Here is a 112784-nt window from a genome sequence, read left to right as displayed (position 1 = left end):
ACCGAAGCGCGCTCCGCTGGACAGAACGACGAGCCCGGCCCCGACGACTCCGGCCACTCCGGCACCGTGGTGGTGGTTGGCCCGGACGGCCGACCGATCGGCACGATGCAGACCGACGAGGGCCAGGGCGAGGACCCGACCCGCCTGGTCGAACAGCCGGCCAAGGTGATGCGGATCGGCAGCATGATCAAGCAGTTGCTGGAGGAGGTGAAGGCCGCACCTCTCGACGACGCCAGCCGCAACCGGATGCGGGAGATCCACGAGCGGTCGATCGTCGAGCTCAAGGAGGGCCTCGCCCCCGAGCTGCGCGACGAGTTGGAGCGCATCTCGCTGCCCTTCGCCGAGGACAAGGCCCCCAGCGAGGGCGAGCTGCGGATCGCGCACGCCCAGCTCGTCGGCTGGCTGGAGGGCCTGTTCCACGGCATCCAGGCGGCCCTGGTGGCCCAGCAGATGGCCGCCCGGGTGCAGCTGGAGCAGATGCGCGGCGGCCGGCAGGCACTGCCCAGCGGCCCCGGCGGGGTCGTCCCCGGGATGCCGGGCATCGGCCAGCCGGGCGGCGGCGAGGGCCACAACACCGGTCAGTACCTCTGACCTCAGTCCACCCCGAAGATCTTTTCCAGGTACGCCGCCACGCCGTCCTCGGTGTTCGCCGTCGTCACGTCGTCGGCGACCGCCAGGACGGCGCGGTGCGCGTTGGCCACCGCCACACCACGCCCGGCCCAGGTCAGCATCGGCACGTCGTTGGGCATGTCGCCGAAGGCCAGCACGTCCGCCGCGGCCACCCCGAGCTGGTCGCAGTACCAGGCCAGCCCCGCCGCCTTGGTCACCCCCGCCGCCGAGATCTCCACCAGCCCGGAGGACGACGAGTGCGTGGCCTCGGCCAGCCCCGCCACCGCCGTGGCGATCAGCTCGGCGAAGGCATCCGGGTCCTGCTCGCCGGCTCGGGCGAGGAGCTTCACCGCCGGGACCGAGAGCAACTCCTCCGGCGTCTCGATCGGCCGGATGCCGTTGGCGTCGGCGTCCCAGCGCAGCGGGTAGTGCGCCTCGTGCCGCATCTCCCGGCTGTCCAGGATCTCCACGGCGAAGCTGATGCCGGGCACCTCGGCCCGTAGCCTCCGGGCGACCTCGGCCAGGTGGTGCGGGGCGAGCGGGTCAGCCCGCACCACCTCGTCGGAGAACGGGTCGTAGACCACGGCGCCGTTGGCGCAGACCGCCGGCAGCGGTCGGGCGAGCTGGTCGTACACCATCTTGAGCCAGCGGACCGGACGGCCGGTGACCAGGACGACCGGCGTGCCTCGCGCGGAGATCCGCGCGAGCAGGTCAGCGGTGCGTGGGCTGACGGTGTGGTCGTCGCGGATCAGCGTGCCGTCGATGTCGGTGGCAATGAGGCGGGGTGTGTCTCCCATTACCGGGACAGTAGCCGGTCCAGATACACCGCCACCCCGTCGTCGTCGTTGCGCAAGGTCACCTCGTCGGCGGCGGCACGCAGCGCGGGGTGTGCGTTGGCCACGGCCACCCGCGACCAACCGGCCCACTCGAACATTGGCAGGTCGTTGGGCATGTCACCGAAGACCAGCACATCGGCCGGGTCGACCCCGAGGGTCTGCGCCACCACGGTCAGCCCGGTCGCCTTGTCCACGCCGGGCGGGCAGATCTCGATGAAGCCGAGACCGGCCTGGGTGAGCGTCGCGACCTGCGGCGAGACGATCCGGCGGGCCACCGCCAACAGTTCGTCCACGTGGTGGTCAGCGGTCCGGGCGAAAGCCTTGATCACGTCGCAGGCGAGGCACTCGTCGCGAGTGCGTGCCTCGAAGCGGTCCTGGTAGGGCCAGCTCTCGTGATAGTCGCCCCACAGCGGGGCGTCGTGCTCGTCGGACGCCTCGACCATCACGGTCAGTGGGCCGACCTCCGCCTCCAGGTCGGCGAGGAGCCGGGCCAGCACCTCGGCGGGCAGCCGCTCGTCGCGGAGCACCACCGGGCCGCTCGGGTCGCTCTGGTCGACCACCCGTCCGCCGCCGGCCATCACCAGGAAGTCGGCGGCGCGGATGTCGTTGCGGGTCAACTCGGTCAGCCGAGGGCCGCGTCCGGTTGCGCCGACCACCGGAATTCCGGCGGCGCGCACCCGGTCGAGCACCCCATGGGTGTACGCGGAGACGGTGTCATCGCTGCGGACCAGCGTCCCGTCGAGGTCGGTCGCGATCAACTTGGGCAGTCCCGGGCGGGTCATCGTTCCTCCTTCGCCCGCCGCCGTCGCACCTGCCGTGGCCAAGGAAACCGGGGCCCGGCGTGACGGCGGGCAGCAACCGTACCTCGCGGAACCGGTCGCATCCATGGCTTCCAGGCGAATCGGACGCCAACCCCGGGCACCCGCCAGATGACCGCCCCGCGCTATCCCACTCCCCGCGCGATCTTGCACTCTCGGTTGCTGATTCGCGTGTTACGCACCCTTTGTCCGGACAGCAACTGCAAGATCGGCGACGCGAGGGGTGGCGAGGGTGGGGTGGAAGTCAGGGCTGGGGGTCGGGGCGGGCGAAGGGGGCGGCGGGGGTGACCGTGAGGTCGGCTGGAGCGGGGAGGCCATCCTCGATCGGGTCGGGGTTCCGGCGCCGGCGCCAGGGCCGTGGTGCTGGCGCGTCGCCGGGCCGGTCATCGTCTGGTGGCCCGGCGAACACGCCGGAAGGCGTCGCGGGGGTCAGCCGCAGGGCGGCCGCGAACAGCACACAGGCGACGAAGGCCATCACCAGCCCACGGCCGTACTCGATGTGAAAGCCGTCCTCGAGCGAGTAGAAGAAGTTTCGCTGACCGGGGTTGTCGAGGCCGGCCGTGGCGGCCACCAGCAGCACCAGCAGGGCACCGGCCAGGGTGAGGCCGGCCAGCCGGGCGTTCGGCCGCACGGCCGCCGTGCCGCGCAACGTCAGCGCCACGGCGCAGACGAGGGCGAGAAGCCCGACCAGGTAACCGACCCCGAAGCCACCGACCTCGGACACCCCGGCGGGCACCTCGAACGTCGCGTTCCCCTCGGGCCCGCCGTTCGGCAGGCTCATCACCAGCCACTCACCGACGAGCGAGGCGACAGCGGCCACTGCGCCCAGACCGGCGAGCAGCAGGGGCAGCCGAGGATCCTGCGCGAGATCGGCCAGGGACAAGGCGAAGCGGCGTCGCGGGGCCCGCTCGTCGGCACCCCACTCGATCACCGCCGGGGCCTCGGATCGGTCGCCCTGCCGCGGGATTGGAAGCTCCTCGGACATCGGCCACCCTTCCGCCGGTCACGGACCTGTGTCGCATCATGGCACAGCAAGCTGGTGGTGACCGGGATCGCAGGGCTGGCGAGCGCGCCGCTCTGTCGCTCGGCGGTCGCCTTTCCGCTAGCGTTTGCCCCATGCCTATCCGTACCGCTTCAGCACAATGGCAGGGCAATCTCACCGAGGGCGCGGGCACCGTCCGCACCGGTAAGGGCGGCCTGTCCGGCAACTACTCCTTCAAGTCGCGCTTCGAGGAGGGTGAGGGCACCAACCCCGAGGAGCTGATCGCCGCCGCGCACGCCGGCTGCTTCTCGATGGCGTTCTCCAAGGCGCTTGCCGACGCGGGCTCGACGGCCACGTCGGTCGAGACCACCGCCAAGGTGCACCTGGACAAGACCGACGCCGGCATGACCGTGACCCGGATCGACCTTGAGACGGTCGGCCAGGTCCCGGGGATCGACGACGCGGAGTTCCAGAAGCTCGCCGAGGCCGCCAAGGCCAACTGCCCGATCTCCCGCCTGCTCTCGCCGGGTGCCGAGATCACCCTCAACGCCAGTCTGGCTGCCTGAGCTAGCCGGACCACACCGTACGTCCACGGAAGGAGCCTCCGCCCGGTCCCGGGTGGTCGCTTCTTCCGTGCATGTGCGGATGACGGCCACTGTCGTCCAGCAGGACCGGGCCGCGTGTCCCCGCGTCGGGCACAATGGGCGAGGTGCCGGTGGAGATGAGCCGTGAGCGCTTCGAGGAGTTGGTCGGCGAAGCCCTCGACGAGGTGCCCGAAGAACTACTCGGCCTGATGAACAACGTGGTGATCCTGGTCGAGGACGACCCGCCACCGGGCGAGGTCGACCTGCTCGGCCTCTACGAGGGGTATGCGCTCACCGAGCGCGGTTGGGACTATGCCGGCGTGCTGCCCGACCGGATCTTCATCTACCGCCGTCCGATCCTTCGGATCTGCGACAACGACGAGGACGTCATCGACGAGGTGGCGGTGACAGTGGTGCACGAGATCGCCCACCACTTCGGCATCGACGACGCGCGCCTGCACGCGCTGGGCTGGGGCTGAGCCCGCGCCGCTCGACCCGCCCGCGCCGCGCCGTCCGTCCGATGGCCGGTGCTTGCCGAGGTCGCCTACCGTCGGTGCAGCGAACGCGACCCTATTCAGGAGGCCCTTTCATGCGCAGCGAGCTGTTCTCCGCGGAGAATCTGGAGAAGGAGTCCGCGCAGCCCGGCATGCGGTTGCAGAACTCCAAGATGTTGAAGATCGAGCTCAACGGCGAGGCGATGGCCCGGGTCGGGTCGATGGTCGCCTACCAGGGGAATGTGCAGTTCCAGGCGTTGGGTTCAGGTGGCCTCGGCAAGTTCCTCAAGCAGAAGCTCACCGGCGAGGGCGTCCCGCTGATGAAGGTCACCGGCCAGGGTGACGTCTTCCTCGCCGAGCTGGCCAAGGACGTGCACATCATCGACCTGGAGCCGGGCGACGCCCTCTCCATCAACGGCAGCAGCGTGCTCGCCTTCGACTCCACCCTCCAGTACGACATCAGGATGGTCGGCGGCGCCGGGATGGCGTCCTCGTCCGGCCTCTTCAACTGTGTGTTCAGCGGCTACGGGCGGATCGCCATCACCACCAAGGGCACCCCGGTCGTGCTGAACGTGGACGCCCCGACGTACGTCGACCCCCAGGCCGCGGTCTGCTGGTCGGCCAACCTCCAGACCGGCTACCACCGGGCCGAGCAGCTCGGCCTCGGCACTCTGCTCGGCCGCCGCACCGGTGAGTCGTTCACCATGAGCTTCGCCGGTCAGGGCTTCGTGGTGGTGCAGCCGTCCGAGGAGCCGCCGGTCCTGGGCAGTGGCCAGCAGCAGCAGGAGGGCGGTCTGCTCGGCGGTCTGCTGAGCTGACCGGGAGTGGCGTGGGGCGCACCTGATCTGTCGAGCTGATTGCGGCGGCGCGGGCACTCCCGTTCTCTTGGGGGCGCTCCGCGCCGGTCAGGTCAACTCACCGGTACGCAGGCGGGTCAGCCAGGCCGCCGCGTCGGCGTAGTCGACGTCGGAGAGGCCCGCTGGCGCGGGCACCGGGCGTTCGCCCGCCTCGGCCCACCGGTGCCGGGGGTAGGAGCCCAGGAAGCGGACGTCGGCACAGACCCTGCGGAGCCCCTGCAACGCCTCGCCCAGGCGTACGTCGGCCACGTGGCCGGTGCAGTCCAGGAAGAAGACGTAGCGGCCCAACGCCTCGCCGGTCGGCCGGGATTCGATCCGGGTCAGGTTGACCCCGCGGACGGCCAACTCCATCAGCACGGACAGCAGCGCGCCGACCCGGTCGTGGGCGATGTAGACCGCGAGCGAGGTGAGGTCGTCACCGGTCGGCGGCGGTGGCGGCCCGGGGCGGGACACCAGCGCGAACCGGGTCACCGCGTCGGGGTGGTCGGCGATCTTGTCGGCGAGTGTGGTGAGTCGGTGCCGCGTGGCTCCGATCGGTGCGCAGATCGCCGCGTCGTACTCGCCCCTGCCGGCACCGGCGGCGGCCGCGCCGTTGGAGAGCACGTCGACCACCACGGCGTCGGGCAGGTGGTCGCGCAACCAGCCCCGGCATTGGGTGGACGCCTGTGGATGGGCCGCCACGGTGCGGATCGAGGGCAGCGGGGTGTCGGGCCGTGCGGCGAGCACGAACTCCACCGACAGGATCACCTCCCGGGTGATCACCAGCGGCTCGCCCTCGGCCATCTCGTCCAGCGTGACGCCCACCGCGCCGCCGATCGAGTTCTCCAGTGGCACCAGCGCGGCGTCGGCGTCGCCGGCGCGGACGCTGTCCAGCGCCTCTCCGACGCTGCGGGCGGGCGTACGGGTGCCGCGCTCGGCGGCGGGTATGGAGCGCAGGGCCTGCTCGGCGAAGGTGCCCTCTGGCCCGAGGAAGACGAAACGTGTCGGCGGTGTTCCCGGCATGCCGATCAGCCTACGCACCCGGTCCGTTGGCCGGGCCGGCGTCGCAGGCGAGGGCGCGAATCCCGGCCGGGCTGGTGGCGCGTACCTCGATGGTGCAGACGTCCGTTCCGGCGGTGACCAGCACCGGGGAACCGGGCTCACCCCGGGTGACCACCTGGAGTTCCTCGTGCCCGGTCACCGTCAGCACTGTGAACTGCCAGTCGCCGGCGCAGAGCGGCCCGGTGCGGACCTGGACCCGGACGTTCGCCGGCAGCACTCCGGCCCGGCCGCGCAACAGTTGCAGCACCCGCTGGCCGGTCGGCCCGTTGCGGCAGGCCGTCGCGACCAACCCGGCGTCCGGGGTGGGTGTGACCGTACCGAGAGACGGCGCGGTGGTCGGCGGGGTGGCCGGTGGGGTGCTCGGACCGGACGGTGTCGGGGCCGCGGTGTGGGTGGGCACGCTGGTCGGCTCCCCCAGCCCGGGTGGGGCGCCACAGCCGGCCAGCGCCGCGACGGCGAGCACCATCGGCAGGACTCGGACGAGGCTCCGCGCCGGAACGCGGTCGGCTGCCCGGCCAGGAGTCGCCGGTGGGGGGTGGATCGTCGACCGCGGTGAGGGGGACGCGGGCGGGGGTGGGGTGAACGGCACGGGCCGATCCTCGGGACATCGGAGAATTCGTCGCGGCCGGGGTGGCCGAGCCCATCGTAGGGTGAGCGGCCGGTCGGGTGAAGGTCAGCCGGTGACGCGGTGCCCGGCGCGCTGGAGCGCGGCCGTGCCCTCGGTCAGCCGGACGGTCGGCACCAGCAGATAGTCGGTGTCGAACGTGGAGAACGTGACGGCGCTGACCCGTGCCTCGGCGAGCGGGTCGACCAGCGCGGCCAGGCTGCCGGTGCCGGCCAGCGCCACCGGGGCGGTGACCCGTAGGCAGCGCCAGGTCGTCTCCACCACGGCCTGTGCCGGCGCCCGGTCGGTCGGGCAGATCACGGAGATCCCGTCGGAGGTCCAGCTCACCGTCACCACGTCTGCGCCGCGCAGCCCGCTCGACAGCGCGTACGGCAGGGTGGTGCCGGCGGCCAGCCGACACACAGCGTATTCCCCCGGCAGCAGAGCGATATCGAGCATGAGGGCACCCTACGGCCTTCGTGATGACCCACCCCGGCAACGCCGCGTGCGGCGAAGGACACACCGCGCCGCAGGTCAGACCTCGGAGAAGAAAGTGAGTGAGCCGGCGACGGTGCCGTCGGTGAGCACGGGGGTGGAGATCGCGTCGACTGTCGCGTCGGAGCTGTTCGCCGAGGCGGCCTGCACCCTGAGTAGCCCACGAGCGAGTCGGCCGGAGGAGAGCGCCAGCAGGGGCGGAATCTTGTCGATCTCGGCTTCGGTCAGCTCGCCCCGGTTGGCGGTGAAGTCGAGCAGGCGCAGCCCGCCATCGAGCAACGGTCGCCCGATCAGCCCGGCCGGCTCACCGAGACAGAGCAGCTCGCAACCGGCCGTGGAGATCGCCACCACCCGAGTGTCGGCGTCGATCAGCAGGCACGGCTCGTCGGCCCGGGAGACTGTCGACGACCATTGGCCGACGTTGTCGGACTCCGGCTCTGTCGAGGCCCGCGCCGCCGGCACGAACGCTTCCGAGAGCGAAAGTTCGACGTGGGCCACCGCGCCTCCTATGTGCACCGATCGACTGTCCACGCTAGCGGGTCGCCGACGGAATCACCGAGCGCACCGGGTCACCGGGGCGCACAGGGTGAACCGAGGCGACCGGTGACGGCGCGGAGACCGGTGAGGTGAACGGGGGGACCGGAGCCGCGTGGCGTCGCCGGTGACGTTACCGGCGGTGGGCCGGCTTGTCAGCGGCCGTTCGGCCCTCGTCGTACCACCGGTAGTCGGCGGTTGGACGGTACGTGCCGTTCAGCCAGGTGCCCGGGTGCTGCGCGACCCGGGAAAGCTTCTCGGCGGTCGCGGGGCTGATCCGGCTGCCGCCGGCCACGAGCAGCCGGTCCAGTTCCCGGTGGGTGGCCATCAGACAGTCCTTCGGAAGGCCGTAGACGCTGATCACGCCCGAGCCGACGAAGGTCAGCACCGGCGTCACCGGAACGGGCAGCCCCACCGCCTCGGAGAGCGCCTTGCTGGCCCGCTTCGCGTCCCGGCGGGACTCGGCCACGTACGGGGGCCGCTTGCCGTTGATCTGCACCACGTCTCCGGCGACGAGCACCCTGGCTCGGCCGTGGTCGGCGATGGTCACGGCGAAGAGGCCACTCGGCCCGATGGCGAGGAACCCGGCTCGCTCGTCCTGACCGCGGTCGAGGACGTCTGTCACGTCGGTGCGCGGCCACTCGATCACGTGCCAGGCGGGCCCGAGGTGGTCGAGTTGACCCAACGCCCGTGCCCCGGCCGCCTCCAGGCGGCGTGCACCCCGCTCGGCCCGACGGCGGCGGGCCCATTCGAGCGGTGTCGGACGGACCGGTTCGAGAACCCCCGGCGCCTCGACGCGGGGGTGTGGCACCGCGACGGGCGGCAGTGCCCGAGCGGACGGTACGGCTCGTCGTGCGGGAAAGACAGTCATCGCGACCTCCGGCAAAAGGTCCCTCGAAGTTATGTCCTCACTACCCTACGTTGCCACTACCGGTGTTCGGCAAGCCGGAACGCCGGAGTGACTGTGGATGAATGCCATATTCATCCACAGTTCTTTTCTCGGATGCCGCTAAACCCTGCCCTACGCTGCGGGAGTGACCCACTACGTCGACAGTGAAGTCGGGCGGCTCGGCACGGTACTGCTGCACCGGCCCGGCCCCGAACTGGCCCGGCTCACCCCGCGCAACAACGACTCGCTCCTGTTCGACGCGATTCCCTGGGTGGGGCGCGCCCAGGAGGAGCACGACGCGTTCGCCGCCGCCCTGCGCGAGCGCGGCGTCGAGGTGCTCTACCTGGCCACCCTGCTGGCCGAGACGCTGGCCGTCGCGGACGCCCGGGCCGAACTCACCGAGCAGGTGCTGCGCTCCCGGCGGCTCGGCGACACGCTGCGCGCCCGCGTCGCCGACCACCTCTCCTACCTGGACCCGGCCACGCTGGCCGACGTGCTCACCGCGGGGCTGGCCCACGAGGAGTTGCGGATCAGCTCCGAGCGACCGGGAGGGCTGGTCTACACGCTGATGGACCGACACGACTTCGTCATCGACCCGTTGCCCAACCTGCTCTTCACCCGAGACTCGTCGCTGTGGATCGGCGACCGGGTCGGTGTCACCAGCCTGGCCATGCCGGCCCGCCGCCGTGAAACCACCCTGACCGACGCCATCTACCGCCACCACCCCCGGTTCGCCGGCACCGAATTCGTCTACCGTCCCAGCCTCGAGCACCTGGAGGGCGGGGACGTGTTGCTGCTCGCGCCCGGTGTGCTGGCGGTCGGGGTGGGCGAGCGGACGACCCCGGCCGGCGCGGAACGCCTCAGTCGGCAGGTCTTCGCCGCCGGCCTGGCCCACACCATCCTGGTGGTGCCGATCGCCCAGAAGCGCGCCACCATGCACCTGGACACTGTGTGCACGATGGTCGATGTGGACGCCGTCCTGATGTACCCCAACATCGCGAGCACGCTGTCCGCGTACACGGTGATCGCCGGCGGGGACGGCGAGGACCCGCGGGTGGACGGGCCGGCGCCGTTCCTGCGGGCCGCCGCCGACGCGATGGACCTCGACCTGCTCCGGGTCATCGACACCGGGCTGGATCCGGTCACCGCGGAACGCGAGCAGTGGGATGACGGCAACAACACCCTCGCGCTGGCCCCCCGGCTGTGCGTCGGCTACGAGCGCAACACGGAGACCAACGCCCAACTGGAGCGGGCCGGCATCGAGGTGATCCCGATCGCCGGCTCCGAGCTGGGCTCCGGTCGTGGCGGACCGCGCTGCATGTCCTGCCCGATCACCCGCGACCCGCTACCCGTCGCCGGCTGAGCACGCGACGACCGCACCCGCCGCCCGGCTGTGCGGGACGACGGCCCCGGCTCAGCGCAGGGTGAGCTGGCGGCCGAGCAGCCCTTGACGGGCCCGGCGACCGGCGGCGTCGAGTGGGTCGGTGACGGTGAGCGCCTCGGCGTACCGCTTGGCGAACTGCGCCACCGGCTCCTCCCACTTGGCCGCCGGGGTCTCCTCCGGCAGGTCCCAGACCGGCACGAGTCGACCGTGCGCGCGGAACATGCCGGCGAACCTGGTCTGCTCCCCGAGCGTCAGCGTGCCGGCCGCGCCGAGACGGGCCAGCGCGTCCAGTGCGGCGTCCTCGTCGTCCGGCAGCACCCAGCGCACGTGGGCCTTCTCCGGGACCTGACACCAGTACGCGGCCTTCGCCGCGGTCAGCCGGACCGTCGGGTAGATGGCCGCGTTCGCCCGCTCCAGCGACGCCTGGACGGTCGGATCGTCGGCGGCCCCGGGGTCGAGCCAGAAGTCGAAACCGTCGTGCATGGTGATGTCCAGCGGACCGTCCACGAGAATGTCCTGCAGCCGGGGCCCGGGACCGGGCAGTGGCGGCACGGCCACCTGGCCACCCGGCTCGGCACGCAGCGCGCTGAGCAACGCGTCTGCCAGATCCCGCGACACGTCACCGGACTGCTGGTGGCGCTGGAGACCGATCAGCACCCGGCCGTCCGGCTTGGTGATCGCCGGGGCGGCCATGGGCAGGACCGTGGCGAGCGTCACCGTCCGGTCGCCGAATTCCTCGACCACTGCGGGCGCCAGCCGCAGCGGGGCGGAGGCGGCGGGCACCAGTTCGCGCAGCGCGATCCACTCGGACTCGTCGACCAGCCCGTCGAACGGACGCGGCACGAAGACGTCCCGCACCTTGTCGCGACGGGGGGTGGTGTCGGCGGCGGCGCGCTGGCTCTTTCGACGCTTACTCACGGCGTCACAGCCTAGAGCCCCGAGCGGCTCGCCGTGACCGGGACCCGCCCGAGCCGTCCTCAGCCCGCTGGCACCAGGTCGGGTCGGGGTGTCGGCACCCTGTCGAACTCCGCCCAGACGCGCTGGCCCATGCCGTCCTGCTCGACGCCCCAACGGGTGGCCAGGCCGGCCACGATGTGCAGCCCTCGCCCGTCCGCCGCGTCCGGGCTGGCCGTCCGGAGCCGTGGCCCGGCGCTCGCGCTGCCGCCGTCGGTGACCCGCAGCTGGATCAGTGCGCCCTCGGCCGAGGGCCGCAGCTGCCAGGCAACCCGGATCACGCCGCCGGGCAGCGGTCTGGCGTGCCGCACCGCGTTGCCCACCAGCTCCGCGAGCACCGCGATCAGGTCCGCGAGGAGCGTCGGGGGTACGACGTCCGCCAGCTCGGCGGCGAGCCGGTGTCGGGCCAGCCGTGCCCCGCCCGGGTGGTGGGGAACCACCACGCACCAGGCTCGATCCCTCGTTGCCGCTGCCACCGTCGCCTCCACGTCGCGCCACCCCTGGTCAACCGCGTGGTAGCCGCACCTCTGCGACCGTACCGCCGCCGGTCCTCGGACGTAGGGATACCCATCCATTCTGCTGTTCAACGATCCGGCGGACGAGATAGAGGCCGAGCCCGGCCCCCGGGTAGCCGCGACGGTCGCCGGACTCGCCCTGCCAGAACCGGTCGAACGCCCGTTCCACGTGCTCGGGTCGGATGCCGATGCCCTGGTCGCTGACCCGGAACGCCACCAGGTGACCGTCGCCCGAGGCGGTGATCTCGATGGGAGAACCAGGTGCCGAGTACTTACCGGCATTGGTCGTCAACTCGGTCAGCACCGTGGACAGGCTGGGCCGGTGACCGAGCGCCTTGGGCAGATCGCTCGGGAGGCGGAGCACCAGCCGACGGCGCAGCTCCGCCGGCAGGTCGACGACGGCGGAGCGCAGCGCCTCGCCGAGATCGAACGGGGTGGGAGGGTCGTCGCCCGGCCCCACCTCGGCCGCCGAGCTGAGCAGACGGTCGACAAGCCGGGCCAGCTCGTTGGCGCGTTGCCCGATCACCCGGGCCGCCTGCCGTCGGTCGACGTCGGTCAGCGACTCCCAGTGGTCGGTGAGGGTGTCCGCGTACCCCTTGATGACGGTGACCGGGGTGCGCAGCTCGTGGCTGGTCACCGCGACGAACAGCTCGCGGTCGTGGTCGCGGCGCTGCTGGTCGGTGATGTCGCGGAAGGTGACCACCCGTAGCGTTCCCGGGCCGGGCAGGTCGCCGGAGGTGATCCGCAGCCAGCGGCCGTCCGGCATCCGGTGGTCCCGAACCTGCCCGGAGGGCGGCAGCGGGAACGGCAACGGGCGGCTCAGCGCCTGCTCGACCGTCCGGCCGGTGACCTGGGCGGCGGCCGGGTTCCAGAGCCGGACGTGCCCGTCCCGGTCGACGACGGCCAGCCCGTCGGCGAGGGCCGCCACCACCGGGCCGTCGCCGTGCACCGGCAGGCCACTCTGGTCGCCGTACATGTGCCCGATGCAGGAGGCGAGATAGCCGATGACTCCCTGCTGCTCGGCGCCCGGCTCCTCGTCGCCCGGATAGAGCGCGTGCAGGCTGCCGACGGTGTGACCGCCGATCTCGGCCCGGGAGACGACCATCCGGCGCAGGCCGCTGCCGGCCAGTTCGCCGGCCAGCTTGCCGTTGAGGTCACTCACCCGCGCCTGACGTACCCGTGGCCCGGAGAGCAGGCAGACGGTGTCCGGGTCGTCGACGGCCAGTGGTCGGCCGAGGGCCCACTCCGCCGCGCCGGTCGCGGCGATGACGCGACCGCCGGTCGGACCGAACTCGACGAACGCCATCCCGGTCGCACCGAGCGCCGGCTGGGCCACCCGGAGCAGCTGGGTGAGGACCGGTAGGCCCGCGTCCCCAGAGTTGATCATCTCGATCACGACGGTGTGGCCGGCGAGGAGAGCGGGGAAATCGATACGCTCCGGCATGTGCCGAGTCTGCCCCGCCGGCCCGGTTTTGGGCACCCCCGCCCGGTCGATGGGTCAGCGGTCCAGCCGGGCGAGGGCGTACGCGGGCCGGTCGGTGATGATCCCGTCCACCCCGGCGGCCAGCACCAGCTCCAGGTCGGTCGGCTCGTTGACCGTCCAGACGTACACCTGGTTGCCGGCTGCGCGCAGTGCGGGCAGCAACTGCGGGCGGGCCCGGACCAGGCCGATGCCCGGCCCGGCGATCCGGGTGCCGAACGGCAGCCGACCCAACCGCAGCCAGGGCGGCAGCACCTCCAGCAACAGCACGGTGGGCAGCGTCGGGGCCAGCTCGCGCACCCGACGGACCGCCAGCGGGGAGAACGACATGACGGTGACCTGCACAGGGTCATCCGGCGCGGGGTCGGCCAGCCCGTACCGGCGCAGCAGGCTGACCAGTCGCCGTTCCACGTTCGAGCCGTAGCGGGACGGGTGCTTCGTCTCCACCAGCAGTCGGACCGGCCGCCCGGCGGCGAGCACCGCGTCCAGGAGCCGGGCCAGGGTCAGCAGCCGGGTGTGCGACTCGTCCGGTGGCAGGTCGCCGTTCGGGGCGCTGCCCGGGTGCCAGGAGCCGAAGTCCAGGGCGTCCAGCTCGGCGAGCGTACGCGCGCTGACCAGACCGCGACCGTTGCTGGTGCGGTCGAGTCGTCGGTCGTGCACGCAGACCAGGTGCCCGTCCCGGGTCAGCCGGACGTCGCACTCCAGGCCGTCGGCGCCCTCGTCGAGGGCGCGCAGGTAGGCGGCGAGGGTGTGCTCGGGTAGGTCGAACGAGGCGCCGCGGTGCGCGAAAACCAGTGGCCCGCCCATTCCGCCGGCCTCAGATGACCTGGCCGGGCTGCCCGTTCGCGTCGACCACCGGTCGGCCGACCGCAGCCCACTGGCGCATCCCGCCGTCGGCGTTGCGCACCTGCTCCCAGCCGTTGTTGATCAGGTAGGCCACGACCTGGGCGGAACGCCCGCCGGAACGGCAGACGACCGCCACCTCCCGGTCGGTGGGCACCTCGGCCAGCCGGGCCGGCAGCTCCATCATCGGCAGGTGGTGGGCGGTGGGCGCGTGGCCGGCCGCCCACTCGTCGTCCTCCCGCACATCCAGCAGGTAGGTCTCGTCGGCGATCTCGGTCACGGGCACGGTGGGAACCTGGGGTCCGAACACAGGAAGCAACATTAGATCCTTGTGGCCCGGTTCGGCACCGACCGGGCCGTCGGCACCGTCACAACCGGGTCACCCAGCGGGGGTTTGCCTGCGCCCAGGCCGGTACCCGGGTGCCGCGGAGCGCCTCGAAGAGCCCGTTGCCGCCGTTGTCCAGCACCACGTACGAGACCTCGTCGATGGTCTGCGGCGAGGAGGGCACCTGGACGCCGCGCATCCCGTCGGGCGGCAGCGCGCGCAGCGCGAGGAGCAGGTCCTCCAGGGGTACGCCGTTGGTGTCGACGGTCAACGAGCTGCCGACCGCCCGGAGCACCTGGTCCAGTTTGACGGGGTTGCTCCGCAGGTCCGCCCTGCCGGCGCTGTCCAGCATCGCCCGGAGCAGTTGCTGCTGGTGGCGCTGCCGATCGTAGTCACCGCCGGGCAGGTCGTAACGCTGTCGCACGTAGTCCAGCGCCTGCGCCCCGTCCATCTGGTGGCAGCCGGTGGTGAAGACCCGGTTGGTGTGGATCGAGCGGACCTCGGTGTCCACGCACATCTCCACCCCGCCGAGCAGGTCGATGACCTTCCGGAAGCCGGAGAAGTCGATAAGCGCGGCGCCGTCGAACCGGATTCCGGTGAGCTGGTGCAGTGTGGCGGAGAGCAGTTGGGCGCCGGCCTGTCCGCCGCCACCGTGCTCGTACGCGGCGTTGATCTTGTCTTGACCGCCGCCGAAGCCGTTCGCCGGCGGGATGGCGACCAGCAGGTCACGCGGGATGGAGACCAGGTACGCCTCCCGCTGCCCGGCGGGGACGTGCACGATGAGGATGGTGTCCGAGCGTTGGTCCGGGCCGCTGTCGCCCGGGCGCCGGTCGGAGCCGACCAGGAGGTAGTTAAGCGGCCCGTCCAGGTCGGTGCGCTCGGTGCGGGCGTCGGCGTCGAGCAGTTGCTCCTTGGTCACCGTGCGGTCGTAGCGGTGGCTGAGCGTCTTGAGCCCGGCCACGGCGAGCCCCGCCAGCAGGACGAGAGCCAGGCCGATGCCGAGCAGGATCCGCGGCCAACGGGCGCGAGGCGACCGGGCGGACGGGGTCGTTCCGGCCCGGCCCGCTGCGTTCCGTCCCCACCTGGACGTGACCGCCTCCCCGCAGCCGATAGTGAACCTACTCACGTCAGGCTACGGGCGGTGACGAGGCCGTCGCTGGCTTTCCGTGACTCCCGGCCTCACTTGCGGGTGGAGATCACCTCGGGGTGGGTGAAGACGAACTCGGCGAGTTTGTCCTGCTTGACGGCCTGGAACATCGCCATCGTCTCTTCGCTCAAGCCCTCGGTGTTGTTGTTGTTGGCGTGGAAGGTGCCGTTGTTGGTCTTGAGCATGGTCAGCTCGTTGCCGGTGACCCCGCGCATGGTGAAGATGAAGTCCTCGATCGGCACGCCGCCGGTGTCCAGTACGAACGCCTTGCCCGCCGCCTTGATCAGGTTGTTCATCTTGGCCGGGTTGGACAACATCCCGCCCTCGGTGGCCTTCTTGGCCATCGCCTTGATCAGCTGCTGCTGGTTGGCCTGCCGGTCGTAGTCGCCGTTCTTGAGGGACTTGCGCTGCCGGGAGTAGTCGAGCGCGGCCCAACCCTCCATCTCCTGGCAGCCCTTCTTGTGCACCACCGGGGTCCGCTCTTTGCCGGTCTTCTTGGCGTCCGCGTTCCACATCGGCTTGCCGTCGACGTACGACATGTGCAGCGACTTGACCTCCTGGCTGACACAGATCCGCACCGTGCCCAGGGTGTCGATGACGTTCTTGAAGCCCCCGAAGTTGATGATCGCCGCGCCGTCGAAGCTGATCCCGGTGAGCCGCTTGATCGTCTGTGCCATCAGCTGGGCGCCGCCTTCCCAGCCGCCACCGTTGGCGGCACCGGCCTGGAACGCGGCGTTGATCTTCCCGGAGCCGCCGCCGTAGCCGCTCTTCTTGAACGCCGGGATCTGCGCCTCGGTGTCACGAGGGATCGAGATCAGATACGCCTGGTCGTGCGTGGCCGGAATGTGCAGGATGATGATGCTGTCCGAGCGGACGTCGTCGGCGGCCCAGCGCTCCCGCGCGTCCACGCCGAGCAGCAGCATGTCGATCGGGCCGTCCAGGCTCGCACCGCCCTCGGCGTCGGACTTGCCGGCATCGCCCAGCAGGTTGCCCTTCGCGATGCCGCCGGTCGCCTGCCCGATCAACGCCTTGCTGCCGACGATGGCCACCCCGCTGCTGAGCATCAGCACGGCACCGAAGACAACGGTCAGCCTGGCCCAGAGCGGGTCCTTGCGCTTGGTCCGCTTCTTCGACCCACCGCCACCCGGGCGGTCGCCGCCGCCGCCACCGCCGCTGCCGGGCGGACGCGAGCCCGGCCCGCCGCCCGAGGGGCGTGCCTGCGCGGGTATGGCCGCAGCGACTCGACCGCTGGGGGCGGCGGACCCGGAGGTAGAAGGGCGACGACTGGCCTGAACCGGCATGCGTGCTCCAGCTCGTGATCAGGAGGGGGCGGCACCACTGTACGTACATCAAATCGACTTGGCGAGTTCATCCCGGGTCAATCCGGACGTCGAATTTTGCAGATTCAGTCGATCGTCGCTGCTCGATGACCCGAACGGTTGGTGCCAGTCGGGCCGTCGTCAGCCGCCGTCGTTGCTCTTCGGCGGGTTCGCCTTGACCCACTCGGCCATCGTGTCCGCGGACATGGCCTGGTACATCGCGAGCGCCTTCTCCCGGTCCGACACCACCACCGACTCGCCGTTGATGGTGTCGCTGCCCGAGTTCGGGCTGGTCACAAAGGTGAGGTTCTGGCCGCGCAGGTTACGGAACTGCAGCGCCATGTCTGTAACCGAGAAAGTCTGGTCGACGGTTACGGCCGCGGTCACCGACTTGAGGAAATCGTTGAGCTTCTTCGGGTTCGCCAGCGTGCCGGTGCTGGCCGCCTTGTCCATCAGTGCCCGAAGGAACTCCTGCTGGTGCCGCATCCGGGCGAAGTCCCCGTCCGGGAACTGCTTGCGCTGCCGGATCCAGTCCAGCGCCTCCGCGCCGTCCATGTGGTTGGTGCCCTTGGTGAAGGTCCGGTACGGCTTGTGGATCGAGGTGACGGTGCGCTCGACCTTCAGGTCCACCCCGCCGAGGGCGTCGGTGACCTCCTTGAAACCGCCGAAGTCGATCGCCATCACGTGGTCGATCCGAACGTCGGTGAAGCACTCCACGGTGCGTACCGCCAGCGGCAGCCCACCGAACGCGAACGCAGCGTTGATCTTCGCGCGCGAACCGGAGCCGCAGTCCGCGCCGGCGCTCTCCGGGATCGGCACGTACAGGTCCCGGGGGATGGAGACCAGGTAGGCCTCCTGGTGGTCGGCCGGAATGTGCATGACGATGATCGTGTCGGCGCGCCACTGACTCTTGCTGTCGACCGGCGCGTCCGGGTCCCGTGAGTCGCTGCCGACCAGCAGGATGTTCAGCGCGCCATCGACGGTCTTGGCGGGCCGACCACCGGTGATCTCCGCGAACGGGTCGGTGCGGGCCAGGTCACTGTTGAGGTTGCGGGCGTACAACCAGGCACCGACGCTGCCGAGCAACGCGAGCACCAGCACCACGGCCCCGGCCACCAGGGCGATCCGACCCCAGCGCGGTCGCGGGCCGCGCCGCCCCGGACCACCGGTGCCACCCGGACCGCCGGGCCCGGGGGGCCCCGCCGGGCCGCCGGAGCGGGGCTGCTCCTCGTCGTACGACGGGTAGAAGCGCGCCTCGGTCGGACGGGCACGCCCGGAGGCGCCCCGGTCGGGGCCGGGCACCGAGGCGCGCCCGGCGCTCCGGTGCAGGTACGGATGCGGGACGCCGGCAGACGAGGTCGCGGACATGTAACTCAGGGTACGTAGCGGGAGCCACTGCCGCCTTCAGGCGACACTCAGCGGCAGGCGGTACGCGAAAATCTGGTTACCCTAGCCGCGACCGGAAGTACTCGATCGTGCGTCGCAGGCCATCTTCGGGCGCGACCGACGGCTCGTATCCGAGCAGTTCACGAGCGAGCGTGAGATCCGGTCGACGCATCTCCGGGTCATCCGAGCTGCGGGTGACATAGGTCACCTTCGAGGTGCTGTCGGAGAGCGACACGATCAACTCGGCGAGTTGCCGCATGGTCAGCTCGTGCTCGGTGCCGCAGTTGACCGGACCCGTCTCGGTCGAGTCGAGCAGCAGCAGGATGCCGCGCACCAGATCCTCGACGAAGCAGATGGACCGGGTCTGGTTGCCCGTGCCGTGCACGGTGATCGGCTCGCCGCGCAGCGCCTGGGAGATGAAGGTGGGGATGGCGCGGCCGTCGTCCGGGCGCATTCGCGGGCCGTACGTGTTGAAGATCCGGACGATCGCCGCGTCGAGCCCGCGGTAGCGGTGGTACGCCATCGTCGCGGCCTCGGAGAAGCGCTTGGCCTCGTCGTAGACGCTGCGGACCCCGATCGGGTTGACGTTGCCCCAGTAGGTCTCCCGCTGCGGGTGCTCCTTCGGGTCTCCGTACGCCTCGGAGGTGGAGGCCATCAGGAACCGGGCGCCGTCGGCGGTCGCGCGCTCCAGCAGGTGCAGGGTGCCGACCGAGCCGACCCGGAGGATCTCCACCGGCAACTGGGCGAAGTCGGTGGGGCTGGCCGGAGAGGCCATGTGCAGGATCGCGTCGAACCGCTCGGCCAGCGCCGGGTGGTGGGTCGGCAGACCATCGGAGATGTCCGCTTCGACGAGGGTGAAGGTCGGCCGATCCAGCAGGTGGGCGACGTTCTCCTTGGAGCCGGTCACGAAGTTGTCCAGCGCCACCACCGTGCAGCCCCGGGCGATCAGGGAATCCACCAGGTGCGACGGGACGAAACCGGCGCCGCCGGTGACGAGAACGCGGTGACCGGAACCGAAGCGCTCAGCAACCTTCATGCCGGTCAGCCTACCGACCCCCATTTCCACGAAGAGGCCCCCTGTTGAGCACAGGGGGCCTCTCGTGACGAGCGCTCGGATCAGTGGGCGCCGGAGCCCGTGAGGGCCCGCACCTCCAGCTCCGCGTACTTGTCCTCGTCGTGCTCCTTGGAGATGACAGTGCCGATCCACCCGCAGAGGAAACCGAACGGGATGGAGAGGATGCCCGGGTTGGACAGCGGGAACCACTGCCAGTCGTGGTCCGGGAACATCGAGGTCGCCGCACCGGAGACCACCGGCGAGAAGAACACCAGCAGCACGGCCGAGAGCAACCCGCCGTAGATCGACCACACCGCGCCGGAGGTGTTGAACCGCCGCCAGAAGAGGCTGTAGAGGATCGCTGGCAGGTTGCCCGAGGCGGCGACCGCGAAGGCCAGCGCCACCAGGAACGCCACGTTGAGGTTCTGCGCATAGATCGACAGGGCGATCGACACCGCGCCGATCCCCAGGGCGGAGATCCGGGCGACCCGCACCTCCTGCCGCTCCGACGCTTCACCCTTCTTCAGCACGTTCGCGTAGAAGTCGTGCGCCAGGCTGGACGACGAGGCCAGGGTCAACCCGGCGACCACCGCGAGGATGGTGGCGAAGGCGACCGCCGCGATGATCGCCAGCAGGGCTGCCCCGCCCAGTTCACCGCCGAAGAAGTCGATGCCGAGCGCTTCGGCCAGCTGCGGCGCAGCGGTGTTGCCGGCCTTGTCCTGTGCCGTGATCGCCTGGCTGCCGACCAGCGCCGCCGCACCGAAGCCGAGGGCCAGGGTGAGCAGGTAGAAGGTGCCGATGATGCCGATCGCCCAGAGCACGCTCTTACGGGCCGCCTTCGCGGTCGGCACCGTGTAGAAGCGGATCAGGATGTGCGGCAGACCGGCGGTGCCGAGCACCAGGGCGATGCCCAGGGACAGCAGGTCGACCTTGTTGTAGAACGTCTGTGTCGAGTTGCCGGCGACCTCGACGCCGTACCGGAGCCCGGGTTCGAGGAACGCGCTGCCCTTGCCGGAGGCGGCGGCCGCCTGGCCGAGCAGCTCCGACAGGTTGAAGTTGAACTTCGCCAGCACCAGGATGGTCATCAACAGCGCGCCGCCCATGAGCAGGAACGCCTTGACGATCTGCACGTAGGTGGTGCCCTTCATGCCACCCACGGTCACGTAAATGATCATCAGCGTGCCGACCATGATGATGGTGGCCACCTTCGCGGTGTCCGCATCCATGCCGAGGAAGGTCGTCCCCGGCCGGATGCCGAGCAGCAGCGCGACCAGCGCGCCGGCGCCGACCATCTGGGCGAGCAGGTAGAAGATCGACACCGTGATGGTGGAGACCGCCGCCGCCGTACGCACCGGACGCTGACGCATCCGGAAGGCCAGCACGTCCGCCATCGTGTACCGGCCCGAGTTCCGCAGCAGCTCCGCGACCAGCAGCAGGGCCACCAGCCAGGCGACCAGGAAGCCGATCGAGTAGAGGAAGCCGTCGTAGCCGTACAACGCGATGATGCCGGCGATGCCGAGGAACGAAGCGGCCGACATGTAGTCGCCGCCGATCGCCATGCCGTTCTGGAAGCCGGAGAAGGACCGGCCGCCAGCGTAGAAGTCGGTCGCCGTCTTGGTCTGCCGGCTGGCCCAGATGGTGATGCCCAGGGTCACCGCCACGAAGACCAGGAAGAGCGTGATGGTCAGGTTGCGGGCGGTGTGATCGCCCGCCTCAGCCGCGAGGAACGTCTCAACCGCGTGAACCGTCTTCACGGGTCACCTCCCCGATCTCGGCGCGGATCCGGTCCGCGATGGGGTCGATCTTCCGGTCCGCGTACCGGGAGTAGAGCCAGGCGATCAGGAACGTGGAGACGAACTGGAGCAGGCCGAAGACCAGTGCGACGTTGATGTTGCTGCCGAACAGCTTCGTGCCCATGAAGTCCCGGGCGTACGCGGAGAGAATGACGTAGAGCGCGTACCACAGGAAGAACGCGACGGTCATCGGGAAGACGAAGCCGCGCAGCGCACGCCGCAGCCCGGCGAACTCGTCCGACCGTTGTACGGCCAGGTACTTGTCCGACTGGGAAGCAGCCGGAGCGGGTGTGTCCGTGGACATCTGTGGATCACCACCTTCACAGGCGTCAGAGGAGTTTCGCGCACCGTAAAGAGCGCACTCCCCGGCAGGGAAGGCTGAGATCGACGCCGGTCGGCGAGTGCGCCGAGCGGTTGGCTGGCTGCGCCAAGTGACTCAGGTCACTGCGGTGATCGGTCGCCCCTGGCGAGGTGTCCGTTCAGGCCGGCAGCTCGTGGTAACGACCGCGGTAGTGCAGCAGCGGAGTTGCCTCCTCGGCCAGCTCGACCGCCTCGATCGTGGCCTCGACCAGCAGGCCCCAGCCGTACTCCCGGGCGGTGTCCAGCCGGCACCCGGCCCAGCCGCCGGCGTCCGCCGGAACCGGCCCGTACGGCGTGTCGTTCCACGCACCGGTGGCGAAGAGCCCGCCCGGGGCGGGGAAGAGGCCGGCGAACCGGTCGGCGAGTTGCCGGTGCGGCGGGCCGAGCGGCGTGACCGCGAACCGCCCCGACTCCTCGACGGCCGCCCAGAGGTCGGACTCCGGGTCGATCAGCCCGAGCAGCCGGTCCGGTTCCCCCTCGGCCACCAGGGTGGACGAGACGGTCAGCCCGGCCGGACCGGGCGCCGTCCAGAGGGTCACCGGTGCGGCGAGGCGACCACGCAGCCGGCGTACCGGCGACCGTTGCCCGGTCGGCACCGCGAACGGATCGGTGTGGTGGATCTCGGCACCCGGCTCATGATTCACGTGAAACATTGTGACCCGCCCCGCCCGTCGCCCGAACCCGACCGGCGAAGGAGCGAATCAGGGCGGCGACCTCGTCCGGTCGCGTGTCGAGCACGAAGTGACCCCCGTCGAGCAGGTGCACCTCCGCCCCCGGCACGTCGGAGCGGTACGCCTCGGGTTCGGTGACCTCGAACGAGGTGTCGTACCGACCCCAGACGACAAGCAGCGGCGGCTGGGTCCGGCGCAGCCAGTCCTGCCAGGCCGGGTACGAGGCGACGTTGGTCCGGTAGTCGTACTGGAGGTCCACTTGACGCTCGACCTCCCCGGGGCGACTGAGGAAGGCGTGCTCGTCGACCCACAGGTCGGGGTCGTACCGCTCCGGGTCCGGATCGTTGCCGACGTGCCGGGTCCGGATCGCCGCCATCGAGAGGACGTTCTCCCGGACCGCCGCCTCGTGCGCGGCCCGGTCCTGCCAGAAGGCCCGGCGGGTGCCCCAGAGCGGGCCCAGGCCGGTGTCGTGGGCCACCGCGTTCTGCACGATGAGGCCGCGCAGGCGACAGGGATCGGCGAGGGCCATCCGGAACCCCACCGGTCCTCCGTAGTCCTGCACGTAGAGCAGGTAGCGATCCACGCCGACGGCGGCGGCGAAACCCGCCATCGTCTCGGCGATCCCGTCAAAGGTGTACGGACTCCGCGGATCCGGGGCGGCACTGTGCCCGAAGCCGGGGTAGTCCGGCGCGATCAGCCGGAACTGGTCGGCGAGCCTGTCGAACAGCGGCTCGAACATGCGCGACGAGGACGGGAAACCGTGCAGGAGCAGCAGCACCGGCGCGTCCGGTGCCCCCGCCTCCCGGTAGAAGATCGAGAGCCCGTCGACGACGATGCTGCGGTAACGCGTGTGCGAGCCCATGCCGACCGCCCCTTCGCCCCGACTGCTCGCACCATAACGAGGGTCGGTTGCCCCCGACCGGCGTTCGACCGGACGGGGGGCGGCCCGCGCTCAGCGCCGGGGGGTGACAGTGGCCAGCAGTTCCGGCTGGCGGCGGTCCAGCACGTCGCCGGCCAGGTACGCGCCCAGCAGTGCCGCGCCCAGCCCGTAAGCGGCACCGACCGGCAGGGCCAGCCAGAGCCACGCGTCACCGAGTAGCGCGGCGGCCACCACCATCGGCACAGCGGCGACCACCGAGGCGAGCATGGCCAGCAGGGTCAGCAGCCCCTTCGCCAGGCCCGCACCGCTGTTCATGGCGAACGGGTTGCTCGTCTCCGGCAGTGAGTACGCCCCGAGCACCGAGATCAAACTGTTCACCGCCAGCCCGGCACCGTAGGTGGCGACCAGGCCGCCGATGGTGAGACCGATCCACTCCGGTCGGCTGAGCAGAAACGACAACACCACCGCGACGACGCCCAACATCGGCAGCACGTACAGCGAGAAGGCCGTCATCCGGGCCCGCAACTCGACCCGGCCGGGCACGCCAGCCACCACGTTCGCCGCGTACGCGCTGCCGTCGAAGCCGAACTGGTTGGCCAGGGTGACGGCGGCGAGCACGCCCACGAGGAGCATGGAGATGGTTACCACTACCGGTGAGCTGTCGCTGGCGGCGGCCGTGAACCCGGCACCGTCCTCGAACGCGAAGTCCCCGCCCGTAACGTTGATCAACACCGGCACGAAGATGCCGACCACCGCGATCGTGATCAGGTTGGCCCGGCGGCGCGCGTCCCGCCACCAGTAACGGGCCTCCCGGGCGACCAGAGCACCGAACCGGTCCCGGCCGGCCCAGGTGGCGACCCGGGGAAACAGTTGGGCGACAGCGCCGCCGGTGACCCCGCGCCGCACCGGGGCCTTACCGGCGCTCGCCGCACCCACCATCGCCGACTCGATCGACCGGGACCACCAGGCCAGCAGGGCGCCGAGCGCCACCACCGTGATCAGCAACTTGACCGGCGCCGCCCACACCCGCCCCTGGGCCACGTCGATGCCGACGGTCCACGGAGCGCCCAACGGCGTCCACCCGATGACGGTCGCCACGCCGGTCAACCGGGTCCAGTCCGCCTCGCGCAGCGCGGCGAGGCCGAAGATCTGCAACGGGCCGAGCAGCGCGGCGGTCACCGCCAGCAGCACGGCCGCCAGGTCGCGGACCCGTCGGGACCGCAACATGGTGGCGAAGGCGCTGGTCACCGCCCGGCTGGCGGCCACACAGAGCAGTATCCCGACGAGCACACCCACGACGGCGACCAACCCCGCCGACCAGCCACCCAACGACCAGGCGGTCAGCACCAGCCCGAACGACGCGATGAGAACCGCCAGCACCGGCACGCTGATCAGCGCCGCCACGAACAGGCCGGTCACCAACGTGCGCCGGGGCAGCGGCAGCAGCGCGAACCGGGCCGGGTCCAGTGTCTCGTCCACACCGAAGAAGACAAGTGGCAGGAACAGCCAACCGAGCACCAGCAGCCCGCCACCCGCCGCCGCGATCAGCACCGCGTACCGGCCGTCGCCGGTCAGGCCCGGCGCGGCGAAGAGGAAGAACCCCGCGGCGGCGAACCAGAGCCCGAGCAACGCGCCGCCGACGAACAGGGCGATCCGCCAGCCCTGGCCCCGGAAGTTGTTGCCCATCACCCGCAGCTTGAGCCGCACGAAGTGTCGAGCGGAGACCGACCGTACCGGCGCGGCGGGGGTGGCGTCCGCGCTCACTGGGAGAGCCACGACAGCTCCTCGCCGGTCGCGGTGCGGCCGCCGACCACCTCGACGAAGACCTGCTCCAACGAGCGACCGCCACGGACCTCGTCGATGGTCCCGACCCGCTTGATGGTGCCGCCGGCCAGGATCGCCACGTGTGAGCAGAGCCGCTCGACGACCTCCATCACGTGACTGGAGAACACCACTGTGCCGCCGCCGGCCGCGTAGCGGGTGAGGATGTCCCGGATCAGCGCCGCGGAGACCGGGTCGACAGCCTCGAACGGCTCGTCCAACACCAGCACCCGAGGGCCGTGCAGCAGCGCGCAGGCCAGGCCGATCTTCTTCTTCATGCCCGCCGAGTAGTCCACCACCAGCGTCCGACCGGCGTCGCCGAGCGCCAGCACGTCCAGCAGCTCGGCAGCCCGCTGGTCGATTACCGTTGGGTCCATCCCCCGCAACAACCCGTTGTACGCCAGCAGCTCCGCCCCGGTCAGCCGGTCGAACAACCGGACCCCGTCGGGCATGACGCCGAGCAGCCGCTTGGCGGTGACCGGGTCCTGCCAGACGTCGTGCCCGAGCACCCAGGCCGAGCCGGCGTCCGGCCGCAACAGCCCGACCGCCATCGACAGGGTGGTCGTCTTGCCGGCGCCGTTCGGGCCGAGGAGGCCGTAGAAGGAGCCGGCGGGGACGTCCAGGTCGACGCCGGCCACCGCGATCGTGCCGTCGAACCGCTTGGCCAGGCCACGCAGTGCGAGCGCGGGGTGCTCAACAGTCATGCGCCGACGTTATCCGTCGATCGCCAGTTCCGCCGTCCGGCGACGGGCGGACCCGCGATCATCCCCGAGGCGGACGAGCCACTCTCCTCGCGGAACCTGATGCAACCGGACACCGTGCTCGCGGGTGACAGAGGCAGGAGCGACACGGGGAGGGACATTGGACAGAGATGACGGCTTCGAGGAGTTCTACCGAGCCAGCAGGCACCGGGTGGTCACCGTGCTGTATGCGCTCGGTGGCGACATCCACGAGGCGCAGGACGCCGCGCAGGAGGCGTACGTGCGGGCCTGGCAGCGTTGGCGGCGCATCAGCGAGTACGACGATCCGGAGGCGTGGGTGCACGTCGTGGGACACCGCCTCCTCCAGAACCGGTGGCGGAAGATTCGGAACGGGATCACCGCCCATCGGCGGAACAGTCCGGTGACCGCTGTCGGACCACCATCGGAGAACACCGTCGCGCTGGTCGCCGCGTTACGCCAGCTGCCGAGGGACCAACGCGAGGCGATCGTTCTGTACCACCTCGCGGATCTCTCGGTCGCGGACATCGCGACGCGGACTGCTGCTCCGGTCGGCACTGTCAAGGCCCGACTCGCCCGAGGGCGCAGGGCCCTCGCACCTCTGCTCGGCACCACCCTCCCCGAGGAGGTCAGCAATGCCTGATCAGCCCTTCGTCGAACTGTTCCAGGACACCGAGCACCTGAGCTGGGCCCCGACCGAGCAGGTGCGGGAGCGCGGCCGGCGGCGGACCCGTCAGACGAGGATCGCGGCGGCGCTCGCCGCAGTGGTGGCGGTGGCAGTGGTGGCCACCGGGGCGGTGGCGCTGGCCGGCGGCCGGGAGGGGGCGCCGACGCCGGTGCTCCCGGCGACCGGATCACCCACCCCGACACCCACGCCGTCGGCCACCTCGGTCGCGCCTCGGCCATCGACGACCAGCACCACTCCCGCCGCACCGCCCTCGAGCCCATCACGTACCAGTGGTCGGCCGTCGGCCGGTTCCACCGACCCGGCGATTCCGGCCGCAGCCATGCTGCGGCTCTCGGATCTGCCCGCCGGCTTCACGATGGCAGAGGACGACATCGACGGCGACTGGAGCCTGGAGTCAGTGTCGATCTACTGTCGCGAAGCGCCGACGGGGACGTCCAACGGCAGGCTCGCCCAGCGAACCGTCTCGTTCGACTCGCCGACCGACAGGATGATCCAACGCGTCGTCCGTTTCTCGATTCGCGATGCTGCCCTTGAGATGGACGCGGTCCGGGCACTTTTCACCGACTGCAAACCCAGGGGGGGCGACCAGTTCGATGTCGGTCCTGGCCGATGGGCTGGGGGCCGGTGACGAGTCTCTGCTGGTGGGCTCGAACATTGAGGGCGTGCGGAGCCGCTGGCTCGTCGTACGGCAGGGTGACCTGGTGGCACAGGTCGCGTTGGACATGGACACCACCCCGAAGGAGGCGCGGCGGTACGCCCGCCCGGTGGCGCAGCGGCTCTGCGCCGGCACTGACACCTGTTGACCTGGTGGCGCCCCCGGCGCACCTCTGCCATGGTCAAGCTGGATCCGAGGGCAAAGGCGCATGGCGGTGATCATGGCTGAGGGCATGTCGCAGCGGTGATCACTGCATGCGGAGAGCTTCCGGGGTGTGTAGGCGGAGCATGGTGGCGGCGACGTCGGCCGGGGCCCGCCTGCGTGTCGCCATCGACACGGCGACCATCACGGTGAAGGCCAGCGGCACCGTCCAGGCGGCCGGCTGCGCGATGAGCGTGGCCGGCCAGCCGGACAGCGGTGGGCCGAGCACTGTTACCAGCACCGCGCCGATCGCCGCGCCGCCGCCGGCCACCACGCCGGCGGTGGCGCCCACGTCCGTCAGCCCGCGCCACCAGATGCCGAGCACCAGCAGCGGGCAGAAGCTCGACGCGGCGACCGCGAAGGCCAGCCCGACGACCTGCGAGACGTCCAGCCCGGAGACGTGCAGCGCCAGCACCGCGGGCACACCACCGGCGATGACGGTGGCCAGCCGGAACCCGCGTACCGAGCCGCGGCCGAGCACGTCCGTCGAGATCACCCCGGCGACGCTGGTCAGCAGGCCGGACGAGGTGGAGAGGAACGCCGCGAAGGCACCCGCGGCGACCAGCGCGGCGAGTAGCCGCCCGGCCAGGCCGTCACCCAGGGCCGCTTCGGGTAGCAGCACCACCACGGCGTCCGTCTGGCCGCTGAGCAGCAACTGCGGGGTGTAGATCCGGCCGAGGACCCCGTACAGGGTGGGCAGCAGGTAGAACGCGCCGACCAACGCCAGCACGACCAGGGTGGTCCGGCGGGCCGCCGCGCCGTCCGGATTGGTGTAGAAGCGCACCAGCACGTGCGGCAGGCCCATGGTGCCCAGGAAGGTGGCCAGGATCAGCGAGTACGTGGCGAACAGGCCCCGGTCGTCGTCACCGGCGGCGCTGGGCAGCAACCAGTCGTCGGCGTCGGTGGCCACCCCGGAGACGTCCGGCACCGGATCACCGGCGGCGAAGGTCAACTCGTCGCCGGGGCGTACCTCCCGGATGTCACCGTCGGGCAGGGTGAGGGTCGCGCGATGCTCGACCACGACGGTGGTCGCGGCCCGGAACGTCGGCCCGTCGGGCGGGGTCACCGCCGGGCGGCCGTCGGCCTGCCACTGCAGGGCCAGGAAGATCACCGGTACGGCGAGAGCGGTCAGCTTGAGCCAGTACTGGAACGCCTGCACGAAGGTGATCGCGCGCATGCCGCCCAACGCCACGTTCGCGGTGACCACGGCCGCCACCAGCAGGGCTCCGAGGGGGTACGGGGAGCCGGCCACCGTGGCCAGGGTCAGCCCGGCGCCCTGGAGCTGCGGCACCAGATACAGCCAACCGATGAAGATGACGAAGGCGGTGGCCAGGATGCGGAGTCGACGCGACCCCAGCCGCAGCTCGCAGAAGTCGGGCAGCGTGAACGCACCGGAGCGACGCAGCGGCGCGGCCACGAAGAGCAGCAGGGCCAGGTAGCCGGCGGCGAACCCGACGGGGTACCAGAGCACGTCCACGCCGTACTTGAGGACCAGCCCGGCGATGCCGAGGAAGCTCGCCGCCGACAGGTACTCCCCGCCGATGGCGGCGGCGTTCCAGGTGGGACTGATCGCCCTGGACGCCACCAGGAAGTCGGACGTGGTCCGGGCCAACCGCAGCCCGTAGAAGCCGATCCCGACGGTGACCAGGGTGACCGCGACGATGGCCGGGACCACGAAGTCGTTGCCCACTCAGTGCTCCGGCCGTTGCACCAGGTCGGTGAAGTCCTGCTCGTTGCGCTCGGCCAGCCGCACGTACGCCCAGCCCACGCCGATCAGGAACGGGAAGGAGGCCACCCCGAGCAGCAGCCACGGCAGGTTGACGCCGGCGACTGTGGTCCGGCCGAGCGAGGGCGCGATCGCGAACAGCCAGGGCAGCCCGCCCAACCCGATGGCCACCACCAGGGACAGCCGCAGCGCCAGCGCGAGCTGGGCCCGGACCAGGCCGCGGACCAGCGCCTCGCCGACCTGGGTCTGCTGGACCAGCTCGGTGCGGGTCCGCTCGGCGCGGGTGTCCTGCCTGGTGATCTCGGCCAGCACGATCCGGGACCGCCGGGGCGGCGGTACCGCACCGCTCGACCCCACGTCGGGGAGTTGCTTGGCCACCCCGGCAGTCTCGCCCGCCGTACGCGATTGTCAAGCGTTCATGCTCACCAGCGTTGCAAGCCGAGGCAGTCGGTCACGCTGGCGCTCACCGGGGTCGTGTGGAGAACCCGCCGGGCGCGTTCCCTGCCGAGGTTCGCCGCCCAGAAGCCGTCCCGGGGCAGCTCGGCGGCGATCTCCCCCAGCGCGCAGGAGCGCATCGGCTCGGGCAGCCGAGCCAGGGCCGGTACGGCGTCGGCCGACAGCCCGGACAGGTAGCTGACGTCCAAGCGGCCGGTCTCCAGGTACCGGTCGACGTTCCGTTCGGCGATCAGGCGATCCGGGTTGAGAAGGGCCAACCCGAGCAGCGCCAGCACCGCGGTGCCGACCACCAGCCGGGGGAGCCATTCGGCCCGCAACCGCGCCACGGCAACCCCGACCAGGACGAAGAGCAGCCCGAGCCAGATTTCGATGGTCGACACGACGAGCCGCAGCCGGGTGGCACCGTACGCGTCGGCGTAGACCTGCATCCGGTAGAGCGCGGAGGCGACGATCACCAGACTGAGCACTGTGAGCGTGCCGAGCAGTCCGCGGACCAGCAGCCGGTCCCCTCGGGTGGCCTTCGGCGCCCGACGGGCGGCGATCGCGATCACCAGCAGGGTGAGCGCGGTGACGGCGAGCAGTTGCCAGAACCCGCCACGGGCGTACTGGGCGTAGGTGAGCCTGGCCGTACGCAGCACGTGCCCCGCCCCGCCGAACAACACAGTCAGCTGGACCAGCACGAACGCGGCGAACAGGGCGTCGAGCAACACCAGCGGGAGGGTCCACTCCAGCCGATGGGCCGGCCGTGACGACGCCAGTCGCAGGCCCTCCAGGTCGGGCGGGCGGGTGACCAGGTACGCGCCACCGAGCAGACCACCGCCGATCAGGGCCAGCCGCAGCAACCAGCCGATCACACCGGCCGGCGCGATGTCGGGCAGCAGACCGCCGACCAGGTTGGCGAAGACCGCGTCGGCGGAGGAGAAGAGCAGTCCGAACAGCGTCAGCAGGACGGCGGACACCGCCAGGCTGGTAACGATGCGTCCGAACCCGATCCCCGAGCCCGCGGAGCGGTTGGTGCGCACTCCGCGTACCGCCCACGGGAGCGCCCGTACCGTCGCGGCCGGTGGCAGGGTCACGGCGACCAGCATTCCGAATGGGCTTCGCCCGCCGGTCACCGCGAGCGTCCCGGTCCCCACCGCTGCCACCAGGCAGAGCGCGAAGAGCCAACCGGCGGCCCGGAACGTGCCGACGGCGATCAACGCGACAGTCGCGGCAGCCCAGGCGGCCTGCGCCACCCGCCCCGGTGCCCCCGTGGCACCGGGACGGGCGGGTTCGGCGCCGGTTGCGGGGCCGGGCTCGGTCGGCGCGGTGCGGCCCGCAACCGGCAAGGACGCCCCGGACCTGACGACCGCGGCGGTGCTGAGGGCGGCCGTGCCGGCCAACGCGGCGACCAGCCAGCCGAGGCCCGGACGAACCATCGTGAGCACCGAGGCGCCGACGACCGCCGCCGCCGCCGACGCCACCAGCACCGTCGGAACCGCATCGCCGGATGGTCCCGGCCAGCGCCGCGCGATCACCGATGGTGGCCGGGGCAGGAGCGGCGTGGCCGGAGCTGCCGGGGGCCAACCGGCTGCCGGCGGTGCGGCCGGGCCGGGCCTGACGGCCGGGGCCGCCTGCGCCGGCCCGGTCGGCCCGGTGGCCGGGAGGGGGGTGCTGCCGGGGCTGGTCATGCGGCCTCTTCTCGGTATGGCCCGTCGCACGGGATGGTGACCTGAATGCGGCAGCCGGGCCGGTCACCCCGGTCTGGCCCGGCGGGATCGAGGACACCGATCCGACCGCCGTGCAGTTCGACGACCCACCGGGCGATGGCCAGGCCGAGCCCGGTCCCGCCGCCGGCCGACCGGTCGCCGCGGGTGAACCGCTCGAACACCCGGGAACGCTCGTCCGGTGGAATGCCCTGGCCCTCGTCGCTCACCTCGAAGCGGAGCTGGTCGCCGTGTTCCTCCGCGCACACCCGTACCGTGCCGCCGGGTGGGCTGTGTCGGGCCGCGTTGTCGAGGAGGTTCGCGAAGACCTGGTGCAGCCGCCACGGGTCCGCGTGGACCGTCAGCGGTGTCGGCAGGTCACGGAGCTGGAAGCGCACGTCCAGCCCGGCGCCGGACGCGCTGGCCGTCGCGTGCTCCACCGCCTCGTCGAGGAAGTCCCCCACGTCCATGCGTACGCGCCGCAGCGGCACCACCCCGGCGTCGAGTCGGGACAGGTCGAGCAGGTCGGCGACGAGGTGCCCGAGCCGTTCGGTCTGGGCCAACGCCGAACGCAGCGCCGCGGGTTCGGGGTCGGCGACCCCGTCCACCATGTTCTCCAGCACGCCCTGCAACGCGGTGATCGGCGTACGCAGCTCGTGCGAGACGTTGGCGATCAGCTCGCGTCGACGCTGGTCGGCGGCGTGCAGATCCTCGGCCATCTTGTTGAACGCCTGGGCCAGCTCGCCGACCTCGTCGCGGGAGGTGGCGCGCACCCGACGTGTGTAGTCGCCGCGGGCCATCGCGCCGGCGGCCGCCGTCATGTCCCGCAACGGTGAGGTCATGCCGTGGGCGAGCACCTGCGAGGTGAGCAGGGCGACGGCGATGGCCGTGGCCGAGGTGATCGGCGGCGGCCAGCCGATGCCGTACGAGAAGTAGGCCAGGCCGGCCGCCCCGGAGGCGACCAGCAGCACACCCAGCTTCAGCTTGATCGAGCGCACCGGATCCAGCGGTCGGGGCAGTAGCTCCAACACCCGGTCCAGCCGGGTGAGCAGGGTCGCCGTCATGATGGCAGCTCCAGGGCGTAGCCGACCCCGTGCACCGTGCGGATGAGGTCGGCACCCAGCTTGCGGCGCAGAGCCTTGATGTGGCTGTCCACGGTGCGGGTGCCGCTCCCGTCGCCCCATCCCCAGACCTCGGCGAGCAGCCGTTCCCGGGGGAGCACCGTGCGAGGCCGCCCCGCGAGGTGGACCAGCAGGTCGAACTCGGTCGGGGTGAGGTGCACGTCCGCCCCGGCCCGGCGGACCCGTCGCTCGGCCTCGTTGATCTCGATGTCGCCGAGGCGGATGGCGGGCGGCGCGGGAGTGGCGGCGGCTCGCTCCATCCGACGCAGCAGGACATGCACCCGGGCGGTGAGTTCCCGCATCGAGAACGGCTTGGTGAGGTAGTCGTCCGCGCCGACCGCCAGCCCCACGAGCAGGTCGGTCTCGTCGTCCCGGGCGGTGAGCATCAGCACCGGCACCGGCCGGTCAGCCTGGATCCTGCGGCACACCTCCAGGCCGTCGAAGCCCGGCAGCATCACGTCGAGGACGACGAGATCCGGATGTCCGGCGTGGAACTGCGCGACCGCGCTGGGCCCGTCCGCCGCGATCTCCACAGTGAAACCCTCGGCCCGTAGTCGGGCGGCGATGGACTCGGCGATGGTCCGTTCGTCCTCAACCACCAGTACCCGGCGTGCGTTCATGGGTCCTGACTGTAGGCAGCGGCCGTGGAGATCAGTGGTTTGCGTTGTGAATAACCTGTGGAGAACCGGTCACGGCTGTGGATAACTCGGGGATCATGCCGGCTGGCGTGTGGGAACTCCGGAGGCTCGTTGTGGACAACCGACCGAGCTGTCAGGGTGGTCCGGTAGAGAGGAGGTGTGACGGTGACCAACCCTGCCCGGCCCGGCTGGGGTGACGCCTGGACGGTGGACGACCTCCAGAGCCTCCCCGAGGACGACCAGGTCTACGAGATCTTCGACGGGAGCCTGCTCGTGTCCCCCCATGCGGACGTCTTCCACGGCGCGGTCGCCAATCGCCTCCGCCGGATCCTCGACCGGCAGGCCCCCGTCGGTGTGCTCGTTGGACAGGACATCGGGGTCAGCGCGAAACGCTCGTCGTACTTCGTGCCTGATCTCTTCGTCGCCAGTGAGAGCGCACTGGACAGCGGCGGTGCCGCGCTCGACCCGGCCAACGTGCTCCTCGTCGTCGAGGTGATCTCGCCGAGCAACGCTGGCCGCGATCTGGTGCTCAAACGCCACGAGTACGCGGCCGTCGGCATCCCGCTCTACTGGCTGGTGGAGCCCCGCAAGCAGACCCTGACCGTGCTGGTGAGTAGCGCGGGCGGTTACCGCGAGCAGGCCGTTCTGGCGGTCGGCGAGGTCTACCGCACCGAGCAGCCGTTCCCCCTCGCCCTGCCGTTGGCCGACATCTTCTGACCCCGGGGCTCGATCCACTCGAGTTCCTGAAAGTCGGGCTATCCGGGCCGGTGGGATGGCCCGACTTCCAGGAACCCAAGTACGGCCTGCGGTCACTCCAGGCCGATGCGCTCCGGCCGGGCTGAGGCGGAGCCGAGCCAGGTGTGCGGGTTGCCGTACCAGCACCAGCCCAGCTTGGGTGCGCCCTGGCTGATCCACAGCGCAGGCACCCGCTTGTCGCCGCAGCGGGAGCCGACCAGCGAGAAGCACCGGTTGCTCGCCAACGCGGCCGGGTGCAGCGTGATGAAGGCGAGCCCCTCGTCGATGCTGAGCGGCAATCGGCCCTGAGCGGTGATCCCCTCCATGGCCGTGGCGGGTGCCAGATTGCGGTACTCCTCGCCCCGGTCGACGTCGAAGAGCAGGTACGCCGGCCCGGCCGGCACCTCCAGCTCCTTGATCGGGTCGAAGCGGGGCAGGTCGTCCTCGGCGTAGTTCCGGTCGATGACGCCGGGCTTGCGCTTGCCGGCCAGGGTGGTCAGCTCCACCCGCTCCGGCACACCGATCAGGTCCCGGGTGATGACCAGCAGGAACGGCACCCGGGCGTCGGTGGGGTCGGGCAGGCCGGCGGTGCCCTCGACCGCCCTGGCCCGCAGTGGCGCGACCAGGTCGCGGAAGGCGCTCTCGGTCAGCCCGGCGAGGGCGGGGTAACCGAGCTGCACCAGTCGGTCGAGTTGGCTGTCGAACTCGGTTTCGGCGTCGAACGGGGTCTCGGTCACGGCAAGCCTCCCGGAAGTCGTACGGACTAGCGTACAACGTACGGTAGGGCTGCTTCCATTCCCGGGTCAGCGACTCCAATCCTGCTTCGCGGCCCTGACCAGCTTGTCCTTCAGCTCCCGGGTATGCCGCCGGCTCACTGGCAGCTCGGTCGAGTCGATCACCACCACGTAACCGGAGTTGACCAGCCGCAACTCCGCGATCAACTTCAACTGCACCAGGTACGACCTGTGCACCCTGACGAAGCCGGCATCGGCCCAGCGTTCCGCCAGCGTGGCCAGCGAGACCCGCACCAGGTGCGACCCCTCCGCGGTGTGCAACCGGGCGTAGTCGCCCTGCGCCTCCACCCAGCGCACCGCCGACCGGGGCAGCATCCGGGTGGTGCCGGCCAACTCGATGGGGATGGTCGGGTCCTCCTCCGCGCGGGCCAGCGCCGCCGGGTGCGACGGCACCACCCGCGAGCCGATCACCCGGCGCAGGGACTCGGCCAGCCGATCGGCGCGCACCGGTTTCCGCACGTAGTCGGTGGCGCCCAGATCGAAGGCGTCCACCGCGCCGTCGTCGTACGCGGTGACGAACACGATCGCCGGTGGCCGGGCGAAGCGGCGCAACACCCGGGCCAGCTCCATGCCGTCCAGGCCGGGCATCCGGATGTCCAGGAAGACCACGTCCACGTCGCCGTCGCGCAACAGCCGCAGCGCCTCGGTGGCATCGCCGGCCGTGTGCAGCCGGGCCACCCGGGGGTCGGCCCGCAGGTGGTACGCCAGCTCGTCGAGCGCGGGCGGCTCGTCGTCCACCGCGAGGACGCGCAGGAAACCGGACGCGTTCACCGCACCCGTCGCGGTCCGCTCGCTCACGACCCTGCCCGCACGCCGGGGTGGAACTTCGGCACCCGCATGCTCACCTTCGTGCCCGAGCCCAACCCGGTCTCCACGACCAGACCGAACCGGTCCCCGAAGACCGAGCGCAACCGCTCGTCGACGTTGGAGAGGCCGACGTGCTGGCCCGTGTCGTCGCCCGGGTCGCCGGTGCCGCGGGCCAGCTCGGCGATGCCGGCGGTCAGCGTGGTCGGATCCATTCCCACTCCGTCGTCCTCCACCGTGATGTGGCATTCGGCTCCCGCGTCCCGGGCCTCGATGCTCACCATGCCCGTGCCCGGCTTGCGGGACAACCCGTGGCGAACCGCGTTCTCCACCAACGGCTGGAGGCAGAGGAACGGCAGCGTCACCGGCAGCACCTCCGGGGCGATCTGCAACCGCACCTGCAACCGGTCACCGAACCGGGCGCGCTCGATGGTCAGGTAGCGGTCGATCGACCGCAGCTCCTCGGCCAGCGTGGTGAACTCCCCGTGCGCCCGGAACGAGTACCGGGTGAACTCCGCGAACTCCAGGATCAGCTCCCGGGCCCGCTCCGGGTCGGTGCGTACGAACGAGCCGATCGCGGTCAGCGCGTTGTAGATGAAGTGCGGGCTGATCTGCGCCCGCAACGCACGGATCTCGGCGCGGGCCAGCCGCTCCCGTGACGAGTCCAGCTCGGCCAGGGCGAGCTGGTTGCCGGCCCAGTGCGCCGTCTCCAGGGTGGCCTGCACCAATCCCGGAGGCGGCGGGCTGTCGGCGACCGCCACCAGCGCGCCCACCACCCGGCCGTCCGCCCCCAGCAAGGGCGCGACCACCGCCCCGCGGACCGGGCAGTCGACCCGGTCGCAGTGCAGTTCCTGCTCACCCAGCACCGTCGAGCGGCCGCTGTCCACCGTCCGCTGGGCCGCCGCGAGCAGTTGCTCTCCGTGGTGCGTGCCGCGCCCGTCCAGGGCCAGCAGCCGGTCGGCGTCGGTGAGCGCCAGCCCGACCGCGCCCACCAGCGCCCGCAGATGCCGTACGGCCTTCGCCGCGCCTGCCGCGCTCAACCCCGCTCGCAGCGGCTCGGCGGCCAGGCCGGCGGTGTGCAGCACCTCGTAGGTGGCCCGCTGGGTGGCGGTGGCGATGCCACGGCGGGCTCGCAGTCGCAGCACCGCCAGCAGGGCTGCGGTCAGCGCGGTGACGAGTGAGACGACGCCGACCACGGCGGAGAGGTTGGCAGCCACGCAGCGATCCTCGCCCCTGCGAGCCGGCGCGCCAACCCTCTAGTACGCGCCCTTGCGGGCGAGCACCACGCCGACGGTGCGCCACAGGATGCTCAGGTCGTACGCGAGCGACCAGTTGTCGACGTAGTAGAGGTCCAGTCGGACCGACTCGTCCCAGGACAGGTCGGAGCGGCCGGAGACCTGCCACAGCCCGGTCATGCCGGGGCGGACCAGCAGTCGGCGCCGTACGTCACCCAGGAAGTCACCGTCGTCGGCCGGTAGCGGGCGGGGCCCGACCAGCGACATCTCGCCCCAGAGCACGTTGATCAGCTGCGGCAGCTCGTCCAGCGAGGTGGCCCGCAGGAAACGACCGACCGGGAAGACCCGAGGGTCCTCCTTCATCTTGAACAGCATGCCGTCGGTCTCGTTGCGGTCGACCAGGCTGGCCAGCCGGTCCTCGGCGTTGACGTACATGGTTCGGAATTTCCACACCCGGAACGTGCGCCCCTCATGCCCCACCCGGGGCTGGCGGAAGAAGACCGGCCCGGGGTCGGAGATCCGGATCGCCACGGCGATGGCCAGGAAGAGCGGGATCAGCAGCAGCAGGCCGAGACCGGCGGCGACCCGGTCCATCAGGTTCTTGGCCAGCAGCGCCGGCCCGGAGAGCGTCGGCTCCTCGACGTGCAGCAGCGGCAGACCCTCGATCGGCCGGATGTGCACGCGAGGGCCGGCGATGTCGGTGAGCTGCGGCGCGACCACCAGGTCGACGCCGGAGCCCTCCAGTTGCCAGGCCAGCCGGCGCAACTCGCCCGGCTCCGCGCTGGCCGACCCGCAGACGGCGATCGTGTCCCCACCGACCTCACGGACCAGGGCCAGGACGTCGCGTCCGGCGTACACCGGAACCGGGGTCGGCATGCCCCGGGCAGCCGCGTACCCGTCGGTGATGTGAATGGCGACGGGCATCAGCCCGGCGGCCGGGCTGCGGGTGACCGCCGCGTAGACCTCCAGGCACTCGGGCAGGGTGCCGACCAGCACCATCCGGTGCGCGGCCTGGCCGGCCCGCCGCCGGATGTAGTGCAACGCCCAGCGGGCCACAAAACGACCCCAGAGGATCAGCAGCGTCGCACCGACCAGCGCCGTGCCCACGGTGAACCGGGAGAGCTGGGTCACGGTGGAGAAGGCGAGGAACGAGACACTCGCGGCAACGGTCACCGAGGCGCGGATCACCCGCTTGAACTCGTCCGGGCCAAGCCCCAGATAGCGCCGGTCGTACGCCCTGTTGCTCCATAGGATGACCACCCAGCCGAGCGGAAGCAGCAGGTAGGAGACGGTGTGGAACCACGTCGGGTCCTGCTGGGTGCCGGAGAACCCGGAGGCGGCCTGGTCGAAGAGCTGGATCGCGATCCAGCTGGCGAACGCCGCCGCGCCGAAGTCGAGCAGCAGCAGGATCGCGATGTAGGGGCGGTGCCAGCGGGAAACACGGCGTCGCGCCCTCGTCCAAGCCGACCGAGGTACGCCGTTGTGGGACGGCGGCGTCGGCGGCTGGATCTCGAAGCTGTCGACGTGCCGCACGAGTCTGCTCCGGCCTTCGTTGGTTACCGGGCGCTGGAGGCTTGCCGTCACCTCACCCATGTCCTCCCGCATGACACGGGCCGCTCACTCGGCGTGAAGGCCCGGGTCGCCCACCGTCCCAGTCTCCCACGCGGCCTCCGACCGATCGTCGCCCCAAGGAGATTGGCGACCGACGGTGCTGGCGGGATCTGGCCGGCTCCGCACCATTTCAGAAGCCGGGGACCGGGCCACTATACCGATGGATGCGCGCGTGGCGAGAAGGGCGGACCGGAGCTTCCACTCAGGGAGGGCGATTCCGCTCCGTAGCCCCGAAGTGCAATTACTCACCGTACGAGGCGAGACAACCGACGGTCAGCGAGCGGCTTTCCGCCGGTCTGGCAGGTGGGGCAGTACTGGAGGCTTGAGTCGGCGAACGACACCTCGCGCACTGTGTCACCGCATACCGGGCAGGGCAGCCCGGTGCGCGCGTGCACCTTCAGCCCGGAGCGCTTCTCACCCTTCAGTTCCGCGGCCCGCTGGCCGAGGGACCGCTCGACCGCGTCGCCGAGGACCTGTCGGGTGGCGGCGTGCACTGTGGCGATCTGGGCGTCGGTGAGCCGATCGGTGATCGCGAACGGGGACAGCTTCGCGGCGTGCAGGATCTCGTCCGAGTACGCGTTGCCCACCCCGGACAGCACCGACTGGTCGGTCAGCACCCCCTTGACCTGCCCCCGCCTGCTCCGCAACCGCTCGGCGAAGGTGGGCAGATCCGCGGCGAGCGCGTCCGGGCCCAGCTTGGCCACCCCGGGGACCGTCGCGAGGTCGGTGACCAGATATGCGGCCAGCTTCTTCTGGGTGCCGGCCTCGGTGAGGTCGAAGCCGGAACCGTCATCCAGGCGTACCCGCACCGCGATCGGGCCCTTGCCCGGACGCAGCGGGGTGGTGGCGGGGAACGCCTCCCGGTAGTGCAGCCAGCCCGCTCGCGCCAAATGCACCACCAGGTGCAGGCCGCCCTCGAAGAGGACGTCGAGGAACTTTCCGTGCCGACTGGCGTCGACCACCGCCCGGCCGGCGACCTCGGTCGGCGCCGGCTCGTACGTCTTCAGGGCGCTGATCGCGGCGATCTCCAGCCGATCGACGCGCCGCCCCACCGCGCGCTGACGTAGGTAACCCGCGAGCGCCTCAACCTCCGGTAGTTCGGGCACGACACAACGGTAGCCTTCTTTCCCGTGAGCGTGAGGAATGAGCTTGCGAGTCCCGCAATCGCGAACGAAAGGCAAGCTCCGTGAGAATCGTGGTGGCACACAACCGGTACCGGGAAGCCCAGCCTTCCGGTGAGAACACGATCGTCGACTCGGAGATCGCTCAGCTCACCGCCGCTGGCGTCGAGGTGCTGCCCTTCATTCGCAGTTCGGACGAGATCCCGTCGATGTCGAAGGCGGCGAAGGCGCTGCTGCCGATCTCGCCGATCTGGGCGCCGCGAGCCCAGCACGACCTGAGCCGGCTGCTCACCGAGCACCGACCGGACGTTTTGCACCTGCACAACCCGTACCCCCTGATCTCGCCCTGGGTGGTGCGGACCGCGCACCGGCACGGTGTGCCGGTGGTGCAGACGGTGCACAACTACCGGCAGGTCTGCTCGTCGGGGATCTACTTCCGCGACGGCGTGATCTGTCAGGACTGCAAGGGTCGGACGTTGGGTGTGCCCGCGATCAAGCACCGCTGCTACCGCGACTCGGCGGTGCAGAGCGCGCTGATGGCGACCACCCTGGCCGTGCACCGGGGCACCTGGCGCTCGGTGGATCGGTACATCGCGCTCACCTCGGCGATCGCCGATCACCTCCGCGAGTACGGCATTCCGGACGAACGCATCGTGGTGAAGCCGAACTCCGTACCCGATCCGGGTCGGCCGGTGCCGCTGGGTGACGGGTTCCTCTACATGGCCCGGCTCTCTCCGGAGAAGGGCGTCGACCTGCTGCTGGACGCCTGGCGCCGGCACCCGGTGGGTGCGCTGGGCACGCTGCGGGTGGCCGGCGACGGCGAGCTGCGCCCACTCGTGGAGGCAGCCGCCGCCGAGCGACCCGACGTGGTCTACCTCGGTCAGCTCGACCGGGCCGGCGTGCAGGCCGCAGTCGAGGCGAGCGCTGTGGTGATCGTCGCCGCGATGTGGCACGACGTGCTGCCCACCGTGATCATCGAGGCGTTGGCGAACGGCCGACCGGTGCTCGGTACAGCCTTGGGCGGCATTCCGTACCTGGTCGGGGCCGACGCCCCGCACGAGCCCGCCGGCACCGGGCCCGCCGAGATCGCCTCCGCGGTCGCCGGGGGCGGCGGCGGGCCGGCCATGCCGGCGGGGATCGGTCTGGGCGAGGCCGGTTGGGTGGTCGCTCCGGAGCCGACCGCGCTCGCGGCCGCCCTGCCGGTCGCCCGCGCCGGAGCGCCCGGGCTGACAGTGGCCGCCCGCGCCCGCTACGAGCGCATCTTCCACCCCGACGTGGTCACCAAGCAGCTCATCGACATCTATGCCGGTCTGGCCCGGACCCCCAACCACGTCTGAACCTGGTCCCGCCCGCGTTGGCCTGTCCGGCATGATCGCGCTCGATCCAGGAGTAGTCCCATCCGGCTTGCGAGGCCACTACATCCTGGATCAAGCGCGATCTTGGCCCTCCCGCGTGGATCTTGCGGACGGGTGGCGCGCGGGGGTGAGGGGCTGGTCAGCGCAGGGAAGCGCGGGCCGAGAAGGCGATGCTCGCCAGCAGGAAGCCGCCGTTGACGATCGTGAAGGCGACCATCACCCAGAGGGCCAGCGCGGGGGCCACTGCGAGCACCACGGCGGCCACGAAGACCACAGCGCCGTAGTCGCGGACCAGCTTCACCAGGCGCACCGGCAGCGAGGTCGAGGTGACCATGCTGGCCGCGTTCGGGCCGGCCTGCATCACCGACGTCACCAGGTTGACCATCCAGGTGCCCGCGAAGGTCGCCACGAGCCAGGTCGGCGTGCCCGGCTCCTGCGCCACGGCGGTGGCGGCCAGGGCTGCCACCAGGGCGATCTGCGCGGCCACGTCGCAGAGCACGTCGACACGCGCACCGGCCGCGCTGCCCTGGCCGGTCACCCGGGCCAACTGCCCGTCCGCGCAGTCCAGGGAATACGCCACCTGCCAGCCGACCAGAGCGAGCAGACCGACCACCCAGGCCGGTACGTCCCCGGCGGCGACCGGCACGGCGAGTGCCACCACGGACACCGAGGTGGCCAACCCGAGCACCAGGTTGGTGATGGTCAACGCGGTCGGTCGCAGCCCGAGCCGCTGGGCGACGAGCGCGAACACGGCCCCCAGCCACTGGCTGATCGACTCGCTGAAGAGGCCGCCGCCCCGGTTCACCCGGTGGAAGTCGGCGACGGTGGGACGGGGGTCAGCCAAGCTGGTCGCGGATTGCACCGGCGTAGTCTGCCAGCCGTTCCCGGGTCTCGGTAGGCGACAGTGTCAGGTGTTCGAGGATGGTGTACCGGTCCGGCCGGGTACGCGGCGCGAACTGCACCGCCTCGATGAACTGGTCGTCGGTGAGCGCCACCTCGGCGGGGAGCCGAGGCAGACCGTGCCGGGCGAGGCAGGCCGACATCTCCCCGAAGCGGCGGAGATCTCCGCGCAGCCAGGTGCAGAACAGCGCACCCAGCCCGGCGAGCTCGCCGTGCGAGGCGGTCCCCGGAAAGAGCGAGTCGACCGCGTGCATGATCTCGTGGCAGCCGCCGCTGCACGGACGGCTGGTGCCGTCGACAGCCATCGCCAGACCGCTGGAGATCAACGCCTCGGCGAGGACGATCACGAAGGCGTCGTCGCTCATGTCGCCGGGGTGGTTGAGCACCGCTTCGGCGCCCGCCCGCGAGAGCGACGCGGCCAGCCCGTCGACCGGCTCACCGCGTACCTTTCGGGACAGCTCCCAGTCGGCCAGCGCGCTGATGTTGCTGATCACGTCGCCGATGCCGGCCCGGTTGTGCCGGTCCGGGCCGCTCTCCACGAAGTCCAGGTCGACGATCACCCCGATCGGGATGTGGACGCCGTAGGAGCCCTTGATCCCGTCGGTGATCAGGCTGGCCACCGGGGAGGCGATCCCGTCGTTGGCGAGGCTGGTCGCCACCGACACCATCGGCAGCCCTCGGCGGGTCGCCGCGTACTTGGCCACGTCGATGGTCTTGCCGCCACCGATGCCGACCACCGCGTCGTACGACCGGGAGCGGAGTTTGCCGCCCAGGTCGTCGGCGGCGTCCAGCGTCCCACCGGAGACGGTGAACACGTCCGCCGAGCGCAGTGACGGTCGGATCAGCTCCGCGATCTGGGCGCCCTGACCCGGGCCGACCACCACCGCGACGTCGCCCCCGGAGGAGATCCGCCCGTCGGCCAGGATCGCGCCCAGGTCGGCGACCGCCCCGCGTCGCACGTCGATGTGCAGCGGGGTGAGGACGCTCCGAGCTAGTAGCGGCACGCGATCTCCCGCGCACGGGCCAGGTCGGCGTGGTTGTCGACCTCGACCCACGGGACGTCACCGATCGGCGCCGCCCGCACCTCCCCGCCCCGGTCGGAGAACTCCTGGTAGCCGTCCTCGTAGTAGAGGTTCGGGTCCCGCCGCCAGGTCGCCTCCAACGCGTCGGCGAGGGCGTCGGCGACCTGCGGCTCGATCAGCGTCGCGCCGATGTACTCCCCGTACGCCTCGCCCGGGTCCATGATCTTGGTGATCCGGGTGAGCTGGCCGGCGGCGTCGAAGGTGGTCTTCATCTCCTCCTCGGCCAGCGGCTTGAGGGTGTCCACCGCGAGCAGGATGCCCGGGCCGCGCTCGGCCAGCAGGGTCTTCTCGATGCTCACCGGGTGCACGGTGTCCCCGTTGACCAGCAGCACTCCGCGCGCGAAGTACTCCCGGGCGAGCCAGAGCGAGTAGGCGTTGTTCCACTCCTCGGCCTTGTCGTTGTGCACCAGGGTGAGCGTGACCCCGTACCGCTTCTCCAGGTCGGCCTGCCGCTCGCGGACCGCGTCCGCCGCGTAGCCGACGACGATCACGATGTCGGTGAGCCCGACCTCGGCGAGGTTGCCCAGCGCGATGTCCAGGATCGTCGTCTCGCCGTCCACCGGCACCAACGCCTTGGGCAGGGTGTCGGTGTACGGGCGCAGCCGTCGTCCCGCTCCGGCCGCGAGCACCATTCCGATCATCGCGACATCCTCCCTAGTCCTGCTCCCGTCACCGGTGGAGGATAGCGCCGGCCGGGTGCGCCGCTCCGGCCAACCGGGTCAGCCGGGCAATGCCGCCAGGTCGGCGAGCATGGTCAGGCGCTCCTCCGCGCTGAGCGCGGCGTACGGGCCGGCGGCCCGCCGGTCGGTCTCCAGTTCAATCGCGAGTCGCTCGGGACCGGCCGGCAGGGCGGCGATGCTCGACGCGGTGTGCCCGGCGGCGGTCCAGGCGGCGGCGTGCGCGTCGGCCCGGTGGTGTCGCAGCGTGCTGAGCCGGTTGAGCAGCAGAACGCCCGACGGGGTGCCGTCCGGCTCGTACGGGGGCGCCAGCGCGGCGAAGGTCGAGCCGCCCCGGTCACCCTCCTCGTCGGCCAGCACCAGGGCGTACGACAGCAGTCGGCCGAGCATGGCCACCAGCCGGGCCACCCGGTCGTCGTGGCCGGCCCACAACTCCTCGGTGACCTCGGCGTGCACCTGGTACAGCTCGGCGAGGAAGGCGGCGCCCCGCTCGGTCGCGGACAGGGCTCCGTCCGGGCCGCGGTAGATCATCCCGTGGGCCACCTGCTTGTCCACTGTCCGCCGGCAGGCGACCGGGTCCTGGTAGCGGGTGATCGCCGCGAACCCGGGCCCGTCGACAGTGCCACCGGGTGCGGCCAGTCGGGTGCGCAGGTCGACCAGGAAGCCGGTCGCCGTGATTCCGCCGTAGCGCTGGGACAACTCGGCGCCACCACCGTCCCGGCCGGCCAGGATGCCGGCGCGGAAGGTCCGGTCCACGGCCGGCGCGAGCAGCCCGGCGATCCGGTGGGGCGCCAGTTCGACGGTGTTCACAGACCGATCGACCGCAGGACGGCGAAGCCCTCCTCCGCGATCCGCCGGATCAGCCCGTCGTTGACGTCGCGGTGCTCGTCGAGCACTGTCACCTCGTGCTCGGCCAGCCAGCGGTACTCGGTGTGCTTGCCGGCCTCCAGCATCGGGCGGTCGAGGTCACCGTCGACGCGGACCAGGAAGTCGTACTCGGTGCGGGCCAGGCCGTCGTCTCCGACGTAGCTGTACTCGCCCACCTGGCCCAGGACGTGGGAGAGGACCCAGCCGGTCTCTTCGGTGATCTCCCGGCGCAGTGCCTCGTCGATGTCCTCGCCCGGCTCCACGTGGCCACCGACGATGTCCCAACAATTGGGAAACAGACGTCGGTGTGGTGAGCGGCGCTGAAAGAAGATGCGGCCGTCATGGTCGACGATCAGCGCGCCGGCGCAGCGCAGGGGCTCGGTGGACACCACTCGACAGTAGCCAGCGTCCGCAGCTTGTGCGATGCCGCTCTTGTCCCGGAAACATCCACCGACCACCATGTCCGTACCGAATGCCACCGTCCCAAAGGGGTGATGTGTGATGCAGGTACGGGATGCGATGTCCAGCCAGGTCCTCGTCGTCGGTCCGGAGCACACGCTCCGCCAGGCGGCCCGGATGATGTCGGCCCGCGGTGTCGGGTCGGCGGTCGTGATCGACCCGGATTCCGAGGGTGTGGGGATCATGACCGAACGTGACGTGTTGAAGGCCATCGGCGCCGGCCTGGACTGCGACGTGGAACGCACCGGCGCCCACCTGACCTGGGACGTGGTCTACGCGGGGCCGGAGTGGACGGTGGCCGAGGCCGCCGCCGCGATGGCCCGGGGCGGATTCCGGCACCTGGTGGTGCTGGACGGCCAGGAGGTGGCCGGCGTGATCTCCGTGCGGGACATCATGCGGGTCTGGTCGGAGAGCCAGGCGGTCGCCACGACCTGACCGGGGGTGGTGTGCGGGGCCGGATCGATGGGTAGACATCCCTTGCGGGCGCGGAGATGCCGTGGCCCGTGGGGGAGGTCCCGATGCGCGACGCGGAGCGGCTGGTTGAGCAGCAGTACGACATGCTCCTGCGTCGGGACGTGGCCCGGCTGCCGGATCTCTACGCCCCGGAGGCGTTCTACGCCATGCCGGGCGTGACGGTCCGGCCGATCGAGCTGCCCGCGCTGCTGCGCACCTGGACCGGCGCCTTTCCAGACCTGCGGGTCGACCCGATGGGCGCGGTCCGCACCGGCGGTGGCGCCGCGGTCGAGCTGCGACTGACCGGCACCCACACCGGCACCCTGCATTCGCCGTACGGCACCGTCGCGCCCACCGGCCGGCTGGTGAGCTGGGAGGTGGCCGACGTGGTCCGGGCCCGCAAGGGTCGGATCACCGCCTGGCGCTCCTACTTCGACTGGAGTCAGCTCCTCGACGCGCTCGGCGTGCAGCTGGAGGGACTTTCCCGGGCCGCGCAGCACGACGCGCTCGCCCTTCCGGTCTGATCTGCCGCCGTCCGGTGGAGTGGGGTCACCCGACCCGGTGGCTCAGGATGCGGACATCGCCGTGCCGACCGCGCGTCCCCCGCCGCCGCCCGTACGCTCAACATCCATGACCGCCGAGCAGTTGATCTCCTTTGCCCGTGGGGCTCCCTCGCTGGACATCGTCGATGTCGAGGGGCTCAAGGCCGCCGCCGTCCGCGCTTTCGACGCCGACCCCGCGGGGGTGACGGCGTACGGCACCTCCGTCGGGTACCTACCGCTGCGAAAGTGGATCGCCGAGAAGCACGGGGTCGAGGCCGACCAGGTGCTGGTCACCAACGGGTCGCTTCAGGCCGACGCGTTCCTCTTCGATCACCTGGTCCGCCCCGGCGACGCGGTGGTGGTGGAGCGCCCGACGTACGACCGGACGCTGCTCAACCTCCAGCGGATGGGCAGTGAGCTGCACGGCATCGCCGTCCAGCCGGATGGCCTGGACACTGCCGAGCTGCGCAAGCTGCTGGAGTCCGGGGTCCGCCCCCGGCTCGCGCACGTCATCCCGAACTACCAGAACCCGGCCGGCATGACGCTGTCCCTGGAGAAGCGCCGGGAGCTGCTCGACCTGGCCGCCGAATACGAGTTCACGATCTTCGAGGACGACCCGTACGCGGACATCCGCTTCCGTGGCGAGGCGCTGCCGTCGATGCTCTCGCTGGACACCCGCAACGTGGTGGTGCACGCGTCGAGCTTCACCAAGACGGTCTGCCCGGGTGTGCGGGTCGGTTACCTGGTCGGCCCGGCCGACCTGATCGCCTCCATCGCGAAGAACGCGACGAGCCTCTACATCTCGCCCGGGATGGTGTCCCAGGCGATCGTGCACCAGTTCTGCGTCTCCGGTGACATCGACCGCTCGATCGAGACGGTCCGGGCGGCGCTCGGCGAGCGGGCCCAGGTGCTCGCCGATTCGTTGCGCCGGCACCTGCCGCAGGCGCGGTTCGTGGAGCCCGACGGCGGCTACTTCCTCTGGGTGGAGTTCCCGGAGGACGTGCTGGTCGACCGGCTCGCCCCGGCGGCGGCCGAGCGCGGGGTCGCCGTGGTCAAGGGCAGTGACTTCGTGCTGGACGGCGGGCGGCACGCTCTCCGACTGGCCTTCTCGGCGGTGACGGCCGACCGGATCGATGAGGGTGTCCGGCGGCTCGCCTCGGCCGTCGAGGCCGTCCGCAGCTGAATTAACTGTCGGGTTCCTGACAGAACGACGATGCCGGCCGTCCCGGGGCTCCCCTCCGGGCGGCCGGCTGGCCCACAATGCTGCGAGCGTCAACCCGCCAGCTGCGGAGTTCACCGCCCGGCCTCGGGGCCGGCCCTGCCGGGTTGACGCGGCAGCACAACCTCCCGCCCCCACAGGTGCCGGGTGGGCCGTGTCGTCCCCCGCACACCCCCCGATGCGGCCCGGCCCGCCCGGCGCCGCCCCCCCACGCGACCGCCGTCACACCGGTCCTCGACCGCGATCGGCGTAGCCTGCAAGCCGCAGCTGAGCGCGGGAGGTGACGCGATGACGGATCGGACAGAGCGGGACCGGACGGCACCGTCGACCACCGGTCGGGGGCTGCGACCTCGGGCGTGGCCCTCCCCGGTCCGGGCGATGACCCGGATCCTCAACGCCGACGGCTCGCCGCCCGTTCCGGCGCCGACGGGCACGGGCACCGGCCGCAGCGCGGTGGTCGACTGCGCGCTCTACGTCGACGGCAGGCGGCAGCCCGGCGACTGGACCTACGCGGAGGCGTTGGCCGCTGCCCGCCGCGAGGAGCACGGGTTCGTCTGGATCGGTCTGCACGAGCCCGAGCTGGCCGAGATGACCGCCATCGCGGAGACCTACGGCCTGCACGAACTTGCGGTCGAGGACGCGGTCAAGGCCGAGCAGCGCCCCAAGCTGGAGCGGTTCGGCGACGTCGTCTTCCTGGTGCTGCGCACCGCCCGCTACTGCGAGCACACCGAGCTGACCGAGAACTCCGAGGTGGTGGAGACCGGGCAGGTGATGCTCTTCATCGGCCCGAACTTCGTGATCAGCGTCCGGCACGGCGATGCCTGCCGGCTCGCCCCGATTCGCGCCGACCTGGAGACCAAGCAGGAGTTGCTGCTGCACGGCCCGTGGGCGGTGGCGTACGGCGTGACCGACCGGGTGGTCGACCTCTATCTGGAGGTGGCCGAGCAGATCGAGGACGACCTGGACGTGCTGGAGGCGGAGGTCTTCGACCGGCACGGCCACGGGCGGATCCAGCGGATCTATCAGATGAAGCGGGAGTTGGTGGAGTTCAAACGGGCGGTGGTGCCGTTGCAACGGCCGCTGATGACGCTGACCTCCCAGGTCAACCGGGACGTGCCCAAGGAGATCCGCAAGTACTTCCGGGACGTGCAGGACCACCTGAGCCGCACCGTGGAGCAGGTGAACTCCTACGACGACCTGCTGAACTCGATCCTCCAGGCGCGGCTGGCCCAGGTCACCGTCGACCAGAACAACGACATGCGCAAGATCGCCGCGTGGGCGGCCATCGCCGCGGTCTGGACCTCCATCGCCGGCGTCGAGGGCATGAACTTCGAGAACATGCCCGAGCTGAAGATGACGTACGGCTATCCGGTGGCCCTGGCCCTCATGCTCGGCGTCTCACTGGCCCTCTACCGCTGGTTCCGCCGCAACGGCTGGCTCTGACCTCTCGGTAGCGCCGCTCACGCGGAAGCGCCGACGAGTGGGTGGATCCACTCGCCGGCGCCCGATGCACTGCTGTTGATCTCAGCGGCGGCCGTTGGTGCGGGCCGTGTCCTTGCCCAGCGCCTTGGTGAGGTCGTCGGTCGGCCGACCGGAGACATCGGTGGCGCCCTCGGCGACCGACGGGACCTTGTCGGTCGGGCGGACACCGGTCTGCTTGGCCGGGGCGGTGGTGCTGGCACTGGAGCCGCCGGCCACCGCCGAGCTGCCCGCGCCGGTCATCCCCGCCGCGCCGGACATGGCGGACCCGTCGGACCCCTTGGCGGCGGACGTCGTACGCACCTCGATCGAGTCGACCTCGTCGCGCATCGGCTCCAGGGTGCTGCGGGTCGGGTCGTACTCGGCCCACTCCTGCTGCTCCCGGCGGCGACGCAGCGCGACCGCGCCGGCCAGGCCGGCGATGGCACCCGCCGCCAACAGGCCGGTCATCATCGAGCCGCGACGGCGCGGCTGCTTCTTCTTACCGGTGATCCGCATGGTCTTCGACTTGGCCTTCCTGGTCAGCGGCCCTGCCTGCGCGGCGCCGTCACGAGCAGCCGCCGCCAGCGGTGCCAGCGTGGTGAGAGTCGTCCCCCAGCCGGTCGACGCGCGGTCGCGTACCTTCGCGGCGGTCGGTGCGACGTAGCCCCGGGCCACCTGGACCCGCGGGCCGACGGTCGCGCCAGCGCCCTTCGCGGCGTGGTTGGCTGCCAGCATCAGGTGGCTGATGCTCTGGTTCAGCTCGGCCTTGGCCAGCTGCCCCTGGGACTTACGCCGCCCGAATCCAAACACGGTCCTACCTCCTGGGAGTTGTTCCTTCGTCATCCTCCACCTTCGGATGCCTCCGCGATGCCAGATCGGGCACATGGGAGGATCCGCATGGAACTGACCAACGAGTGAGGAGTACCCGTGGCCGAGGCTGTCTACGCCACCCTGCACACCAACGCTGGCCCGATCCGGCTGGAGCTCTTCCCGAACCACGCGCCGAAGACCGTCCGCAACTTCGTCGACCTGGCCGAGGGAAACCGTGAGTACACCGACCCGCGCACCGGTCAGCCGGGCAGTGGTCCGTACTACGACGGCACCATCTCGCACCGGGTGATCAGCGGTTTCATGGTCCAGATGGGCGACCCGACCGGCACCGGCCGGGGCGGACCGGGCTACAAGTTCGCCGACGAGTTCCACCCGGAGCTGCGGTTCGACCGTCCCTACCTGCTGGCGATGGCGAACGCCGGACCGGGCACCAACGGTTCGCAGTTCTTCATCACCGTGTCGCCGACGCCGCACCTCAACAACCGGCACACCATCTTCGGCCAGGTCGCCGACGAGGAGTCGGTGAAGATCGTGGATTCGATCGCGAACACCCCGACCGGTCCGAGCGACCGTCCGCTCCAGGACGTCGTCATCGAGCGGGTCGAGATCGAGCGGTCCGCTTCCTGAACGACTGGCGAGGTACCTTTGCTCGCATGATTGAGCGCTCCGGAGCACAGCCGGTGCCGGTGGACCGTGCGGTGGCGGACGGAGGGTCGGCCCGGTGAGCGAGTCTCCGCCGACCACCCCCGTCTGCTACCGGCACCCCGGCCGGGAGACCTACGTCCGGTGCACCCGCTGTGACCGGCCGATCTGCCCGGACTGCATGCGGGACGCCTCGGTCGGGCACCAGTGCCCGGAGTGCGTCAACGAGGGACGTCGCAGTGTCCGGCCGGCGCGTACCGCCTTCGGCGGCGGTACGGCCGGCCGGCACGGCTATGTCACCAAGGCGCTGATCGCCGTGAACGTGCTGTTCCTGCTCGCCTCCATCGCCTCCGCCCGGGGCGGGGACGCGGCGGTGGGCGGCTCCGGCTTCGGCGGCCTGATGGGTGGCAGCACGCCGCTGACCGAGTGGGGTGCGGTGCTCGGCCGGGCCTACCTCTCCGACTACACGCTCGGCGGGATCGCCGAGGGCCAGTGGTACCGGCTGGTCACGGCGATGTTCCTGCACTACGGCGTGCTCCACCTGCTGCTCAACATGTGGGCGCTGTGGGTGCTCGGCCGGTCGCTGGAAGCCAACCTCGGGCGGGTGCGGTTCGCCGCGCTCTACCTGATCGCGGGCCTCGGCGGCAACGTGGCCGCCTATCTGTTCAGCAGCCCGCGGGCGGCCACCGTGGGTGCGTCGACCGCCGTGTTCGGTCTCTTCGCCGCGCTGATCATCATCGAACGCAGGTTGGGCCGGGACATTTCCCGGATCATCCCGATCCTGGTGATCAACCTGGTGTTCACGCTCGCCGTGCCGGGCATCTCGATCCCCGGGCACCTGGGCGGGCTCGTGGTCGGCGCGCTGATGGCGTTGGTGCTCGCGTACGCGCCGCGGAGTCGGCGGACGCTGGTGCAGGTCGCCGGTGGGGCGCTGATCCTGCTGATCCTGCTCGCGCTGGTGCTCTTCCGGACCGCCGCGCTGCTCACCTGACCGGGCGGGCGGCCCGCAACGCGGCGGCCACCTCTTCCGGGGTGGCCCCCAGGTCGTACCGGCCGAACAGGTGCAGCGAGTTGCCCGCGTCGATCTCCAGGGTTTCGCTGGTCAGCCCCAGCCGGGGCCGCCGGTCGACGGCGATCGCCTCGACCGCCGACCAGGGCAGCAGTCGCCGGCCGGCGAAGCCGTGGATGACGGTGAGCCCGGCCGGGTCCACCGCCAGTCGGACCGGCGCGACCAGGTCACGTACCGCCCAGCCGGCCAGCGCGGCGGCGGCCAGGACGGCCACCGCCAGGCGGACCGGGTCGCCGTCGGCGAAGAGCAGCCCGAGCGCGACGAGCAGGACGGCGCCGGCCAGTTTCGCCGCCGGCAGGCTCGACGGCACCCGCCACTGCTGTGCCGGGGAGGTCTCATTCACCCGCCCAGCATGCCAGCGGCAGTCGGACTCCGGCACCTCGTGCGGGTGTGGCCGGACGACCGGTCGATGGACGACGTAGGATCGGGGCAGCCCAAGTTACCGGGGAGTAAACATGAGTGACGCGGTCATCGTCGGCGCGGTACGTACCCCGGTCGGGCGGCGCAAGGGCAGCCTCGCCAGCGTCCACCCGGTCGACCTCTCGGCGCACGTGCTGCGCGCCCTCGCCGAGCGCACCGGGCTCGACCCGGCCCAGGTCGACGACGTCTTCTGGGGCTGCGTGTCCCAGGTCGGCGAGCAGTCGTGGAACATCGCCCGCAACGGCGTGCTCGCCGCCGGCTGGCCCGAGACGGTGCCCGGCACCACACTGGATCGGCAGTGCGGCTCCAGCCAGCAGGCCCTGCACTTCGCCGCAGCGACGGTGCTCTCCGGTCAGGCCGACCTGGTGGTCGCCGGCGGCGTCGAGTCGATGACCCGGGTGCCGATGGGCTCCAGTGTGGCCGGCGGCATGCCGTTCAGTGACCAGCTACGCGCCCGTTACCGGGGCGTCGAGGGCTTCGCCGACGACGCGCCGCTGCCGTTCAACCAGGGGGTCGGGGCCGAGCTGATCGCCCAACGGTGGCGCCTGTCGCGTACCCAACTGGACGAGTTCGCGCTGGCCAGTCACGAGAAGGCGGCCGCCGCGCAGGACGCTGGCGCGTTCGACCCGGAGCTGACTCCGGTGCCGCTCGCCGACGGTGGCAAGTTCGCCGCCGACGAGGGCATCCGCCGGGAGACCTCCCTGGAGAAGCTGGGTGAGCTGGCCACCCCGTTCCGCGCCGACGGCGTGGTGACCGCCGGTTCCGCGTCCCAGATCTCCGACGGCGCCGCGGCCCTCGCGGTGACCACCTCCGACTGGGCCAGCCGACACGGTCTGCGCCCGCTGGCCCGGATCCACACCGCCGTGGTCGCCGCCGACGACCCGGTCACCATGCTCACCGCGCCCATCCCGGCCACCGCGAAGGCGCTGCGCCGCGCGGGGCTGGGCATCGAGGAGATCGGGGTGTACGAGGTGAACGAGGCGTTCGCCCCGGTGCCGCTGGCCTGGCTGGCGGAGACCGAGGCGGACCCGGAGCGGCTCAACCCGCGCGGCGGGGCGATCGCCCTCGGCCACCCGCTCGGCGGCTCCGGTGCCCGGATCATGACCACCATGCTTCAGCACATGCGGGACAACGGCATCCGCTACGGGCTCCAGACCATGTGCGAGGGCGGCGGCATGGCCAACGCCACCATCGTCGAGCTGGTCTGACGCGGGGCGGGAAAACGCCTCGCCTCGACGCGGAACGGCCGCCTAAGGTGCCCAGCGTGACGACGATCGCCGGTGAGCGCGCCCCCGACTGGTCCAGCGAGCAGTGGCAGGTGCGCGCCCGATCCTGGGTCGACGCACAGCTGAGCCAAACCGGCCGACGGGTGACCGGGCTGGTGGAGCCGAGGCTGCGGCCCTGGTCGCTGGTGTGGCGGGTGCCCACCGACGACGGTCCGGTCTGGTTCAAGGCCAACAACCCGGGCACTGTGCACGAGGCCGTCCTGATCGCGGCGCTCGCCGAGTTGACGCCCGACCGGGTGCTGACGCCGATCGCGGTGGACCCGGCGCAGGGCTGGTCGCTGCTGCCCGATGGCGGCGAGTCGTTGCGCGACGTGCTGGCGCGCGACCCCGACCTGGCGCACTGGGAGCGGGCGCTGCCCGGGTACGCGGCACTGCAACTGGCGAGCGCGTCGCGCGCCGACGAGCTGGTCGCCCTGGGCGTGCCGGATCAGCGTCCGGAGGTGCTGGCCGGTCTCTTCGCCGAGCTGCTCGACGATCACGAGGCGCTGCTGGTCGGTGCCGAGGGCGGGCTCAGTCCGGAGGTGCACGAGCGGTTGCGGGCCGAGCTGCCGGCGTACGCGCAGCGGTGTCGCCGGCTCGCCGACCTCGGCATTCCGGCGACCGTGCAACACGACGACCTGCACGACGGCAACGTCTTCGCCGGCGCGGCCGGGTACCGGTACTTCGACTGGGGCGACGCCTCGGTGGCGCACCCGTTCGGCACGCTGCTGGTGACCCTGCGCTCCATCGGGCACGCCGGGAAGCTCGCTGCCGACGATGCCCAGCTGGTGCGGTTGCGTGACGCGTACCTGGAGGTGTGGACCGACCGGTACGACCGGCGGACCCTCGTGGAGGCCGCCGACCTCGCGATCGGCCTGGGGCCGGTGAGCCGGTCGCTCTCCTGGCGTCGGGCACTGGACACCCCCGAGGAGTCCCGCGCCGAGTACGCCGACGCGGTCCCGGGCTGGCTGGAGGAGCTGTTCGCCGCCAGTCCACTTCAGCCGAACTCCTGACCATGATCCGTCCGAGTCGGAAGTCGGACAGGCAGTGCGACAGGCGGCGTGGAACTTCCAAAAATCCCGCGTGACCCACGTCACCCTGGTGAGGGCGTCGTTGGGCAGGTCATGGACGTCTTCTCCCGAACGTTCCTCCCGGCCGCCGCTGAGGCTGGCCTGGCCGTGCAGACGGTGAGCCGGCACATGCCGGTCTTCCGGCGCTGTGTCGGCTCCGGTGACGCCACCATCCTGGTCACCCGTTGCAGCCGCCCCGACCGCCCGGTCACCGGCGACTACCTGTTGCTACTCACGCACCGCCGCCTGGTGGTGACCCAGCAGACCCGGCTCCTGCACCGACTGCGCCTGCACCTCAACACCGAGTTGCGCGAGCTGAGCAACGTCACCTGGAGCCCGGACCCGCGGCTGCAGTCGGTGGAGATGGCGGCCACCGCGATCGACGGGATCCGTGAGCGGTTCCTGATCCGGACCAGTCACCCGAAGCAGGTCTGGCAGCTCGACGCGTTGCTCAACCAGGCGTTCCGGACCCGCCTGCGGCCGGCCGGCGCGCGGGTCGTTGCCAGCATCGGTGACGCACCAGCCGCCGCCCGGCCCGGGATGTTCGCTCCGTCCTGGTGAGCTGACCCCGACCGGGCGTCGCCCGGCCTTTACCGAACTCGAACACACACCGATCGCGCCGAGCCTGCGCAGTCGGCAATCATGGGCCGGTGACCGTCGAACCACCGCATCGCGGGCTCGTCCTCGTCGTGGAGGACGAGCCGGCCATCGCCGACCTGGTCCGGCTCTACCTGACCCGGGACGGGTTCGGCGTCCACCTGGAACGTGACGGCGAGGCCGGGCTGAGCGCGGCACGCCGGTTGCGCCCGGTGGCCTGCGTCCTGGACATCGCGCTGCCGGGCCTGCCCGGCACCGAGATCTGCCGCCGGCTGCGCGAGGCCGGCGACTGGACCCCGGTCATCTTCCTCACCGCCCGCGACGACGAGGTGGACCGGATCGTCGGTCTGGAGCTGGGCGCCGACGACTACGTCACCAAGCCGTTCAGCCCCCGGGAGCTGGTTGCCCGGGTCCGCGCGGTGCTGCGCCGATCCGCCGGCGGCCCGGAGGGCGCGGACCGGCAGCGTGTCGTCGGCCCGGTGACGCTCGACCCGGCCCGCCGTACGGTCACCGCCGCCGGCTCTCCGGTGCAGCTCACCTCCACCGAGTTCGACCTGCTGGCCCACCTGATGGCCCGGCCCGGCCGGGTCTTCACGCGGGAGGAGTTGCTGGCCGGTGTCTGGGGCTACGCGGCGCACGCTGGCACCCGGACGGTGGACGTGCACGTCGCCCAGGTGCGGGCGAAGCTCGGCCCGGCGAGTGTGATCCGGACCCATCGCGGCGTGGGGTACGCGGTCGATGCCTGACCACCCTGGGCACGTCGAGTCGCCGACCATGGCCCTGCCGGTGGTGGGCGCCGCCCCACCCACCGCACCCCGACGAGGCCGACTCGGCCGTACGCTGACCGCCCGCGCGGTGCTCGTCACCTGCGCGGTGGCGCTGGTGTCGGTGCTGGTCACCGCCATCGTCGCGGTGCCGTTGGCGATCCGTGGCGCGGAGCGGAGCGAGCAGGAGGCGCTCGCCGCCCAGGCCCGACTCGCCGCCGAGGTGCTGCGGACCCGGCTCGACCGGGGTCGCAGCGCCGACGAGGAACGGCTCATCCGGCAACTGCGCGACCAGGGCATCGACGCGTACCTGGTCCGCCGTGGGGCGGTCGACCGGGCGGGTCTGCCACCCCGGGTGGTGCAGCGGATCGGGCAGGGCCGCAACGTGTCGGCCCGCCGTTCGGTCAACGGTGAGCGGGCCCTGGTCGAGGGTCGGGCCCTGCCCGGCGGCAACGGGGTGGTGCTCTCCCGTCCGCTGGCCGACGGGCTGTGGGCCCGGGTGCTGCTCAGTCTGTGGTTGCCGCTGCTGGCCGGGTTGACCGCTGGTGTGGTGGCCGGGCTGCTGCTGGCCCGTCGGCTGGCCCGGCCGATCCGGGTCGCGGCCACCGCCGCGGCACGGCTGCGCGCGGGTGACCGCGCCGTCCGGGTGCCGGTCGAGCCGCCGGACGAGGTCGCCGACCTGGCCGAGGCGTTGAACGGTCTGGCTGCCGCGCTGGCCACCAGCGAGGGCCGACAGCGGGAGTTCCTCCTCTCCGTCTCGCACGAGCTGCGCACCCCGCTGACCGCGATCCGGGGGTACGCCGAGGCGCTCGCCGACGGGGTGCTCGGTGCCGACGACACGGTGGACACCGGTCGGACGATGCTGGCCGAGGCCCAACACCTGGACCGGCTGATCGGCGACCTGTTGGCACTGGCCCGGCTGGAGGCCGCCGACTTTCCCCTGGAACCGGTGCCGGTGGACCTGACCCAACTGGCAGTGGACGCGGAGCCGACCTGGTCCGGCCGGTGCGCGGCGGTGGGCGTGCCGTTCCGGGTGGAGACGCCCGGTCAGCCGGTGCCCGCGTACACCGATCCGGGGAGGATCCGGCAGGTGCTGGACGGGCTGCTGGAGAACGCGCTGCGGGTCGTACCCCCGGGGTCGCCGGTGGTGCTCGCGGTCCGGCCGGTCGACGCGGACCCGGCGCACGGCGGCGTGTTGGAGGTTCGCGACGGCGGGCCCGGCTTCACTGACGACGACCTGGCGGTGGCCTTTGAACGCGGTGCGCTGCACGAGCGTTACCGGGGGGTGCGCAAGGTGGGCAGCGGACTGGGGTTGGCGCTGGCCGCCGGGCTGGTCCGCCGGTTGGGCGGGGAGATCGCCGCGGGGCACGCGCCGGAGGGCGGCGCCGCCTTCACCGTCCGGCTGCCCGGTGATCCTTACCTGACCCGAACATCGGCCTGACGCTCCGCTCGTCGTTCCCGGGAAGGCTGGGGGCTCCACTGACAGAGAGGGAGAGTCATGCCACGTTGGGGTATCGCCACCGGCACCACGGCACTGCTCGCGGCGGTCGCGCTCGGCGTCAGCGGCTGCGGCGCGGCCGAGGTGGCCAGCCAGCCCGCCCGGGATGTCGCCGTCGAGGTCGCCGCCGCCATGGGAGTCGAGGGGCAGGCGCTGGCCGCGATGGGCTTCGACGCCGACGACCTGGACGTGCGGACCGTCGCCGCACCGGCCACGCCGACGCCGGGTGCGTCCCCCAGCGCCAAGGAGAAGGCCCGGGACAAGCGCGGTGAGGAGTGGCGCAAGCGCCGCCAGGCCCGCGTGCTGCTGCGCAGGAACACCCTGCACGGTGAGGCGGTGGTGAAGACGAAGGACGGCGGTACGCAGACCGTCGCCGTGCAGCGCGGCGAGGTGACAGCGATCGACGGCGACTCGATGACCGTCAAGTCCACCGACGGCTTCACCATGACCTGGACCTTCGGCGACGACCTGCGGGTGGTCGAGCGGCGGGCCACAGTGCAGCCGAGCGAGGTCACTGTCGGCGCGACGCTCGGCGTCGCCGGCGCGAAGGACGGCGACAAGGGCGTGGCCCGGCTCGTCCTCATTCCCCGCGCCAAGTGAGCGCAGGGGCCCTGGTCGACGCCAGGGCCCCTGCCCTCGTCAGTAGACGCGGGAGCCGATGAAGTCGTCGTGACCGTAACCGACCGGGTTGGCGGCGGTACGGGCCTCGAACGACCACTGCTGCCGGGTGCTGCTGGAGCAGGTCGCCAACCGCAGGCGAGAGCTGCCCAGCAGCGGGTTGTCGAACGCCACGCAGAGGTTGTTGGCGCTCGCCGGCCTGATCTGGTTACCCAGGAAGACGAACTGCTGCGCTCCGGTGCCGTTGCAGTCGTAGATGTTGACAGCGGTGCCGGCGGTCATCGAGCTGTTGGCGACGTCCAGGCAACGGTCGTGGGACAGCTCCGAGTGCAACGACCGTCGGGTCGAGTCGTACCAGAAGCCCTGGTTGCGCCCACCGTGGCAGGAGTACGGCTGCTGTGCGGTGCCGTTGCGGGAGTCGTACCCCTTGCCGTCGACACAGGTGCCGGTGGCCACGTTGCGCAGTTGCTTGAACTCCAGCAGCCCCGGGTAGAGCACGCCACCGCCGGTGCTGGCCGGGTCGACGCAGCTGGCCCGCGTCTGCCCGGAGTTCCAGAACTGGGTGATGCACTGGGCGAACATGCCGTGCCCGCGGGCGTTCGGGTGGAACGACTGTCGGGCGGCGTTCTCGTTCCAGATGCCGACCTCGATGAAGAGGCCGCGGACCGAGGTGTTGTCGGTGCACACCTCGTGCCCGTGGAAGAGCCGGCTGGCATCCAGGTAGCGGGTGCCGGTGTTCGCCGCGGCCGAGCGCAGCGCCGACTCGAACATCGGCACCGCCTTGTTCCGGGCGAACGCCGCGTCGGCCAGGTAGAGCAGACAACCGCCGGAGTACCAGCCGGGGAAGTTGGGGTTGTCCTCCACGTCGGGGCTGCCGGGGCTCGGGTACGACATCAGCACCAGTTCGTAGTCCGACCGCAGGTAGCCGGCGTTGGTCATGGTCTGCCGAATGTCGGTCAGCGCCGACTCCACGGCCTGCCGGCTGCCGTCGGTGCGGATCGTCCACTGGTCGGTGTAGGTGGGGTAGCAGGCACCCTGGAAGAAGACGCGGCGGACGGCGCAGTCGGTGGCGACCGGACCGAACTGGATGGTGCCGTCACCGTTCGCGCCGACCACCACCCAGATCAGCTTCACGTGCGTGTTGCGCGCCTTGATGCCCAGGTAGTCGCCCTGGTTCAGCTCGTTGTGCTGGGTCGGGCCGCCGGCGATCAGGTTCCACGGGGTTGCACCGGAGCAGGCGATGTTGTACTGCGCGTCCGACGTGATGCCGGTGCGGAAGACCGCCTGGTCGTACGAGCGGTCGCACCAGTTGCCGTCCTGGTGGGTGCCGGGGACGTAGTTGCCGACCCCCTCACCGGAGATCTCGCTGTCACCCATGGTGACCAACGCGGTACGCCGTTGTTCGATCGGGCGGATCGCCGGGCTGCCGTAGAGGGCGGTCGCCTCGGCGGCCCGGATGGCTTCGAGGTTGGCGGGGAGTGGTTGGACCGCTGGTCGGTCGGCGGCGGTGGCGGGGGTGGCCGGTCCGGCGAGCATCGGTAGGACGAGAGCGGCGACGGCGACGGCGACGGTGATGGCCCGTCGTCGGGTCGCGCGTTCGGGCCTGGCGGGGATTACAGGCATCGACGCACTCCTTTCGGCTCAATCGCGGGACGTCGATTGAGTTACCAGACGGTAACGTGCGGATCAACAGATGTGAATGCGCTTCAGGTCCTTGCGCGCCGGATGCGGAACCGCCCGGATCGGACTATCCGGGCCCGCGCGCCAGCGCCACGGCAGCGCGGGGCGGCTTCTGGTTCAGCTATCCGGCGGCAGTGCGGCCGGCTTCTGGTTCAGCGGCCCGGCGGCAGGGCGTAGCCGACGTAGCCGTGGAACTCCAGCCGCCAGCCGGCCGGGACGAGTTTGGCGCAGGCCGCCTTGTTGCCGGTGCAGACGATCGCGTCGACCGAGGAGGGGTCGGCCGGCGGCCGTTCCGGCAGTACCGACTGCAACGCCACCAGGTCCGGTGAGCCGCCGTCGGGCTGCCGCAGCAGCAGCCACCACGGGTACTCCCAGTTGTCGTTCTGCTGCACCAGCCCGATCCGCCGCGCACCGCTGTCCTGGACCGCGGTCGCCGCCCAGCGGAACTCGTCGGCCCACTGGGGGCGGCGCAGGAACCGGGTGTCCCAGTCCGAGGTGGTGAAGACCGAGCCGGCGCCGACCAGCCGGCGCGGGAAGCCGTACGACAGTGCGAGCACCCCGGCCAGCGCCGAGGTGGCCAGCACGGTGACGGCCGCCACCGTGGCAACGGTTCGACGCCCACCGGCACGGTTGCGCAGGAGAGCGTCCAGCCCGAGGCCGGCGAGGGGCACGGCGAGCACCACGGCGTAGAGCAGCAGCCGGTTACCCCACGGCTGCCACTTGATCATCGCGGTGTGCAGCAGCACGGCGGTCAGCACCACCACGGCGTACGCCCGCAGTGACCCGGCCCGCTCGGGAGCGATCCGCCGTGGGCGGGCGAGCGCGATCACCGCACCGATCATCGCCAACGCTCCGGCCAGCGGAAACGCCACCCGGTCCTCGTCCGGATACCAGGCCGGCTCCGGGAACAGCTCCCGCCCGAAGGTGATCGCGCGGTCCTGCGGGTCGACCCCGATCGCCTCGGCGCCGCTGATGATCACCTCGGCCCCGGCACGACGCAGCGGCGCCAGCGGCGTGTCGAACGCGGTGTGCCCGATCCGCAGCGCGTTGACCACTATCGACGCCGGGTCGTGCCGCTCCATCGGAATGGACTCGCGCAGCCGGGGCGGCCCCAGCGGGTGCCCGAACTCGGCGGTCACCCGAGCCAGGAACGGGCCGACCACCACGGCCGCGACCAGCAGGATCAGCACCGAACCGCCGACCGTGCGGGCCAGCCCACCGACCGGCCAGGACCGCCGACCCCCGCCCGCCGCTGCCGGATCGGTCGACGTGGCGTTCCTGCTCCGGGCCAGCCTCAACTGGGCCAGTCCCCAGAGCACCAGCAGCGGGCCGACCGCGATCAGGCCGCTGGTCTTGGTCACCGCGGTCAGCCCGGTGGCCGCCCCCAGCCCGAGCAGCGTGCCCCAGCCGGTCCGTCGACTCAGCCCGTCCAGCACCACTGTCGCCGCACAGGCCACCCACGCCGCGCAGATCAGGTCGGTCTGCGTGCTGGTGGCCTGGAGCACCACCATCGGCGTGGTCGCCAGCACGAACGCGGTGAGCAACTGGGCCCGCCGGCCGCCGCCGAGCTGTGCGGTGATCCGGGCGGCCACCAGGAGGCAGACCACCCCGGCCGCCCACTGCACGAGGTTGTGCAGGTGGTCCCCGCCGGTGAGCAGGCGCAGGTGCAGCAGCAGGTACTCGGCTCCGGGCGGGATGGTCACCTGCCGGTGGATGGCGGTGGGCCAGAAGTCGAGGTCGCCCTGGGCCACCCAGTGCTCCACCTTCGGCAGGTGGTACGTCTGCGAGTCGAAGTTGTTCGGCTCGGCCAGCAGCGCGACCAGCAGCTCTACCAGGACCAGCCCGCCGACCGTGCCGGCGAGGAGCCGCTCACCCGGTCGGGCCGTACGCCACGCGTCGACCGCTACGGCACGAAGGTCAGCGAACCTTCGACCAGCCCGGGTCGGCGCGGAGGTGGGCTCACCGCGCTCGGCGGCCGGGGTGGACACGTCGGGTCCGCCACCGGACACCACAGCGCCGACCGGCACCGGCCGCGATGCAGTGCTGACTGCCGGCGCAGCGCTGACCGGCACCGGTGCGGCGGCGGGCGGCTGCCCGAGGCGGGTCGCCCGTCGCCAGCGCAGACCGGTCGCCGCTGCCGCCGCGACCAGGAAGAGCAGCCAGGCGACTGTGAACGCGCCTCGGGTCAGCGCGTGCGACGCGCCGAGCACCTCGACGACGAGCACCCCGTACGCCCCGGTGAGCAGGACGGCGCGCACCACGGCGAGCCGCAGCGGTGCGACCGCGCCAGCCTCGCGTGGCATCGCCGCGACGATGAGCAGGAGCACCGCGGCGGCAGGAACCGCCGCGAGCAGGGAGCCGGCAGCCGACATGGCGGAAGTAAACACCATTGATCTGAAGCCGCCGCGCCGACTGCCCAGCGGTAGCGGTACGCGGTAAACAAACCAACCAGGCTAGGCTATGGCCGACGTGTTGCCGCCACCGTGGAGATCCCCGTGAAGCTCTCGATCCTCATGCCGGTCTACAACGAGGAAGAACGCATCGCGGATGCCCTCAAGCAGGCATTGGCGGTGGACTATCCCTGTGAGATCGAATTGGTCGTTGTTGACGACGGCAGCCGCGACGGCACCGGCGAGGTCCTCGGTCGCGCCGACGACGCACGCCTGCGGGTCATCACCCACCAGCGCAACGCCGGCAAGGGTGCCGCCATCAAGACGGCGGTCGACAGCGCCGAGGGTGACTACATGGTCATCCTCGACGCCGACCTGGAGTACGACCCGCAGGACATCCCCAAGCTGCTCGACCCGGTGCTCGACGGTCGCGCCACGGTGGTCTACGGCAATCGCACCTTCGGCAGCCACAGCGCCTACAGCTTCTGGTACGTGATGGGCAACAAGGGCGTCACGATGGCGGCCAACGTGCTGTTCAACTCGTACATCGGCGACCTGGAGACCTGCTTCAAGCTGATGCCGGTGGCGCTCTACCGGTCGCTTGAGGTGCGCTCGCGCGGCTTCGGCATGGAGGCCGAGGTGACCGGCAAGCTGCTGCGTCGCCGGATCCGGCCGTACGAGGTGCCGATCAGCTACCGGGCGCGCGGCCGGGAAGAGGGCAAGAAGATCACCTGGAAGGACGGCGTCGAGGCGATCTGGATCCTCGGGCGCGAGCGCGCTCGCCGCCGCCCCGCCGTCTCAGCCGCCAACTGACCCCAGGAACCCGCTGATCGACCGCCGCAGGCCGTCGGCGTCCAGGCCATGCCACCGGGCGTGGTCGGCCGGATCGCCGTACCGTCGCAGGTCGGTCTGACCCACCCCGAGGGCGAGCAGCCGGTGCGGTACGTCCGCCAGGGCCCGGCTGACGAGCGCGCTCGACGTTCCCGCCAGGTACGGCTCGACCAGCACCACGTCGGTGTTGGCGAGCGCCCGCAGCCCGGGCGTGTCGAGCGGCCGGGGCGTGTGGGTGTACGCCACAGTCACGTCCATTCCCTCGGTCGCCGCCACTGTGGGGTCGAGCATCGGTCCGACCGCCACCACGAGGGGCGCATTCGTCAGGCCTCGTCGGATCACCCGTAGCCCTGTGGCGTCCGGGTACGCCTCGGCGTTGCGCTGCTCGGAGAGCCGCAGGTAGATCGGATCGTCGGTGGTCGCGGCGTTGCGCAGCAGCGGCGCCACCTCGTCCGGGTGGCCGGGCACCCGGACCGTCCAGCCGTCACCGAGGGAGTCGAAGAGCGCCACGTCCCCGGGCGACTGGTGGGTGCGGCCCTCAGCCGACCCGTCGTACGACGCGCCGATGCTGACCAGGACGGTGCCCACGCCCTGGTGGTCCAGATCCAACTTGATCTGCTCGTACGCCCGGTCTACCAGGAACGTCGCGTACGAGTGTGCGATCGGACGCAGCCCGGTCAGGGCGAGCCCGCCGGCCACCCCGATCATCAGTTGCTCCCGGATCCCGACGTTGAGCACCCGGTCCGGGTGGCGGTGGCTGGCCGAGGCGAACTGGGCCACCGAGATGTCGGCCAGCACCAGTGCGGTACGCGGATCCTCGTCGAGGAGCGCGTTGGCGGTGTCGATGAAGGCGGTACGCATGTCGGTCATCCCTTGCTCTCGGTGCGGGCGACCACCAGGTGCGGGTGTCGTGGTCGGTGCCCGGTCAGCGCCGCGTACAGGGCTTCGTGGTTCCGGCCGTCGACGGTGTCGGCAGTCCAACCGTTGACGGTGAACCGGCTGGCGATGCCACCGGCCCACCCGTGGCTGGCCGACGAGTTGTCGACAACGACCGCGGTGAGGCTGTCGAGGCCTGTCGCTCCCGCGTACGCGATCGCCTCGTGGTTGGATCCCTCGTCCAGTTCGGCGTCGCCGAGCAGCACGTACACCCGGGGGTTGAGCAGCCCCTGGGCGCGCAGGCCGAGCGCGGTGCCGACGGCCAGCCCGAGCCCGTGCCCGAGGGAGCCGGAGCCGATCTCGACCCCGGGCACCAGGAGTCGGTCCGGGTGGTGACCGAGCCGGCTCTCCGGTCCGGCCAGGTCGTCGAGCCAGGCGTCCGGGATGAAGCCGTGCGCGGCGAGCACCGCGTAGTAGGCGGCCGGTCCGTGACCCTTGGAGAGCAGGAACCGGTCCCGCTCCGGGTCGTCGGCGGTGTCGGGGGTGACCCGCAGCACGCGGTCGTAGAGCACCTGGAGCACGTCGGTGGTGGAGTGCGCGCTCGGCGCGTGCTTCTCGTCGCCGGTCAGTCGTCGGATCAGCCCGGTCAGTCGGGCGCTGCTGTCGGTGGGCAGTGTGGTGGTCATGCCACTACTGTGTGAGTTGAAGTGGACTTCAACTCAAGGACCTGGGGATGCCGGATCTATTGACGATCGGTGAGCTGTCCGCCCGCTCCGGGGTGGCACCATCGGCGCTGCGCTACTACGAGCGACTCGGGCTGATCCGTGCCGACCGCACCGGCGGCAACCAGCGCCGGTACGCCCGCGCCGAGCTGCGGCGGGTCGCCTTCATCCGGATTTCCCAGCAGGTCGGCGTCTCGCTCGACGAGATCCGGGAGGCACTCGACTCGCTTCCCGAGGCCCGCACCCCGAGCCCGCAGGACTGGGCGCGGCTCTCGGCGAGCTGGCGCAGCCGACTGGACGAGCGGATCCGGTTGCTCACCAAGCTCCGGGACGACCTGGACGGCTGCATCGGCTGCGGCTGCCTGTCCTTGCAGCGCTGCACGCTCAACAACCCGGAGGACACGCTGGCCGGCGAGGGCCCGGGCGCCCGGCTGGTGCTGCCCCGACCGACCGACGACCCGACGCTGGCAGGCTCGCTCAACTGACGCACACCTACTCGGAAGGCTCGCTCAACTGACGGCCGACCCTCCACCCGGCGGGCGGGTGAGCAGCACCTTGCCGAAGTGATCGTTCGACTCGACGAGCCGGTGCGCCTCCGCCGCCTCGGTCATCGGCAGCCGCCGGTCCACGATCGGCCGGATCCGGCCCGCCTCGACCAACGGCCACACCTCGTCCCGTACGCCCTGGACGATCTTCGCCTTCTCGACGAGCGGACGGGACCGTAGCGACGTCGCGGTGACGCTTGCCCGCTTGGCCAGCAGCGCGCCGAGATCCAACTCGGCCTTGCGCCCACCCTGCATCCCGATCACCACGAGCCGACCGCCGGTGGCCAGCGCGGAGACGTTCCGCCCCAGGTAGGACCCACCCATGATGTCGAGGATGACGTCGACGCCGCGCCCGTCGGTGACCCGCCGGGCCTCCTCGACGAAGTCCTGCTCCCGGTAGTCGATGATGTGCGCCGCGCCCAGCTCACGCAGCCGGTCGTGCTTGGCCTCCCGCGCGGTGGTCAGCACTGTCACGCCGAGGGCAGCCCCGAACTGGATGGCGAAGGTGCCGATCCCACTGCCGCCGCCGTGCACCAGCAGCGTGTCGCCCGCACCGAGCCGCGCCACCCGGACCAGGTTCGACCAGACCGTGCAGGCCACCTCGGGCAGCGCCGCCGCGTCGACCGGGTCGCAGGCCGGCACCGGCAGCAACTGCCCGGCGGGGACCGCAACCCGCTCCGCGTACCCGCCGCCGGCCAGCAACGCGCAGACCTGCTGCCCGACCGCCCACCCGGCGACCTCCGCGCCAACCTCCGTGATCACCCCAGAGCATTCCAACCCGGGGTACGCGGGCGCGCCCGGCGGCGGCGGGTAGTGCCCCTGCCGTTGCAGCAGGTCAGCGCGGTTGACTCCGCTGGCCCGCACATCCACGATCACCTCGTCCGGGCCCGGCTCCGGGTCGGGCACCTCGGCCCAGACCAGCGCGTCGGGACCACCGGGCTGCGGAATCGTGATGGCTCGCATGGGCCCAGTCTTCCCGATCTCCCCGGGTGCCGCAGGCGCACCGTCCAGCCCACAGTGGACACCCCAGACCGCCTGGCCGGGGAACCGGGGAGGGACGCCGGGCCGCCCGGAGCGAGCCGTGGCAGACTATGCGTGGCCGTACGCCCACGGGTGGCGGCCCAGGAGGGTTCGCCTAGTGGCCGATGGCGCTGGTCTTGAAAACCGGTAAGGCAGCGATGTCTTCGTGGGTTCGAATCCCACACCCTCCGCCCAGGTTGACAGCAAAAACGCCCCCTGGCCAGCGCGAACGCTGGCCGGGGCGCTTCTGTGAAAGGCGAGTGGCAGGGTCCAGCCGAGCATGATCCCTGCGGGTGTGTGGGTAGCCGCAAGGCAACTCCTGCCGGTAGATTTGCCGGGCCGGGAGAAGATCCCTGCCCGAGCCTGGGGCGCCAATCACTTCGATTCAGTGCGTCGACCAACTTGGACTTCACCAATCTAATGAGCGTCTCCTCCCACAAGATGCCCATCGGCCACTGCGGTTTGGTCCTGGTGATTCCAGACGAAGTTGGCCATGTCTCGGACGAAACTGGTTGCTATGGGGGCTTCTCTATACGCCTGGGTCCGGAGAACTTCTCTCAACCAGAAGGCCTTATTCTCCGACGGAATAGACTTGTGGAATCCTTCGAGTTCACCCACGGGTACGAGGAAGATTCCAAGTTCCTTAAGGGCGATGTTGAGCGAATGATAGGCCGTGGCTGCCTCGCCGCGCAGTATTGTGTCGGCGACTGTCTTGAATAGCCGCCATCCACTTCGAGCCGTGAGTACCTTCCTGATCTTGTTGATGTCTCCAGCGTTTAAAGAATCATCTCTACGACCCGCGAAGACTTCTTCGATCTTGACTTTCGCAACTGTCTTGTCGACTTTTTCGCTCCTTGCCAGGATGGCGGAAATGACGACTTTTCGATCACGTTCGAGCGCCGCCGGGTCGCCGCCGCAGGCACTCACCAAGCCATTAAAATCGTGATCCATCTGTAAGAAGTCAATGTCGACCGCACATGCGACGGGGACTCTTGATGCTCGCAGGGCGCGGACCGCGTCAGGCATCCTGGATTTCCCGCCGCAGTGGGCGAAATGCAGGCTGAGCGCTGTTGCCGGATGCCCTCCATCCAGAACGTCCACGGTTGATTCCAATACGGCGCGATAGTAGGTACAGTCTGAATCTGATTCGCATAGCACAACGCCATGAAAGAAGAGTCCATCAAGAATCCCGTAGTACTTGATGAGAGGGTCCTCGTATAACCTCTGGACGTCCTGGACATGTACCTGGGCAGCGTGGTTACCTCGCGGCGACCGAGTGAGGCGCACGACGGTAACGGCGGCCTCGGCCCCCTTGACGGATACTATGCCCCGAAGAATGTCATCGCTATGAGTGGCAACGAGCACCTGGGTGCCCGCGTCGTGCTGGCGGGCAAGGAACTGTCCCAGCATATATGCTTGCGGAGGATGGAGAAATGCCTCTGGCTCGTCAATCAACACTATCGGATAGGCGGCCGTAATCAATGTCAGGACGACCCCCATGAACGAGCGAACACCGTCTCCCTGATCTTGTAGTAGGGGTAGGCGTTCTATCTCGCTCAAATATTCTAAGGATGCAGGCGGCGGCGTTTCCGGCGTGGCTACCTCGCCTACATGGAGGCTTATTTGGCTCCCGGCGTACCGGTGTACGACGAGTTTCTCGCCGAAGGCCCGCAGCATTTCGGCACTAACGATCTCCTCTAAGCGTCGGTCGGAAAACAGCCTCTGAACAGGGTTGGACGGAGCTTCGCGCCCGACATGATATGTTGGCGCTGACCCCACCGAACCGCCTTGACTGCCAGCCGGCATGTATGCCATAAGGAAGGGTGCTATTGGCTGGAAGTGACCAAGGCGTCTCCCCCATAATTGTTTGATTTGAGTTATTGGAATTGCCGTGCTGCCCTGATTGGGTACAGGAAAATGTTCCTCCCCATACAGTCCGTGATTATAACTGCCGGGCGGTAGGGATTTGTATTTGGTCCTCATCCATTCTGCGAGATCGTCAGCTGTGCAGTGCTCGTCATAGTGCACAGCTGAGGTGACTTTTGGTACGTAATGCCCATAGATTGCCGCCCCGGTCAACCGGTCATGAATCTCCTGTATTAGTCGACTTTTTCCGGCATTGTTCGGTCCAACTAAAACGGTTAATCCCTCTGCTATTGATATAGCTTCCCCGCTTTGAAGCGAAACTGAAGCGATTTGAACGATCTTGGGTCGTTCGCCGTCAAGCCCCGGTTCGGTGCCTCCCGGCGAGCCTTCGTCATTCGTCATGCAGCCATGATGAGCGAGGCGGCGCTGCCCGGTGCGCTTGGTGCAGTCGCCACGCCGTGCCAACACGCATCGGGTTCACGTCAAGTCCGCTGGCATGGCGGTGGACGCAAACATTCGGCGGCGCCTCTGGAGGACGAACGGGTGTCCTCGATGGGAGCTGAGTTCCGCAAGTAGCGCTGGGCGCGCCGACGGCGGGCAGGGCATCGACGGCTGCCTCAACGCGGCGTACGGTCGGGGTACGCGATGTACCCAATACGGCGAGGTGCCTCATGGTGGATCAGCAACCAACCCCTGGCCAGCGCGTCGAGCGGCTTCGTCGAGCTGCTGGCCTGTCTCGCGAGCAACTCGCCGGCCTTGCCGGCCTGTCACCGACCACCATCAAGTTCGTGGAGAACGGGCGTCGGAGCCTGACGTTGCGGGCGGCGCAGCAGGTCGCGCCGCACCTCGGCGTACGCGACCTCGGTGATCTCTTCGGGCCGCAGGTGACTCTGTCGCTCGATGGCCGTCCCAGTCACCCCGCTATTGGCGACGTCCGTCGCGCGCTGACCGCATGGCAGATCTCTATGTCCGGTGAGCCGGAATCACCCGACTATCTGCGCGGCGCTGTCGACTCCGCGTGGCAGACCTGGCACACCTCTCGGCACCAACGCACCGAGGTGAGCGTCATCCTTCCCGGGCTGCTCGAATCCACTCAGCGAGCTGCCCGGCTGCACACCGGCGAGGACCGGCGTGCCAGCCTCGCTCTGCTCGCCCAGGCGCATCACCTCGCGCAGGCATACCTCGCTTGGCACGGTGACCGCGAGCTGTGTTGGCTGACCGTCGACCGCGGCATGGCTGCGGCCCTCGATGCCGACGAGCCCCTAGCCATTGCCCAGTCCACCTGGTACGCCGCGCACCTGCTGCGGGCGGTCGGGCGTGGCGATGAAGCGTTGGAGCGGTTACAGGAGGCTCGCGGTCTGATCGAGCCCCGAGTCGCTGATGGTGGCAATGAGTGGGCCGAGATGCTGGCCGACCTGCACCTGTGTACCGCGTTGACGCGGGCTCGTACCGGTGACCAGGGCGCCTGGGCCGACTGGGATGCGGCCCGCCGGCTGGTGGAGCAGGCCCTGCCGGCCGGCTTCGTCGGTCTTCGCACCCGAGTGTCGCGACCCTTGGTCGACGTGTACGCGGTGATGTGCGCAGTCGACCTGGGCGATCCTGACGAGGCACAGCGACGGGCGCATTCGCTTGATCCGGCGTCGATTCCGTCGACCGAACGGCGGGGTCGGCACTACGTCGAGCTTGCCCGCTCTGCCGACCTGGAGGGGGCGCGGGAGGCGACGCTTCACCTGTTGGGCCTCGCGGAGTCGACCTCTCCCGAGACGGTCCGATACTCACCAGCGGCTCAGGAGCTGGCAGGTCGGCTGGCCCGGGAGGCACCGGCGGCCATCCGCGCCGAGGCGATCCAGTTGGAGAGCCGGATCGCGGTGCCAGAGCTGTAGGGGTACCTCCTGTCGCTGGGTACGCTGCGTACCCTTTGCGCACGTCTTTGCTGCCTAGCGTGTTCTCACGAATGCAGTGGGTGTGCGGCCTCGCCCCGATTTGAGGCGATGGCCGCCGCCCCCTGAGACGGGAGGGCACCGCGATGATGTGGCCGTTCAACCTGCTCCGTCGCCAAGCTAGGCGATTGGCGGTTTCTGCACCGCGAGGTGCCACCGGTCCGGCGATCCAGCGGGCAGAGCAGGAAGCCGCTCGGGCCCGGCTGTTGGCTCAAGCCGGCCGTCGACCCGCCGAGCATCGCGACGGCGGTGCCGGCCGATGATGGTCGAGGTTCCCACCAACGTCAGGGCGGCCGTGCAAGCCCGAGCCGCACAGGGTCAACGGGCAGCAGTTGTCCTGCCAAGCCGCCTCGCCGACCAACACATCCCGCGACGGCCCGAGTGGACCTGCCGTACCTGCGAGCAGGACACCCCATGGCCCTGCGCCCCGGCCCGAGTACGCCTGTCCGAGGCGTACGGCCGGGACCGGATCGGGCTGTCCATGTATTTGGGCAGTCTGCACGCGGTGGTAGTCGCAGAGCTGCCCGCCGTCGCCGCTGGCGAATTGTTCGAGCGGTTCGTTGGGTGGGCGCGTTGATCAGCCTGGTCACTCCGGTGAAGTCTGTGGCTGCTCGTTCGTCGCAGACCGCCTGGTCCACGCCTCGTAGCTGAGCAGCGCGACGAGGAACGCGGTGAGCAGGCCGAGAGCGGCCAGGCCGGGAAGGTAACGCCCGACGGGGAGCAACAGCAGCGCCACGACGGGAGCGACGAGCTGCCCCGGTCGCAGGCACCGGACGCTGAGACTCAGGAACGTCGCCCGGCCCGCGAGGAACAGGGCGGTTCCGCCGAACAACGCGACGGCCGGCATCCAGTCCGAGGTGCCGTGGGACTCCTCATGTGCCAGGCCGGCCAGCACCTGCTCGACTCCCAACGCCACGTAGATGGTCCCGGCGAGTACCGGGAAGTGGGCAACGCTGTAGGCGTCGGCACCCACGTGGGCCCGCCGCAGCCCGGACTCCGTCGTCAGCGCGTGCCTGGAGGTCGCCGCGCTCGCGGAGTAGAGCCAGTACAGGCACACGGTGATGGCCAGGGTGAGGAGCGCGGCCAGCAGGATCGGTCCACGGATCCGCTGTACCCCGACGCCGGCGCCGACCGAGATCAGGGATTCGCCGAGCGCAATGATCACCACGAGGCTGTGTCGCTCCGCGAAGTGTCCGGGGCTGCGTACGGGCCACCCGCTCAGCACCGAGGAGACCACCCCGCCGCCCATGTCGATGGTGAGGGCCAGCGCCCATAGCAGGATCTGTGCGGTGCCGCCGAACACGGCACCGAGGACGAGCGGAATCCAGGACAGCGCGGTGGAGAGGGCGTAGAGGCGAATGGTCCGGCGCAGCTGCCGGTTGCCCGTCGCCACCCAGCGGAAGAGAACCAGATCGATGACTCGAAGTGCGATGTAGGCCAGCGCCAGGATCAGCCGGGATTCCGTCGTACCCGGTCCGGTCCTCCAGGCATCGGGGATGACGAGAGCGACGAGAAAGACGGCCGCCATCGCGACGGTGACGCCGGCACGGATCAACCCGACATCGATCCGGACGTGGTTGCCCAGCCAGGAGTAGACCAACCAGGAGATCCAGAGCAGCAGGAGTACGAGGAACCCCTGCACCAGCGACACCGGCGCGGGCCGCTGGCTCATGAACGTGGTAACCCGGATGAGCCCGAAGACGAAGACCAGGTCAAAGAAGATCTCGAACAGAATGGGTCGGTGTGTCTCCGGGGTAACCATCGGTCGTGCCCCGAAAATCCGCCCCATCAGGTCATCTTGACGGTCTGCGGCGAAGCGGTCCGGTGCCCCGCGTTCCGGTCACTCCGGCGGGTCGGTGGCTCGCTGCGCCCGGCGGATCGTCTCCTCGGCCAGTCGCTCGACAGCGCGTCGGCGTTCGTCGGCGATGGCTCGCTCGTCCCGGCGGCGGAACGCGGTGATTACGGCCACCACGAAGTCCCGCCAGATGCCGGCCACGATGTCCCCCTGAGGAACGCTGCCCGACCTCAAACGTAGCTCCGCGAAACCACACTGGGTCAGCGCGTGCCTTCCGGTCGTCGGGAGGGCCGTGGCGGGGTAAGAAGGGGCTGGTATCTCCGCACATCGGAAGGACGCGTCCCCATGACCCTGGAACGACCGATCGCCCCGGACCCGTACGAGCTGCTGCCGACGGTGCCCTCGTTCACGCTGACGAGTGACGACGTGCAGAACGGCGAGCCGATGGACGCCCGGCACGCGCATGGCAGCACCGGGGGCGACAACGTCTCGCCGCAGCTGACCTGGTCGGATTTCCCCGCCGAGACGAAGAGCTTCACGGTGACCTGCTACGACCCGGACGCGCCGACCGGCAGCGGTTTCTGGCACTGGGTGCTGGTGAACGTGCCGGTCAACGTCACCCAGTTGCCCACCGGGGCTGGTGGCGCGGCGGGCACCGACCTCGGCGGGGCGTTCCCGGTCCGTAACGACTACGGCGAGCAGGGCTACGGCGGCGCGGCTCCGCCGCCCGGCGACCGCCCGCACCGCTACGTCTTCGCGGTGCACGCCCTGGACGTCGACCGCCTGGACCTGACCCCGGACGCCAGCCCCGCCTACGTCGGCTTCAACCTGACGTTCCACACCCTGGCCCGAGCGGTGATCCGCCCGACCTACCAGATCAAGGAATGATCCGTACCCCGCGATCTTGCACGTGACCGCGAGGTGCGGTGCAAGATCGCGGGGATGGGTGCGTCAGGCTGGGACGCGGGCTACGGCGAAGACGGACTGGCCGAACGGCGGGAGGACGAGCTGCTCGGCGGCCTTGGTGGCGGGCAGGACGAGGGTGTCGTACACCTTGACCATCGGGCCCTCCTTCGGCATCAGCCGGAAGACCTTGGTGGCCATGAAGTAGCCGATCAGCCCGAGCGCGTTGGCGTAGTGCATCTTCTCGATGGTCAGACCGGCGTCGGTCATCGCCGCCCCGAGCGTCTTCTTCGTGTAGCGGCGGACGTGCCCGGTGGCGATGTCGGCCGGGCCCATCGCGAACTGGAACGCGGGCACGATGATGATCACGGCGCCGCCGGGTCGGACCAGGTCGCGCATGCTCTGTAGCGCGCCCACGTGGTCCTCGATGTGCTCCAGGACGTTGTACGAGACGGCGGCGCTGTAGTCGCCCCGGTCGTTGTGCGGCAGCAGCATCTGCCGGACGTCGACGTTCGGACGGCCGGCGAGGCGCTCCTTGAGCTGCACCAGCCGGTCCGGGTCGGCCTCGGTGGCGGTGAACCGCGGCAGCCGCTCGGACCATTCCAGCGCGTAGTCACCGAGACCGCTGCCGATCTCGATCGGGTCGTCACCGAGGTACGGCACGGCCAGTTCGATGAACCAGCGACGGTGGTTGACAGCGGTTGCCAGGCCTTCCAGCACCTCGGACTGCACGCGCTGATCCCCAGTGATTTCTGCCATGCGTCGATTCCTCACGATATGAACTCGACCCGTGCCTGGACCGACAGAGTGAATCATCCGCTGGGAGGGCGAAAGAATCGGGGCATCGGGGTGGCCGAATTGTGGTCGGGGGGTGGGTTCGTGATCGGCGGTCGGCGAACCCGGCACATAGTACGGCAGTACCCCGAAACATGTCACGGCGGTGCCATACGCTGACTACCCTATGAATTGTCATGACTACTCCTGAACCGGACGTGCCCAGCGACAGCGGCGGCCCGGCCGCCGCGCCGTCGGCGGAGGGGGCTTCCGGTGCCGTTCGGCCTTCCCGCAGGGGGATGTGGGCCGATCTGGCCGCCGTGCTGAGCTTCGTGGTGCTCGGCTTCTGGGTCACGTGTCGACTCTGGCTGGACCCGGGCAGCGATGTGCGGGACAACCAGTCCGATCAGTCGCAGTTCGAATGGATGATGGCCCACGGTACGCGAGTAGTCACGCACTTTGCGTATCCGTTCCATTCCAATCAGATGAACGTCCCCGACGGCGTCAATCTGATGGCCAATACGTCCGTATTATCCATTTCATTGCCAATGACGCCGATCACCCTGTTGTTCGGGCCGCGTGCGTCATTTCTGATCTTTCTCACCGCCGGCATGATTGCCACCGCCGCGGCCTGGTATTTCGTGCTCTCCCGGGTTCTGATCGGCAGCCGGGTGCCGGCGTGGCTGGGTGCCGGCTTCTGCGCGTTCGCGCCGGCCATGGTGTCGCACGCCAATGGGCACCCGAACATCGTGTCGCAGTTCGTCGTCCCGTTGATCATTTGGCGCACGCTACGACTCGGTGAACAGGGCCGCTGGCTGCGCAACGGGGTCCTCCTCGCGCTGGTCATCGTCTGGCAGGCGTTTCTCAACCTGGAGATCCTGCTGATGACCGCGATCGGGCTCGGCGTGACCGTCGGCGTGCTCGCCCTCGGCCGCCCGGATCTACGGTCGCGGGCCCGACCCTTCATCGCCGGGCTGGCCGTCGCCGCCGGGGTCGCCGCGCTCCTGCTCGCGTACCCCCTTTACGTTCAGTTCTTCGGACCGGACGCGTACTCCGGGCTGTCCCGCCTGATCCGCGGCTACTCCAGCGACGTGGCCTCGTTCGTCGCGTACTCCCGGGAATCACTCGCCGGTAGCGCACGCACCGCCGCGGGCCTGGCCAAGAACCCGACCGAGGAGAACAGCTTCTTCGGTTGGGCACTCGTGGTGCTGGTGATCGCCCTGGTCTGGTGGCTGCGCCGCTCGATCGTGGTGCTCGCGCTGGCCGCGCTCGGGTTGCTCTTCGCGGTGCTCTCGCTGGGTCGGGAGGTCCGCTTCGACAACCGGGGTACGGGTGTGCCGGGCCCCTGGGCGGCGCTGGAGAACCTCCCCATCCTGCACTCGGTGGTGCCGACACGCTGGGCGTTGGCGATCACCCCGATCATCGGGCTGCTGCTCGCCTACGGTGCCGAACGTGCCCGCGAGTTGGCCGAGGCGCACCCGGCCGCTCGGGGGCAGGTCCGCTTCGTCAGCGCCACAGTGCTCACGATGGCCCTGTTGCCGATCGTTCCCACCCCGCTGCCCGTGGCCCGCCCCGACCCGGTCCCCAGCTTCGTGACCAGTGGGGCCTGGCGGTCGTACGTGACCGGTGGGCGCAGTGTGGTGACGCTGCCGTTGCCGGACACCACCTACGCCGAGCCGCTGCGCTGGTCCGCGGCGACCCGGTTGGACATGCCTCTGGCCCGTGGCTACTTCCTCGGCCCGGACACCCGCCCGAACGCCGATCCGCCGAAGGTCGCGTTGTTCGGTGCGACGCCCCGCCCCACCAGCAGCTTCTTCGCCACCATCCGGCGCACCGGGGCGGTGCCGCCGATCACCCCGCAGAGTCGGGTCCGAGCGGTCGACGACCTGCGCTACTGGCGGGCCGGGGTGGTCATCCTCGGGCCACACGAGCACGAGGCCGCGCTGCGCCGGGGGATGACCGAGCTGACCGGGATCCAACCGGTCTTCACCGGCGGTGTGTGGGTGTGGGATGTCCGGTCACTGACCGACTGAGCAGTGCGGCCCAGCCTGGCCGGGCCCGGCCTAGCGGACGCAGCAGCCCTGGCAGACCTTCGGCCGGGGCAGGGTGAAGGCGAGGCAGCAGGTGCGGCGCTGCACTGTCGGCTCACCGGTCGGCCCCGGCACCAGCTCGATCAGGTCGGCCAGGTCGAGTGCGCCGAGCACTGTGTCGATGCTCTGCACCGTGGAGCCGGGCAGGGCGTCTGCGGCCCGCAGGATGCCGTGCGCGATGCCGGAGGCGACCGAGCCGAGCAGCGTCCGGGTGCCCACCCGGACCTCGGACTGGATCGCCGTGATGAGCGGCGCCAGGTGAGCGTCGAGCAGGGACGCGCGCAACGCGGCCAGCAGCTCCGCCTCGTCGGCGACGACCCGCACCTCCGGAAGGCCGGCCAGTGCCAGCGGATCGTTCGGCAGCACCGCCACTGTGGTGCCCCGGCGCAGGCCCATGGTGAGCAGCTGCCGATGGTCCTCGAAGTGGATCAGCAGGTCGGCCGGATCGAGCAGTGGCACGCGCCGGGCGGAGGCCCAGCCGAGCACGACCGGGAGCGCGGCCCAGTAGCTGTAGGACTTCCAGGCCAGCGCCGCGCAGGCGTGCGGGGTGCCGCCCCAGCGGACGGCGGCGCCGTTCAGCAGCTCCGGCAGTCGGCTGCCGTCGATCAGGGTGGTGGCGGGCGCCCAGCCGAGCTCGTCGTCGACCAGCAGGCCCCGGGCGAGGCCGGGGAGGTCGTCGGTGCCGAACATGGCCCGGAGCGCCGCGGTGACGGGAGCGAGCGGCGTGGTGGCGGTCTCTCGCCGTGGCATCACCGCTGTCACCTGAGTCGTCCCCTGTCTGTGTGACCGAGGAGTGCGCCCCGGCGGACGAACCAGTGCCGTCCTGAGCTAAGGCTAGCCTAACCAAGCCTCTGGCCGTAAGGGAAGCCTCACCTTGGTCACATCCCTGACGCCCAGGTCACCCCCGTGTCCGACGGGTGTAGCGCTTCGCGTACTACCCGGAGTCAGTGCTGGGAAACGCCGCCGCACAATCGATGACCATCGGTGGATTGTCAAGCGGTGTGTCGAAAACATGCCACTTGCGTGTGTGCTTGCGCACGGAACGTGAAACTTATAGCCCCGGCCACGAGGAAGCTGATGACGACCTCACCCCTCGAACGGGCTGCCGACTCCTTCGCGGCCGAACTCGCCCGGCAACGGACCGGGCGCGGGTTGTCCAAGAAGCAACTGGCCGTCCTGATGGGGTTCGACCCGTCCTACGTGAGCCATGTCGAGGGGCGCCGGCACCGCCCAACCGAGGACTTCGCCCGCCGCGCGGAGGCCGTCCTGGAGGCAAGCGGCGCGATCTGGCAGCGCTTCCGGGAGTACGACGACCTACGTCACGCCCGGTCGGGTCAGCCGCACCGCGAGCCGTACCTGCCAGGCCAGTGGCTGCCACCCGGCACCGGCCTGGTCGTGGAACGGGAGCTGGCCACCCTCACCCACGCCGACGACGGCTACCGGTGCGTCATCCACCGTGAGCTGTACAACGCCGGCACCGAGCCGGTCACCCGCTACCTGGTCCGGGTCGCGGTCGACCGTTACCCGAACGACCCCGGCCGCTCCAACCGGCACCATCGGGAGCACCCCCTCACCTTCGCCGAGCTGCAGATACAGGCCCGTCGAGACGACGGCGGCGGAGACCCGGAGCCGATGCACTGGCGAGCCAAGCACGATCGGGACGCGTTCAAGGAGATCTGGCTGCTCTTCGAGAACGGGGAGCGACGTTTCCCCCTTTACCCGGGCGACCGGGCAACCATCGAGTACGCGTACAGCGTCGGGCACGAGAAGTGGGGCCCGTGGTTCCAGCGAGCCGTCCGACTGCCCACCCGGCAGCTCGCCGTACGCCTGGACCTGCCAGCGGCCCTCGACCCGCAGGTCTGGGGCGTGGAGACCTCGCTCAGCGCGGAGGAGGGCCCGCTACGGACGGCGCCGCAGCGTCACGACGAGGGCGATCGGGTGATCTACGACTGGCAGACCGACGATCCCCCGTTGAACGCCCGCTACCGGATGCAGTGGCGGTTCCGTGCCCGCCCGGACACCGAACCGGACATCGGCCCCGGCGGCGCCCGGGTCCGACCCAGCGACCGGATGCGCGGCCTCGGCATCGTGCAACGAGGGGACGACCTGCTCCGCCAGCGGGCTCGCCCGTTCGACCTGCCCGGGGAGGAACACGTCGCCCGGGACGTGGTCGACCGACTCACCATGGCCCTGGCCCGGCTCGACGAGCTGCACCCGTTCAACAAGGGGGTGGGCGTCGCCGCCCCGCAGTTCGGCATCGGCCGCGCGGCGGCCGTGGTGCGGCCCCCCGACCGGTCGGCGGAGCCGGTCGTACTGCTCAACCCACGTGTGGTCGACGCCGACCCGGAGACCGACGAGCAGTACGAGGGCTGCCTCTCCTTCTTCGACCACCGAGGTCTGGTGCCCCGGCCGCTGCGCCTGGACGTGGAACACGCCCAGTGGGACGGCAGCCGGATCATCACGTCGTTCGAATTCGGCATGGCCCGGCTGGTCGCACACGAGATCGACCACCTGGAGGGCCGGCTCTACGTCGACCGGATGGCACCCGGCGTGCCGTTGGTGCCGGTGGAGGAGTACCGCGAGACCGGGCGCCCCTGGCGCTACTGACCAGGAAGGGACCGGGGCGCGTGCCCCAGGGGGCAGGGGCACGCGCCCCGGTGTGGGGGGAGGAACGTCTAGAGGTCACCGAAGGTGTCGTAGCGGATGCGCGGCGGCGGCACGTTGTCCGCGGCCAGCACCCGCAGGGTGGACCGGACCATCCGGGCGGCACCGGAGACGAAGCAGTCGTGCGTGGTCCACGGGCCGTACCGGGCCACCACCTCAGGGATCTCGCCCTGCTCACCGTCGAAGTCCGGATCCTCACTGCACGCCGCGGTGACCGACAGCCACGGGTGCACGGCCACCAACTCCTGCAACCCGTCCAGGCCGTACAGGTCGGCCGCCTGCCGTGCGCCGTAGAAGACGTGCACCCACCGGGTCCGGTTGAAGGTGGCCAACTCCTCCACCAGCGCCTTGATCGGCGCCAGCCCGACGCCGCCGGCCACGCAGAGGATGTCCCGTTCCGAGGCGCGGTCCACTGTCATCGACCCCATCGGCGCCGCCAGGCGGAGCAGGTCACCCGGCCGTACCCGCCGCACCAGGGCGCCGGACACCCAGCCGGCCCCCGGAGACCGCACGTGGAACTCCAGCACGTTGTCGTCGTTCGGGGCGTTCGCCACCGAGTAGTTACGCCACACCCGGGGGTGGTAGCGCGGCACCTCCAGGCTCACGTACTGCCCCGCCTGCCAACGCAGCGGATGCTGCAACGCCCGGCAGGTCAGAACGGCGGTGTCCGGGCCGTACCGCTCGTGGGTCAGCACCTCGGCGTGCCAGAACGGCGGGTCGTCGTCGGAGGCGGCGCCGGCCACCATCAGGGCGGCGATCGCCGCGTACGCCTCCCGCCACGCCTGGTCGTACTCCAGGTTCCAGCCGTCGCCGGCGGTGCTGCGCAGCGCGTCCAGAAGTGCGACGCCCATCGTGGCGTAGTGCCGCTCGTCGACGTGGTACTTGCGGTGGTCGCGGCCCAGCGCCCGGAGGAACTCGTCGAAGCTCTCCGGGTCGTCGACAGTGTGGATCGCCGTGATGATCGCTTCGAGTAGGCGGTCGCCCTGGCCGGTCATCTGCACCGGGAAGAGTTGCCGCAGGGCGGGGTCGAGCAGGAACAGCCGAGCGTAGAAGTGACCGCTCAACCGGACCCGGTCGTCCTCGACCAGGGTCCAGCTCTCCTTCAGCAACCGCGCGAGGTTGTCCACGGACGCTCCTTCTCCAGACGGCAACGGATCGGGCGCCCATAGAATCTCCACGGAGAGTGTCGACCGGTCGCACAGAATGTGCGATCGGCTCATGGTGGCCGGTCGGCCGTGTCCCGGGTGCCGTACGTCGGGCAGAGTGGTGCGGTGACCGTTGAGCTGACCCGCCCGGTGTCCCGCCGACTGCTGGGCACCGAGACGCTGCTGGTCCTCGGCCTCTCCCTCGGCCAGTCCGCGATCTACGCGGTGGTCTCGATCATCGCGAAGTTGACCGCCGACGGTCCGCTCTCCAAGCAGACCGCCTCGCTGAACACCTCGGCGTCGGCCCGCCCCTGGCTGGACCTCACGTACCAGCTGCTCGGCATCGTGTTCGCGCTGCTGCCGGTGCTGCTCGCCGTACACCTGCTCACCCGTGACCCCGGCGACCCGGCGCGGACCCTCGGCCTGGACGCCCGGCGGCCCGGTCAGGACGTGGCGCGCGGCGCCGGCCTGGCGGCGCTGATCGGCCTACCCGGGCTGGCGTTGTTCTGGGTGGCGGCCCACCTGGGTCTCAACGCCACGCTGGTGCCGGCCGCGCTGCCGGACGTCTGGTGGACGGTTCCGGTGCTGATCCTCGCCGCCGTGCAGAACGCCGTGCTGGAAGAGGTGATCGTGGTCGGTTACCTGGTCACCCGGCTGCGTCAGCTCCAGTGGCGGCTGGCCGCGATCATCGCGGCCAGCGCGCTGCTGCGCGGCTCGTACCACCTCTACCAGGGCTTCGGCGCGTTCGTCGGCAACGCGATCATGGGCGTCGTGTTCAGCCTCTTCTACCTGCGCACCCGGCGGGTGCTGCCGCTGATCATCGCGCACACACTGCTCGACGTGTTCGCCTTCGTCGGCTACGCGCTGCTGCCCAGGGAGTGGTTCGACTGGCTCTGACCCGTCAGCGCCGGTCGGGTCGGTAGACGGCCATCGCTCGGGCCGCGAGCCGGTCGGCCGCCGCTGCGTCACCCAACGCCGCCGCGAGCACCGCCGCGCCCGGCAGCAACCGGGCCGCCAGCCGCAACGCCACCCAACCACCGGCCTGCGCCGTGAGCGGCGCGGCCAACCGCCAAGCCGCCTCCGCCGCCCGCGGCCACGCCCCCTCGACCGGGTCACCCGCCGACTCGGCGGCGGCCAGAGCCGCCGCCGCGCTCGCCCGATCCGGGTGCACCTGGGTCAGCACCAGCAGGTCGACGGCCCGGTCGGAATGCGTCGGATCCTTGCCGTACGCGGCGGCCAGGTGCAGCACCAGCTCCGAGTGCGTCCACAGCACCGCCGCCAACTCGGCCAGCGGTGCGAAGAAGCCGGCCAGCGCGGCGGTCGCCCCACCCGCACCCGCGGAGCGGACGAACCGCCGGGTCGCCAACCGGGCCAGGCCGTCCGCCGGGGCGTCCGGGTACCGGGCACGCAACCCAGCGGCCCACCCGGCCGCGCCGGGCCCGAACGCCCGCACCGCGGCCAGAGCCAACAGCTCCGGTGCGAAGCCAGGGTGGTCGAGCACGCGCGCGGCGACCGCGCGCAGCTCCGATTCCGGGGTACGCCGCAGAGCCGGCTCAGCCTGCCGCACGGCGGGTGCTGCCGGTGCCGTCTGCTGCGCGTGCTCGGCGGCCGCCGTGTGCGGCTCGGCGGGCGCCGTCTGCTGCGCGGTCACGAGGTCGGGGGTGGGCTCTGTCGGCGGCGTGGTGCTCTTGCGCGGGGTGGCCGCGCGTTTTGTGGTCTTTGCGGCTCTGGCCGGGGTCGGAGGCGTGGTGGTGTTCGCCTCTCCGGTGGTGCTCGTCGCCTTGGTGGTGCTCCCTGTTTTGGTGGTGCTCGCTGCTTTGGTGGGGTTTGCGGCGCGCTTGCGCGGTGCCGGCGTGGTCGGGGTCACCTCGGCGGGCGTCTCGGTTCCCTTCAGAAGGGCAGTCCTGCGAACGGGGGTGGTCCGGGCCTTCGGTGGTTGCGCGACGCCTGTTGCGGGGCCTGACTGGTCGCCGTCCGCCTGTTCCGCCTGTTCCGGCTGCTCCACGCTCGCGTCGGTGGTCAGCTCGGTCGGTGCGCGCCGGGGCTGTCGAGGCAGGGGGCGGTCCGGATCCGGTGGCTGGAAGAGCACCGCCGGGGCAGCCTTGGCCCGTCGAGGGCGCTGGCTGGCCGGGGCGGCTGCCAGCGGTGCCGCCGCTTCAGGCTCCACCACCTCGGCGGGCTCGTCGGCCACGATCGGCGGCCGGAAGGTGGCCCGTGGGGAGCGCCGACGCGCTCGTTCAGCAGGCTCTCGACGGGTCGACTCGCTGGGCGGCTGCTCCTGCATATCGATGGAGCGTAGTCCCGATCACGCCGTCGCACAGCGTTGAAACACGGGCCCGGGCGAAGCCCGGGGGGCGTACCCCGGAAGTCGTTTTGCTCCCGGTGGGTGGCGACCTGTATCCTCGGGCGCGGTGGTCTGAGGATCACCGGGGAGACTTCGCCTAGTCTGGTCTATGGCGCCGCACTGCTAATGCGGTTGGGGTCTTAAAGCCCCTCCCGGGTTCGAATCCCGGAGTCTCCGCGCGAAAGCCGGGTGTGTACACTGGCTGAGCACAAGCGCCCGTAGCTCAATGGATAGAGCATCTGACTACGGATCAGAAGGTTAGGGGTTCGAGTCCCTTCGGGCGCACAGAAAGCCCTCTGCCAGGCATAACCGCCGGCAGGGGGCTTCTTCTTGTCTAGCCACTCAGCGCTGCAGAATCTTACTCTCCGTGCATGGCCAAGATCAACTCGCTGCATCTGGCAGCCTACGAGCGCGACTTGAAGATCCGTAACCGGTCACCTCGGACCGCCCAGAACTACCGGGAGACGCTGCTCCAGCTCTCGGCCTGGGTAGACGAGGCAGACCTCCTGGAGCTGAGCCGTACGGCGGTCGAGGGCTACATCCTCCACGTCCTGGAGACTCGCTCGGCGGCTTCCGCCTGCGGGCGGTACCGGGCTCTGCGGGCCTTCTACAACTGGGCCGTCCGGGAGGAGCTAATCCCGGAATCCCCAATGCGGAAGATGACCCCGCCAAAGGTCGTGGAGAAGCTGCGATGATGCTTCGCCATGAACTACTACGGACAGTTGCGCCGCGAGGCACTGAAGCGGGGCATGCCGGCGGCTCAGGTCGACAAATTCGCCGATCACCTTCGATTCGCGGTCTGGTTGAGCATCCGCGACGACTGCGGCGGAGATGTCGTTGGACAGAGGGGTGGGCTGCCCCGCCTACCGGTGGGCACGCAGTGGCCGTCCAACGGCGAGTATCCGTTGCCGTTCATCGCTTCCCTCGACTGCGCGGCTCTTCCGAAAATCGAGAAGCTCCCCTTGCCGGTGGACGGCTCGCTGCTCCTCTTCGTGGACACTGCCTTCGAGGATTTGTTCAACGGGTATGACGACGACTACGTGCGGATCCTGTACGTCCCCGCAGGCACCGAGACAGCGGTGGCCACGCAGTCGTCGTCCGGCCCCGATATCCCGGCCCCTGGCCCGGAGCGCCGGCTTTTTGCCATGGTCGAGCCGCAGTTGCCGAACTGGCTCGATCCTGATGAGGAGGACGACGATCCGCTTGAATGCGCGTCTGACATCGCGAGGCAGCTGGCCGGTGAGCTCACCCAGGCCGAGGAACTCATCGCACTGGTCCACGAGCTCTGGCCGGCGAAGATCGGCCTGGGAAGACTCTGCGTCGGCGGCTACACCTGGGACATCGGAGGCAGTGACTCCCCCGAAAGGCAGATAGCAAGTGAACGCCTCGATGTCCGGTTGAAGACAGGACTCGGCATTCCCCCGTCCGACACGTGGGACTGGCTCGAGGAGGAGGAGTTCCGGGTCACCCAGGAATGGGTGCCGCTCGTCCAGTGCGACACGGACTCCGACTTCTACTACGGACGCTACTTGATCAGCTTCGACGACTTGGCCGCCTGCCGTTTCGACAAAATACGCTCGTTCCCCGGACTCACCGAATAGGTTCCCCACGAACAGTCCGCGCGCCGGCGCGGACACCGAAGAGCAAATCCTGGACCATCGGCGACTTCACCAGTGAGCCTTCGCCGCCGCATCATCGAAACCTGAACCGGCCACCCGGAGGATTGTCGCCCGGCAGAGGAGGGACGGTTCGAGTCCCTGCGGTCGTTCCGCGGACGGCATCCGGTCCCGCCGCAGGTCCGATCTTCGTGACCGAACCTGTGCGGGACCGGATGCCTATCTCTTGCTACCCGGGTGCCGGGGCTATCTGGTGATCAGCCGAAGCAGTTGGGCACCGGCGGTGAGCTGGGTGTGCAGTTCGTGGGCCGGTTGCCGCTGATCACCGTCTTCTGGTCCACGTTGACCTGGCCGCCGTCGTTGAAGATCCCGCCGGGTGCCAGGATGGAGATGTTGTCGGTGACCTTGCTTTCGGTGAGGGTGAGCGTGCTGTTGTTGTAGATTCCGCCGCCCTGGGAGCTCGAGCCGATGGCCCGGTTCCGGTCGACGTGGGTGCGGCGCAGGACGACGGTGCCGCTGCCGTTGTAGATGCCACCGCCGTGTTCGATGGTGCTGTTCGTACTGGCGACGTTCTCGTTGATCCAGCTGTCTTCGGCAACGAACTGGTTGATCTGGTTGAAGACGCCACCACCTCGTTGGCCGGCTTCGTTGTGGTGGATCTTGCTGTGCCTGAGGTGGAAGACGCCGTCGGCGAAGATTCCGCCGCCCTCGCTGCCGGCTCGGTTCTCGTTGACCTCGATGTTCCTGGCCTCGGTGGTGGAGTTGATGCCGCCGCTGATGCCACCGCCACGGAAGCCTGCGGTGTTGTTGTGCGGGCGGACGTTCTCGAGCACGGCGACCTCACTGTTCGACAACCCGCCGCCAGTGCCGCCGATGGGCAGGATGTTGACGACCCCGATCGTGTTGTTGTAGCTCAGCCGGGTGTTCTGCACGGTGAGGTTGCCGTTGTTGAAGATGCCTCCGCCACTGAACACGGCGCTGTTGTTGCTGATGTTGCTGCCGCCGTCCTTCTTCTTGTCCTTGTCCTTGCCGTCCCAGTCCTTGCCGTGGTCGTTCCCGCCGAGGATCTTCGTGACGCCGAAGTTGGCGATACCGCCACCCGGGCCGTTGGTGTGGTTGTAGACCACGTCGGTGTTCTCGATGGTGGCTCTGCCGCCGATGTCGATCCGGATGCCACCGCCGCCGGCGCCGACCCCGCCCTCGGCCTGGCCGCCCTTGATGGTGGCGTCGCGCAGCGCCAGGTCGCCGCCGGCTCCGACTTCGAGGATCCGGAACGGGGTGGCGTTGGCCGCGCGGACGATGGTGGATCCGTTTGCGTCGATCACGATCTGCTGGGTGATGATCGGCAGGCCGACCGCACCGAAGGGCACCGGTGGCTGGGGTGCGGACCTGTTGAGCGTGTAGGTGCACTTCTCGGCGAGCCGGAGCTTGGCCCCGGAGCCGGCGTTCGCACGGACGATCGCCGCGATCAGCTCGTCGGCGTTGCAGGGCACGGACCGGAAGCCGTCGCCCTTGGCGTCTCGATGATCGCCGTCCTTCTTGTGGTCCTTGCCGTCGTCGAAGGCGATACCTCAGAGGTATTCATATGGCTCTGAGGTGTACCGCTCGCTGAGACCAGGGGCGGCAAGTCACCGCCACCGCCAGGGCCATCTTGATGCCTCGCGGCCATCGCGCTGGTTCGGCGCGGAGAACCAGGTTGCTGGTGCTTGACGTGGGCCAGATCAGCGACAAGAATTTACAGGAATCGCTGTTAGCGTTAACAATCCGTCCCAGTGCTGCGACGGCATCGTCATGCCGATGTCGCGGCGGTCGCGACGGCCTGACTCCTCGGTCAGCACTACCACTGCAGGGGAGAAACCTATGCGAACGAGGGCAAGATGGCTCGCGGCGACTGCCGCACTCGGTGTTGTCCTCGCCGGGGTGCTGACCTCGACCGGCCCGGCCAACGCGGAATCCAACGGCGGGGTGCGCGTGATGCCTCTCGGCGACTCCATCACCGAGGGCACCCAGGTGCCGGGCGGATACCGCATCGGGCTCTGGCAGCGCCTCGTCAACGGTCGATACACGGTGGACTTCGTCGGGTCGCAGTTCAACGGGCCAGCCAGCCTGGGTGACCACGACCACCAGGGACATCCCGGCTGGCGCATCGACCAGATCGACGCGAACATCGTCGGCTGGTTGAACACCCAACGACCGCAGACCGTTCTGCTGCACATCGGGACCAACGACATCCTGCAGAACTACAACGTGAGCACCGCGCCGAACCGGCTCTCCACCCTGATCGACCGGATCACCACCACGGCTCCCACCGCCGAGGTGTTCGTCGCGCAGATCATCCCGCTCTCCAACAGCAACCAGGAGGCGGCCGCACGTACCTTCAACGCGGCGATCCCCGGCATCGTGCAGAGCAAGGTGAACGCCGGCAAGCGGGTACGCCTGGTCGACATGCACAGCGCGCTCACCACCGCCGACCTGATCGACGGCGTCCACCCCACGTCCGGCGGATACGACAAGATGGCTGCCCGCTGGTACAGCGCGCTGCAGTCGGTGCCCGGCAGCATCGGCAACCCGGGCAGCGGCACCGGGCAGACCACTGCGATCGTGGGCACCCTGTCCGGTCGCTGCGTCGACGTCCCCGGCTCTTCCACCACCAACGGCACCCAGGTGCAGTTGTGGGACTGTCACGGCCGCACCAACCAGCAGTGGACCTACACGAGCAGCAAGACGCTGACCGTGTACGGCAACAAGTGCCTGGACGCCGCCGGCTACGGCACCTCGCCGGGCACCCTGGTCACCATCTACGACTGCCATGGCGGAACGAACCAGCAGTGGAACGTCAACGCCAACGGCACCATCACCGGGGTGCAGTCCGGCCTCTGCCTGGACCCGTCCAACGTGGGCACCGGCAACGGCACGAAGCTCGTCCTCTGGACCTGCACCGGCCAGACCAACCAGCAGTGGAGCCGCCGATAGCTCGTACGGTCGCGGCGGGTGGTCGGATCGCAGATGATCCGACCACCCGCCGGCACCTCCGCCAGGTGAATGGTCGTTCAAATCGGGCGCGATTTTGATCGTTACACGCATGCTGTCCGTGCAGGAGACGAGTGGGCGTAGGTGCGCCTGCCCGAAACGGAGGAATCGCATGCTGAGCACGTTTCACTCGCGGGTCCGAGCGGTTGCCGTCCTCGGTATGGCCGGTGTTGTGGCGGCGATCGGAGCGGTGACCCAGCACGCGTCCGCTGCCGAGGTAGCCGCGCCAACTGCTGTGGGCGCCGACGCACGCCGGGTCGACATCCCGCGCATCGCCTCGACAATCAAGCCACCGGCGGGAGCGCGCCCCGTTGGTGCGTACGTCGTCACTCGCGGAACGCAGACCTACACATGTGCTGGCGGCGTGTTCACCGGCGCATCGGTGCCGGAGGCCCAGTTGATCGGCACCGGCGGCCGGGTCCATCACTTCAAGGGCCCGAGCTGGCAGTCCGAGCGGGACGGCTCATTGATCACGGCGAAGAAGACCGCGGAGAGCCCACGGGCGGGGACCATCCCCGAGCTGCTGCTGACTGTGGACACCCATGCCGGCACCGGCATTCTCAGCAATGTCGCGTACATCAGCCGTCTGCTCACGTCGGGTGGCGTCGCCCCGGCCGGCGCCTGCACCGACGGCGCGACGGTGGCCGTGCCGTACGGCGCTGTCTATGTCTTCTGGGCCTCCAAGCGGTAATGACCCGGAGACCGCCCACCGACCGTGCCTCGGGTCAGGTCGCGATGGGCAGTCGTCGATGTTAACGCGCTCGCGGGGCCTCCTCAAGGGTTCGTGGTGGTCCTCGCCTGGCATCTGGGGCGATGCCTGCGGGAATGCGGTTCAAGACGTTCCACCACAAGATCCGCAGCCCGGTAGCGGCAGATGTTCCCAGCACATTACGTCTTGACGAACGGCATGTTATCGCTCACAGTCGATGCCTAAGGACGACGACACCTTGGCTTTCCGGGCAAGCCCTGCTTCGTCGATCTCGAATCAGGCGTGCGCTACTGCGCGCCGGCGTCTTGTTAACGCTAACTCTCTGACGCCTGCGCGCTCGGCCACGCGTCGCGGTACGCCCACCCTCGGGCAGGCCGTTCGGCTCTTGGTCACTGGAGGAGGATCATGTCTGCCCTCGATAGGTCTCCATCGATCGCAACGCCGTCGCGGCGGCGTTGGTGGTTGCCCCGCATCCTCGCCGCCAGCGCGGCGGCGTTGATGGTCGGTGGCGCTGCCGTAGCGGTGGTGTCGTCTCCCGCCGCTGCGGCGTCGGTCGACACGAACGCGTGGTACGTGTTGGTCAATCGCAACAGCGGCAAGGCCCTGGACGTTTACAACCTGGCCACGAATGACGGTGCCCGGATCACCCAGTGGGCCCGCAACAACGGGAACCAGCAGCAGTGGCAGTTCGTCGACTCCGGTGGTGGCTACTACCGGGTGAAGTCGCGGCTGTCCGGCAAGGTGCTGGACGTCTCGGGCTTCTCGACCGCCAACGGTGGCAGCATCGTGCAGTGGAGTGACCTCAACGGCACCAACCAGCAGTTCCGGCTGGCCGACTCGGACAGCGGCTACGTCCGGTTGATCAACCGGAACAGCAACAAGGTGATGGAGGTGCAGGGAGCCTCGACCGCCGACGGCGGAAACATCGTGCAGTACGACGACTGGAACGGCACCAACCAGCAGTGGCAGTTCGTCCGCGTCGACGGAACCACGCCGCCGCCGACGACTCCGCCGCCGGGCGGCACGTGCGACCTTCCCTCGACGTACCGGTGGTCCTCCACCGGGGTGTTGGCGAACCCGAAGTCGGGTTGGGTGTCGCTGAAGGACTTCACCGTCGCCCCGTACAACGGCCAGCAGTTGGTCTACGCCACCACGCACGACTTCGGGTCCAGCTGGGGTTCAATGAACTTCAGCCTCTTCTCGAACTACTCGCAGATGGCCTCGGCCACCCAGAACACGATGAACTCCGGGACTGTCGCGCCGTCGCTCTTCTACTTCGCGCCGAAGAACATCTGGGTGCTCACCTACCAGTGGGGTGGCACGGCGTTCTCCTACCGGACCTCGACCAACCCCACCAACGCGAACGGCTGGTCCGCGGCGCAGCCGCTGTTCACCGGAAGCATCACCGGCTCCGGTACCGGTCCGATCGATCAGACGGTCATCGGTGACGGTACGAACATGTACCTGTTCTTCGCCGGGGACAACGGCAAGATCTACCGGGCCAGCATGCCGATCGGGAACTTCCCGGGCAACTTCGGCAGCAGCTACACGACCATCATGAGCGACACCACGAACAACCTGTTCGAGGCCGTTCAGGTCTACAAGCTGCAGGGTCTGAACAAGTACCTCATGATCGTCGAGGCGATCGGTTCGACGGGCCGCTACTTCCGTTCGTTCACGGCGACCAGCCTGAACGGTTCGTGGACCCCGCAGGCCGCGTCCCAGAGCAACCCGTTCGCGGGCAAGGTCAACAGCGGCGCGACCTGGACCAACGACATCAGCCACGGTGAGCTGCTGCGCACCAACGCCGACCAGACGATGACCGTGGACGCCTGCAACCTGCAACTGCTCTACCAGGGGCGTTCCCCCAGCTCCGACGGCGTCGACTACGGCCTGCTGCCGTACCGGCCGGGTCTGCTGACCCTGCAGCGCTGATCCGATTTGATCAAGCTCGGCTGACACGGAACGGGCGGGCTCGGCGTCACGCCGAGCCCGCCCGGCTCATGTCAAGGCTGCGACCAGCCCGGGCTCACGGGGATCGGGGTACCGGTGACACAGGTCAGCACCCGGCCCTGACCACGGGTGGCGCTCGATGTGGTCGTGGCGAAACCGTGGGTTTCGAGCAGTAGTTCGGTCGCTGTGAGGTTCGCGGTGGCGTGGGCTTCGGTGGGTCGCTCGCCGAAGACGTAGAGCCGCCCTCCCGGCGCCAGCAGGCTGCGCATCCGAGCGATCTGCTGCGCCGCGTCGCCCAACCAGAAGAGGCTGACGTTCACTGCGAAGATCTTGGTGAAGTGGCCGGTCGGAAGGTCGGCCGACTCGAACCCTGCTCGCCGGATCTCGGCTCTACCGGCGTCGATGTGGCTCAGGTTCCGTTCGGTCGCGAGCCGCACCATCGTCGTGGCACGGTCGATGGCGACGATTCGACCGGTGGTGAGTTGGCCGGCGACCAGGGAGACAGCAGCTCCCCGACCGCAGCCGATCTCCAGCACCTGGTCGTCGGGCGCGACAGCCATGATCTGCACCGCCCAGCGCTGCCGATGGGCGGGCGTCACGCGAACCGGTTCGTTCGCTGAGGGCGTCGTGCCAGCGCTGGACGAACCCGCATCGCGGCTCGAAAGAGTGGACCTCACGACGTCACTCGCCGGTGCCTTCTCTGCTCACACCCCTGATTCCACCCTCTCAGCGGAGTTGGTGCACCGTGTCCTCGGTCACCGCGCCGGATCGGCAGGCGCGACAGCGATCAGTGCACGGGCACCGGGGTGACGTCCCCGAGGGCGTCAGTCGGGGCCGGGACGTGCTTCGGGGCACCGGCGTTCACCATGGCCACCGAGACCACTGCCGCCGCGACCACAAATCCGACGGCGACCCAGTACGCGACCGAGTAGCCGTGCATCAGGGCCTCGTTCCGCTCCTGGACTCGCGCCGCCGGGCCACCGTGCGAGAGCAGGTAGGTGGCGGCCGAGCTGGTCGCGATGGTGTTGAGCAGCGCGGTGCCGATCGACCCGCCGACCTGCTGCGACGAGCTGATCATCGCGGAGGCGACGCCGGCGTCCCTGGGCTCGACGCCATGGGTCGAGATGCTCATCGCGGGCATGAAGGCGGTGCCGATGCCGAGCCCGATCACCGCTTCGGCGAACGCGATCTCCAGGAAGCCGCTGTCCGCGTCGAGCAGAGCCAGTAGCACCAGACCGACCGCTGTGACGAGGTACCCGCCGACCATGATCGGCCGGGGTGCGATCCGGTGCGCGAGTCGGGCGCCGATCTGCGTGGCGCCGATGGCCTGCGGTACGGCCATCGGCATGAACGCCAACCCGGCCATCACCGGCGACCATCCCTTGACCTGCTGGAAGTAGTAACTGAGCAGGAGGAACATCCCGAACATGCTGACGATCGCAAGGCCCACCGAGAGGTACGCGGCGGCCCGGTTGCGTTCAGTCAGGACGCGCAGTGGCAGCAAGGGGGACGTGACCCGCGCCTGCACCCCGACGAAGGTCGCCAGCAGCAGCACCCCGGCGGTGAACGACCCGATGGTCACCCCCGCTGACCATCCGCGGCTCTCGGCGACACCGAACCCGTAGACGAGGCCGACGAGTCCGGAGCTGGCCAGCAGTACGCCGGGCAGGTCGAGTCGGGCGCGGTGCCGCTCGCCGTCGTCGTGGACGGTGCGACTGGCGCCCAGGATCCCGATGACCGCGATCGGCACGAGCACGAACATCGCGAAGCGCCAGTTCAGGTACTGGGTGAGCAGCCCTCCCACGATCAGACCGACAGCGCCGCCGGCGATCGAGACCGCGCTGAACACGCCGAAGGCCTTCGCGCGTTCCCTCGGTTGGGTGAAGGACAGGGAGAGCAACGAGAGCGCGGCCGGCGCGAGCAGGGCCGCGAACACACCCTGGAGCGCCCGGGCGAGCAGCAGCATCGCGGCGTTGACGGCCAGGCCGCCGATGGCCGAGGCGATCGCGAAGCCGCCCAGTGCGATCAGAAAGGTGCGCTTGCGCCCGACCATGTCACCGATCCGGCCGCCGACCAGCAGCAGACCGCCGAACGCCAGACCGTACGCGGTCACCACCCATTGCCTGCTCCCGTCGGTGAAGTGCAGCGCCTGTTGCGCCGAGGGCAGCGCGATGTTCATGACCGCCCCGTCGAGCACCACCATCAGTTGAGCGATGGAGATGAACAACAGGGCCTTCCACCGCTGGGACTCGGGGGCGAAGCGACCTCTGGACATGACTGTTCCTTAAGAGTGGTTTGCGTGGATTCGAACAACTCACCCAACGCTAATTACTTTATGGAACGATCACCAAAGAATGTGCCTGCGGTTACAGCGTCGTCCTGGATGATCACCAGGTCTAAATCAGCGCATATGTCAGCTGAGGATGCCCAATCGAGAGGCAGTCGCGGCTGCAGAGGTGCCGTCTGTGACTGTCGTTACTTTGTCGAACGTTCCAGAAAAGGTTAGCGTTCCGTCCCACGAAGAGCCCTGCGGGCCCCGTGGCGGCTCACCAGTCGAAGTGGATGTGAGACGAGATGTCTGGACGGTTGGAAGCAAAGGTGCTGGTCGTGACCGGCGGTACGCAGGGCATGGGCCTGGCGTTCGCCCAGCGGGCGGCCACGGAAGGGGCCCGCGTCGTCATCGGCGCCCGGGACAAGGACCGGGGCGAGGAGGTCGCCGCGCAGATCAGGAACGCGGGCGGCAGTGCCCTCTTCGTGCCCACCGACGTGACGGTCGAGGAGGACATGGCGCGGCTCGTCGACGCCGCCGTGACGGAGTACGGGCGACTGGACGGCGCGTTCAACAACGCCGGCGGTGGCCCGATGGCCAGCGTGCGCGAGACCGACAGCGACAACTGGCACCGGTCGCTCGCCCTCAACCTGACGAGCGTCTTCTACGGCCTCAAGTACGAGCTCCCGGCGATCATCGCCTCCGGCGGTGGCGCGATCGTCAACAACGCCTCGGTCTCCGGCGTGAAGGGCGATGGGACCCAGGCCGCCTACAACGCGGCGAAGCACGGGGTCATTGGTCTGACGCGCTCGGCGGCCCTCGACGTGGCGCGCTCCGGTGTGCGGGTCAATGCCCTGGTCACCGGCCTGATCGACACTCCGCTCTGGCAGGGCGTGGTCAGCCAGGCCCCGGAGATCGCGGAACGCTACCTGTCGGCGCAGCCGACCGGACGAGCCGGCACCTCCGACGAGGTCGCCGCCCTCACCGCGTTCCTGCTCAGCGACGAGGCCACCTTCATCAGCGGTGCGTCCATCGCCATCGACGGCGCCCTCACCGCCTGAGGCACCGAGGCACTGAGGTCCGGTCCGGGGCGGCGGCTCCAGCGACCGCCCCGGACCGGGCAATGCGTCAGGCGATACGGTAGGCCCGCTGGATCGTCTGCGTGACCGTGTTGCCGGCGGTGTCGGTGGCGGTCAGTCGCAGCGAGACGAATCCGGCCCCTCGTGGATGACTGATCAGCGCGACGTTTCGGATCACCGGCAGGGCGACCCAGGTCCGGCCGTCGTCGAACGACGCGGACACGGCGAGCGTCCGGTTGGGCGCGGCCTTCGAACCGGCCTGCCGGTCCAGCGCCACCGGGATCGTCATGATCCGGCCGGTCCGTGCCGTGTTGGTGTCGTCGAGCATGGGCGTCGGGCGAGCCGTGGTCAGAGGCAACCGCTCCGGCGACGTGGTGTGCGCCGAGGTGAAGGTCCAGGCCACCGAGACCGACGTCGACAGGGTGTCCGGTGCGCCTCGGGTGGCGGTCGCCTCCAGCCGGTAGGTGGCCTTCCCGGCGGGCACCGCGAACTCGGCCCACGGGCTGTCCGAGGTCCCGATCTCCTTACCGTCGCGCAGCAGCCGGAACCGCACCGGCTGGTCGTCGCGGCTCGCGGGGCGACCGGTCGCGTCGCCGAACAGGGGCACCGACGCGATGGAGATGGTGTCGCCGTCGCGGCCCGCGTACCCCAGGGGTGACAGTGTCGGCGCCTGGGTCACTGTGGGTCCGAAGGGCGCCGCGTTCCAGGTCTGGGTGTACGTACGCCCCGACCTGAAGGTCGAGTCCTGCGTCGTGAGGTTGTCCCCCTCGACGAACGTGGACGTCCAGACGATGCCACCGTCGGTGTTGTAGTACTCGGTGCCCTTGAACGGCAGGTCGACAGGCGTGTTCGACCCGATCGGGCCCGCGCCTCCGGGCGCCGACGCGCGGTGGAACCGGGTGGCCGTCGCCGTCGTGGACTGGCTGCGGTAGGTCGTCTTGACCGTGGCCAGGTTCTTCGACGACAGCTTCCTGGTCAGGCCGGTGAACATGTCGCCAGCGCTGACGTACGCCAGGTCGTAGGTGTAGGGACTGTTCCGGAAGGTGCCGTCCCTGCCCGGCCGGGCGAGCCCGACGCCCAACGTCGCGGTGAACTCGGGTGCCGCGACGGCGGGTCCGAGCCGGCCGAAGAAGACGTCCGTGAAGGACACTCCGCTGAGTTGGACGCCGGGGTAGCGCAGGCCGTCGTCCCAGTTGGCGCTCACGTTGATCGAGGTTGGCGCGACGTCGTGCTGCGGCACCGTCAACGCGACCGGCTTGGCGGTGCGGGCGTCGACCGCCTCGGTGACAGGGCCGCGTACGTCCAGGACCGGCTGGGCGAGCAGGGTCGACACGGCACCCTCGTGGATGGTGCTGTACAGCGCGTACCGACCCTTGGGCAGCCGCAGGACGCCGCCGCCCGGTGTTGCGGGGAGGGTGCTGAACTCGCCGGTGGTCAAGCTCGCCGCCACCGTCGTGTACTCGGTTGCCGGCTTGCCGTCGCGTCCGGTGTGGTCGAGCCGTACGTCGTAGCTCTCGATCTCACGGTTCAACACGAAGGGCGTCCGTACCCGCAGGTCGCCGGCGCCGGTCGCGGTCAGCGCGCCCTGGTAGACGCCGTCCGGGGCGTCCACCCGGGTGTCCACAGTGATCGTCGCCTCGGCGCGGCCACCGGCCGGCACCACCAGCGTGGCCGGGCTGACGGTGAGCATGCCCGCCGGGGCCGGAGCGATGGCCAGGGTCAGGGTGACCGGCGCGGTGCCCGTGTTGCGGTAGCCGACGACCTGGGTGATCGGGCTGTCGTCGGCGTGCGGCCAGCGCTGCACCGGAAAGTCGATGGCGGCGATGTCGGTGGCGACCGGCTGGGCGACCGCGCGGGCGATGTCCACCCGGCCGGCCCCCTGCTCGTAGATGGTGTCCTCGCCGGTCGGCTTGGCCGAGTCCATCAGGGCGGCCTTGAGCTGCGGGCCGGTCCAGTCCGGGTGTTGCCCGGCGAGAATCGCGGCGGTGCCGGCCACGTGCGGGGTCGCCATCGACGTACCCGACATGGTGGCGTAGTCGCCGCCGGGGGCGGCGGCCACGATGTCGACGCCCGGCGCGCTGATCTCGGGCTTGATGTGGTTGTCGCCGACGCGCGGGCCCCGGCTGGAGAAGTAGGCCCGCTGGTCGTCGGCATCCACGGCGGCGACGGCGAGAGCGTCGTCGGCGGAGGCCGGCGAGGAGACCGACTTCGGCTTCCCCTCGTTGCCGGCCGCGACCACGAAGAGGGTGCCGTACCGGTGGCTCAGCTCCTGGACCGCGGTCTCCAGCGGGTCGAGGCCGGGTGCGTCGTCGCCGCCCACGCTCAGGTTGACCACCCGGGCCTGCGGCGCGAGCCACTGCATGCCGGTGATGATGTCCGAGTCCTGGCATTCGGTGGTGGCGCAGACCTTGCCGACGAGCAGCTTCGCCCCCGGCGCGACCCCGCGGTACCTGCCGCCGGAGGCGGCGCCGCTGCCGACGATCGTCGACGCCACGTGGGTGCCGTGGCCGACCGCGTCGCCGGGGTCGTTGCCGCCGGTGAAGTCCCGGACCTCGGTGAGGTGGCCGGCGAAGTCGGGGTGGCTGGAGTCGATCCCGGTGTCCAGCACGCCGACGGTGACGCCGGTGCCGTCGAAACCGGCCTGCCAGGCCGCCGGGGCACCGATCTGCGGCACGCTGCGATCGAGGGAGACCGTGCGCTTGCCGTCCAGCCAGATGTGGCTGACCCCAGTGGTGAGGGTGCGCGCGGACGGTGCACCCCGGGTGAGCGACGTCCAGAGGGTCAACCTGTCGTCCCGGTCCGCCCGGACCGCGAGCGCGTGCGCGGCCGGGAGGTCGGCCCGCACCCGCCCGGCACCCCCTGTGGTCGCGGTCCGTGCCCGCGCCGCCATGTCTTCGGGGTACGCGACCAGCAGTGGCAACTCGGCGGCCCGGTCGTCGTAGCCGAACTCGCCGAGCGTGGTGAGGTCGAACAGGCGCCGGTCGAGCCGCCCATCCCGCACCAGCGGCATCGCGTCCACCGGGATGACGTACTGGTGACCGTCCTCCCGGCTGCTCACGAACCGCATGGCGGCCCGACCCGGCCCGCGCTGGATCTGCGGGCGACCCGCCGCGTCCAGCGACACCCGGTCCCCGGTGATCAGGGTGAAGGTTCCGTGGGTGCCGGGGGCCGTGGCCGTCGGCTTTTCCTGCGCGTTTGCCGCTTGGGCGGTCAGGCTCGCCGCCACCAGCGCGGTCGCGAGTACGCCGGCTGTCAGGGCGCGTCGTTGCCGTCGTCGCACATCGTCCTCTCCGCCACGGGCGTCTCCCGGGTCGGCACGATGACGCCTGGCCAGGTCGTTAGGTTGATCACTACGGTGTGACGGAGGCCACAATCGCGCCCCGCGCCGACGCGGCCGGTCGACCCGGGCGAGTTCCATGCGGCGGTGACCAGGGGACGAGGCATGGGAGGGCACCGGTCGGATGCGTGACGCCGAAGAGTTCGACGCCCTCTACGCGGCCTGTGCGGGACGGGTCGTGGGTCACGTGTACGCCCTCACCGGCAACCGCGCCGAGGCGGAGGACGCCGTCGCCGAGGCGTTCATGCGGGCCTGGCAGCGATGGGCGACGGTGCGGGAGACGGACAGTCCGGAGGCGTGGGTCCGCCGGGTGGCCTCCCGGATCGCGGTGAGCAGCTGGCGCAAGGCGTTCAACCGGGTACGCGCGCACCGCCGGGCCGCGGTCGACCAGGGCGTGCCGGGACTGAACGAGGATCACGTCGCGCTGTTGCAGGCGCTGCAACGGTTGAGCGCCAACGAGCGGCGGGCGGTTGTGCTGCACCATCTCAACGACCTCAGCGTCGCGGAGGTGGCAGCCGAGATGCAGGCCCCCGTCGGCACCGTGAAGACGTACCTCGCCCGTGGTCGGAGAGCGATGGCCGGGTTGCTGACCGATGCGCACCAGGAGGAGACCTCCCATGGCTGATCCGCGCGACGATCTCACCGCGATCGTGGACGAGGTCCGGCGAGTCACCATCCTGCCGGGGGCAGAGACGTTGCGGCACCGCAGCGACCGGCGTCGGCGGCGTCGGACGGCCGTCGGCGCAGCGGGGCTGGCCGTGGTGGCCCTCGCCGCTGGCACCGCAGTGGTGCAGGTACGGAACAACGTCGACACGCCCGGTGCCGGTCCGGCCACCCATGTCGCACCGCCAGTGGTCCCGTCCGCGACCGCCTCGGCGGGACCGCAGGAGATCCTCGGCGGCCGCCGGCAGGTCCAGATCGTGCTGCCCGGCATGCGCGGGGCCACGTTGGCGATCGACCGTGACGGCGATCAGGTGCGGGCCACCACCGAACAGGGCATCGACGATCGGGCGCTGTGGGTGCTGCGCCCGGAGGGCGACAGGTACCGGATCGTCCTGGCGTCCGGTGCCGACGCGATCTGCATGACCGTCGTGCACGACGCCGCGCCGGGCAGCGTACGCGGCCGGGCGTGTGATGCCGCCGCCTCGACGCAGCTCTTCCGAATCGATCAGGTGCCTGATGGCAGCTACTCGATCTTCCAGGGCAAGCGCTACGTCCAGGTGGTCGACGGCACCAACGCCCTGGTCCCCGACCTGCCCGAGGGCCTGACCACCACGTACGAGTTCCTGGACCGCGGGCCGAGGTGAGCAGCCGCGACAGCGGGCCACGATCGTGCCGGGGGTGCTCGGCGTGGACGTGATGCCGGCCGTCGAGCCGGACGTTGACGTCGAAAGGTTTCGATAAGACGGGCCCGAAACTTTCGGAAAAACATTGACACTCCGCGATGGGCTGGCTCAGGCTTTACGTGGCTGGCAATCGTGATCATCGATCTCGCTTCGTCCCTTCCTGTAACCACCACCTCGGAAGGAGACCTCTAGTGACCATCCCCTCGGGCCGTTCCAGGACCCGGTTCCCGGTCGTCGTGCTGGCGCTGGCAGCGCTCACGGTCGCCGGATCGGTATCGGTAGTGACACGAACGACGAACGCTCAGGCCGCCGTGGGCACGCTGGCCGCGGCAGTGGAGGACGAGGGCGTCGACTGCGCCGTGCCCGGTCTGCCTGACCTGGGCTCGCTGCCCACCAACGCCAGGCTTCCCGATCCCTTCAAGAAGCTGAACGGGACGACCATCACCGCCAAGTCCGACTGGCGCTGCAGGCGGGCGGAGATCAAGGAGCTTGCCGAGAAGTTCGTCTTCGGCGAAAAGCCCGCCAAGCCCGCGACGGTCACGGGGACGGTGTCCAACAGCAGCATCACCGTCAACGTGGCACACAACGGCAGGAGCTCCACCTTCTCGGCGCGGGTCGAACTGCCGAGCGGCACCGGTCCCTTCCCGGCCGTCGTGGTCGTCGGCGGGTTCGGCGCGGACACGGCCACCATCAAGGCCGCCGGCGCTGCCGTGATCAGTTACGACCCACTGGCAGTCGGCCGCGAGGGCACTCCCCGGAACAACAAGCAGGGCGCGTTCTACAGCATCTACGGCTCATCCAGCAGCACCGGACTGCTCGCCGCCTGGGGGTGGGGCGTCAGTCGGATCATCGACGTCATCGAGCAGTCTGACGGCAGGATCCTCAAGGCGGACGCGATGGGCGTCACCGGTTGCTCCCGTTACGGCAAGGGCGCCTTCGCGGTCGGTGTGTTCGACCAGCGCATCGCCCTGACCATGCCGATCGAGTCGGGCAGCGCGGGCGTCCCCATCTTCCGGGGCATCCCGGGTGAGGGCGCGCAGAGCCTTAGCAGCGCGTACGGGGAGCAACCCTGGCTGGGTGACGCGTTCGGGTCCTTCACCGGCAGCCCGAACCGGCTCCCGGTGGACACCCACGAGATGGTCGCCATGGTGGCACCGCGCGGACTGTTCATCATGGACAACCCGCACATCGCCAACCTCGGCCCCCGGTCGGCGAGCGTCGCGGCCCTCGGCGGCGCCGAGGTCTACAAGGCGCTCGGCGCTGGCGACAACATCACCTACTGGTCCGACGTCCAGGACGGCAGCCACTGCGCTAACCGCGCGGAGTGGCGTACCCCGTTGCAGAACAACATCCGCAAGTTCCTGCTGAAGACGGGCAACGAGCCGGGTGTGATCCGGATTTCCAGCAAGGCGCTCGGCCGGTTGGCCGACTGGCGGGACTGGTCGACGCCGGTCCTGGCCGACGGCCCGACCACCCCGCCGCCGACCACGCCGCCCCCGACCACGCCGCCCCCGACCACCCCGCCCCCCACCACCCCGCCGCCGACCACGCCGCCCCCGACCACCCCGCCGCCGGCCGGTGGTGGTTGTGCGGCGACGGTGTCGGTCAACCAGTGGACGGGCGGTTTCGTCGCCACGGTGCGGGTGACCGCCGGCGCCGCGCCGGTAAACGGTTGGACGGTCGCCATGACGTTGCCGTCGGGCGCCAGCATCACCAGCGTCTGGAGCGCCAACCGGAGCGGCAGCACCGGGACCGTCCAGTTCACCAACGTCGCCTACAACGGGGCCATCGCTGCCGGGCAATCGACCGAGTTCGGTTACCAGGGCAGCGGCACCGGCGCGGGGATGACTCCCACCTGTTCGACCGGGTGACCCGCGGGCCCGGTGCGGAGGTTTCACCGCCTCCGCGCCGGGCCGCTCCGCTCCGAGGCGGAGCAGAGCATCAGAGCCAGACCACGAGCCCGGTCAGGTCGTTGAGGACGGCCGCCACGCCTGCCCGGATGGCCGCGGCGCAGCGGTCGGCGGTGAACGAGTTCGGGTCGTACGTCGAGGACATCCCGAGCCCTTCGCCACGGAACGACGCGCCGTCCCAGTCGACAGCTGTGACGTTGTGGGTGGGCTCGGCGAGTTCTGCGCCGACCACGAGGAACTTCTCGTCCAGGTGGTTCGGCGTGACCAACGCGAGCCCGTCGATGAGGTCGTTACCCGCGCTGACGATGAGGTCCGGGCCCATCTCCATCGCCTTGGCGATGCTGGGAACGGTGTCGTGCGCGTTGCCGACGACGATGGTCCTCAGGTCGACGTGCTCGTCGTCGGCCCATTCCTTCACCGCCGTCACGAGGGCCTTCGTCGGGTTGTCCGCACCGCTGGTCAGCAGGACGACCCGGTAGTCCTTCGGCGGGTGGACGCCTGCCCACGAGCCGGGTTGCGGGGTGATGGTCGCCTCCGGCGCGGGCTTCGTGGAGGGGTCGACGAACCCCGGGCCGAGAGTGCCGATGGCGCTGGGCGCCGGACGTGGCTCGGACCAGTCGTCGCTGGAGTTGCAGGCGGTGACCAGCGCGGCGGTCGCGGCCAGCATGGCAACGGCCCGAAGCGGGGGGCGCAAGGTGATCGTCCTCCGGGTGGTGGCGGAAAGTGCGCGTACTTCTTCGTATTCCTATCTCAATTCCGGTCACCGGTAATCGGTGGGCGGCCGTTCGGGGAAGTTGTTCTCCGGCGGTTCGTCGGTGCGCGGGTTGGTGTTCACCCACGGCATGCAACGTGCACTGGCCAACCGAGGGAGTCGAATGTCAGGCCGGATCCGCCGTACCGTTATCGTCGCCGCTGTCGGTTTCGCCGCAGCGGTGGTTCCGTTTCTGGGAGCCGAACCGGCGTCCGCGCACGGCTTCTCGTCGACTGTGTACGCGAAAATTTCGGCGGGAGATGAGGGTCACATTCGAACCGAGGTGGAGCTCGAATACGACCTCCTCGTCGTGTCCGCGGCGGATGCCGGCGACGACGACCCGCTCTTCCAGGCGGGAACCGCCGCGTTCGAGGCGGGCGACACCGCCGCCCAGGCCGCTGCCCTGAAGGGTCACGCGTCGGCGGTTCTCGGGTACGTCTCCGACCGATTCTCGGTGAGTTCCCGGGGTGCGGCCTGCCGACCGACCCAGGTGGGTGACGCGACGATCGGCGAGCGCGAGGGTGTGCCGTACGCGGACCTGCTGCTCGACTGGACCTGCCCGGAGCCTGTCGACGAGCACGTGGTGCGCAGCGGCCTCTTCCCGGATGGCGAGGGCTACGTCAAGGGTACGAAGACGATCGTCACCTACGAGATCGACGGCCGTTCGGGCAGCGCGGCGCTCGACGCCGCCAACCCGTCCTTCTCGACCGCGCAGGCCTGGTACCAGCGGTTCGGCGAGTTCTTCCTCCTGGGCGCCGAGCATCTGTTGACCGGGATCGACCACATCCTGTTCCTGCTGGCGCTCATCGCCGGGTCTCGGCGGCTTCGGGAGATCGTGCTCGCAGCCACCAGCTTCACCCTCGCGCACTCGGTGACGTTCATGCTCGCCGCGCTCGGCCTGGTCGAGGTGCCGGGGGTGATCGTGGAGCCGATCATCGCGTTGTCGATCGCCGTCGTCGCCGGTTGGCACCTGTGGGGGATCTGGCGGCGTGGTGAGCACGCGGCCGACCTGGAGACGGCCGGGCGCGGCCACTTCAGCCTGGATCGGGCCGGCTGGATCCGCCTCGGTGTGGTGTTCTGCTTCGGCCTCGTGCACGGCCTCGGCTTCGCGGGCGCGCTGGGTATCGACGAGGCGTGGTCGTGGACCCTGCTGTGGTCGCTGCTGGTGTTCAACGTCGGCATCGAGGTCGTTCAGTTGACGATTATCGCCGTCGTCTTCCCGCTGCTGTTCGTGCTGCGCCGTCGTGCGCCGAAAGCCGGCCTCTGGGCTACCGGGGCTGTTTCCGCAGCCGTGTCCATTATGGGGTTGATCTGGTTTGTGCAGCGCATTTCTGGATCATGAGTAGGGCTAAGTAGTTCGTGAAGTGCAGTCTTTCGCAAGATCACGTTCATGGTCGGTTCATCGGGCGGCGAAAGCGTGGAATTGCTTCCCCAGCGTCGGGTGAAGGCACAATCCATTTCTCTATTTGAAAAGGGAACAATGTCGATGACATTGAGCACCTCGACACGGGCCTCCGCGCTCGTGCGGCGGCGCCTGGTCGCCGGGGTCGCAGCCGGGTTCCTCGGTATGGGCGGGGCCCTCGGCAGTGGCCTGATGGCCACCGCGAGCGCTGCCGAGTCCACCACGATCACCGGTGTGGTCCTCGGCGTCGGCGCCAACGAGACCCAGCGCATCGTGAGCTGGTACTCCTCCGCCGACACCGCGCAGAAGATCCAGCTCGCCCCGACCGCCGAGATCGTCAACGGCGAGTTCCCGGCCGGCGCGGTCAGCTTCGACGCCGTCGGTGCGGCGAACACCTCCGCCACCGGCTTCAACCGGCACGCCACGATCAGCAACCTGCGTGAGAAGACGGCGTACTCGTACCGGGTCGGCGCCGAGGGCAGCTGGTCCCCGGCGTACGCCTTCAAGACGCAGGACTTCGAGGGCGACTACGACTTCCTGTTCTTCGGCGACCCGCAGATCGGCTCCTCCGGTGACCGGCTGAAGGACCAGGCCGGCTGGGAGGACACCCTGAAGGTGGCCACCGCGGCCAACCCGAACGCCGAGCTGCTGGTCTCCGCCGGCGACCACGTCGAGAGCGCCAACGACGAGGGTCAGTGGACCTCGTTCCTGGCCCCCGACCAGCTGCGTCAGATCCCCCTCGTCGCCACCATCGGCAACCACGACGTCGGCGGCAAGTCCTACGAGCAGCACCACTTCACCCCGAACACCGACCGCTCGTCTGCGTACTACAACGGGGACCAGGCGACCCGGTCCGGCGGCGACTACTGGTTCATCCACAAGGATGTGCTGTTCATCGACCTGAACAGCAACAGCTACGCCAACCCGGCGGACGGCTCCGCCGGTGGCGACGCGGCGCACGTCGCGTACGTCACCGACGTCATCAACAAGCACGGCTCCGAGGCCAAGTGGAAGGTGCTGGTCTACCACCACTCCATCTACTCGCCGGCCAGCCACGCGACCGACACCGACAACAAGCAGCGGCGGGAAGACTTCACCACCGCGTTCTCCAACCTCGGCGTCGACATGGTCCTGCAGGGCCACGACCACAGCTACTCGCGCAGCTACTCCATCAAGAACGGCCAGAAGGAGAACCCGGCTGAGAAGCCGGGCGCTGCGGACGTTTTCCCCGGCCCGGGTGGCGTCATCTACGTGACGGCCAACTCGGCCTCCGGCTCGAAGTACTACGACATCAAGAAGCCGGACGCCACCGGCACCGGCATCCGTGGCAACGGCCCGGACCCGCTGGACGCGAGCAAGTACTGGTACAACTCCGTGCAGAACCAGGAGCACGTGCGCAGCTACGTCAAGGTGCAGGTTCGCGGCGACAAGCTGGTTCTCGCGAACGTTCGCAGCGGCACCTGCGCGGCGCCGAACGCGGCCGTCGAGAAGGGCCTGTCCTGCGTCAACACTCCGGACGGTCAGCCGGTCGGCTCGATCGTCGACAACGTGACGGTGCACCCGTTCCACGGTGACGGCCAGGCCATCCAGGTCAACGTGCCGAACCCGGCTCCGGGCGAGTTCGGCTGGACGATCGACGGCTACAACGGTCTGGTCGACCTGGGTACCGCGCAGGAGCGCAACGGCACCTACTTCCAGGCCAACGGCAAGATCAACCCGATCCTCGTGTCGGACAGCCGCCGGTCCCTCGCCCCGTGGTCGATCTCGGCCAACGTCGGCGACTTCCAGGACGCCGACAAGAAGTTCTCCGGCTCCTACCTGGGCTGGAACCCGTACGTGCTCGACGCCGGCGCGGGCGCTGAGGCCGGTGCCGCGGTCCTGTCGTCCCTCGACGACCAGGGCAAGGGCCTCTCGGTCTCCAGCGCGCTCGCCGCGGCCGCGCAGGGTCACCCGCGTGGCGGCGCCAAGCTCGGCGCTGACCTGGATCTGAAGATCCCGGACAGCATCGCGAAGGGCAGCTACCGCACCACCCTCACGATCACTGCCTTGAGCAGCTGACCGGACTGTTCCATTCGGCGGGGTAGGCACCTTCGGGGCCTACCCCGCCACCGGTTCACCCACTACCAAGATCACCACAAGGACTTGAGATGCGACCGTCCGTAACTCGCTGGAAGACCACGACCGCCGCAAGCCTCCGTACGACGGCACTGTCCCTGCTCGCAGTCGTCGCGGCCGTCGGTGTCGGCGCCGGTCCCGCCCTCGCGGCGGACGGCAACGTCGCCTGGACGGTCCGGACGGCCTCCAACGGCTACGGCGAGGCCCGGTCCAGCTACAGCTACAACGTCAATCCGGGCGGTGCCGTCGAGGACGCCATGGTCGTGGCCAACCGCGGCCCGGCGCCGCTGACCCTCTCCGTGTACGCGGCCGACGGCTTCACCACCGACGCCGGCCAGCTCGACCTGCTCACCAGGGACAAGAAGTCCATCGCGATCGGCGCCTGGGTGAAGCCGAACGCCGGCAGCGTTATCATCCAACCCGGAACGACCGCCCAGGTCCCCTTCAAGGTCAACGTTCCGGAGAACGCCACGCCCGGCGACTACGTCGGTGGCATCCTCACCACGCTGACCCAGGCCGACCAGGCTGAGGGGATCAACGTCGACCGGCGCCTCGGCATCCGGATCAAGTTGCGGGTGGGCGGCGAGCTGAAGCCGAACCTCGCGATCGAGAACCTCAACGTCACGTACGCCGGGGCGACCAACCCGTTCAGCAAGGGTGACGCCACCATCACCTACAAGGTCCACAACGTCGGCAACGCGGCCCTGTCCGGTAAGCAGGCGGTGACCGTGTCGGGCCCGTTCGGCCTGCTGCGGGTGCGGGCCCAGGATGTCGCCGCGCCGCCGGAGCTGCTTCCGGGTGAGAGCTGGGACGTGAGGGTGCCCGTACACGGGGTGGCTCCCGCCATCTCGCTCGCCGCGACCGCGACAGTGACACCCCTGCTCACCGACGCATCGGGCTCCACCACCTCGCTCAAGTCGGTCCAGGTCACCGCGCACGGCTGGGCCCTGCCCTGGACGCTGGTGCTGGTGCTCGTCGTGCTGATCGCCGTGCTCATCGGTGCGTACCTGTACCGACGCCGCAACCGGGCGCAGAGCAAGGCGCGCGAGGACGCTCGCGTCCGCGACGCCGTCGAGCAGGCGCTTCGTGGCCCGGAGCCGCAGACCTCCTGATCGCGGCTCCGGTCACCTCGGCTGGCTTCGGCCGGCGGCGGTTCTGGCCCGCTGGGTCAGGCCGATCGCGAACGCGATCACGGCGACCACCAGCACCGCCGCCGGCACGGATGCCCAGGTCGGGGCCGTACGCAGCACCACAGTGCCGAGCACGGCACCGACCACCAGCCCCGCCAGCCGGCCGGCGCCACCCACGTCGGCGAACCGGTGCGGGTCGACGACGCGACGCCGGACCAACTCGGTCAGCGAGCCGGTCAGGTAGGTGGTCGACGCGCCCCGTACACCGGCGGCCACCGTGATCACGCTCTGGATGCCGCTCGACACGGCCGCCATCGCCAGCAGCACGAGCCCGAAGCCGTATCCGGGACGTGCCGAGCAGGCAAACCAGCCCACAGTGAAGCCGAGCAGCAGCACCGCCTCGGCCGATGTCACCACAGCGGTACGGCGGTTCCAACCCGGCGAGGTGTGCCGCAACGGCACAGTGGCGCCGGCCACGCCCACCGCGTACCCGCCAACCGCCACCACCGCCCCGGCGAGCGAGCGGGTGTCGGCAGTGGCGATCGAGTGGCCGAAGTGCACGAGGTTACCGGTGACCACACTGGCGAAGTAGCCGTTGAGCTTGGTCAGACAGATCACGTCGATGCAGCCGGAGGCCGCGGCCAGTGCCACCAGGAGCCAGGCCGCGGCCCGCGTCGACGGAGCGTGCACGATGCCCCTTCCGTCGGTCCTGCGGCCAGCGCGACGCGCCCGGTCCTCCACGTCGAACGCACCCGCGCTCGCGCCCGGCGCGGTACGCGGACATTCCCGTGCCCGCCCCGGCTACGCCCGGCCAGGCCCACCGAGCGCGGGCGTTCGCCCTTGTGGGTGAACGACGCTCAGCCCCGGGCCACGCCCGTTCCCGAGCCGGCATGCTGCGACGGTGACGCCGGCACGGAGAGGGAATCCACATGGTTGACGGGGATGTGCCAGAGCGGATGCAGGCCGCGGCCTTCGACGAGTTCGGCGGGCCGGAGGTGATCATCCTGCGGAAGCTGCCGATCCCGCAGGTCGCCGACGACGAGGTGCTGATCAAGGTCCTGAGCGCCGGTGTCGGGGTGTGGGACGCGTACGAGCGCGAGGGTGTGCTGGTGCCGGAGGGCTCCGCGCTCCCGATCGTGCCCGGCTCCGACGGTGCCGGAACCGTCATCGCGGCCGGCAGCAAGGTGACCAGCCTGGCGGTGGGCGACCTGGTCTACGTCTCCGCCACCATGCGGCCGAAGGGCGGCTTCTACGCCGAGTACGCGTCGGTAAAGGCGGAGTACGCGGCGACGGTCCCCGACGGTGTGCCTCCCGAACACGCCGGGGCCATGCCCACCGATGCGCTGACCGCGCTGGCCGGGCTCGACGCGATCAGCCTGTCGGCCGGCGCCTGGCTGCTGATCTTCGGTGCGAGCGGTGGTCAGGGCCACCTGGCCGTGCAGTTGGCGAAGCGGCAGGGGCTGAACGTGATCGCCGTGGCATCCGGGGCGGACGGCGTCGCGCTGGTGACCCGGCTCGGCGCCGACGTGTCCCTCGACGGCTACGGCGACATGACCGACGTGCTGGCCCGGATCCGGGACGCGGCGCCGGGCGGGGTGAACGCCATCCTGGCGATGGCCGGCGGCGCGACGCTGGACCGGCTCACCGAGGCGCTGGCCGACGGCGGAGTTGTCGCGTTCCCCCACGGGGTGCGGCCGGAGCCGCAGGAGCGGCCGGGCGTCATGGTCCGCGCGTACGACGGCGAATCGAACCCTCGACAGTTGCAGCGCCTCAACGAACTCATCGAGGCCGGGCCGTTCGTGGTGCACGTCGCGGAGAAGTTCCCGCTGGGCAAGGTGCGGGACGCGCACCAGCGCCTACAGACGTCCTACTCCGGCAAGCTCCTGCTGACGGTCGCCTGAGACGTCAGGGCGTGCGCTGCTGCGGCACGCGTACCGAAGCCATGCCGGCCGCCGTCGCGGCCTGGATGCCCAGGTCGGTGTCCTCGAAGACCAGGCAGGACTCCGGGGGTACGCCGAGCTGCTCCGCCGCGAGCAGGAACGCCTCCGGGTCGGGCTTGGCCCGGGTGTAGTCGTCGGCGCAGACCAGCACGTCGAACCGGTCCAACAGGCCGAGCGCCTCCAGGGAGGCGGTGACCGACGCGCGGGTGCTGCCGGAGACGACGGCGAACGGGACCCGCCGGTGCGCGTCGTGGATGTGCGCCAGCACCTCGGGCACGGCGGCGAGCTGCGGTAGCAACTCCTGGTAGTAGCTCTCCCGGCGCTCGACGACGGCCGCCACCGGCATGGCAAGACCCTGCTGCTCGTTCAGCGCGACGATGATGTCGGCGGTCGGCCGCCCACCCCAGGCGTAGAAGAGGTCCTCGGGGAACTCGCAGCCCCACTCCTCAAGGGCCCGCTGCCAGGCCAGATAGTGCAGCGGCATCGAGTCGACGATGGTGCCGTCGCAGTCGAACAGGTACGCGGCGAACGGCCCGGGAGGCAGAGGCAGACTCACCCGGGAAGGGTACAACTCACTCGGTCGTGACGGCTCTCAGCTGGCTGAGCAGGTACGCGCGCTCCGGTTCGGTGCCGACCAGCGTCAACGCGCTGCGGTACGCGGCCGCGGCCTCGTCGTGCCGGCCGAGCCGGCGCAGCAGGTCGGCCCGCGCCGCCGGATAGGGGTGGTGGCCGCGCAGCCGAGGCTCGTCGGCCAACTCGTCGAGCAGCGCGAGCCCCGCCGCCGGCCCGTCCCGCATGGCGACCGCGGCGGCCCGGTTCAGCGCGACGATCGGTGAGGGCACCAGGCCGAGCAGCACGTCGTAGAGGGCCACCACCTGCGGCCAGTCGGTGCTGGCCACGTCGGCGGCCTCGTCGTGCAGCGCGGCGATGGCGGCCTGCACGCCGTACGGGCCGGGCGCTCGGCCGGTCAGCGCGACCACCACCAGGCCGCGCCCCTCCTCGATCATCTGACGGTCCCAGCGTCCACGGTCCTGGTCGTCGAGAAGGATCATGGCGCCGTCCGGCCCGGTACGCGCGTCCCGTCGGGCGTGGACCAGCAGCATCAGGCCGAGCAGCCCGGCGACCTCCCGCTCGGCCGGCAGCAGCCGACGCAGGATCCGGCCCAGCCGGATGGCCTCCTCGGCCAGGTCGATCCGTTGCAGATCCGGGCCGGAGCTGGCCGCGTACCCCTCGGTGAAGACCGAGTAGACGGCCTGGAGCACAGAGGGCAGACGGCCGGGCAGCTCGTCGGGACCGGGCACCCGGAACGGGATGCGTGCGTCGCGGATCTTGCGTTTCGCGCGGACGAGTCGTTGCGCCATGGTGGCGGGCGGCACCAGGAAGGCCCGCGCGACCTCGGTGGTCGTGAGGCCGGCCAGGAATCGCAGGGTGAGCGCGCCGCGATCCTGCGCGGCCAGCGCCGGATGCGCACAGGTGAAGAAGAGCGCCAACCGGTCGTCGGGCAGGTCGCGATCCGCGTCGGCGGGCGGCGCGTGATCGGCCCGCTCTGCCTCCGCCTGCAGGACGGCGAGCCGGGTCGCCAGCACCCGGTCCCGACGCAGCCGGTCCACGGCCCGACGCCGAGCCGTGGTGAGCAGCCAGGCGCCCGGCCGGCTCGGGACGCCGTCGGTCGGCCAGTGCGTCAGCGCCGCCTCGATGGCCTCGGAAGTCACCTCCTCGGCCAGGTCGAGGTCGCCGAAGCGGCGCACGAGCGAGGCGAGCAGTCGGCCGCGTTCCTCCCGGAACACCGCCTCCACCGACGACCCGACGGCTGCCCCCTCGCCCTGCATGGTCAGACCTGCACGTCGAGCTCGAAGATCGGACGGACCTGAACCGATCCGGTGCCGACGGCTCCGGGGCTGCGGGCCGCCCACTCCAGCGCGGCGTCGAGGTCCGGCACGTCGATGACGTCGTACCCGCCGAGCAGCTCGCGGGTCTCGGCGAACGGCCCGTCGGTGATCGTGCGCTCGCCGTCCGGGCCGACCTGCACAGTGGTGCAGGTGGTCAGGTCCTGCAAGGGGTGCCCGGAGACCCAGACCCCGGCGTCCTTCATCTCCCGGTCGTAGCGGATCCAGTCCTCGAAGCTGCACCCGTTGTCGACGACCTCCCCGTCAACCATGGGGCTCATGAACAGCAGCATGTACTTCACGTTTCGGCTCCTCTCGGTGCGGCGTGTCGCCGTACAGCATGACGACGAACGCGGGCTGCTGTTATCGACACCGCGCGTCAGGTTTTTCGTGGCCGGGCTGCACCGAGGGCACGGCGGTGCTCAGGAGGGGCCCGGCTGTGCCACCTCGGGTCGTTCGTCGCGTCGGTCCATCCGTCGCTCGAACCAGGTCACCCCGATCAGGAGAGCGGTCAGCACTGTGAGCGCCACCAGCGGCGGCAGGGATCGGCTGATCGGCAGCAGGGCCAGCGGCAGCAGCGCAGCGACGACCTGCGTCGGGTACACCGCGCCAACTGTCAGCCGGCGGAAGACCAACCTGCTGAGCAGGTAGAGGGCCGCGCCGCCGTACAGAGCGGTGGCGGCCTCCCAGCCCAGTCGGTCGGGGTGCGCCGACTCCTCGGTGAGCTGGGCGATCACCTCCTCGATGCCGAGCGCGACGTAGATGGCACCGATGATCAGCGGGGAGTGCCCGATGCCGTACGCGTCGCCGGCCACGCTGGCCCGTCGCTCACCCGGCACAGTGCTGACGGCCTTCCGCGCGGCGGGGGCCAGCCGGTCGAAGTAGAGCCACCACAGGCAGACCGTGCTGGTGAGGCCGAGCAGCGCGGCCAGCACGGCACCGACCGGTGCCATCGTCCGTGGCCCTTCGCCGGCCGAGATCAACGACTCGCCCAGCGCGATGATGAGCACCAGGCCGAACCGCTCGGTGAAGTGGTCCACGCTGCCCAGTTGCCACGGCCGGCAGGCGGACGCGATCCGCGCGCCGCCGATGTCCACCAGCAACGCGGCGGTCCAGAGCGCCGTCTGGGCCGCGCCGCCGAGCAGGGCGCCGACGATCAGCGGGAGCCACGCCAGGATCACCGGCACGCTGAAGAAGCGCAGCGTCGAGCGCAGTGCCGGGTTCGTCGCGCTCACCCAGAACAAGATCGCCAGCTGCACCGCCCGGCCGACCACGTAGGCCAGGGCGAGGGTGAGCGGCGCGTCGAGCAACCCCGGGCTCTGTTTCCAGGCGTCCGGCAGCACCAGCGCGGCCACGAAGATCGCCGCCATCGCGACCAGGGTGGCCGCGCGGACCAGGCCGACGTCGGGCCGGACCAGGTTCCCCACCCAGGTGTACGGACCCCAGGAGTAGAGCAGCAGGAGGAGCAAGCCTGGGCCAGGGTGAGCGCGCTCGGCGACCCCGCCATGAACGTGATGACCCGGGTGAGCGCGAAGACGAAGACCAGGTCGAAGAAGATCTCGAACATCGTGGTCCGGTGCGTCACCCCCGCCGGCACCGGACGAATGTCGAGAACCTCCTCATCCTCGCATTCTGCGCTATATCGATCGGCGGTTCATCCGGTCCACTCGCCCGGCGCCCCTCCGAAGAGCAGGAAGAACCGCTGGGCCGCTGCGATGTCGCCGTGCACGTCGATTTCGCCCGCCGAGACCGCCGATCGCAGCGGCGTGCCGCCGAACATCAGGCCCCGCATTGCTTTGACCGTGCCGGTGACCGTGACGTCGACCTCGCCTGACCGGCCACGGACCACGCTGATCCCACTCGGGGACACCCCCACCTCGAAGGCGTCGGTGCCCACCTGCAACCGGAGTCGAGCGGTCACCGGCGCGCTGGTCGGTGGCCGATAGAGGGCCTTGAGCAACAGCATGAACGCGTCAGTGCTCATCTCGACGTCCGGCTCCGCGGGCAGGCCGGCGCCCCACCGGGACAGCTCGATCAGTGTCGGCTCCAGTTGCTGACCGCGTTCGGTCAGCTCGTACGCGTGCACGCTGGCCGGCGGCCCGAGCTGCACCCGCCGGACGATGCCGGACTGCTCCAGCTCCCGCAGTCGCTGGCTGAGCACGTTCTGGCTGGCCTTCGGCAGGCCGGCCCGCAGATCGCCGAAACGCTTCGGGCCGAACACCAGCTCTCGGACGATCAACAGAGCCCAGCGCTCGCCGACGATGTCCATCGTGCGCGCCGCCCCGCAGGCGTCCTGGTAAGTCCGCTGAGTCACATCGCCATCGTAGTCGGCGCCCACCGAGCAGTGCTAACGTCGGACCTTGTAGTCCTAAGTTAGGAGTAAGTCATGGATGCACTGCTCGCCAAGGTGATCGAGCGTCACGGCGGCCTCGATCGCTGGAACACCGCGTCGACCCTCACCACCCGGCTCACCTACAGCGGCCCGTTCTGGGCGTTCAAGGGCCGCCCCGACTTCGACAGCACCGAACTGGTCGAGGCCGACCTGCACCGGGAACGGATCCGCCACGTCCAGGAGGGCACCGGCCAGGTCACCGAGTACGACAGCGACACCGACCGGGTCACCGTCACCGCGGCCGACGGCAGCCTGATCGACGAGTTGACGAACCCCCGGGCCAGCTTCGCCGGCTACACGCAGGAGAGCCAGTGGACGCTCGCCCAGGCGGCCTACTTCCGTGGCTACGCCACCTGGCACTACCTCGTCGAGCCGTTCCTGTTCACCTGGGCGGGCGTCGAGGCGCACGAGATCGAGCCATGGACGCAGGAGAACGGCGAGTCGTGGCGCGTACTGCGCGTCACGTTCCCCGAGAGCGTGCACACCCACACCGACACCCAGCTGTACTACTTCGACGACAGCGGGCTGCTGCGGCGCATGGACTACCAGCCGGTGGTCAACGGCTCCTCCCCGGTCGCGCACTACGTGAGCGGGGCGACCGAGGTCGACGGGCTGGTCGTGCCCACGCGACGCCGGATCCACATCCGCCAGGAGGACCGCACTCCGGATCTCTCCTGGACGCCGATCACCCTGGACCTGGCTGACGTCCGGATCCGCTGAGACCCCGGCGGTGTCGCAGCGGACCCGGCGTCACGCCGCCGACCGGACGCCCCGGCCTTCAGGTCGAGGCGTCCGTCCGGCGTCGGCTCCGCTCAGCCCGCCGCCGCACCTGCTGGTACGCGCCGGTCAGCCCCATCGCCCGGCGTACCTCGAGCACCGTCTGGCGTACCTCCTGGCGGGTCCGCTCCGTGCCCTCGACGATCAGTCGGTCGACCAGGCCCCGGTCGGCTTCGATCTCGGCCCGGCGCTGCCGGATCGGCGCCAGAAACTCCTCCAGCGCGACGATCAGTCGTTCCTTGACCTCCACGTCACCCACCCGCCCGGCCCGGTACCGCCGGGCCAGGTCGGCCACCTCGTCGCGGTCCGGATTGAAGACCTCGTGGTACGCGAAGACCGGGTTGCCCTCCACAGTGCCCGGCACGTCGGCCCGCACCCGGTTCGGGTCGGTGTACATGCCGAGCACCTTGCGACGCACCGTCGCCGCGTCGTCGGAGAGCGCGATCGCGTTGCCCCGGCTCTTGCTCATCTTGGCGGCGCCGTCGGTCCCTACCAGGCTCGGGGTGTCCGCCGGGATCAACTCGGGCACCGGGAAGACGGGGCCGTACAGGTGGTTGAACCGCCGGGCGATCTCTCTGGTCACCTCGACGTGTGCGGCGTTGTCCCGGCCGACCGGAACCACCTCCCCCTTCACACAGAGGATGTCCGCGGCCTGGAGCACGGGATAACCCAGCAGCCCGTAGGGCATCTCCTCCTTGCCGGCGTCGCGGGCCATGTCCTTGAGCGAGGGCACGCGTTCCAGCCGGGGGACGGTCACCAGGTTCTGGAGGAGGGTGTTGAGGTCGCCGACCTCGGGGATGGCCGACTGGAGGTAGAAGGTGGCACGGTCCGGGTCGACGCCGGCGGCGAGGATGTCGGTCACCATCTCGCGGGCGTTGCCGGCGACCTGGTCGATGTCCTCCCGGCGGTTGCGGGTGGTGAGCATGTGCAGGTCGGCGATGATGAAGAAGCTCTCGTAGCGCCGGTGCAGCCGTACCCGGTTGGCGATGCTGCCGACGTAGTGGCCGAGGTGCAGGCGGCCGGTGGGCCGGTCGCCGGTGAGCATTCGTGCGACGGACATGGTGGTGCCTCTCGTATCCGAAGGTGGGTCACGCGTGGGCGCGCGCCGAGCAGGGCTGGCTCAGCCCTGCTCGGTCAGCGGGATCGACTCAGCGAGTCGCCCGCCATCGCGCGCCGGCGCGAAACCGCAGACCACCGGCACGGAGGACGTTCAGAAGTTGTTCACGGCCATCGCCGGAGCTGGTCGGGATCTCGGGCACGGCACCGAGGAAGCGGTCGTCGACCAGGTCGACCGCCTCGGATGCGCAGTTGCCCGTCCGGACCACGGCCTCAGATTACCCGCGGGATGGCACCGGGAGGGGGAAGGTAGCTGTCGGCGTAGTAGGCGCCGACGCGTTCCCGGTACTCGTGGTCGGCCGAATCCGGATCGAACAGTGGGGCGTCCTTGATCTGCTGACGGGTCCGGTCGACGTGCACGACGCGTTCCTGGTGATCCACCCGGTCGACCGTCCCGGCCGGCAGCAACACCTTCTGGCCGAAGATCCACGGCCCGGTGTCCACCACCAGGTGCCCGGCGTCCGCCTCGTCGCTCGTCTCGTCGATGGTGCCGATGCGCCCGTCGCTCGCCTGCACCTGATAACCCACCAGGTCGACGGGGGTGCCCGGGCCGGGAGCATCCGGGCCGTCGTGCCCATCCTCCTGACCCTCGGGAGGGGTGACCGAGGGGGTGGTCTGGGTATACCCGCCGGCCAAGGCGGATGGATCACGCCAGGCCCAGGGGTTGAAGATCGAGGGTTGCATGGGGCACCTCCAGGGGACGGTCCTCAGCTGTCCCCCTTCGCAGTGCCCATCCCGCTGACGACGGAAACAGCCTGCGCTCTGCGCGGCGGTGCTCCTGCCCGGGTTTGGCAGGGCGTTCGGGTCCGCGTCGCCGGCCCGCTGAACAGGTGCGCTGGCATACTCGGCTGCCATGGTGCTGTCGCGAGGGTGGAGTCTCTTCCTGGTCGGGGTCGGCGTCTGGACCTGGGTGATCTGGCCGAGGTTTGCGGTGGCCATCTGGCAGGACCCGCGGTCCTGGGCGTCCGGCACGGTGGCCGAGGGCGCAGCCACCAGCTTCCTGTGGGTGCACGCGCTGTTGATCGCCGCGTCCCTCGCAATCGGCACCACCGCCGGCGTCCTCGGTGTCCGGGCCTGGCTCGCCGCCCGGCGGCGGCAGGCGTCCTGATCGCCGCCCGCTCCTGCGGACCGGGCCGAATCGGCGCCCGAACCGCTGTCAGCCGCCGAGCCCCGGTTGCTGCCGGGTGGGGCCTGACCGAGCCTGGTTGCTGCCGGACAGGCTTGACCTGGGGAAACCGGTCGGACGCGCGAATGTGACGCGCGCCGCTACCCGTGGATTTGACGATCAAACCCGCAGACGCGTAACTTTCTCTCTGCCAGCGCGGAACGGGGCAAACGGGACGAAGGTCCTGGAGCACCGAAACGGGATGGCAACCGGGTCAAGCAGGGGTTCGCTCCTGGGAGACGCGGTCCGGGCGGGGCTTGCCGGATCGGCCGCGAGGCGGATTTGGTGCGGCGAAGCCGACCGGGTAAGGTTCACGACCGGCAGGGAACCGGGCGAGACTGCGGGAAACCGCAGCGGCCGGCCTGCTGAATCCGACGACCTGACGCAGCGGTTCGCTGCTGCGTGAGTGCGCCGGCGCTGACCCGTACGAAGCATGACAGACCGGGACACACGGTTTGACACGGCGGAGACGGTGAGGTAACGTAGTAAGAGTGCCCGGCGCGAGAGCGACGGGGACGCGGTACGAAAAGCCCCGGTTGGGGTTCCACTGAGGTGGGGCTTCTGGTCGGTGTGTGGTTGTTCTTTGAGAACTCAACAGGGTGCTTGTAAAGCCAGTGCCAATT

At 70.3% G+C, this 112784-nt stretch carries 109 protein-coding genes, 3 tRNA genes and 1 pseudogene (1 of these 113 running past the window's edge); 47 read left to right on the top strand and 66 right to left on the bottom strand.

What is annotated here, in order from left to right:
• On the top strand, nucleotides 1-591 hold the 3' portion of the coding sequence (locus FB453_RS18295; protein ID WP_091396749.1) for a bacterial proteasome activator family protein. The gene continues 12 nt to the left of window position 1, outside the view; the window shows 591 of its 603 coding nt (coding positions 13-603); the start codon falls outside the window, past its left edge; its stop codon occupies nucleotides 589-591.
• 2 nt (nucleotides 592-593) lie between these two features.
• On the opposite strand, the gene FB453_RS18290 is transcribed toward FB453_RS18295, so the two are convergent.
• From FB453_RS18290 to FB453_RS18280, 3 genes are all read right to left on the bottom strand, one after another.
• A complete protein-coding gene (locus FB453_RS18290) occupies nucleotides 594-1406 on the bottom strand; it encodes an HAD family hydrolase (protein ID WP_091396753.1) in 813 nt (270 codons plus the stop codon).
• The gene (locus FB453_RS18285) at nucleotides 1406-2227 is read right to left on the bottom strand and encodes an HAD family hydrolase (protein WP_112583875.1); all 822 of its coding nucleotides are present in this window, start codon (nucleotides 2225-2227) and stop codon (nucleotides 1406-1408) included. Before FB453_RS18285 ends, FB453_RS18290 begins: the two co-directional genes overlap by 1 nt.
• A gap of 280 nt (nucleotides 2228-2507) precedes the next feature.
• Entirely contained in the window at nucleotides 2508-3248 is a 741-nt protein-coding gene (locus FB453_RS18280; RefSeq protein ID WP_145791823.1) for a hypothetical protein, read from the bottom strand.
• A gap of 131 nt (nucleotides 3249-3379) precedes the next feature.
• On the opposite strand from FB453_RS18280, the gene FB453_RS18275 reads away from it, so the two are divergent.
• The 3 genes from FB453_RS18275 to FB453_RS18265 all read left to right on the top strand — a co-directional run bounded on the left by FB453_RS18275 (nucleotide 3380) and on the right by FB453_RS18265 (nucleotide 5141).
• On the top strand, nucleotides 3380-3811 hold the full coding sequence (locus FB453_RS18275; RefSeq protein ID WP_145791821.1) for an OsmC family protein: 432 nt from the start codon (nucleotides 3380-3382) through the stop codon (nucleotides 3809-3811).
• Nucleotides 3812-3960: 149 nt separating this feature from the next.
• Entirely contained in the window at nucleotides 3961-4308 is a 348-nt protein-coding gene (locus FB453_RS18270) for a metallopeptidase family protein (RefSeq protein ID WP_181518411.1), read from the top strand.
• A 110-nt stretch (nucleotides 4309-4418) separates the two neighbouring features.
• Nucleotides 4419-5141: an AIM24 family protein gene (locus FB453_RS18265; RefSeq protein ID WP_112583872.1), complete on the top strand. Its 723-nt coding sequence runs from the start codon at nucleotides 4419-4421 to the stop codon at nucleotides 5139-5141.
• Between the two features lie 87 nt (nucleotides 5142-5228).
• Here the strand turns inward: FB453_RS18265 and pheA are convergent, their stop codons facing one another.
• From pheA to FB453_RS18240, 5 genes are all read right to left on the bottom strand, one after another.
• On the bottom strand, nucleotides 5229-6182 hold the full coding sequence (gene pheA / locus FB453_RS18260; RefSeq protein WP_145791819.1) for a prephenate dehydratase: 954 nt from the start codon (nucleotides 6180-6182) through the stop codon (nucleotides 5229-5231).
• A 10-nt stretch (nucleotides 6183-6192) separates the two neighbouring features.
• Nucleotides 6193-6687, bottom strand: coding sequence for a hypothetical protein (locus FB453_RS18255; protein WP_112736801.1), 495 nt, complete (start codon nucleotides 6685-6687; stop codon nucleotides 6193-6195).
• A gap of 207 nt (nucleotides 6688-6894) precedes the next feature.
• Entirely contained in the window at nucleotides 6895-7284 is a 390-nt protein-coding gene (locus tag FB453_RS18250; protein ID WP_112724985.1) for an ACT domain-containing protein, read from the bottom strand.
• Nucleotides 7285-7359: 75 nt separating this feature from the next.
• Nucleotides 7360-7818 carry a hypothetical protein gene (locus tag FB453_RS18245; RefSeq protein WP_112583869.1) on the bottom strand — a complete coding sequence of 153 codons (459 nt, stop codon included), beginning with the start codon at nucleotides 7816-7818 and terminating at the stop codon, nucleotides 7360-7362.
• A gap of 169 nt (nucleotides 7819-7987) precedes the next feature.
• Entirely contained in the window at nucleotides 7988-8725 is a 738-nt protein-coding gene (locus tag FB453_RS18240) for a hypothetical protein (protein WP_112583868.1), read from the bottom strand.
• A 163-nt stretch (nucleotides 8726-8888) separates the two neighbouring features.
• Between FB453_RS18240 and FB453_RS18235 the strand changes: the two genes are divergently transcribed.
• A complete protein-coding gene (locus tag FB453_RS18235) occupies nucleotides 8889-10106 on the top strand; it encodes an arginine deiminase (RefSeq protein WP_145791807.1) in 1218 nt (405 codons plus the stop codon).
• A 51-nt stretch (nucleotides 10107-10157) separates the two neighbouring features.
• Here the strand turns inward: FB453_RS18235 and FB453_RS18230 are convergent, their stop codons facing one another.
• The 15 genes and pseudogenes from FB453_RS18230 to FB453_RS18160 all read right to left on the bottom strand — a co-directional run bounded on the left by FB453_RS18230 (nucleotide 10158) and on the right by FB453_RS18160 (nucleotide 25379).
• Nucleotides 10158-11045: a DUF5926 family protein gene (locus tag FB453_RS18230; protein WP_145791805.1), complete on the bottom strand. Its 888-nt coding sequence runs from the start codon at nucleotides 11043-11045 to the stop codon at nucleotides 10158-10160.
• Nucleotides 11046-11104: 59 nt separating this feature from the next.
• On the bottom strand, nucleotides 11105-11524 hold the full coding sequence (locus tag FB453_RS18225; protein WP_225855275.1) for an ATP-binding protein: 420 nt from the start codon (nucleotides 11522-11524) through the stop codon (nucleotides 11105-11107).
• Between the two features lie 61 nt (nucleotides 11525-11585).
• Nucleotides 11586-13040 carry a PAS domain-containing sensor histidine kinase gene (locus tag FB453_RS18220; RefSeq protein WP_112730452.1) on the bottom strand — a complete coding sequence of 485 codons (1455 nt, stop codon included), beginning with the start codon at nucleotides 13038-13040 and terminating at the stop codon, nucleotides 11586-11588.
• A 54-nt stretch (nucleotides 13041-13094) separates the two neighbouring features.
• The gene (locus FB453_RS18215; protein WP_112583863.1) at nucleotides 13095-13883 is read right to left on the bottom strand and encodes a glycerophosphodiester phosphodiesterase; all 789 of its coding nucleotides are present in this window, start codon (nucleotides 13881-13883) and stop codon (nucleotides 13095-13097) included.
• 10 nt (nucleotides 13884-13893) lie between these two features.
• Nucleotides 13894-14229, bottom strand: a complete 336-nt coding sequence (locus FB453_RS18210; RefSeq protein WP_030487745.1) for a rhodanese-like domain-containing protein — start codon at nucleotides 14227-14229, stop codon at nucleotides 13894-13896.
• A 58-nt stretch (nucleotides 14230-14287) separates the two neighbouring features.
• A complete protein-coding gene (locus FB453_RS18205) occupies nucleotides 14288-15370 on the bottom strand; it encodes an LCP family protein (protein WP_486480328.1) in 1083 nt (360 codons plus the stop codon).
• Nucleotides 15371-15423: 53 nt separating this feature from the next.
• Nucleotides 15424-16692, bottom strand: a complete 1269-nt coding sequence (locus tag FB453_RS18200) for an LCP family glycopolymer transferase (protein ID WP_145791802.1) — start codon at nucleotides 16690-16692, stop codon at nucleotides 15424-15426.
• Between the two features lie 159 nt (nucleotides 16693-16851).
• Nucleotides 16852-18078, bottom strand: a complete 1227-nt coding sequence (locus FB453_RS18195; RefSeq protein ID WP_112601301.1) for an LCP family protein — start codon at nucleotides 18076-18078, stop codon at nucleotides 16852-16854.
• A gap of 76 nt (nucleotides 18079-18154) precedes the next feature.
• Nucleotides 18155-19132, bottom strand: coding sequence for an NAD-dependent epimerase/dehydratase family protein (locus tag FB453_RS18190; RefSeq protein WP_112601302.1), 978 nt, complete (start codon nucleotides 19130-19132; stop codon nucleotides 18155-18157).
• Nucleotides 19133-19212: 80 nt separating this feature from the next.
• On the bottom strand, nucleotides 19213-20904 hold the full coding sequence (locus tag FB453_RS18185; protein ID WP_145791800.1) for a sodium/solute symporter: 1692 nt from the start codon (nucleotides 20902-20904) through the stop codon (nucleotides 19213-19215).
• The gene (locus tag FB453_RS18180; RefSeq protein ID WP_088950720.1) at nucleotides 20882-21247 is read right to left on the bottom strand and encodes a DUF485 domain-containing protein; all 366 of its coding nucleotides are present in this window, start codon (nucleotides 21245-21247) and stop codon (nucleotides 20882-20884) included. The genes FB453_RS18185 and FB453_RS18180 overlap by 23 nt, the downstream gene beginning before the upstream one ends.
• 175 nt (nucleotides 21248-21422) lie before the next feature.
• Nucleotides 21423-21974: pseudogene (locus FB453_RS18175) on the bottom strand (flavin reductase family protein); the annotation flags it as partial.
• On the bottom strand, nucleotides 21937-22836 hold the full coding sequence (locus FB453_RS18170) for an alpha/beta fold hydrolase (protein ID WP_145791796.1): 900 nt from the start codon (nucleotides 22834-22836) through the stop codon (nucleotides 21937-21939). The gene FB453_RS18170 and the pseudogene FB453_RS18175, both read right to left, overlap by 38 nt.
• A 90-nt stretch (nucleotides 22837-22926) precedes the next feature.
• Nucleotides 22927-24630 carry an ABC transporter permease gene (locus tag FB453_RS18165; protein ID WP_486480327.1) on the bottom strand — a complete coding sequence of 568 codons (1704 nt, stop codon included), beginning with the start codon at nucleotides 24628-24630 and terminating at the stop codon, nucleotides 22927-22929.
• Nucleotides 24615-25379, bottom strand: coding sequence for an ABC transporter ATP-binding protein (locus tag FB453_RS18160; RefSeq protein ID WP_145791794.1), 765 nt, complete (start codon nucleotides 25377-25379; stop codon nucleotides 24615-24617). The genes FB453_RS18165 and FB453_RS18160 overlap by 16 nt, the downstream gene beginning before the upstream one ends.
• Before the next feature lie 157 nt (nucleotides 25380-25536).
• Here FB453_RS18160 and FB453_RS18155 point away from each other — a divergent pair, with 157 nt between their 5' ends.
• A complete protein-coding gene (locus FB453_RS18155; protein ID WP_091396827.1) occupies nucleotides 25537-26037 on the top strand; it encodes a SigE family RNA polymerase sigma factor in 501 nt (166 codons plus the stop codon).
• Nucleotides 26038-26127: 90 nt separating this feature from the next.
• Here the strand turns inward: FB453_RS18155 and FB453_RS34940 are convergent, their stop codons facing one another.
• Complete coding sequence (locus FB453_RS34940; RefSeq protein ID WP_486480326.1) at nucleotides 26128-26403, bottom strand: hypothetical protein; 276 nt, start codon at nucleotides 26401-26403, stop codon at nucleotides 26128-26130.
• On the opposite strand from FB453_RS34940, the gene FB453_RS34935 reads away from it, so the two are divergent.
• Nucleotides 26402-26710 (top strand): hypothetical protein, encoded by a 309-nt coding sequence (locus FB453_RS34935; protein WP_486480325.1) that lies wholly within the window; start codon nucleotides 26402-26404, stop codon nucleotides 26708-26710. The genes FB453_RS34940 and FB453_RS34935 overlap by 2 nt on opposite strands.
• Before the next feature lie 34 nt (nucleotides 26711-26744).
• On the top strand, nucleotides 26745-26885 hold the full coding sequence (locus tag FB453_RS34930; RefSeq protein WP_486480324.1) for a hypothetical protein: 141 nt from the start codon (nucleotides 26745-26747) through the stop codon (nucleotides 26883-26885).
• Nucleotides 26886-26984: 99 nt separating this feature from the next.
• Here the strand turns inward: FB453_RS34930 and FB453_RS18145 are convergent, their stop codons facing one another.
• The 5 genes from FB453_RS18145 to FB453_RS18125 are packed head-to-tail and all read right to left on the bottom strand — an operon-like array spanning nucleotide 26985 to nucleotide 32546.
• Nucleotides 26985-28628, bottom strand: a complete 1644-nt coding sequence (locus FB453_RS18145; protein WP_145791791.1) for a sodium/solute symporter — start codon at nucleotides 28626-28628, stop codon at nucleotides 26985-26987.
• Nucleotides 28629-29042 carry a DUF485 domain-containing protein gene (locus FB453_RS18140; RefSeq protein ID WP_486480323.1) on the bottom strand — a complete coding sequence of 138 codons (414 nt, stop codon included), beginning with the start codon at nucleotides 29040-29042 and terminating at the stop codon, nucleotides 28629-28631. It abuts the gene before it with no gap.
• Nucleotides 29043-29086: 44 nt separating this feature from the next.
• Nucleotides 29087-30790: a DUF4153 domain-containing protein gene (locus tag FB453_RS18135; RefSeq protein ID WP_145791789.1), complete on the bottom strand. Its 1704-nt coding sequence runs from the start codon at nucleotides 30788-30790 to the stop codon at nucleotides 29087-29089.
• The gene (locus FB453_RS18130) at nucleotides 30787-31869 is read right to left on the bottom strand and encodes a sensor histidine kinase (RefSeq protein WP_112583855.1); all 1083 of its coding nucleotides are present in this window, start codon (nucleotides 31867-31869) and stop codon (nucleotides 30787-30789) included. The genes FB453_RS18135 and FB453_RS18130 overlap by 4 nt, the downstream gene beginning before the upstream one ends.
• Nucleotides 31866-32546 carry a response regulator transcription factor gene (locus FB453_RS18125; protein WP_112698851.1) on the bottom strand — a complete coding sequence of 227 codons (681 nt, stop codon included), beginning with the start codon at nucleotides 32544-32546 and terminating at the stop codon, nucleotides 31866-31868. Before FB453_RS18125 ends, FB453_RS18130 begins: the two co-directional genes overlap by 4 nt.
• Nucleotides 32547-32729: 183 nt before the next feature.
• Here FB453_RS18125 and FB453_RS18120 point away from each other — a divergent pair, with 183 nt between their 5' ends.
• Entirely contained in the window at nucleotides 32730-33281 is a 552-nt protein-coding gene (locus FB453_RS18120) for a Uma2 family endonuclease (protein ID WP_167457702.1), read from the top strand.
• A 92-nt stretch (nucleotides 33282-33373) separates the two neighbouring features.
• Here the strand turns inward: FB453_RS18120 and FB453_RS18115 are convergent, their stop codons facing one another.
• The 5 genes from FB453_RS18115 to FB453_RS18095 form a co-directional block, all read right to left on the bottom strand.
• Nucleotides 33374-34036 (bottom strand): DUF5701 family protein, encoded by a 663-nt coding sequence (locus FB453_RS18115; RefSeq protein WP_112724991.1) that lies wholly within the window; start codon nucleotides 34034-34036, stop codon nucleotides 33374-33376.
• Between the two features lie 66 nt (nucleotides 34037-34102).
• On the bottom strand, nucleotides 34103-34864 hold the full coding sequence (locus FB453_RS18110; protein ID WP_088950711.1) for a LytR/AlgR family response regulator transcription factor: 762 nt from the start codon (nucleotides 34862-34864) through the stop codon (nucleotides 34103-34105).
• 23 nt (nucleotides 34865-34887) lie between these two features.
• Entirely contained in the window at nucleotides 34888-36114 is a 1227-nt protein-coding gene (locus FB453_RS18105; RefSeq protein WP_112583851.1) for a sensor histidine kinase, read from the bottom strand.
• A gap of 39 nt (nucleotides 36115-36153) precedes the next feature.
• A complete protein-coding gene (locus tag FB453_RS18100) occupies nucleotides 36154-37725 on the bottom strand; it encodes a sugar transferase (protein WP_186718385.1) in 1572 nt (523 codons plus the stop codon).
• A gap of 263 nt (nucleotides 37726-37988) precedes the next feature.
• Complete coding sequence (locus FB453_RS18095; protein ID WP_145791785.1) at nucleotides 37989-38849, bottom strand: DNA-formamidopyrimidine glycosylase family protein; 861 nt, start codon at nucleotides 38847-38849, stop codon at nucleotides 37989-37991.
• Between the two features lie 80 nt (nucleotides 38850-38929).
• Between FB453_RS18095 and FB453_RS18090 the strand changes: the two genes are divergently transcribed.
• Nucleotides 38930-40201: a glycosyltransferase family 4 protein gene (locus tag FB453_RS18090; protein WP_145791783.1), complete on the top strand. Its 1272-nt coding sequence runs from the start codon at nucleotides 38930-38932 to the stop codon at nucleotides 40199-40201.
• Between the two features lie 157 nt (nucleotides 40202-40358).
• On the opposite strand, the gene FB453_RS18085 is transcribed toward FB453_RS18090, so the two are convergent.
• The 5 genes from FB453_RS18085 to FB453_RS18065 form a co-directional block, all read right to left on the bottom strand.
• Entirely contained in the window at nucleotides 40359-41081 is a 723-nt protein-coding gene (locus tag FB453_RS18085) for a CDP-alcohol phosphatidyltransferase family protein (RefSeq protein WP_145791780.1), read from the bottom strand.
• A complete protein-coding gene (locus tag FB453_RS18080) occupies nucleotides 41056-42123 on the bottom strand; it encodes an iron-containing alcohol dehydrogenase family protein (RefSeq protein WP_145791777.1) in 1068 nt (355 codons plus the stop codon). Before FB453_RS18080 ends, FB453_RS18085 begins: the two co-directional genes overlap by 26 nt.
• Nucleotides 42111-42842: a phosphocholine cytidylyltransferase family protein gene (locus tag FB453_RS18075; RefSeq protein WP_112583845.1), complete on the bottom strand. Its 732-nt coding sequence runs from the start codon at nucleotides 42840-42842 to the stop codon at nucleotides 42111-42113. The genes FB453_RS18080 and FB453_RS18075 overlap by 13 nt, the downstream gene beginning before the upstream one ends.
• 78 nt (nucleotides 42843-42920) lie before the next feature.
• Nucleotides 42921-43688 carry a hypothetical protein gene (locus FB453_RS34260; protein ID WP_186718373.1) on the bottom strand — a complete coding sequence of 256 codons (768 nt, stop codon included), beginning with the start codon at nucleotides 43686-43688 and terminating at the stop codon, nucleotides 42921-42923.
• On the bottom strand, nucleotides 43685-44134 hold the full coding sequence (locus FB453_RS18065) for an NUDIX hydrolase (RefSeq protein WP_186718371.1): 450 nt from the start codon (nucleotides 44132-44134) through the stop codon (nucleotides 43685-43687). Before FB453_RS18065 ends, FB453_RS34260 begins: the two co-directional genes overlap by 4 nt.
• 112 nt (nucleotides 44135-44246) lie before the next feature.
• On the opposite strand from FB453_RS18065, the gene FB453_RS18060 reads away from it, so the two are divergent.
• The 4 genes from FB453_RS18060 to corA all read left to right on the top strand — a co-directional run bounded on the left by FB453_RS18060 (nucleotide 44247) and on the right by corA (nucleotide 47861).
• Nucleotides 44247-44639 carry a CBS domain-containing protein gene (locus FB453_RS18060; RefSeq protein WP_091396882.1) on the top strand — a complete coding sequence of 131 codons (393 nt, stop codon included), beginning with the start codon at nucleotides 44247-44249 and terminating at the stop codon, nucleotides 44637-44639.
• 83 nt (nucleotides 44640-44722) lie between these two features.
• The gene (locus FB453_RS18055; protein ID WP_112583998.1) at nucleotides 44723-45181 is read left to right on the top strand and encodes an ester cyclase; all 459 of its coding nucleotides are present in this window, start codon (nucleotides 44723-44725) and stop codon (nucleotides 45179-45181) included.
• A 106-nt stretch (nucleotides 45182-45287) separates the two neighbouring features.
• Nucleotides 45288-46382 (top strand): aminotransferase-like domain-containing protein, encoded by a 1095-nt coding sequence (locus tag FB453_RS18050; protein ID WP_112601309.1) that lies wholly within the window; start codon nucleotides 45288-45290, stop codon nucleotides 46380-46382.
• 324 nt (nucleotides 46383-46706) lie between these two features.
• The gene (gene corA, locus FB453_RS18045) at nucleotides 46707-47861 is read left to right on the top strand and encodes a magnesium/cobalt transporter CorA (RefSeq protein ID WP_145791772.1); all 1155 of its coding nucleotides are present in this window, start codon (nucleotides 46707-46709) and stop codon (nucleotides 47859-47861) included.
• 81 nt (nucleotides 47862-47942) lie between these two features.
• Here the strand turns inward: corA and FB453_RS18040 are convergent, their stop codons facing one another.
• Nucleotides 47943-48722, bottom strand: a complete 780-nt coding sequence (locus FB453_RS18040; protein ID WP_145791770.1) for a hypothetical protein — start codon at nucleotides 48720-48722, stop codon at nucleotides 47943-47945.
• An 84-nt stretch (nucleotides 48723-48806) separates the two neighbouring features.
• Here FB453_RS18040 and FB453_RS18035 point away from each other — a divergent pair, with 84 nt between their 5' ends.
• Both FB453_RS18035 and FB453_RS18030 read left to right on the top strand, forming a co-directional pair.
• A complete protein-coding gene (locus tag FB453_RS18035) occupies nucleotides 48807-49337 on the top strand; it encodes a peptidylprolyl isomerase (protein WP_091396894.1) in 531 nt (176 codons plus the stop codon).
• 94 nt (nucleotides 49338-49431) lie between these two features.
• Nucleotides 49432-50343, top strand: a complete 912-nt coding sequence (locus FB453_RS18030) for a rhomboid family intramembrane serine protease (RefSeq protein ID WP_145791768.1) — start codon at nucleotides 49432-49434, stop codon at nucleotides 50341-50343.
• Here the strand turns inward: FB453_RS18030 and FB453_RS18025 are convergent.
• On the bottom strand, nucleotides 50336-50764 hold the full coding sequence (locus FB453_RS18025; protein ID WP_112583838.1) for a PH domain-containing protein: 429 nt from the start codon (nucleotides 50762-50764) through the stop codon (nucleotides 50336-50338). The genes FB453_RS18030 and FB453_RS18025 overlap by 8 nt on opposite strands.
• Nucleotides 50765-50876: 112 nt before the next feature.
• Here FB453_RS18025 and FB453_RS18020 point away from each other — a divergent pair, with 112 nt between their 5' ends.
• From FB453_RS18020 to FB453_RS17995, 6 genes are all read left to right on the top strand, one after another.
• Entirely contained in the window at nucleotides 50877-52049 is a 1173-nt protein-coding gene (locus tag FB453_RS18020) for a thiolase family protein (RefSeq protein ID WP_112730311.1), read from the top strand.
• Nucleotides 52050-52105: 56 nt separating this feature from the next.
• On the top strand, nucleotides 52106-53119 hold the full coding sequence (locus FB453_RS18015) for an aminoglycoside phosphotransferase family protein (protein ID WP_112698844.1): 1014 nt from the start codon (nucleotides 52106-52108) through the stop codon (nucleotides 53117-53119).
• 111 nt (nucleotides 53120-53230) lie between these two features.
• Nucleotides 53231-53737, top strand: coding sequence for a hypothetical protein (locus tag FB453_RS18010; protein WP_112583835.1), 507 nt, complete (start codon nucleotides 53231-53233; stop codon nucleotides 53735-53737).
• Nucleotides 53738-53826: 89 nt separating this feature from the next.
• The gene (locus FB453_RS18005) at nucleotides 53827-54519 is read left to right on the top strand and encodes a response regulator transcription factor (RefSeq protein WP_112730307.1); all 693 of its coding nucleotides are present in this window, start codon (nucleotides 53827-53829) and stop codon (nucleotides 54517-54519) included.
• Nucleotides 54512-55978, top strand: coding sequence for a sensor histidine kinase (locus FB453_RS18000; RefSeq protein ID WP_145791766.1), 1467 nt, complete (start codon nucleotides 54512-54514; stop codon nucleotides 55976-55978). Before FB453_RS18005 ends, FB453_RS18000 begins: the two co-directional genes overlap by 8 nt.
• A 57-nt stretch (nucleotides 55979-56035) precedes the next feature.
• Nucleotides 56036-56635: a hypothetical protein gene (locus FB453_RS17995; protein ID WP_145791764.1), complete on the top strand. Its 600-nt coding sequence runs from the start codon at nucleotides 56036-56038 to the stop codon at nucleotides 56633-56635.
• Nucleotides 56636-56674: 39 nt separating this feature from the next.
• Here the strand turns inward: FB453_RS17995 and FB453_RS17990 are convergent, their stop codons facing one another.
• Nucleotides 56675-58276, bottom strand: coding sequence for a ricin-type beta-trefoil lectin domain protein (locus tag FB453_RS17990; protein ID WP_145791762.1), 1602 nt, complete (start codon nucleotides 58274-58276; stop codon nucleotides 56675-56677).
• 209 nt (nucleotides 58277-58485) lie between these two features.
• Nucleotides 58486-60705 carry an ArnT family glycosyltransferase gene (locus FB453_RS17985; protein WP_486480322.1) on the bottom strand — a complete coding sequence of 740 codons (2220 nt, stop codon included), beginning with the start codon at nucleotides 60703-60705 and terminating at the stop codon, nucleotides 58486-58488.
• Between the two features lie 123 nt (nucleotides 60706-60828).
• On the opposite strand from FB453_RS17985, the gene FB453_RS17980 reads away from it, so the two are divergent.
• Nucleotides 60829-61536, top strand: a complete 708-nt coding sequence (locus FB453_RS17980) for a glycosyltransferase family 2 protein (RefSeq protein ID WP_030487790.1) — start codon at nucleotides 60829-60831, stop codon at nucleotides 61534-61536.
• Here the strand turns inward: FB453_RS17980 and FB453_RS17975 are convergent.
• Nucleotides 61522-62415, bottom strand: a complete 894-nt coding sequence (locus tag FB453_RS17975) for a transketolase (protein ID WP_145791759.1) — start codon at nucleotides 62413-62415, stop codon at nucleotides 61522-61524. The two genes, FB453_RS17980 and FB453_RS17975, sit on opposite strands and share 15 nt — an antisense overlap.
• Before the next feature lie 5 nt (nucleotides 62416-62420).
• Nucleotides 62421-63116: a thiamine pyrophosphate-dependent enzyme gene (locus tag FB453_RS17970; protein WP_145791757.1), complete on the bottom strand. Its 696-nt coding sequence runs from the start codon at nucleotides 63114-63116 to the stop codon at nucleotides 62421-62423.
• 47 nt (nucleotides 63117-63163) lie between these two features.
• On the opposite strand from FB453_RS17970, the gene soxR reads away from it, so the two are divergent.
• Complete coding sequence (soxR, locus tag FB453_RS17965; RefSeq protein WP_112583829.1) at nucleotides 63164-63637, top strand: redox-sensitive transcriptional activator SoxR; 474 nt, start codon at nucleotides 63164-63166, stop codon at nucleotides 63635-63637.
• Nucleotides 63638-63661: 24 nt separating this feature from the next.
• Here the strand turns inward: soxR and FB453_RS17960 are convergent, their stop codons facing one another.
• Nucleotides 63662-64660 carry an NAD(P)H-quinone oxidoreductase gene (locus tag FB453_RS17960; protein WP_145791755.1) on the bottom strand — a complete coding sequence of 333 codons (999 nt, stop codon included), beginning with the start codon at nucleotides 64658-64660 and terminating at the stop codon, nucleotides 63662-63664.
• 161 nt (nucleotides 64661-64821) lie between these two features.
• On the opposite strand from FB453_RS17960, the gene FB453_RS17955 reads away from it, so the two are divergent.
• A tRNA-Ser gene (locus FB453_RS17955) sits at nucleotides 64822-64908 on the top strand.
• A 226-nt stretch (nucleotides 64909-65134) separates the two neighbouring features.
• On the opposite strand, the gene FB453_RS17950 is transcribed toward FB453_RS17955, so the two are convergent.
• Entirely contained in the window at nucleotides 65135-66985 is a 1851-nt protein-coding gene (locus tag FB453_RS17950; RefSeq protein WP_145791753.1) for an AAA family ATPase, read from the bottom strand.
• 269 nt (nucleotides 66986-67254) lie between these two features.
• Between FB453_RS17950 and FB453_RS17945 the strand changes: the two genes are divergently transcribed.
• On the top strand, nucleotides 67255-68466 hold the full coding sequence (locus FB453_RS17945; RefSeq protein WP_145791750.1) for a helix-turn-helix domain-containing protein: 1212 nt from the start codon (nucleotides 67255-67257) through the stop codon (nucleotides 68464-68466).
• A gap of 643 nt (nucleotides 68467-69109) precedes the next feature.
• Here the strand turns inward: FB453_RS17945 and FB453_RS17940 are convergent.
• Nucleotides 69110-70285 (bottom strand): low temperature requirement protein A, encoded by a 1176-nt coding sequence (locus FB453_RS17940; RefSeq protein WP_222431370.1) that lies wholly within the window; start codon nucleotides 70283-70285, stop codon nucleotides 69110-69112.
• Between the two features lie 78 nt (nucleotides 70286-70363).
• Nucleotides 70364-70519, bottom strand: coding sequence for a hypothetical protein (locus FB453_RS34255; protein ID WP_186718369.1), 156 nt, complete (start codon nucleotides 70517-70519; stop codon nucleotides 70364-70366).
• Nucleotides 70520-70663: 144 nt separating this feature from the next.
• Between FB453_RS34255 and FB453_RS17935 the strand changes: the two genes are divergently transcribed.
• Nucleotides 70664-71206 carry a YbhB/YbcL family Raf kinase inhibitor-like protein gene (locus FB453_RS17935; protein WP_112583826.1) on the top strand — a complete coding sequence of 181 codons (543 nt, stop codon included), beginning with the start codon at nucleotides 70664-70666 and terminating at the stop codon, nucleotides 71204-71206.
• A 63-nt stretch (nucleotides 71207-71269) separates the two neighbouring features.
• On the opposite strand, the gene FB453_RS17930 is transcribed toward FB453_RS17935, so the two are convergent.
• On the bottom strand, nucleotides 71270-71980 hold the full coding sequence (locus tag FB453_RS17930) for a class I SAM-dependent methyltransferase (RefSeq protein ID WP_145791745.1): 711 nt from the start codon (nucleotides 71978-71980) through the stop codon (nucleotides 71270-71272).
• A 212-nt stretch (nucleotides 71981-72192) separates the two neighbouring features.
• Between FB453_RS17930 and FB453_RS17925 the strand changes: the two genes are divergently transcribed.
• Nucleotides 72193-74028 (top strand): DUF6311 domain-containing protein, encoded by a 1836-nt coding sequence (locus tag FB453_RS17925; RefSeq protein WP_145791743.1) that lies wholly within the window; start codon nucleotides 72193-72195, stop codon nucleotides 74026-74028.
• Between the two features lie 30 nt (nucleotides 74029-74058).
• On the opposite strand, the gene FB453_RS17920 is transcribed toward FB453_RS17925, so the two are convergent.
• Nucleotides 74059-74835, bottom strand: coding sequence for an IucA/IucC family C-terminal-domain containing protein (locus tag FB453_RS17920; protein WP_145791740.1), 777 nt, complete (start codon nucleotides 74833-74835; stop codon nucleotides 74059-74061).
• Between the two features lie 327 nt (nucleotides 74836-75162).
• Here FB453_RS17920 and FB453_RS17915 point away from each other — a divergent pair, with 327 nt between their 5' ends.
• Complete coding sequence (locus tag FB453_RS17915; protein WP_112583823.1) at nucleotides 75163-76692, top strand: peptide deformylase; 1530 nt, start codon at nucleotides 75163-75165, stop codon at nucleotides 76690-76692.
• 68 nt (nucleotides 76693-76760) lie between these two features.
• Here the strand turns inward: FB453_RS17915 and FB453_RS17910 are convergent, their stop codons facing one another.
• Nucleotides 76761-77876 carry a globin domain-containing protein gene (locus tag FB453_RS17910; protein WP_112583822.1) on the bottom strand — a complete coding sequence of 372 codons (1116 nt, stop codon included), beginning with the start codon at nucleotides 77874-77876 and terminating at the stop codon, nucleotides 76761-76763.
• A gap of 144 nt (nucleotides 77877-78020) precedes the next feature.
• Between FB453_RS17910 and FB453_RS17905 the strand changes: the two genes are divergently transcribed.
• Nucleotides 78021-78791 (top strand): CPBP family intramembrane glutamic endopeptidase, encoded by a 771-nt coding sequence (locus tag FB453_RS17905; protein ID WP_112583994.1) that lies wholly within the window; start codon nucleotides 78021-78023, stop codon nucleotides 78789-78791.
• Between the two features lie 4 nt (nucleotides 78792-78795).
• On the opposite strand, the gene FB453_RS17900 is transcribed toward FB453_RS17905, so the two are convergent.
• On the bottom strand, nucleotides 78796-80178 hold the full coding sequence (locus tag FB453_RS17900; RefSeq protein WP_486480321.1) for a hypothetical protein: 1383 nt from the start codon (nucleotides 80176-80178) through the stop codon (nucleotides 78796-78798).
• A 146-nt stretch (nucleotides 80179-80324) separates the two neighbouring features.
• Between FB453_RS17900 and FB453_RS17895 the strand changes: the two genes are divergently transcribed.
• The 4 genes from FB453_RS17895 (at nucleotide 80325) to FB453_RS17880 (ending at nucleotide 81839) form a co-directional block, all read left to right on the top strand.
• Nucleotides 80325-80415, top strand: a tRNA-Ser gene (locus FB453_RS17895).
• 35 nt (nucleotides 80416-80450) lie between these two features.
• Nucleotides 80451-80523, top strand: a tRNA-Arg gene (locus FB453_RS17890).
• Between the two features lie 86 nt (nucleotides 80524-80609).
• Nucleotides 80610-80933, top strand: coding sequence for a site-specific integrase (locus FB453_RS17885; protein ID WP_145791738.1), 324 nt, complete (start codon nucleotides 80610-80612; stop codon nucleotides 80931-80933).
• A gap of 9 nt (nucleotides 80934-80942) precedes the next feature.
• Nucleotides 80943-81839, top strand: a complete 897-nt coding sequence (locus FB453_RS17880) for a DUF1963 domain-containing protein (RefSeq protein ID WP_145791735.1) — start codon at nucleotides 80943-80945, stop codon at nucleotides 81837-81839.
• A gap of 272 nt (nucleotides 81840-82111) precedes the next feature.
• On the opposite strand, the gene FB453_RS17875 is transcribed toward FB453_RS17880, so the two are convergent.
• Complete coding sequence (locus FB453_RS17875; RefSeq protein ID WP_145791733.1) at nucleotides 82112-83347, bottom strand: hypothetical protein; 1236 nt, start codon at nucleotides 83345-83347, stop codon at nucleotides 82112-82114.
• A gap of 367 nt (nucleotides 83348-83714) precedes the next feature.
• On the opposite strand from FB453_RS17875, the gene FB453_RS17870 reads away from it, so the two are divergent.
• The 3 genes from FB453_RS17870 to FB453_RS17860 all read left to right on the top strand — a co-directional run bounded on the left by FB453_RS17870 (nucleotide 83715) and on the right by FB453_RS17860 (nucleotide 87528).
• Complete coding sequence (locus FB453_RS17870; protein ID WP_145791731.1) at nucleotides 83715-84827, top strand: ricin-type beta-trefoil lectin domain protein; 1113 nt, start codon at nucleotides 83715-83717, stop codon at nucleotides 84825-84827.
• Nucleotides 84828-84996: 169 nt separating this feature from the next.
• A complete protein-coding gene (locus tag FB453_RS17865) occupies nucleotides 84997-85575 on the top strand; it encodes a DUF3455 domain-containing protein (RefSeq protein ID WP_145791729.1) in 579 nt (192 codons plus the stop codon).
• Nucleotides 85576-85998: 423 nt separating this feature from the next.
• Complete coding sequence (locus FB453_RS17860) at nucleotides 85999-87528, top strand: non-reducing end alpha-L-arabinofuranosidase family hydrolase (RefSeq protein ID WP_145791726.1); 1530 nt, start codon at nucleotides 85999-86001, stop codon at nucleotides 87526-87528.
• 71 nt (nucleotides 87529-87599) lie between these two features.
• On the opposite strand, the gene FB453_RS17855 is transcribed toward FB453_RS17860, so the two are convergent.
• Both FB453_RS17855 and FB453_RS17850 read right to left on the bottom strand, forming a co-directional pair.
• Nucleotides 87600-88145 (bottom strand): class I SAM-dependent methyltransferase, encoded by a 546-nt coding sequence (locus FB453_RS17855; RefSeq protein ID WP_145791724.1) that lies wholly within the window; start codon nucleotides 88143-88145, stop codon nucleotides 87600-87602.
• Nucleotides 88146-88333: 188 nt separating this feature from the next.
• Nucleotides 88334-89821: an MFS transporter gene (locus tag FB453_RS17850; protein WP_145791722.1), complete on the bottom strand. Its 1488-nt coding sequence runs from the start codon at nucleotides 89819-89821 to the stop codon at nucleotides 88334-88336.
• A gap of 332 nt (nucleotides 89822-90153) precedes the next feature.
• Between FB453_RS17850 and FB453_RS17845 the strand changes: the two genes are divergently transcribed.
• A complete protein-coding gene (locus tag FB453_RS17845) occupies nucleotides 90154-90876 on the top strand; it encodes an SDR family NAD(P)-dependent oxidoreductase (protein WP_244220531.1) in 723 nt (240 codons plus the stop codon).
• Nucleotides 90877-90943: 67 nt separating this feature from the next.
• Here FB453_RS17845 and FB453_RS17840 read toward each other — a convergent pair whose 3' ends face one another.
• A complete protein-coding gene (locus FB453_RS17840; protein ID WP_186718368.1) occupies nucleotides 90944-94174 on the bottom strand; it encodes a S8 family serine peptidase in 3231 nt (1076 codons plus the stop codon).
• Nucleotides 94175-94355: 181 nt separating this feature from the next.
• Here FB453_RS17840 and FB453_RS17835 point away from each other — a divergent pair, with 181 nt between their 5' ends.
• The 3 genes from FB453_RS17835 to FB453_RS17825 all read left to right on the top strand — a co-directional run bounded on the left by FB453_RS17835 (nucleotide 94356) and on the right by FB453_RS17825 (nucleotide 97448).
• The gene (locus FB453_RS17835) at nucleotides 94356-94856 is read left to right on the top strand and encodes a sigma-70 family RNA polymerase sigma factor (RefSeq protein ID WP_091396991.1); all 501 of its coding nucleotides are present in this window, start codon (nucleotides 94356-94358) and stop codon (nucleotides 94854-94856) included.
• Entirely contained in the window at nucleotides 94849-95538 is a 690-nt protein-coding gene (locus FB453_RS17830; RefSeq protein ID WP_145791718.1) for a hypothetical protein, read from the top strand. Before FB453_RS17835 ends, FB453_RS17830 begins: the two co-directional genes overlap by 8 nt.
• 230 nt (nucleotides 95539-95768) lie before the next feature.
• Nucleotides 95769-97448 carry a glucuronyl esterase domain-containing protein gene (locus FB453_RS17825; protein ID WP_145791715.1) on the top strand — a complete coding sequence of 560 codons (1680 nt, stop codon included), beginning with the start codon at nucleotides 95769-95771 and terminating at the stop codon, nucleotides 97446-97448.
• Between the two features lie 70 nt (nucleotides 97449-97518).
• On the opposite strand, the gene FB453_RS17820 is transcribed toward FB453_RS17825, so the two are convergent.
• On the bottom strand, nucleotides 97519-98181 hold the full coding sequence (locus FB453_RS17820) for a type 1 periplasmic-binding domain-containing protein (protein ID WP_145791713.1): 663 nt from the start codon (nucleotides 98179-98181) through the stop codon (nucleotides 97519-97521).
• A gap of 340 nt (nucleotides 98182-98521) precedes the next feature.
• Between FB453_RS17820 and FB453_RS17815 the strand changes: the two genes are divergently transcribed.
• The 3 genes from FB453_RS17815 (at nucleotide 98522) to FB453_RS17805 (ending at nucleotide 102867) form a co-directional block, all read left to right on the top strand.
• Entirely contained in the window at nucleotides 98522-99580 is a 1059-nt protein-coding gene (locus FB453_RS17815) for a HupE/UreJ family protein (RefSeq protein WP_486480320.1), read from the top strand.
• Between the two features lie 144 nt (nucleotides 99581-99724).
• A complete protein-coding gene (locus tag FB453_RS17810; RefSeq protein WP_145791708.1) occupies nucleotides 99725-101698 on the top strand; it encodes a purple acid phosphatase family protein in 1974 nt (657 codons plus the stop codon).
• Nucleotides 101699-101787: 89 nt separating this feature from the next.
• The gene (locus FB453_RS17805) at nucleotides 101788-102867 is read left to right on the top strand and encodes a WxL protein peptidoglycan domain-containing protein (protein WP_145791707.1); all 1080 of its coding nucleotides are present in this window, start codon (nucleotides 101788-101790) and stop codon (nucleotides 102865-102867) included.
• Nucleotides 102868-102879: 12 nt separating this feature from the next.
• Here FB453_RS17805 and FB453_RS17800 read toward each other — a convergent pair whose 3' ends face one another.
• Entirely contained in the window at nucleotides 102880-103575 is a 696-nt protein-coding gene (locus tag FB453_RS17800) for a YoaK family protein (protein ID WP_486480319.1), read from the bottom strand.
• A 239-nt stretch (nucleotides 103576-103814) separates the two neighbouring features.
• Here FB453_RS17800 and FB453_RS17795 point away from each other — a divergent pair, with 239 nt between their 5' ends.
• The gene (locus FB453_RS17795; RefSeq protein ID WP_222431369.1) at nucleotides 103815-104786 is read left to right on the top strand and encodes an NADP-dependent oxidoreductase; all 972 of its coding nucleotides are present in this window, start codon (nucleotides 103815-103817) and stop codon (nucleotides 104784-104786) included.
• A gap of 4 nt (nucleotides 104787-104790) precedes the next feature.
• Here FB453_RS17795 and FB453_RS17790 read toward each other — a convergent pair whose 3' ends face one another.
• From FB453_RS17790 to FB453_RS17770, 5 genes are all read right to left on the bottom strand, one after another.
• Complete coding sequence (locus FB453_RS17790; protein WP_112585927.1) at nucleotides 104791-105381, bottom strand: HAD family hydrolase; 591 nt, start codon at nucleotides 105379-105381, stop codon at nucleotides 104791-104793.
• Nucleotides 105382-105397: 16 nt separating this feature from the next.
• A complete protein-coding gene (locus tag FB453_RS17785) occupies nucleotides 105398-106654 on the bottom strand; it encodes a sigma-70 family RNA polymerase sigma factor (RefSeq protein WP_145791704.1) in 1257 nt (418 codons plus the stop codon).
• Between the two features lie 2 nt (nucleotides 106655-106656).
• Nucleotides 106657-107004, bottom strand: a complete 348-nt coding sequence (locus FB453_RS17780) for a YciI family protein (protein WP_145792124.1) — start codon at nucleotides 107002-107004, stop codon at nucleotides 106657-106659.
• A gap of 129 nt (nucleotides 107005-107133) precedes the next feature.
• Complete coding sequence (locus FB453_RS17775) at nucleotides 107134-108180, bottom strand: low temperature requirement protein A (RefSeq protein ID WP_145791702.1); 1047 nt, start codon at nucleotides 108178-108180, stop codon at nucleotides 107134-107136.
• Between the two features lie 185 nt (nucleotides 108181-108365).
• Nucleotides 108366-109025 (bottom strand): transcriptional regulator, encoded by a 660-nt coding sequence (locus FB453_RS17770; RefSeq protein ID WP_145791701.1) that lies wholly within the window; start codon nucleotides 109023-109025, stop codon nucleotides 108366-108368.
• 72 nt (nucleotides 109026-109097) lie between these two features.
• On the opposite strand from FB453_RS17770, the gene FB453_RS17765 reads away from it, so the two are divergent.
• On the top strand, nucleotides 109098-109823 hold the full coding sequence (locus FB453_RS17765; RefSeq protein WP_145791699.1) for a hypothetical protein: 726 nt from the start codon (nucleotides 109098-109100) through the stop codon (nucleotides 109821-109823).
• Nucleotides 109824-109881: 58 nt separating this feature from the next.
• Here the strand turns inward: FB453_RS17765 and trpS are convergent, their stop codons facing one another.
• Both trpS and FB453_RS17755 read right to left on the bottom strand, forming a co-directional pair.
• A complete protein-coding gene (gene trpS, locus FB453_RS17760; protein ID WP_145791696.1) occupies nucleotides 109882-110940 on the bottom strand; it encodes a tryptophan--tRNA ligase in 1059 nt (352 codons plus the stop codon).
• Between the two features lie 269 nt (nucleotides 110941-111209).
• Nucleotides 111210-111680 (bottom strand): PRC-barrel domain-containing protein, encoded by a 471-nt coding sequence (locus FB453_RS17755; protein ID WP_145791694.1) that lies wholly within the window; start codon nucleotides 111678-111680, stop codon nucleotides 111210-111212.
• Nucleotides 111681-111849: 169 nt separating this feature from the next.
• On the opposite strand from FB453_RS17755, the gene FB453_RS17750 reads away from it, so the two are divergent.
• Entirely contained in the window at nucleotides 111850-112104 is a 255-nt protein-coding gene (locus FB453_RS17750; RefSeq protein WP_145791692.1) for an SCO4848 family membrane protein, read from the top strand.
• Nucleotides 112105-112784: the final 680 nt, after the last annotated feature.

Source organism: Micromonospora sp. CNZ322, from assembly GCF_007827755.1.
This window is presented reverse-complemented; position numbering and strand designations above follow the sequence as displayed.

Bases quoted from the DNA above. Each gene is read 5' to 3' on its own strand.
- FB453_RS18010 (WP_112583835.1), top strand. From the start codon at position 53,231: ATGGACGTCTTCTCCCGAACGTTCCTCCCGGCCGCCGCTGAGGCTGGC.
- FB453_RS17900 (WP_486480321.1), bottom strand. From the start codon at position 80,178: ATGCAGGAGCAGCCGCCCAGCGAGTCGACCCGTCGAGAGCCTGCTGAA.
- soxR (WP_112583829.1), top strand. From the start codon at position 63,164: ATGCCGGATCTATTGACGATCGGTGAGCTGTCCGCCCGCTCCGGGGTG.
- FB453_RS17850 (WP_145791722.1), bottom strand. From the start codon at position 89,821: ATGTCCAGAGGTCGCTTCGCCCCCGAGTCCCAGCGGTGGAAGGCCCTG.
- FB453_RS17795 (WP_222431369.1), top strand. From the start codon at position 103,815: ATGGTTGACGGGGATGTGCCAGAGCGGATGCAGGCCGCGGCCTTCGAC.
- FB453_RS17950 (WP_145791753.1), bottom strand. From the start codon at position 66,985: ATGACGAATGACGAAGGCTCGCCGGGAGGCACCGAACCGGGGCTTGAC.
- FB453_RS17930 (WP_145791745.1), bottom strand. From the start codon at position 71,980: ATGGCAGAAATCACTGGGGATCAGCGCGTGCAGTCCGAGGTGCTGGAA.
- FB453_RS17975 (WP_145791759.1), bottom strand. From the start codon at position 62,415: ATGCGTACCGCCTTCATCGACACCGCCAACGCGCTCCTCGACGAGGAT.
- FB453_RS17985 (WP_486480322.1), bottom strand. From the start codon at position 60,705: ATGTCGGCTGCCGGCTCCCTGCTCGCGGCGGTTCCTGCCGCCGCGGTG.
- FB453_RS17755 (WP_145791694.1), bottom strand. From the start codon at position 111,680: ATGCAACCCTCGATCTTCAACCCCTGGGCCTGGCGTGATCCATCCGCC.
- FB453_RS18000 (WP_145791766.1), top strand. From the start codon at position 54,512: ATGCCTGACCACCCTGGGCACGTCGAGTCGCCGACCATGGCCCTGCCG.
- trpS (WP_145791696.1), bottom strand. From the start codon at position 110,940: ATGTCCGTCGCACGAATGCTCACCGGCGACCGGCCCACCGGCCGCCTG.
- FB453_RS18285 (WP_112583875.1), bottom strand. From the start codon at position 2,227: ATGACCCGCCCGGGACTGCCCAAGTTGATCGCGACCGACCTCGACGGG.
- FB453_RS17860 (WP_145791726.1), top strand. From the start codon at position 85,999: ATGTCTGCCCTCGATAGGTCTCCATCGATCGCAACGCCGTCGCGGCGG.
- FB453_RS18075 (WP_112583845.1), bottom strand. From the start codon at position 42,842: ATGATCGGAATGGTGCTCGCGGCCGGAGCGGGACGACGGCTGCGCCCG.
- FB453_RS17945 (WP_145791750.1), top strand. From the start codon at position 67,255: ATGGTGGATCAGCAACCAACCCCTGGCCAGCGCGTCGAGCGGCTTCGT.
- FB453_RS17865 (WP_145791729.1), top strand. From the start codon at position 84,997: ATGCTGAGCACGTTTCACTCGCGGGTCCGAGCGGTTGCCGTCCTCGGT.
- FB453_RS18280 (WP_145791823.1), bottom strand. From the start codon at position 3,248: ATGTCCGAGGAGCTTCCAATCCCGCGGCAGGGCGACCGATCCGAGGCC.
- FB453_RS17810 (WP_145791708.1), top strand. From the start codon at position 99,725: ATGACATTGAGCACCTCGACACGGGCCTCCGCGCTCGTGCGGCGGCGC.
- FB453_RS18275 (WP_145791821.1), top strand. From the start codon at position 3,380: ATGCCTATCCGTACCGCTTCAGCACAATGGCAGGGCAATCTCACCGAG.
- FB453_RS18160 (WP_145791794.1), bottom strand. From the start codon at position 25,379: ATGACTGTTGAGCACCCCGCGCTCGCACTGCGTGGCCTGGCCAAGCGG.
- FB453_RS17830 (WP_145791718.1), top strand. From the start codon at position 94,849: ATGGCTGATCCGCGCGACGATCTCACCGCGATCGTGGACGAGGTCCGG.
- FB453_RS17915 (WP_112583823.1), top strand. From the start codon at position 75,163: ATGACGACCTCACCCCTCGAACGGGCTGCCGACTCCTTCGCGGCCGAA.
- FB453_RS34940 (WP_486480326.1), bottom strand. From the start codon at position 26,403: ATGGCTGCGGCCGGAATCGCCGGGTCGGTGGAACCGGCCGACGGCCGA.
- FB453_RS18195 (WP_112601301.1), bottom strand. From the start codon at position 18,078: ATGTCCGCGACCTCGTCTGCCGGCGTCCCGCATCCGTACCTGCACCGG.
- FB453_RS17870 (WP_145791731.1), top strand. From the start codon at position 83,715: ATGCGAACGAGGGCAAGATGGCTCGCGGCGACTGCCGCACTCGGTGTT.
- FB453_RS17880 (WP_145791735.1), top strand. From the start codon at position 80,943: ATGAACTACTACGGACAGTTGCGCCGCGAGGCACTGAAGCGGGGCATG.
- FB453_RS18040 (WP_145791770.1), bottom strand. From the start codon at position 48,722: ATGACGAAGGAACAACTCCCAGGAGGTAGGACCGTGTTTGGATTCGGG.
- FB453_RS17960 (WP_145791755.1), bottom strand. From the start codon at position 64,660: ATGCGAGCCATCACGATTCCGCAGCCCGGTGGTCCCGACGCGCTGGTC.
- FB453_RS17835 (WP_091396991.1), top strand. From the start codon at position 94,356: ATGCGTGACGCCGAAGAGTTCGACGCCCTCTACGCGGCCTGTGCGGGA.
- FB453_RS17785 (WP_145791704.1), bottom strand. From the start codon at position 106,654: ATGCAGGGCGAGGGGGCAGCCGTCGGGTCGTCGGTGGAGGCGGTGTTC.
- FB453_RS34935 (WP_486480325.1), top strand. From the start codon at position 26,402: ATGCTGCGGCTCTCGGATCTGCCCGCCGGCTTCACGATGGCAGAGGAC.
- FB453_RS18130 (WP_112583855.1), bottom strand. From the start codon at position 31,869: ATGACGGCGACCCTGCTCACCCGGCTGGACCGGGTGTTGGAGCTACTG.
- FB453_RS18170 (WP_145791796.1), bottom strand. From the start codon at position 22,836: ATGGGCTCGCACACGCGTTACCGCAGCATCGTCGTCGACGGGCTCTCG.
- FB453_RS18020 (WP_112730311.1), top strand. From the start codon at position 50,877: ATGAGTGACGCGGTCATCGTCGGCGCGGTACGTACCCCGGTCGGGCGG.
- FB453_RS17925 (WP_145791743.1), top strand. From the start codon at position 72,193: ATGACTACTCCTGAACCGGACGTGCCCAGCGACAGCGGCGGCCCGGCC.
- FB453_RS17990 (WP_145791762.1), bottom strand. From the start codon at position 58,276: ATGCCTGTAATCCCCGCCAGGCCCGAACGCGCGACCCGACGACGGGCC.
- FB453_RS18255 (WP_112736801.1), bottom strand. From the start codon at position 6,687: ATGGTGCTCGCCGTCGCGGCGCTGGCCGGCTGTGGCGCCCCACCCGGG.
- FB453_RS17765 (WP_145791699.1), top strand. From the start codon at position 109,098: ATGGATGCACTGCTCGCCAAGGTGATCGAGCGTCACGGCGGCCTCGAT.
- FB453_RS18240 (WP_112583868.1), bottom strand. From the start codon at position 8,725: ATGACTGTCTTTCCCGCACGACGAGCCGTACCGTCCGCTCGGGCACTG.
- FB453_RS18100 (WP_186718385.1), bottom strand. From the start codon at position 37,725: ATGGGTGAGGTGACGGCAAGCCTCCAGCGCCCGGTAACCAACGAAGGC.
- FB453_RS18135 (WP_145791789.1), bottom strand. From the start codon at position 30,790: ATGACCAGCCCCGGCAGCACCCCCCTCCCGGCCACCGGGCCGACCGGG.
- FB453_RS17940 (WP_222431370.1), bottom strand. From the start codon at position 70,285: ATGGTTACCCCGGAGACACACCGACCCATTCTGTTCGAGATCTTCTTT.
- FB453_RS18050 (WP_112601309.1), top strand. From the start codon at position 45,288: ATGACCGCCGAGCAGTTGATCTCCTTTGCCCGTGGGGCTCCCTCGCTG.
- FB453_RS17885 (WP_145791738.1), top strand. From the start codon at position 80,610: ATGGCCAAGATCAACTCGCTGCATCTGGCAGCCTACGAGCGCGACTTG.
- FB453_RS17750 (WP_145791692.1), top strand. From the start codon at position 111,850: ATGGTGCTGTCGCGAGGGTGGAGTCTCTTCCTGGTCGGGGTCGGCGTC.
- FB453_RS18055 (WP_112583998.1), top strand. From the start codon at position 44,723: ATGCGCGACGCGGAGCGGCTGGTTGAGCAGCAGTACGACATGCTCCTG.
- FB453_RS18215 (WP_112583863.1), bottom strand. From the start codon at position 13,883: ATGGGCGGGCCACTGGTTTTCGCGCACCGCGGCGCCTCGTTCGACCTA.
- FB453_RS18190 (WP_112601302.1), bottom strand. From the start codon at position 19,132: ATGAAGGTTGCTGAGCGCTTCGGTTCCGGTCACCGCGTTCTCGTCACC.
- corA (WP_145791772.1), top strand. From the start codon at position 46,707: ATGACGGATCGGACAGAGCGGGACCGGACGGCACCGTCGACCACCGGT.
- pheA (WP_145791819.1), bottom strand. From the start codon at position 6,182: ATGCCGGGAACACCGCCGACACGTTTCGTCTTCCTCGGGCCAGAGGGC.
- FB453_RS17970 (WP_145791757.1), bottom strand. From the start codon at position 63,116: ATGACCACCACACTGCCCACCGACAGCAGCGCCCGACTGACCGGGCTG.
- FB453_RS18125 (WP_112698851.1), bottom strand. From the start codon at position 32,546: ATGAACGCACGCCGGGTACTGGTGGTTGAGGACGAACGGACCATCGCC.
- FB453_RS18290 (WP_091396753.1), bottom strand. From the start codon at position 1,406: ATGGGAGACACACCCCGCCTCATTGCCACCGACATCGACGGCACGCTG.
- FB453_RS18060 (WP_091396882.1), top strand. From the start codon at position 44,247: ATGCAGGTACGGGATGCGATGTCCAGCCAGGTCCTCGTCGTCGGTCCG.
- FB453_RS17935 (WP_112583826.1), top strand. From the start codon at position 70,664: ATGACCCTGGAACGACCGATCGCCCCGGACCCGTACGAGCTGCTGCCG.
- FB453_RS18220 (WP_112730452.1), bottom strand. From the start codon at position 13,040: ATGCCGGAGCGTATCGATTTCCCCGCTCTCCTCGCCGGCCACACCGTC.
- FB453_RS18200 (WP_145791802.1), bottom strand. From the start codon at position 16,692: ATGCCGGTTCAGGCCAGTCGTCGCCCTTCTACCTCCGGGTCCGCCGCC.
- FB453_RS18180 (WP_088950720.1), bottom strand. From the start codon at position 21,247: ATGTCCACGGACACACCCGCTCCGGCTGCTTCCCAGTCGGACAAGTAC.
- FB453_RS17995 (WP_145791764.1), top strand. From the start codon at position 56,036: ATGCCACGTTGGGGTATCGCCACCGGCACCACGGCACTGCTCGCGGCG.
- FB453_RS18265 (WP_112583872.1), top strand. From the start codon at position 4,419: ATGCGCAGCGAGCTGTTCTCCGCGGAGAATCTGGAGAAGGAGTCCGCG.
- FB453_RS17780 (WP_145792124.1), bottom strand. From the start codon at position 107,004: ATGCTGCTGTTCATGAGCCCCATGGTTGACGGGGAGGTCGTCGACAAC.
- FB453_RS18250 (WP_112724985.1), bottom strand. From the start codon at position 7,284: ATGCTCGATATCGCTCTGCTGCCGGGGGAATACGCTGTGTGTCGGCTG.
- FB453_RS17920 (WP_145791740.1), bottom strand. From the start codon at position 74,835: ATGCCACGGCGAGAGACCGCCACCACGCCGCTCGCTCCCGTCACCGCG.
- FB453_RS17805 (WP_145791707.1), top strand. From the start codon at position 101,788: ATGCGACCGTCCGTAACTCGCTGGAAGACCACGACCGCCGCAAGCCTC.